107 protein-coding genes, 1 other RNA gene and 2 pseudogenes (2 of these 110 running past the window's edge) are annotated in these 110,954 nt (G+C 63.3%); 61 read left to right on the top strand and 49 right to left on the bottom strand.

Features of this window, described 5'->3' with window-relative positions:
- Nucleotides 1–779, bottom strand: the 5' portion of a protein-coding gene (locus ACUXVH_RS01585; protein WP_065365035.1) for an NAD(P)/FAD-dependent oxidoreductase. Its footprint begins 514 nt before the window's first position; only the first 779 of its 1,293 coding nucleotides appear in the window; the start codon lies at nt 777–779; its stop codon lies beyond the left edge, outside the window.
- A 148-nt stretch (nt 780–927) separates the two neighbouring features.
- Here ACUXVH_RS01585 and ACUXVH_RS01590 point away from each other — a divergent pair, with 148 nt between their 5' ends.
- Complete coding sequence (locus ACUXVH_RS01590; protein WP_011064211.1) at nt 928–1,281, top strand: YkgJ family cysteine cluster protein; 354 nt, start codon at nt 928–930, stop codon at nt 1,279–1,281.
- Between the two features lie 42 nt (nt 1,282–1,323).
- On the opposite strand, the gene ACUXVH_RS01595 is transcribed toward ACUXVH_RS01590, so the two are convergent.
- On the bottom strand, nt 1,324–1,812 hold the full coding sequence (locus ACUXVH_RS01595) for an Lrp/AsnC ligand binding domain-containing protein (protein ID WP_011064210.1): 489 nt from the start codon (nt 1,810–1,812) through the stop codon (nt 1,324–1,326).
- Nucleotides 1,813–1,968: 156 nt separating this feature from the next.
- Between ACUXVH_RS01595 and dadA the strand changes: the two genes are divergently transcribed.
- The 6 genes from dadA (at nt 1,969) to ACUXVH_RS01625 (ending at nt 8,105) form a co-directional block, all read left to right on the top strand.
- Nucleotides 1,969–3,270: a D-amino acid dehydrogenase gene (gene dadA, locus ACUXVH_RS01600; RefSeq protein ID WP_011064209.1), complete on the top strand. Its 1,302-nt coding sequence runs from the start codon at nt 1,969–1,971 to the stop codon at nt 3,268–3,270.
- The gene (locus ACUXVH_RS01605) at nt 3,242–3,595 is read left to right on the top strand and encodes a RidA family protein (RefSeq protein ID WP_011064208.1); all 354 of its coding nucleotides are present in this window, start codon (nt 3,242–3,244) and stop codon (nt 3,593–3,595) included. The genes dadA and ACUXVH_RS01605 overlap by 29 nt, the downstream gene beginning before the upstream one ends.
- Nucleotides 3,596–3,686: 91 nt before the next feature.
- Complete coding sequence (gene alr / locus ACUXVH_RS01610; RefSeq protein ID WP_015637463.1) at nt 3,687–4,760, top strand: alanine racemase; 1,074 nt, start codon at nt 3,687–3,689, stop codon at nt 4,758–4,760.
- A 131-nt stretch (nt 4,761–4,891) separates the two neighbouring features.
- On the top strand, nt 4,892–5,440 hold the full coding sequence (locus ACUXVH_RS01615) for a cupin domain-containing protein (RefSeq protein ID WP_015637462.1): 549 nt from the start codon (nt 4,892–4,894) through the stop codon (nt 5,438–5,440).
- 182 nt (nt 5,441–5,622) lie between these two features.
- Nucleotides 5,623–6,039 (top strand): c-type cytochrome, encoded by a 417-nt coding sequence (locus ACUXVH_RS01620; protein WP_011064205.1) that lies wholly within the window; start codon nt 5,623–5,625, stop codon nt 6,037–6,039.
- Nucleotides 6,040–6,176: 137 nt separating this feature from the next.
- Nucleotides 6,177–8,105 carry an acetyl-CoA hydrolase/transferase C-terminal domain-containing protein gene (locus ACUXVH_RS01625; protein ID WP_065365036.1) on the top strand — a complete coding sequence of 643 codons (1,929 nt, stop codon included), beginning with the start codon at nt 6,177–6,179 and terminating at the stop codon, nt 8,103–8,105.
- A gap of 108 nt (nt 8,106–8,213) precedes the next feature.
- Here ACUXVH_RS01625 and ACUXVH_RS01630 read toward each other — a convergent pair whose 3' ends face one another.
- The gene (locus tag ACUXVH_RS01630) at nt 8,214–8,786 is read right to left on the bottom strand and encodes a xanthine phosphoribosyltransferase (protein ID WP_011064203.1); all 573 of its coding nucleotides are present in this window, start codon (nt 8,784–8,786) and stop codon (nt 8,214–8,216) included.
- Nucleotides 8,787–8,842: 56 nt separating this feature from the next.
- Nucleotides 8,843–10,852 (bottom strand): DNA helicase Rep, encoded by a 2,010-nt coding sequence (gene rep, locus ACUXVH_RS01635; protein WP_011064202.1) that lies wholly within the window; start codon nt 10,850–10,852, stop codon nt 8,843–8,845.
- Between the two features lie 268 nt (nt 10,853–11,120).
- Between rep and ACUXVH_RS01640 the strand changes: the two genes are divergently transcribed.
- On the top strand, nt 11,121–12,794 hold the full coding sequence (locus tag ACUXVH_RS01640) for a putative bifunctional diguanylate cyclase/phosphodiesterase (protein WP_011064201.1): 1,674 nt from the start codon (nt 11,121–11,123) through the stop codon (nt 12,792–12,794).
- Between the two features lie 18 nt (nt 12,795–12,812).
- Here the strand turns inward: ACUXVH_RS01640 and ACUXVH_RS01645 are convergent, their stop codons facing one another.
- A complete protein-coding gene (locus tag ACUXVH_RS01645) occupies nt 12,813–14,219 on the bottom strand; it encodes a NorM family multidrug efflux MATE transporter (protein ID WP_011064200.1) in 1,407 nt (468 codons plus the stop codon).
- A gap of 150 nt (nt 14,220–14,369) precedes the next feature.
- Between ACUXVH_RS01645 and ACUXVH_RS01650 the strand changes: the two genes are divergently transcribed.
- From ACUXVH_RS01650 to ACUXVH_RS01665, 4 genes and pseudogenes are all read left to right on the top strand, one after another.
- Nucleotides 14,370–15,290 carry a LysR substrate-binding domain-containing protein gene (locus tag ACUXVH_RS01650; RefSeq protein ID WP_011064199.1) on the top strand — a complete coding sequence of 307 codons (921 nt, stop codon included), beginning with the start codon at nt 14,370–14,372 and terminating at the stop codon, nt 15,288–15,290.
- 192 nt (nt 15,291–15,482) lie between these two features.
- Nucleotides 15,483–16,604, top strand: a pseudogene (locus tag ACUXVH_RS01655) (Cache 3/Cache 2 fusion domain-containing protein); the annotation flags it as partial.
- A gap of 132 nt (nt 16,605–16,736) precedes the next feature.
- Entirely contained in the window at nt 16,737–17,459 is a 723-nt protein-coding gene (locus ACUXVH_RS01660) for a methyl-accepting chemotaxis protein (protein WP_370505725.1), read from the top strand.
- 119 nt (nt 17,460–17,578) lie between these two features.
- Nucleotides 17,579–18,547: a Ca2+-dependent phosphoinositide-specific phospholipase C gene (locus ACUXVH_RS01665; RefSeq protein WP_015637460.1), complete on the top strand. Its 969-nt coding sequence runs from the start codon at nt 17,579–17,581 to the stop codon at nt 18,545–18,547.
- A 3-nt stretch (nt 18,548–18,550) separates the two neighbouring features.
- Here the strand turns inward: ACUXVH_RS01665 and ACUXVH_RS01670 are convergent, their stop codons facing one another.
- The gene (locus tag ACUXVH_RS01670) at nt 18,551–19,477 is read right to left on the bottom strand and encodes an ABC transporter six-transmembrane domain-containing protein (RefSeq protein ID WP_170866332.1); all 927 of its coding nucleotides are present in this window, start codon (nt 19,475–19,477) and stop codon (nt 18,551–18,553) included.
- Nucleotides 19,478–19,590: 113 nt separating this feature from the next.
- Here ACUXVH_RS01670 and ACUXVH_RS01675 point away from each other — a divergent pair, with 113 nt between their 5' ends.
- Nucleotides 19,591–20,169: a TetR/AcrR family transcriptional regulator gene (locus ACUXVH_RS01675; RefSeq protein WP_015637458.1), complete on the top strand. Its 579-nt coding sequence runs from the start codon at nt 19,591–19,593 to the stop codon at nt 20,167–20,169.
- 112 nt (nt 20,170–20,281) lie between these two features.
- Nucleotides 20,282–21,496 carry an aldose 1-epimerase family protein gene (locus ACUXVH_RS01680; protein ID WP_065365038.1) on the top strand — a complete coding sequence of 405 codons (1,215 nt, stop codon included), beginning with the start codon at nt 20,282–20,284 and terminating at the stop codon, nt 21,494–21,496.
- A gap of 4 nt (nt 21,497–21,500) precedes the next feature.
- Here the strand turns inward: ACUXVH_RS01680 and ACUXVH_RS01685 are convergent, their stop codons facing one another.
- Entirely contained in the window at nt 21,501–22,994 is a 1,494-nt protein-coding gene (locus ACUXVH_RS01685; RefSeq protein WP_065365039.1) for a YifB family Mg chelatase-like AAA ATPase, read from the bottom strand.
- Nucleotides 22,995–23,180: 186 nt separating this feature from the next.
- On the bottom strand, nt 23,181–23,441 hold the full coding sequence (locus tag ACUXVH_RS01690; protein ID WP_011064192.1) for an accessory factor UbiK family protein: 261 nt from the start codon (nt 23,439–23,441) through the stop codon (nt 23,181–23,183).
- Nucleotides 23,442–23,857: 416 nt separating this feature from the next.
- Here ACUXVH_RS01690 and glnK point away from each other — a divergent pair, with 416 nt between their 5' ends.
- The 4 genes from glnK to sutA all read left to right on the top strand — a co-directional run bounded on the left by glnK (nt 23,858) and on the right by sutA (nt 26,629).
- The gene (gene glnK, locus ACUXVH_RS01695; RefSeq protein ID WP_002555808.1) at nt 23,858–24,196 is read left to right on the top strand and encodes a P-II family nitrogen regulator; all 339 of its coding nucleotides are present in this window, start codon (nt 23,858–23,860) and stop codon (nt 24,194–24,196) included.
- Between the two features lie 33 nt (nt 24,197–24,229).
- Entirely contained in the window at nt 24,230–25,567 is a 1,338-nt protein-coding gene (locus ACUXVH_RS01700; RefSeq protein WP_011064191.1) for an ammonium transporter, read from the top strand.
- 210 nt (nt 25,568–25,777) lie between these two features.
- A complete protein-coding gene (locus ACUXVH_RS01705; RefSeq protein ID WP_011064190.1) occupies nt 25,778–26,203 on the top strand; it encodes a secondary thiamine-phosphate synthase enzyme YjbQ in 426 nt (141 codons plus the stop codon).
- 102 nt (nt 26,204–26,305) lie between these two features.
- Nucleotides 26,306–26,629 carry a transcriptional regulator SutA gene (gene sutA / locus ACUXVH_RS01710; RefSeq protein WP_007926654.1) on the top strand — a complete coding sequence of 108 codons (324 nt, stop codon included), beginning with the start codon at nt 26,306–26,308 and terminating at the stop codon, nt 26,627–26,629.
- 126 nt (nt 26,630–26,755) lie between these two features.
- On the opposite strand, the gene ACUXVH_RS01715 is transcribed toward sutA, so the two are convergent.
- Genes ACUXVH_RS01715 through lptM form a run of 6 tightly spaced genes read right to left on the bottom strand, consistent with a single transcriptional unit; the run spans nt 26,756 to nt 31,348 of the window.
- The gene (locus tag ACUXVH_RS01715; protein WP_015637455.1) at nt 26,756–27,460 is read right to left on the bottom strand and encodes an HAD family hydrolase; all 705 of its coding nucleotides are present in this window, start codon (nt 27,458–27,460) and stop codon (nt 26,756–26,758) included.
- Entirely contained in the window at nt 27,460–28,356 is an 897-nt protein-coding gene (gene xerC / locus ACUXVH_RS01720) for a tyrosine recombinase XerC (RefSeq protein WP_011064188.1), read from the bottom strand. Before xerC ends, ACUXVH_RS01715 begins: the two co-directional genes overlap by 1 nt.
- Before the next feature lie 2 nt (nt 28,357–28,358).
- Nucleotides 28,359–29,084: a DUF484 family protein gene (locus tag ACUXVH_RS01725; protein ID WP_011064187.1), complete on the bottom strand. Its 726-nt coding sequence runs from the start codon at nt 29,082–29,084 to the stop codon at nt 28,359–28,361.
- Nucleotides 29,085–29,097: 13 nt separating this feature from the next.
- Nucleotides 29,098–29,928 (bottom strand): diaminopimelate epimerase, encoded by an 831-nt coding sequence (gene dapF / locus ACUXVH_RS01730; RefSeq protein ID WP_011064186.1) that lies wholly within the window; start codon nt 29,926–29,928, stop codon nt 29,098–29,100.
- A gap of 4 nt (nt 29,929–29,932) precedes the next feature.
- Nucleotides 29,933–31,180 (bottom strand): diaminopimelate decarboxylase, encoded by a 1,248-nt coding sequence (gene lysA, locus ACUXVH_RS01735; RefSeq protein WP_065365040.1) that lies wholly within the window; start codon nt 31,178–31,180, stop codon nt 29,933–29,935.
- 9 nt (nt 31,181–31,189) lie between these two features.
- Nucleotides 31,190–31,348: an LPS translocon maturation chaperone LptM gene (lptM, locus tag ACUXVH_RS01740; RefSeq protein WP_011064184.1), complete on the bottom strand. Its 159-nt coding sequence runs from the start codon at nt 31,346–31,348 to the stop codon at nt 31,190–31,192.
- Between the two features lie 239 nt (nt 31,349–31,587).
- On the opposite strand from lptM, the gene cyaY reads away from it, so the two are divergent.
- The 3 genes from cyaY (at nt 31,588) to rnk (ending at nt 32,714) form a co-directional block, all read left to right on the top strand.
- On the top strand, nt 31,588–31,920 hold the full coding sequence (gene cyaY, locus ACUXVH_RS01745) for an iron donor protein CyaY (RefSeq protein WP_011064183.1): 333 nt from the start codon (nt 31,588–31,590) through the stop codon (nt 31,918–31,920).
- Nucleotides 31,921–31,924: 4 nt separating this feature from the next.
- On the top strand, nt 31,925–32,158 hold the full coding sequence (locus ACUXVH_RS01750; protein ID WP_015637452.1) for a DUF1289 domain-containing protein: 234 nt from the start codon (nt 31,925–31,927) through the stop codon (nt 32,156–32,158).
- A gap of 142 nt (nt 32,159–32,300) precedes the next feature.
- Nucleotides 32,301–32,714, top strand: coding sequence for a nucleoside diphosphate kinase regulator (gene rnk / locus ACUXVH_RS01755; protein ID WP_065365041.1), 414 nt, complete (start codon nt 32,301–32,303; stop codon nt 32,712–32,714).
- A 7-nt stretch (nt 32,715–32,721) separates the two neighbouring features.
- Here the strand turns inward: rnk and ACUXVH_RS01760 are convergent, their stop codons facing one another.
- The 3 genes from ACUXVH_RS01760 to ACUXVH_RS01770 all read right to left on the bottom strand — a co-directional run bounded on the left by ACUXVH_RS01760 (nt 32,722) and on the right by ACUXVH_RS01770 (nt 36,462).
- Nucleotides 32,722–35,568 carry a class I adenylate cyclase gene (locus ACUXVH_RS01760; protein ID WP_065365042.1) on the bottom strand — a complete coding sequence of 949 codons (2,847 nt, stop codon included), beginning with the start codon at nt 35,566–35,568 and terminating at the stop codon, nt 32,722–32,724.
- Between the two features lie 169 nt (nt 35,569–35,737).
- Complete coding sequence (locus ACUXVH_RS01765) at nt 35,738–35,983, bottom strand: TIGR02647 family protein (protein WP_011064180.1); 246 nt, start codon at nt 35,981–35,983, stop codon at nt 35,738–35,740.
- A gap of 194 nt (nt 35,984–36,177) precedes the next feature.
- A complete protein-coding gene (locus ACUXVH_RS01770) occupies nt 36,178–36,462 on the bottom strand; it encodes a hypothetical protein (protein ID WP_011064179.1) in 285 nt (94 codons plus the stop codon).
- A gap of 125 nt (nt 36,463–36,587) precedes the next feature.
- On the opposite strand from ACUXVH_RS01770, the gene ACUXVH_RS01775 reads away from it, so the two are divergent.
- Nucleotides 36,588–37,235 carry a glutathione S-transferase gene (locus ACUXVH_RS01775; RefSeq protein WP_065365043.1) on the top strand — a complete coding sequence of 216 codons (648 nt, stop codon included), beginning with the start codon at nt 36,588–36,590 and terminating at the stop codon, nt 37,233–37,235.
- A gap of 51 nt (nt 37,236–37,286) precedes the next feature.
- On the opposite strand, the gene argH is transcribed toward ACUXVH_RS01775, so the two are convergent.
- Nucleotides 37,287–38,681, bottom strand: a complete 1,395-nt coding sequence (gene argH, locus ACUXVH_RS01780) for an argininosuccinate lyase (RefSeq protein WP_041120368.1) — start codon at nt 38,679–38,681, stop codon at nt 37,287–37,289.
- Between the two features lie 626 nt (nt 38,682–39,307).
- On the opposite strand from argH, the gene ACUXVH_RS01785 reads away from it, so the two are divergent.
- The 7 genes from ACUXVH_RS01785 to ACUXVH_RS01815 all read left to right on the top strand — a co-directional run bounded on the left by ACUXVH_RS01785 (nt 39,308) and on the right by ACUXVH_RS01815 (nt 45,619).
- Complete coding sequence (locus ACUXVH_RS01785; RefSeq protein WP_011064176.1) at nt 39,308–40,054, top strand: LytR/AlgR family response regulator transcription factor; 747 nt, start codon at nt 39,308–39,310, stop codon at nt 40,052–40,054.
- A gap of 126 nt (nt 40,055–40,180) precedes the next feature.
- Complete coding sequence (hemC, locus tag ACUXVH_RS01790; RefSeq protein WP_041120366.1) at nt 40,181–41,122, top strand: hydroxymethylbilane synthase; 942 nt, start codon at nt 40,181–40,183, stop codon at nt 41,120–41,122.
- Entirely contained in the window at nt 41,119–41,886 is a 768-nt protein-coding gene (locus tag ACUXVH_RS01795; RefSeq protein WP_011064174.1) for a uroporphyrinogen-III synthase, read from the top strand. The genes hemC and ACUXVH_RS01795 overlap by 4 nt, the downstream gene beginning before the upstream one ends.
- Before the next feature lie 17 nt (nt 41,887–41,903).
- Nucleotides 41,904–43,043 carry a uroporphyrinogen-III C-methyltransferase gene (locus ACUXVH_RS01800; protein ID WP_011064173.1) on the top strand — a complete coding sequence of 380 codons (1,140 nt, stop codon included), beginning with the start codon at nt 41,904–41,906 and terminating at the stop codon, nt 43,041–43,043.
- Entirely contained in the window at nt 43,040–44,278 is a 1,239-nt protein-coding gene (locus tag ACUXVH_RS01805) for a heme biosynthesis protein HemY (RefSeq protein ID WP_065365044.1), read from the top strand. Before ACUXVH_RS01800 ends, ACUXVH_RS01805 begins: the two co-directional genes overlap by 4 nt.
- 153 nt (nt 44,279–44,431) lie before the next feature.
- Complete coding sequence (locus ACUXVH_RS01810; protein WP_053160388.1) at nt 44,432–44,953, top strand: disulfide bond formation protein B; 522 nt, start codon at nt 44,432–44,434, stop codon at nt 44,951–44,953.
- A gap of 207 nt (nt 44,954–45,160) precedes the next feature.
- On the top strand, nt 45,161–45,619 hold the full coding sequence (locus tag ACUXVH_RS01815) for an Rsd/AlgQ family anti-sigma factor (protein ID WP_011064170.1): 459 nt from the start codon (nt 45,161–45,163) through the stop codon (nt 45,617–45,619).
- A 60-nt stretch (nt 45,620–45,679) separates the two neighbouring features.
- On the opposite strand, the gene ACUXVH_RS01820 is transcribed toward ACUXVH_RS01815, so the two are convergent.
- Nucleotides 45,680–46,345, bottom strand: coding sequence for an FKBP-type peptidyl-prolyl cis-trans isomerase (locus tag ACUXVH_RS01820; protein WP_011064169.1), 666 nt, complete (start codon nt 46,343–46,345; stop codon nt 45,680–45,682).
- Between the two features lie 193 nt (nt 46,346–46,538).
- On the opposite strand from ACUXVH_RS01820, the gene ACUXVH_RS01825 reads away from it, so the two are divergent.
- On the top strand, nt 46,539–47,663 hold the full coding sequence (locus ACUXVH_RS01825) for an AlgP family protein (protein ID WP_073698912.1): 1,125 nt from the start codon (nt 46,539–46,541) through the stop codon (nt 47,661–47,663).
- On the opposite strand, the gene ACUXVH_RS01830 is transcribed toward ACUXVH_RS01825, so the two are convergent.
- Nucleotides 47,660–48,124, bottom strand: a complete 465-nt coding sequence (locus tag ACUXVH_RS01830; protein ID WP_011064167.1) for a TIGR02444 family protein — start codon at nt 48,122–48,124, stop codon at nt 47,660–47,662. The two genes, ACUXVH_RS01825 and ACUXVH_RS01830, sit on opposite strands and share 4 nt — an antisense overlap.
- Before the next feature lie 50 nt (nt 48,125–48,174).
- Between ACUXVH_RS01830 and ACUXVH_RS01835 the strand changes: the two genes are divergently transcribed.
- From ACUXVH_RS01835 to ACUXVH_RS01845, 3 genes are all read left to right on the top strand, one after another.
- Entirely contained in the window at nt 48,175–50,085 is a 1,911-nt protein-coding gene (locus tag ACUXVH_RS01835; RefSeq protein ID WP_011064166.1) for an ATP-binding cassette domain-containing protein, read from the top strand.
- Nucleotides 50,085–50,666 carry a mechanosensitive ion channel family protein gene (locus ACUXVH_RS01840; RefSeq protein ID WP_011064165.1) on the top strand — a complete coding sequence of 194 codons (582 nt, stop codon included), beginning with the start codon at nt 50,085–50,087 and terminating at the stop codon, nt 50,664–50,666. The genes ACUXVH_RS01835 and ACUXVH_RS01840 overlap by 1 nt, the downstream gene beginning before the upstream one ends.
- 108 nt (nt 50,667–50,774) lie before the next feature.
- A complete protein-coding gene (locus ACUXVH_RS01845; protein ID WP_011064164.1) occupies nt 50,775–51,407 on the top strand; it encodes a LysE family transporter in 633 nt (210 codons plus the stop codon).
- A 57-nt stretch (nt 51,408–51,464) separates the two neighbouring features.
- Here the strand turns inward: ACUXVH_RS01845 and ACUXVH_RS01850 are convergent, their stop codons facing one another.
- Nucleotides 51,465–51,587, bottom strand: a complete 123-nt coding sequence (locus ACUXVH_RS01850) for a hypothetical protein (protein WP_370505706.1) — start codon at nt 51,585–51,587, stop codon at nt 51,465–51,467.
- Nucleotides 51,588–51,733: 146 nt separating this feature from the next.
- Here ACUXVH_RS01850 and ACUXVH_RS01855 point away from each other — a divergent pair, with 146 nt between their 5' ends.
- Both ACUXVH_RS01855 and ACUXVH_RS01860 read left to right on the top strand, forming a co-directional pair.
- Nucleotides 51,734–53,632 (top strand): cytochrome c/FTR1 family iron permease, encoded by a 1,899-nt coding sequence (locus ACUXVH_RS01855; RefSeq protein WP_065365047.1) that lies wholly within the window; start codon nt 51,734–51,736, stop codon nt 53,630–53,632.
- Nucleotides 53,633–53,711: 79 nt separating this feature from the next.
- Complete coding sequence (locus ACUXVH_RS01860; RefSeq protein WP_015637443.1) at nt 53,712–54,167, top strand: YaiI/YqxD family protein; 456 nt, start codon at nt 53,712–53,714, stop codon at nt 54,165–54,167.
- Between the two features lie 18 nt (nt 54,168–54,185).
- Here ACUXVH_RS01860 and elbB read toward each other — a convergent pair whose 3' ends face one another.
- Nucleotides 54,186–54,854: an isoprenoid biosynthesis glyoxalase ElbB gene (gene elbB / locus ACUXVH_RS01865; RefSeq protein ID WP_065365048.1), complete on the bottom strand. Its 669-nt coding sequence runs from the start codon at nt 54,852–54,854 to the stop codon at nt 54,186–54,188.
- A 113-nt stretch (nt 54,855–54,967) separates the two neighbouring features.
- Between elbB and ACUXVH_RS01870 the strand changes: the two genes are divergently transcribed.
- Nucleotides 54,968–56,203 carry a sterol desaturase family protein gene (locus ACUXVH_RS01870; RefSeq protein WP_065365049.1) on the top strand — a complete coding sequence of 412 codons (1,236 nt, stop codon included), beginning with the start codon at nt 54,968–54,970 and terminating at the stop codon, nt 56,201–56,203.
- Here ACUXVH_RS01870 and ACUXVH_RS01875 read toward each other — a convergent pair.
- Nucleotides 56,184–56,798 (bottom strand): DedA family protein, encoded by a 615-nt coding sequence (locus ACUXVH_RS01875; protein ID WP_011064160.1) that lies wholly within the window; start codon nt 56,796–56,798, stop codon nt 56,184–56,186. The genes ACUXVH_RS01870 and ACUXVH_RS01875 overlap by 20 nt on opposite strands.
- A gap of 207 nt (nt 56,799–57,005) precedes the next feature.
- Here ACUXVH_RS01875 and hemB point away from each other — a divergent pair, with 207 nt between their 5' ends.
- A complete protein-coding gene (hemB, locus tag ACUXVH_RS01880; protein ID WP_065365050.1) occupies nt 57,006–58,019 on the top strand; it encodes a porphobilinogen synthase in 1,014 nt (337 codons plus the stop codon).
- 18 nt (nt 58,020–58,037) lie between these two features.
- The gene (gene ppk1 / locus ACUXVH_RS01885; RefSeq protein WP_015637439.1) at nt 58,038–60,257 is read left to right on the top strand and encodes a polyphosphate kinase 1; all 2,220 of its coding nucleotides are present in this window, start codon (nt 58,038–58,040) and stop codon (nt 60,255–60,257) included.
- A 168-nt stretch (nt 60,258–60,425) separates the two neighbouring features.
- Here the strand turns inward: ppk1 and ppx are convergent, their stop codons facing one another.
- Nucleotides 60,426–61,928 carry an exopolyphosphatase gene (gene ppx / locus ACUXVH_RS01890; protein ID WP_065365051.1) on the bottom strand — a complete coding sequence of 501 codons (1,503 nt, stop codon included), beginning with the start codon at nt 61,926–61,928 and terminating at the stop codon, nt 60,426–60,428.
- Between the two features lie 374 nt (nt 61,929–62,302).
- Between ppx and trxA the strand changes: the two genes are divergently transcribed.
- From trxA to ACUXVH_RS01915, 5 genes are all read left to right on the top strand, one after another.
- Nucleotides 62,303–62,632, top strand: coding sequence for a thioredoxin TrxA (gene trxA / locus ACUXVH_RS01895; RefSeq protein WP_003206727.1), 330 nt, complete (start codon nt 62,303–62,305; stop codon nt 62,630–62,632).
- Between the two features lie 247 nt (nt 62,633–62,879).
- Entirely contained in the window at nt 62,880–64,139 is a 1,260-nt protein-coding gene (rho, locus tag ACUXVH_RS01900) for a transcription termination factor Rho (protein WP_011064156.1), read from the top strand.
- A gap of 125 nt (nt 64,140–64,264) precedes the next feature.
- A complete protein-coding gene (gene ubiD, locus ACUXVH_RS01905) occupies nt 64,265–65,731 on the top strand; it encodes a 4-hydroxy-3-polyprenylbenzoate decarboxylase (protein ID WP_065365052.1) in 1,467 nt (488 codons plus the stop codon).
- A complete protein-coding gene (locus ACUXVH_RS01910) occupies nt 65,731–66,699 on the top strand; it encodes a CDP-6-deoxy-delta-3,4-glucoseen reductase (protein WP_011064154.1) in 969 nt (322 codons plus the stop codon). The genes ubiD and ACUXVH_RS01910 overlap by 1 nt, the downstream gene beginning before the upstream one ends.
- Before the next feature lie 214 nt (nt 66,700–66,913).
- Complete coding sequence (locus ACUXVH_RS01915; protein WP_011064153.1) at nt 66,914–67,564, top strand: gamma-glutamylcyclotransferase; 651 nt, start codon at nt 66,914–66,916, stop codon at nt 67,562–67,564.
- Nucleotides 67,565–67,580: 16 nt separating this feature from the next.
- Here ACUXVH_RS01915 and ACUXVH_RS01920 read toward each other — a convergent pair whose 3' ends face one another.
- Nucleotides 67,581–68,558: an NADPH:quinone oxidoreductase family protein gene (locus tag ACUXVH_RS01920; protein ID WP_053154452.1), complete on the bottom strand. Its 978-nt coding sequence runs from the start codon at nt 68,556–68,558 to the stop codon at nt 67,581–67,583.
- 158 nt (nt 68,559–68,716) lie between these two features.
- Between ACUXVH_RS01920 and ACUXVH_RS01925 the strand changes: the two genes are divergently transcribed.
- Nucleotides 68,717–69,124, top strand: a complete 408-nt coding sequence (locus ACUXVH_RS01925; protein ID WP_011064151.1) for a flagellar basal body-associated protein FliL — start codon at nt 68,717–68,719, stop codon at nt 69,122–69,124.
- Nucleotides 69,125–69,215: 91 nt separating this feature from the next.
- Here the strand turns inward: ACUXVH_RS01925 and ACUXVH_RS01930 are convergent, their stop codons facing one another.
- From ACUXVH_RS01930 to ACUXVH_RS01945, 4 genes are all read right to left on the bottom strand, one after another.
- Complete coding sequence (locus ACUXVH_RS01930) at nt 69,216–70,334, bottom strand: ABC transporter permease (RefSeq protein ID WP_015637435.1); 1,119 nt, start codon at nt 70,332–70,334, stop codon at nt 69,216–69,218.
- Nucleotides 70,334–73,060, bottom strand: a complete 2,727-nt coding sequence (gene rbbA / locus ACUXVH_RS01935; protein ID WP_041120353.1) for a ribosome-associated ATPase/putative transporter RbbA — start codon at nt 73,058–73,060, stop codon at nt 70,334–70,336. The genes ACUXVH_RS01930 and rbbA overlap by 1 nt, the downstream gene beginning before the upstream one ends.
- Nucleotides 73,057–74,022, bottom strand: a complete 966-nt coding sequence (locus tag ACUXVH_RS01940) for an HlyD family secretion protein (RefSeq protein WP_015637433.1) — start codon at nt 74,020–74,022, stop codon at nt 73,057–73,059. Before ACUXVH_RS01940 ends, rbbA begins: the two co-directional genes overlap by 4 nt.
- 188 nt (nt 74,023–74,210) lie before the next feature.
- A complete protein-coding gene (locus ACUXVH_RS01945; protein WP_015637432.1) occupies nt 74,211–74,660 on the bottom strand; it encodes an EVE domain-containing protein in 450 nt (149 codons plus the stop codon).
- 196 nt (nt 74,661–74,856) lie between these two features.
- Between ACUXVH_RS01945 and ACUXVH_RS01950 the strand changes: the two genes are divergently transcribed.
- The gene (locus ACUXVH_RS01950) at nt 74,857–75,006 is read left to right on the top strand and encodes a hypothetical protein (RefSeq protein ID WP_015637431.1); all 150 of its coding nucleotides are present in this window, start codon (nt 74,857–74,859) and stop codon (nt 75,004–75,006) included.
- A gap of 33 nt (nt 75,007–75,039) precedes the next feature.
- On the opposite strand, the gene ACUXVH_RS01955 is transcribed toward ACUXVH_RS01950, so the two are convergent.
- The 4 genes from ACUXVH_RS01955 to ACUXVH_RS01970 all read right to left on the bottom strand — a co-directional run bounded on the left by ACUXVH_RS01955 (nt 75,040) and on the right by ACUXVH_RS01970 (nt 76,467).
- Nucleotides 75,040–75,645 (bottom strand): 5-formyltetrahydrofolate cyclo-ligase, encoded by a 606-nt coding sequence (locus tag ACUXVH_RS01955; protein WP_011064146.1) that lies wholly within the window; start codon nt 75,643–75,645, stop codon nt 75,040–75,042.
- A gap of 90 nt (nt 75,646–75,735) precedes the next feature.
- Nucleotides 75,736–75,914, bottom strand: a non-coding RNA gene (ssrS, locus tag ACUXVH_RS01960) — 6S RNA.
- 23 nt (nt 75,915–75,937) lie between these two features.
- Nucleotides 75,938–76,261 carry a cell division protein ZapA gene (locus ACUXVH_RS01965; protein ID WP_011064145.1) on the bottom strand — a complete coding sequence of 108 codons (324 nt, stop codon included), beginning with the start codon at nt 76,259–76,261 and terminating at the stop codon, nt 75,938–75,940.
- Nucleotides 76,258–76,467, bottom strand: coding sequence for a TIGR02449 family protein (locus tag ACUXVH_RS01970; RefSeq protein ID WP_011064144.1), 210 nt, complete (start codon nt 76,465–76,467; stop codon nt 76,258–76,260). The genes ACUXVH_RS01965 and ACUXVH_RS01970 overlap by 4 nt, the downstream gene beginning before the upstream one ends.
- A 235-nt stretch (nt 76,468–76,702) precedes the next feature.
- On the opposite strand from ACUXVH_RS01970, the gene ACUXVH_RS01975 reads away from it, so the two are divergent.
- From ACUXVH_RS01975 to gcvH, 9 genes are all read left to right on the top strand, one after another.
- Entirely contained in the window at nt 76,703–77,260 is a 558-nt protein-coding gene (locus tag ACUXVH_RS01975) for a YecA/YgfB family protein (RefSeq protein ID WP_011064143.1), read from the top strand.
- A 23-nt stretch (nt 77,261–77,283) separates the two neighbouring features.
- The gene (gene pepP / locus ACUXVH_RS01980; protein WP_015637430.1) at nt 77,284–78,618 is read left to right on the top strand and encodes a Xaa-Pro aminopeptidase; all 1,335 of its coding nucleotides are present in this window, start codon (nt 77,284–77,286) and stop codon (nt 78,616–78,618) included.
- The gene (ubiH, locus tag ACUXVH_RS01985) at nt 78,615–79,802 is read left to right on the top strand and encodes a 2-octaprenyl-6-methoxyphenyl hydroxylase (RefSeq protein ID WP_011064141.1); all 1,188 of its coding nucleotides are present in this window, start codon (nt 78,615–78,617) and stop codon (nt 79,800–79,802) included. Before pepP ends, ubiH begins: the two co-directional genes overlap by 4 nt.
- Nucleotides 79,795–80,280 carry a DUF4442 domain-containing protein gene (locus ACUXVH_RS01990; RefSeq protein WP_011064140.1) on the top strand — a complete coding sequence of 162 codons (486 nt, stop codon included), beginning with the start codon at nt 79,795–79,797 and terminating at the stop codon, nt 80,278–80,280. The genes ubiH and ACUXVH_RS01990 overlap by 8 nt, the downstream gene beginning before the upstream one ends.
- 9 nt (nt 80,281–80,289) lie before the next feature.
- A complete protein-coding gene (locus ACUXVH_RS01995; protein WP_019095409.1) occupies nt 80,290–81,507 on the top strand; it encodes a 2-octaprenyl-3-methyl-6-methoxy-1,4-benzoquinol hydroxylase in 1,218 nt (405 codons plus the stop codon).
- Between the two features lie 136 nt (nt 81,508–81,643).
- Nucleotides 81,644–82,645, top strand: a complete 1,002-nt coding sequence (locus ACUXVH_RS02000) for an extracellular solute-binding protein (protein ID WP_011064138.1) — start codon at nt 81,644–81,646, stop codon at nt 82,643–82,645.
- Nucleotides 82,646–82,885: 240 nt separating this feature from the next.
- Nucleotides 82,886–84,502, top strand: coding sequence for an ABC transporter permease (locus ACUXVH_RS02005; RefSeq protein ID WP_065365053.1), 1,617 nt, complete (start codon nt 82,886–82,888; stop codon nt 84,500–84,502).
- 154 nt (nt 84,503–84,656) lie between these two features.
- A complete protein-coding gene (gcvT, locus tag ACUXVH_RS02010) occupies nt 84,657–85,739 on the top strand; it encodes a glycine cleavage system aminomethyltransferase GcvT (protein ID WP_065365054.1) in 1,083 nt (360 codons plus the stop codon).
- Nucleotides 85,740–85,791: 52 nt separating this feature from the next.
- Nucleotides 85,792–86,175 (top strand): glycine cleavage system protein GcvH, encoded by a 384-nt coding sequence (gene gcvH / locus ACUXVH_RS02015; protein WP_011064135.1) that lies wholly within the window; start codon nt 85,792–85,794, stop codon nt 86,173–86,175.
- Between the two features lie 59 nt (nt 86,176–86,234).
- Here gcvH and ACUXVH_RS02020 read toward each other — a convergent pair whose 3' ends face one another.
- Nucleotides 86,235–87,374 carry a DegT/DnrJ/EryC1/StrS family aminotransferase gene (locus tag ACUXVH_RS02020; protein ID WP_041752678.1) on the bottom strand — a complete coding sequence of 380 codons (1,140 nt, stop codon included), beginning with the start codon at nt 87,372–87,374 and terminating at the stop codon, nt 86,235–86,237.
- A gap of 191 nt (nt 87,375–87,565) precedes the next feature.
- On the opposite strand from ACUXVH_RS02020, the gene gcvP reads away from it, so the two are divergent.
- On the top strand, nt 87,566–90,439 hold the full coding sequence (gcvP, locus tag ACUXVH_RS02025; protein WP_401401689.1) for an aminomethyl-transferring glycine dehydrogenase: 2,874 nt from the start codon (nt 87,566–87,568) through the stop codon (nt 90,437–90,439).
- A gap of 7 nt (nt 90,440–90,446) precedes the next feature.
- Here the strand turns inward: gcvP and ACUXVH_RS02030 are convergent, their stop codons facing one another.
- The 6 genes from ACUXVH_RS02030 to ACUXVH_RS02055 all read right to left on the bottom strand — a co-directional run bounded on the left by ACUXVH_RS02030 (nt 90,447) and on the right by ACUXVH_RS02055 (nt 96,786).
- A complete protein-coding gene (locus ACUXVH_RS02030; protein WP_015637424.1) occupies nt 90,447–91,379 on the bottom strand; it encodes a PhlI in 933 nt (310 codons plus the stop codon).
- Nucleotides 91,380–91,385: 6 nt separating this feature from the next.
- Entirely contained in the window at nt 91,386–92,651 is a 1,266-nt protein-coding gene (locus ACUXVH_RS02035) for an MFS transporter (RefSeq protein ID WP_011064131.1), read from the bottom strand.
- 109 nt (nt 92,652–92,760) lie between these two features.
- Nucleotides 92,761–93,810 (bottom strand): type III polyketide synthase, encoded by a 1,050-nt coding sequence (locus ACUXVH_RS02040; RefSeq protein ID WP_011064130.1) that lies wholly within the window; start codon nt 93,808–93,810, stop codon nt 92,761–92,763.
- Between the two features lie 208 nt (nt 93,811–94,018).
- Nucleotides 94,019–94,459, bottom strand: a complete 441-nt coding sequence (locus ACUXVH_RS02045; protein ID WP_011064129.1) for a Zn-ribbon domain-containing OB-fold protein — start codon at nt 94,457–94,459, stop codon at nt 94,019–94,021.
- Between the two features lie 12 nt (nt 94,460–94,471).
- Nucleotides 94,472–95,668 (bottom strand): thiolase family protein, encoded by a 1,197-nt coding sequence (locus ACUXVH_RS02050; protein WP_047338090.1) that lies wholly within the window; start codon nt 95,666–95,668, stop codon nt 94,472–94,474.
- Between the two features lie 29 nt (nt 95,669–95,697).
- Nucleotides 95,698–96,786, bottom strand: coding sequence for a hydroxymethylglutaryl-CoA synthase (locus tag ACUXVH_RS02055; protein WP_015637422.1), 1,089 nt, complete (start codon nt 96,784–96,786; stop codon nt 95,698–95,700).
- Nucleotides 96,787–97,247: 461 nt separating this feature from the next.
- Between ACUXVH_RS02055 and ACUXVH_RS02060 the strand changes: the two genes are divergently transcribed.
- Complete coding sequence (locus ACUXVH_RS02060) at nt 97,248–97,850, top strand: TetR/AcrR family transcriptional regulator (protein WP_011064126.1); 603 nt, start codon at nt 97,248–97,250, stop codon at nt 97,848–97,850.
- Nucleotides 97,851–97,901: 51 nt separating this feature from the next.
- Here ACUXVH_RS02060 and phlG read toward each other — a convergent pair whose 3' ends face one another.
- Entirely contained in the window at nt 97,902–98,786 is an 885-nt protein-coding gene (phlG, locus tag ACUXVH_RS02065) for a 2,4-diacetylphloroglucinol hydrolase (RefSeq protein ID WP_065365056.1), read from the bottom strand.
- Between the two features lie 141 nt (nt 98,787–98,927).
- Here phlG and ACUXVH_RS02070 point away from each other — a divergent pair, with 141 nt between their 5' ends.
- Nucleotides 98,928–99,599: a TetR/AcrR family transcriptional regulator gene (locus ACUXVH_RS02070; protein WP_011064124.1), complete on the top strand. Its 672-nt coding sequence runs from the start codon at nt 98,928–98,930 to the stop codon at nt 99,597–99,599.
- 72 nt (nt 99,600–99,671) lie between these two features.
- Here ACUXVH_RS02070 and ACUXVH_RS02075 read toward each other — a convergent pair whose 3' ends face one another.
- The 7 genes and pseudogenes from ACUXVH_RS02075 to ACUXVH_RS02105 form a co-directional block, all read right to left on the bottom strand.
- A complete protein-coding gene (locus ACUXVH_RS02075; RefSeq protein ID WP_011064123.1) occupies nt 99,672–99,989 on the bottom strand; it encodes a DUF2388 domain-containing protein in 318 nt (105 codons plus the stop codon).
- 70 nt (nt 99,990–100,059) lie between these two features.
- Nucleotides 100,060–100,509, bottom strand: coding sequence for an NfeD family protein (locus ACUXVH_RS02080; RefSeq protein WP_065365057.1), 450 nt, complete (start codon nt 100,507–100,509; stop codon nt 100,060–100,062).
- A 10-nt stretch (nt 100,510–100,519) separates the two neighbouring features.
- On the bottom strand, nt 100,520–101,440 hold the full coding sequence (locus ACUXVH_RS02085) for an SPFH domain-containing protein (protein WP_011064121.1): 921 nt from the start codon (nt 101,438–101,440) through the stop codon (nt 100,520–100,522).
- Nucleotides 101,441–101,565: 125 nt separating this feature from the next.
- Nucleotides 101,566–102,429, bottom strand: coding sequence for a methyl-accepting chemotaxis protein (locus ACUXVH_RS02090; RefSeq protein ID WP_370505726.1), 864 nt, complete (start codon nt 102,427–102,429; stop codon nt 101,566–101,568).
- A pseudogene (locus ACUXVH_RS02095) lies at nt 102,421–103,173 on the bottom strand (HAMP domain-containing protein); the annotation flags it as partial. The pseudogene ACUXVH_RS02095 and the gene ACUXVH_RS02090, both read right to left, overlap by 9 nt.
- A gap of 70 nt (nt 103,174–103,243) precedes the next feature.
- Entirely contained in the window at nt 103,244–105,022 is a 1,779-nt protein-coding gene (locus ACUXVH_RS02100; RefSeq protein WP_065365059.1) for a GspE/PulE family protein, read from the bottom strand.
- Between the two features lie 113 nt (nt 105,023–105,135).
- The gene (locus ACUXVH_RS02105) at nt 105,136–105,453 is read right to left on the bottom strand and encodes a hypothetical protein (protein ID WP_011064118.1); all 318 of its coding nucleotides are present in this window, start codon (nt 105,451–105,453) and stop codon (nt 105,136–105,138) included.
- A 124-nt stretch (nt 105,454–105,577) separates the two neighbouring features.
- Here ACUXVH_RS02105 and ACUXVH_RS02110 point away from each other — a divergent pair, with 124 nt between their 5' ends.
- Nucleotides 105,578–106,048 carry an Lrp/AsnC family transcriptional regulator gene (locus ACUXVH_RS02110; RefSeq protein WP_011064117.1) on the top strand — a complete coding sequence of 157 codons (471 nt, stop codon included), beginning with the start codon at nt 105,578–105,580 and terminating at the stop codon, nt 106,046–106,048.
- A gap of 9 nt (nt 106,049–106,057) precedes the next feature.
- On the opposite strand, the gene ACUXVH_RS02115 is transcribed toward ACUXVH_RS02110, so the two are convergent.
- On the bottom strand, nt 106,058–107,425 hold the full coding sequence (locus ACUXVH_RS02115; RefSeq protein ID WP_019093576.1) for a CYTH domain-containing protein: 1,368 nt from the start codon (nt 107,423–107,425) through the stop codon (nt 106,058–106,060).
- A 158-nt stretch (nt 107,426–107,583) separates the two neighbouring features.
- On the opposite strand from ACUXVH_RS02115, the gene argE reads away from it, so the two are divergent.
- The 3 genes from argE to ACUXVH_RS02130 all read left to right on the top strand — a co-directional run.
- On the top strand, nt 107,584–108,741 hold the full coding sequence (argE, locus tag ACUXVH_RS02120) for an acetylornithine deacetylase (RefSeq protein WP_011064115.1): 1,158 nt from the start codon (nt 107,584–107,586) through the stop codon (nt 108,739–108,741).
- Between the two features lie 136 nt (nt 108,742–108,877).
- Nucleotides 108,878–110,176, top strand: coding sequence for an amino-acid N-acetyltransferase (argA, locus tag ACUXVH_RS02125; protein ID WP_011064114.1), 1,299 nt, complete (start codon nt 108,878–108,880; stop codon nt 110,174–110,176).
- A gap of 501 nt (nt 110,177–110,677) precedes the next feature.
- Nucleotides 110,678–110,954: the 5' portion of an OprD family porin gene (locus ACUXVH_RS02130; protein WP_065365060.1), read on the top strand. Its footprint extends 1,121 nt past the window's final position; 277 of the gene's 1,398 nt are visible here — the first part of the coding sequence; it begins with the start codon at nt 110,678–110,680; the stop codon falls past the right edge of the window.

Below are 110,954 nucleotides of genomic sequence, written 5' to 3' on the forward strand. Positions count from 1 at the left end.
ATGTAGCTGCCGGCCGGAAGCACCTTGCCCCCCAATTCCGGATTGAGATCGTTGAGGTAGGCGTTGCAGCCCAGTACCAGGGTCTTGGCCCGGACGGTGCCGCGACTGCTGTGGACCTTGACCTCGGGGCCGTAGTCGATGCGTGTCACCGCAGAGTGCTCGAACAGTTGCACCCCCAGTTGCTGCGCCGCCCGGGCTTCGCCCAGGGCCAGGTTCAGCGGGTGCAGGTGGCCCGAACCCATGTCGATCAAGCCGCCAACATAGCGCTTGGAACCCACCACGCTGTGCATTTCATCGGCCTGCAGCAGCCGGGTCTGGTGGCGATAGCCCAGGCTGCGCAGTTCCTCGGCGTCTTCGGCGAAGCCGGCAAGGTCGGCCGGCTTGTTGGCCAGGTCGCAGTAGCCCCAGGTCAGGTCGCAAGGGATCTGGAAACGCTCGATGCGTTGGCGGACGATCTCCACCGCCTCCAGCCCCATGAGCTTCATCTGCCGCACTCCGTCCTTGCCTATCACCTTGGTGAACTGGTCGAGGCCGTGGCCGACGCCGCGAATCAACTGCCCGCCATTGCGCCCGCTGGCGCCCCAGCCGATCTTGTGCGCCTCCAGCAGGACTACGCTGAGGCCACGCTCGGCCAGTTCCAGCGCGGTGTTGAGCCCGGAAAAACCGCCCCCGACCACGCACACATCGGCTGTCAGATCGCCCGCCAACGCTGGGTAGTCAGGTTGCGGCAGGCTGCTGGCGGCATAGTAGGAAGCGGCGTGCTGAAGGCTGGCGGGCATGGGATGCGTCCTGATGATGGTGTCGGTAAAAATGCGCGGAGCATAAGTCGGGCCTTTGCGCCGGGGCAACCGCAGGACGCCCGGTCCTGTCTGCCGCCAGGCATTTAGGGCAGAATTCACGGCTATTCATGCGCCGGTAGTCTTTTTCATGAGCTGTAACCGTCAAATCGTCCGCAGCCTGCGTCAGCAGATTCCCTCTTTCGAGTGCGTTCCCGGCTGCCACGACTGCTGCGGCCCGGTGACCACCTCGCCGGAGGAAATGTCCCGCCTGCCGCGCAAGACCGCTGCCGAGCAGGAAGCTGCCATGGACGAGCTCAACTGCGTGCACCTGGGACCCAACGGTTGCACCGTGTATGACGAGCGTCCGCTGATCTGCCGCCTGTTCGGCACCACGCCGAGCCTGCCTTGCCCCAACGGCCGGCGCCCGGTGGAGATGATCCACCCTCGGGTCGAAAAACAGATCCACGACTACATGGCCAGCACTCGCCAGGTTCTGGTCTAGCCCCGCGCACCCCGGCTTGCCGGAAGGCTTCACCCTCTCGCTTCAATCCGGAATCGGCAGGCTCAGGCTCTCCTTCACTTCTTCCATGACGATGTAGCTCTTGGACTCGCGCACGTGGGGCAGCTTGAGCAGGATGTCCCCCAGCAACTTGCGGTAGGACGCCATTTCCGAGATCCGCGCCTTGACCAGATAGTCGAAGTCGCCGGACACCAGGTGGCACTCCAGCACGTGGGGCAGCTTCAGCACCGCCCGGCGAAACTCCTCGAAGGTATCGCCGGACTTGTAGTCCAGGCTGATCTCGACGAACACCAGCAGGCTGCCCTTGAGGTGCTGCGGATTGAGCCGCGCGTTGTAGCCCATGATGATCCCTTCGCGCTCCAGGCGGCGCACGCGCTCGGTGCAGGGGGTGGTGGAGAGGCCCACTCGCTCCCCCAGCTCGGTGAAGGAAATGCGTCCGTCGGCCTGGAGTATCCGCAAGATATTGCGATCGATCTTGTCCAGGGCCCGACGGGTCTGATGGTTGGTGCGCATAGGGGATGCCCCTCCGTGAAAAGCAATATTGCCGAGAATTCTCGCCAAATATAGGCGGTTATATAGTGAAAATCACTGCTCAATGTTTCTTACACTGCGCCCATCTTTGCTCTGAATAACAAACGTCAGCGGTCAAGCCGCGATGAGGATATGAAAATGCGCGTTCTGGTCTTGGGCAGTGGCGTTATCGGAACCACCAGTGCCTATTATCTGGCTCGAGCCGGATTTGAAGTGACCGTAGTGGACCGTCAGCCGGCCGCCGCCATGGAAACCAGCTTCGCCAACGCCGGCCAGGTCTCGCCTGGCTATGCGTCGCCCTGGGCCGCTCCGGGTGTACCGCTCAAAGCCATCAAATGGCTGCTGCAGCGCCACGCGCCACTGGCGATCAAGGCCACGGCCGACATCGACCAGTACCTGTGGATGGCGCAGATGCTGCGCAACTGCACCGCCAGCCGCTATGCGGTGAACAAGGAGCGCATGGTGCGCCTGTCCGAATACAGCCGTGACTGCCTCGACGAACTGCGTGCGGAAACCGGCATTGCCTACGAAGGCCGCAGCCTGGGCACTACCCAGCTGTTCCGCACCCAGGCGCAGCTGGACGGTGCGGCGAAAGACATCGCCGTGCTCAAGGAATCCGGCGTGCCGTTCGAACTGCTGGACCGCGAAGGCATCGCCCGGGTCGAGCCGGCCCTGGCCAACGTCACTGACATCCTCGCCGGTGCCCTGCGCCTGCCCAACGACCAGACTGGCGACTGCCAGATCTTCACCACGCGCCTGGCGGAAATGGCCAGCAAGCTGGGTGTGGAGTTCCGCTTCGGCCAGGACATCCAGCGCATCGACTTTGCCGGTGACCGGATCAACGGCGTGTGGATCGACGGCAAGCTGGAAACCGCCGACCGCTACGTGCTGGCCCTGGGCAGCTACTCGCCGCAATTGCTCAAGCCGCTGGGCATCAAGGCGCCGGTGTACCCGCTCAAGGGTTACTCCCTGACCGTGCCGATCACCAACCCGGCCATGGCCCCGACTTCCACCATCCTCGACGAAACCTACAAGGTCGCGATCACCCGTTTCGACAACCGGATCCGGGTCGGCGGCATGGCTGAGATAGCCGGTTTTGACCTCTCGCTCAATCCGCGCCGGCGTGAAACGCTGGAGATGATCGTCAACGATCTCTATCCTCAGGGCGGCGACCTGTCCCAGGCCAGTTTCTGGACCGGGCTGCGTCCTACCACCCCGGATGGCACGCCGATTGTGGGCGCCACACCGTTCCGCAACCTGTTCTTGAACACTGGCCACGGTACGCTCGGCTGGACCATGGCTTGCGGTTCCGGTCGCCTGCTGGCGGACCTGATGGCCAAGAAAAAGCCGCAGATCAGCGCCGAAGGCCTCGATATTTCCCGTTACGGTAACCCTCAGGAGTCAGCTAAACATGTCAATCCAGCGCCAGCTCACCAATGAGCGCATGAGCCAGATTGTTGTCCACGGCGGTACGGTGTATCTGTCCGGGCAAGTCGGCGATGACATGCAGGCCGGGATCGAACAGCAGACCCGCGAGACCCTGGCCAACATCGAACGCCTGCTGGACCTGGCCGGTACCGACAAGAGCAAGCTGCTGTCGGTGACCATCTACCTGAAGGACATCGATGCCCACTTCGCTGGCATGAACAGTGTCTGGGACCAGTGGCTGCCAAAAGGCGTGGCGCCGGCCCGGGCCACGGTCGAAGCCAAGCTGTGCGAACCGGAAATCCTGGTCGAGCTGTCCGTAGTGGCCGCTCTGCCTTAAGCGACAAGATCCCTCTCCCGGTGCCGGTGGCGGCTCGCCGTTATCCAGCACCGGTTTTTTATTCCCCATGACCGCCTAGAAGTCTGCCGCCATGCGCCCTGCCCGTGCCCTGATCGATCTCCAAGCCCTGCGTCACAACTACCAACTGGCCCGTGAAACCTCGGGAGTTCGTGCTCTCGCGGTGATCAAGGCCGATGCCTACGGCCATGGCGCGGTGCGCTGCGCCCAGGCACTGGAAGGCGAGGCCGACGGTTTCGCCGTGGCCTGCATCGAAGAAGCCCTGGAGCTGCGCGCCGCGGGCATTCGTGCGCCGGTGCTGCTGCTGGAAGGTTTTTTCGAAGCATCCGAGCTGGCGCTGATCGTCGAGCATGATTTCTGGTGTGTGGTGCATTCGCTGTGGCAACTCGAAGCCATCGAGCAGGCGGCCGTGGCCAAGCCACTGACGGTCTGGCTCAAGCTGGATTCGGGCATGCACCGGGTCGGCCTGCATCCCAAGGATTACCAGGCGGCGTATCAGCGCCTGCAGGCCAGCGGCAAGGTCGAGAAGATCGTGCTGATGAGCCACTTTGCCCGCGCCGATGAACTGGACTGCCCGCGTAGCAGCGAGCAGGTGGCGGTATTCGAAGCGGCTCGCCAGGGCCTCGGAGCGGAAATCAGCCTGCGCAATTCGCCGGCGGTCATGGGCTGGCCCAGCGTACCCAGCGATTGGGTGCGCCCGGGCATCATGCTCTACGGTTCGACGCCGTTCGAAGAAAACAACTCGGTGGCCGCGCGCTTGCAGCCGGTAATGACCCTGGAGTCCAAGGTGATCTGCGTGCGTGAACTGCCGGCCGGCGAGCCGGTGGGCTACGGCGCCAGGTTCATCACAGACAGGCCAATGCGCATCGGCGTGGTGGCCATGGGGTATGCCGACGGTTATCCGCGCCATGCGCCTACTGGTACGCCGGTACTGGTGGCCGGCCAGCGCAGCCGCCTGCTGGGCCGGGTGTCCATGGACATGCTGTGTGTCGACCTGACGGACGTGCCCCAGGCCGGCCTTGGTTCGACCGTGGAGTTGTGGGGCAAGAACATCCTCGCCAGCGATGTTGCGCAGGCCGCCGATACCATCCCTTATCAGCTGTTCTGCAACCTGCGCCGGGTACCGTTGGTGTACTGCGAAGGCTGAGATTCCGTGGGCTGTACCGAAAGTCGCCTTCCCGGGGGGAATCGGGAGCAAGTGTTGTAAATACTGAACGCTGTCGCCATGATAACGCTCAATTACAACAACGCCTGATTCCCGCCTAGGAGGCTGCCGCATTGGACGTCGGTGAACGACTGCAATCCATCCGTAAACTGAAAGGTCTTTCCCAGCGTGAACTCGCCAAGCGTGCGGGCGTCACCAATAGCACCATTTCAATGATCGAAAAGAACAGCGTCAGCCCCTCGATCAGCTCGCTGCGCAAGGTGCTGGGCGGCATTCCCATGTCCATGGTGGAGTTCTTTTCCGAGGAAATTCTCCAGGAAACGCCTTCTCAGATCGTCTACAAGGCCCACGAACTGATCGACATCTCCGATGGTGCGGTGACCATGAAGCTGGTGGGCCGGGCTCATCCGAGCCGCGCCATTGCCTTCCTCAACGAGATCTACCCGCCGGGTGCCGATACCGGTGAAGAGATGCTCACCCACGACGGCGAGGAAACCGGGATTCTCCTCGAGGGGCGCCTGGAACTGGTGGTAGGGCTTGAAACATTTGTCCTCGAAGCCGGCGACAGCTACTACTTTGAGAGTACGAAGCCGCACCGTTTCCGTAATCCGTTCGATGTTCCGGCGCGACTAATCAGCGCAGCCACTCCGGCGAACTTCTAGATCAAGAGGCGTCCTGCAAGGCTTGCAGAGAGGCCCCCAGCGACATTTTGCCGCGAATAAGACCCCTTCGACTTTGGGGTTGTTTCAGTGTGGCGGGCTAACCGTTATACTTTCGCCCGCCTGCGAAACCGTGGCCGCAGGCGTGACTAGCCACCATTGAGGGTGTACGCGTGAACCTAATTATGAAAATGCTGGCCGCACCAGCAACCGTATTGGCCCTTTGGGCAGTCAGCGCTCAAGCTGCGACTAATGATGATATTGCCAAGCGTCTTGAGCCTGTCGGCCAGGTCTGCGTCCAGGGGCAGGAGTGCAAGGGTATGGAAGTGGCCGCCTCTGCGGGCGGTGGCGGTGGCGCGAAATCCCCGGATGACGTGATCGCCAAGCACTGCAACGCTTGCCACGGCACCGGCCTGTTGGGCGCACCGAAAATCGGTGACACCGCAGCCTGGAAAGAGCGCGCCGATCACCAGGGCGGCCTCGACGGCATCCTGGCCAAGGCCATCACCGGGATCAACGCAATGCCGCCTAAAGGCACCTGTGCCGATTGCTCCGATGACGAGCTCAAAGGTGCAATCCAGAAGATGTCCGGCCTGAAATAAGCCGCCATCTTCAGCGAAAAAGCCGCTTACGAGCGGCTTTTTTGTGGGCGTAATTTGCCCCCGTGTACTGGTCAATGCAGCAAACTCCCGGCAAGCTCGGTCCAACCTCAATTCATGGACGGTCCCCGGAGGGTCAGATGCTGCAATCCTGTTCTATCGAGCATGCGGTGGATGAAGTGCTCGCGCGTTTGCCGCAACACATTCACATGGGCATGCCCCTGGGGCTGGGTAAACCCAATCGTTTCGCCAATGCCCTGTACCGGCGCATCGCCGGGATGCCGGAACGCCAGCTGACCATCTACACCGCTTTGAGCCTGGGCCGGCCGGCCCTGGGCGACGGTTTGCAGAAGCGCTTTCTCGAACCCTTCGTCGAACGGGTATTCGGTGACTACCCGGAGCTGGATTTTCTCGCTGACCTGCATCGCGACAGCCTGCCGGCGAACATTCGCGTCGAGCAGTTCTTCATGCAGCCCGGCAGCCTCCTGCACAGTGCCCCGGCGCAGCAGGACTACGTCAGCAGCAACTACAGCCACGCCGCCCGGGACATCAACGCAGCCGGTCTGAACCTGGTGGCGCAACTGCTGGCCAGGGACCCGCAAGACCCAGGACGCCTGAGCCTGAGCTGCAACCCGGACATCACCCTCGACATGTTGCCGATGATTGCCAAGCGCCGGGCGCAGGGGGAAACCATCTTGATCCTCGGCCAGGTCCACAGCGACCTGCCCTATATGCCGGGTGACTCGGAAATCGATGCCGCGGACCTCGACCTGCTGATCGACGAGGAGGAGCGCAGTACGTTGTTCTCCACGCCGAACATGCCCGTGGGTATCCAGGACCATTGCATAGGCCTGCACGCCAGCACCTTGGTGCGCGACGGCGGCACCCTGCAGATCGGCATTGGCTCCATGGGCGATGCGCTGACCGCGGCCTTGCTCGCACGGCAGGCGGACAACGAGGGCTACCGCGCACTGCTGGCAGACCTGCAGGTGGATTACTGGCAGCCGCTGATCGATCGCGAAGGGGGTGTCGAGCCCTTTGCCCAAGGGCTCTACGGCTGCAGCGAAATGTTCGTCAACGGCCTGCTGGCCCTGGCCGACGCGGGCATCGTGCGGCGCAAGGTGTACCCGACCGTGGCGCTGCAAGAGCAAGCCAATGCCGGCACCCTGGATCCGGATTCGGCTGTCGGCGGGGTCTCGATCCATGGCGGTTTCTTCCTTGGCCCGCGCAGCTTCTATCAGCGCCTGCGGGAGCTGCCCAAGAGCAGGCTGGCGCAGTTCAACATGACCGCCATCAGCTACATCAACGAGCTGTATGGCCATGAGGAGCTCAAGCGTCTGCAACGCCGGGATGCGCGCTTTATCAACAGCGCCTTCACCATGACCCTGATGGGTGCGGCGGTGTCCGACCAGTTGCAGGGCGGGCGCGTGCTGAGCGGGGTGGGCGGGCAATACAACTTCGTCGCCCAGGGCCATGCCCTGGCGGATGCCCGCTCGGTGCTGATCCTGCGCAGCTGGCGCGAGTCGGCGGGGGAGGTGAGTTCCAACATTGTCTGGGAATACGGCCACTGCACCATCCCCCGGCACCTGCGGGACATCGTGATCACCGAGTACGGCATCGCCGATCTGCGGGGCAAGACGGACGCCAAGGTGATCGAGGCGTTGCTCAATATCAGCGATTCACGCTTCCAGGCCGGATTGATCGAGCAGGCACAGAAAGCCGGCAAGCTGGCGAAGGACTTTCGTCTGGAGCCGCGTTTTGCCGACAACAGCCCACAGCGTTTGCAGAACATTCAGGCGCGTCATCGCCACCTGTTCCCGGAGTATCCGCTGGGCAGTGATTTCAGCGCCCAGGAGCGCGACCTGCTGCGGGCGCTGAACTGGCTCAAGAGCAAGTTCAAGCTCAGCGAGATCCTCGAGCTGGGCAAGGCGGCACTCGACGCACCGGAGCCCGCGGCGTTTGCCGAGCACTTGGAGCGCATGGGGCTGGAGAAACCCGAAGGCCTGCGTGAAGACCTGTACCAGCGGTTCCTGCTGGCGGGTCTGCAGGCCACGGCCCCCACCATGTAGTAGGAGACGGCTTGCCGGCGAATGGGCCTTGAAGTCTTGCGCTGCTCTCAAGGGCGTCTTCGCTGGCAAGCCAGTTCCTACACAAGTCTGTTGCTCTGGCGGGCGGGGTTACTCGATGAAGGTGACCACGCCGCCGGCCAGGGATTTGACCCGGGCCAGGGATTCCACGCGGTAGCCCTGGGAGTCCAGTTCGGCACGGCCGCCCTGGAACGACTTCTCGATGACGATGCCCAGGCCGGCCACGGTGGCGCCGGCCTGCTTGATGATCGAGATCAGTGCCTGGGACGCCTTACCGTTGGCCAGGAAGTCGTCGATGATCAGCACGCGGTCGCTGCTGGTCAGGTGCCGCGGGGAAATGGCGACGGTGCTTTCCACCTGCTTGGTGAAGGAGTACACGGTGGCCGACAGCAGGTTCTCGGTCAGGGTCAGGGACTGGTGCTTGCGGGCGAAGATCACCGGCACGCCCAGGTTCAGACCGGTCATGATCGCCGGGGCTATCCCTGAGGCTTCGATGGTGACGATCTTGGTGATGCCCGAATCCTTGAACAGCGTGGCGAATTCGTCGCCGATCAACTTCATCAACTGCGGGTCGATCTGATGGTTCAGAAAGGCGTCGACCTTCAGTACTTGATCGGAAAGCACGATGCCTTCTTCGCGAATTTTCTTGTGCAGTGCTTCCACGGAGCTTCCTCTACTGGCCACGTCTGGGCCAAAGGTCTGTTAAAAAATAGTCGATTTTAACGCTTTAACATCGCGCGTATATCCGCCAAGGCGCTATTGCCGCGAACGGCCTTCACTTCGGTCGGGGTGTCGTCGTTGCCTTCCCAGGCCAGATCGTCCGGGGGCAGCTCATCGAGGAAACGGCTCGGCGCGCAGTCGATGATTTCACCGTACTGCTTGCGCTTGGCTGCAAAGGTAAAGGCCAGGGTCTGACGCGCGCGGGTAATGCCCACATAGGCCAGGCGCCGTTCTTCCTCGATGGTATCGGCTTCGATACTGGAGCGGTGCGGGAGGATTTCCTCTTCCATGCCCATGATGAACACGTAGGGAAATTCCAGACCCTTGGAGGCATGCAAGGTCATCATCTGCACGCCCTCGGCGCCGTCTTCCTCTTCCTGCTGACGTTCCAGCATGTCGCGCAGGACCAGCTTGCCGATGGCGTCTTCGACGGTCATCTCGCCGTCTTCGTCTTTTTCCAGGGTGTTCTTCAAGGCCTCGATCAGGAACCAGACGTTACCCATCCGGTAGTCCGCCGCCTTGTCGCTGGAGCTGTTGGTGCGCAGCCAGTTCTCGTAGTCGATGTCCATGACCATGCTGCGCAGGGCGGAAATCGGGTCTTCGCCGGCGCACTGTTCGCGGACCCGGTCCATGAAGCGCTTGAAGCGCGCGAGGCGGTCGGTGAAACGGCTGTCCAGATGTTCGCCCAGGCCGATTTCGTCGGTGGCGGCGTACATCGAGATCTTGCGTTCGGTGGCGTAGTTGCCGAGTTTTTCCAGGGTCGTGGAACCGATTTCCCGGCGCGGCACGTTGATCACCCGGAGGAAGGCGTTGTCGTCATCCGGGTTCACGATCAGGCGGAAGTAGGCCATCAGATCCTTTACTTCCTGGCGTCCGAAGAAGCTGTTACCGCCGGACAGGCGATAGGGCACCTGGTGGTGCTGCAGCTTCAGTTCGATCAGCTTGGCCTGGTAGTTACCCCGGTAAAGAATGGCGAAGTCGCTGTAGGGGCGGTCGGTGCGCAGGTGCAGGCTGAGGATTTCCATGGCCACCCGTTCGGCCTCGGCATCTTCGTTGCGGCAGCGGATCACGCGGATCTCGTCGCCGTGGCCCATCTCGCTCCACAGCTGCTTTTCGAATTCGTGGGGGTTGTTGGAGATCAGCACGTTGGCGCAGCGCAGGATACGGCTGGTGGAGCGGTAGTTCTGCTCCAGCATCACCACTTTCAGGGACGGGTAGTCGTCCTTGAGCAGCATCAGGTTTTCCGGGCGTGCGCCGCGCCAGGCGTAGATCGACTGGTCATCGTCGCCCACCACGGTGAACTGGTTGCGCTTGCCGATCAGCATCTTCACCAGCAGGTACTGGCTGGCGTTGGTGTCCTGGTATTCGTCCACCAGCAGGTAGCGCACCTTGTTCTGCCATTTCTCCAGGATGTCGGCGTGCTCTTCGAACAGCTTCACCGGCAGCAGGATCAGGTCGTCGAAGTCCACTGCGTTGAACGCCTTGAGCGTGCGCTGGTAGTGGGTGTAGACGATGGCGGCGGTCTGTTCCTTGGGGTTGCGGGCGTTTTCCAGGGCCTCGGCGGGCAGGATCAGGTCGTTCTTCCACGAGCCGATCATGTTCTTGATCTCGTCGACGCCGTCGTCCCCGGAATACTCCTTCTGCATGATGTCGGTCATCAGGGCCTTGACGTCAGTCTCGTCAAAGATCGAGAAGCCCGGCTTGTAGCCCAGCCGCACATGCTCCTTGCGGATGATGTTCAGGCCCAGGTTGTGGAAGGTCGAGACCGTCAGGCCACGGCCTTCGCCACTGCGCAGCAGGGTGCCGACCCGCTCCTTCATTTCCCGCGCGGCCTTGTTGGTAAAGGTCATGGCGACAATGTACTGGGCGCGGATGCCGCAATTCTGGATCAGGTGCGCGATCTTGCGGGTGATCACGCTGGTCTTGCCGGAGCCTGCGCCGGCGAGCACCAAAAGAGGGCCGCCGACATAGTTCACGGCTTCTTGCTGCCGGGGATTGAGTCGGGACATGACGGTAAAAAGGGATCGGTTACGAAAAGGGCGGGCATTTTAACAGGCTGGACGGATTCTGCTGCCTCTGTCCGACTTGTGACGCACAACGCGATCTAAATTTGCCGGTTTTGATACTTTCCCTCAGGATGCGCGCTGAATATGCGTCTAATGTTCGAGTTAGAGCGGTACAAGAAATTGCGTATGATAATCAATATCAATTGTTATTGTTTATTTGCGCGCCATAATGCCCGCCGCCAACTTAATTTGCAGAGTCTAGGGAGCTAGCTTGTCTAAGCCTGTCGAACCCTTGCGTTTGCTGCTACTGGCTGAAGAGCCGGTGTGGACAGCGTTGTTGCGCGAGTGTGTCGCTCCGTTGGGAGACTCGGTGGTATTGATCAGTGCTCCCAGCTGGGAGTCTGTCAGCCGTTTGTTTGAAGACGACCGCAACGCGGTCCTGTTGACCCTTCCTCATTTGCAGCCCGGCCCCGGGCGTTGCAGCCTGCCCACCGTGTTGCTGCTGGACCAGGAACCGCCCGTAGCCCCTGTAGGCGTCAGCGACTGGCTGGTGAGTTCCTGCCTGAGTACCGATGCCCTGCGCCGTTGCCTGCGCCATGTACGTGAGCGCGGCCTGCTGGAAAACACCCTGCAGCGCCTGGCAGAGCAGGACCCCCTGACCGGCATCGCCAACCGCCAGGGGTTCCAGACCTTGCTGGCCGCGCGCCTGGCGGAAAACGAAGGCCGTGGCCTGGCCCTGGGCCATCTCGACCTGGACAATTTCCGCCACGCCAACGACGCCCTAGGCCACCAGGCCGGCGACCGGCTGATCCTGCAGGTGGTCTCGCGCCTGAAAAGCCAGCTTGAGGCCGGCGATCAACTGGCCCGCCTGGGCAGCGATGAGTTTGCCTTGCTCATCGACACCCGCCGCGCCCCACAGCGGGCCGAGTGGATGGCCGAGCGCATCACCGAAGCCATGGCCGAGCCCTATTGGGTCGATGGCGAAAGCCTGTTGATCGGCTGCAGCCTGGGGATTGCCCATGCCCGGGCCAATGCCGGTGCCGACCCGCTGATGTGGCATGCACACATCGCCATGCAACAGGCCAAGAGCACCCAGGGCTGCACCTTTCATATCTTCAACGAGCGGATCAATCGCAACGCTCGCAGCCTGGCCGACCTGGAAAGCGAACTGCGCCGGGCCCTGCGCCGCGACGAACTGGAGCTGCACTACCAGCCCCGGCTGAACCTGCATGACGGCAAGATCGTGGGCCTTGAAGCCCTGGTGCGCTGGCGCCATGGCGAGCGCGGCCTGTTGCCGCCCAGCGAGTTCGTGCCCCTGGCCGAGCAGAGCGGGCTGATCGTGCCCCTGGGCTACTGGGTGATTTCCCGAGCCCTGCGGGACATGCAGGCCCTGCGCGAACGCGGCCTGCCGCCGTTGCACATGGCGGTGAACCTGTCGTTCCGCCAGTTCCAGGACAGCCAACTGCTCTCGACCCTGAGCCGCCTGATTGCCGAGCGCGGAGTCGAGGCCCAGTGGCTGGAATTCGAATTGACCGAGACCGCAGTGATGCGCCGCAGTGACCTGGTGAAGCAGACCATGGATGCCCTGGGGCGCCTGGGAGTGCGTTTCTCCCTGGACGATTTCGGTACCGGCTTCTCTTCCTTCGTCCACCTCAACAGCCTGCCCATTACCCTGCTCAAGGTGGACAAGAGCTTTGTCGGCGGCATGGAGCAGCGCGAAGAGAACCGCAAGCTGGTCCACGCCATGATCAACCTGGCCCATAACCTGAACCTGAATGTGGTGGCCGAAGGCGTGGAGACGGCGGAACAGCTGGCCTTGCTGCGGGGCTTTGGTTGCGACCAGGCCCAGGGCTATCTGATCAGCAAGCCGCTGCCCCTGGCGGAACTGATGGACTATCTGACCTTCGGCAGCAGCCAGCAGGCGCTGCAGGAAGGGACGGTTTAAACCGACGCCGGTTCGGGCTCAATCCGCCTGGCCGGCCTGGAGAGTCATGGCCGGCACGGGCGGCTCACGCCGGATCATGCGGCGCATTCGCCACTCGAATGCCAGGGTCAGGCTGATGGCCGCACACGCCAGCCCCAGGGCCAGGCCCCACCAGACACCGGTCGGCCCCCAGCCCAGGGTGAAGGCCATCAGCCAGGCTGAAGGTGCGCCAATCAGCCAGTAGCAGCCCAGACCCACCAGGAAGGTAGTCTTGGCATCCTTGAGGCCCCGGATCGCGCCCATGGCGATGGTCTGGGTGCCGTCGAACAGCTCGAACCAGGCGGCCACCGCCAGCAGGCTCACGGCCAGCCGGATCACCTCGGCGAAGGCCGGGTCGTTGTGGTCGAGGAACAGCCCGATCAGTTGGTTGGGCAGCAGCCAGAAGATCATGGCGAACCCCAGCATCGCCACCGCGCCAAAGGCGATGCCCACGCGCCCGGCCAATCGTGCATCGAGCAATTGCCCGGCGCCGTAATGCTGGCCGATGCGCATGGTGATGGCGTAGGAAATCCCCGCCGGCACCATGAACGCCACCGAGACGATCTGCAGGGCGATCTGGTGCGCTGCCAGTTGCGTGCTGCCCATGGTGCCCATGCACAGGGCGGCGAAGGCAAACAGCCCGACTTCCACCGCGTAGGTGCCGCCGATGGGCAGGCCCAGGCGCCACAGTTCCCGCAGGTAATGGGTGTTCAGCCGGGACAGGCCCTGGCGCAGCGGGTAGGCGGCGTAGGCCGGGTGGCGCTTGATGTGCCAGGCCAGGGCCACGGCCATGCAGTTGGCGACGATGGCGGTCACCAGGCCAATGCCCACCAGGCCGAGTTTCGGCAGGCCGAACATGCCGGTGATCAGCGCGTAGTTGAGGAGGAAGTTGGCCACGGTGCCGCCCAGGCTGATGACCATCACCGGCGTGGCCCGGCCGATGGCGCTGGTGAAGCCGCGCAGGGCCATGAAACTCAGGTAGCCGGGCAGGGCGAACGGCAGGATCAGCAGGAACTGGCCGGCGGCGTGGACGTTGCTTTCGGTCTGGCCGAACAGCAACAGCAGCGGCTTGAGGTTCCACAGCAGCAGGCCGGCCACCAGGGCCATCAGCCAGGCCAGCCAGAGCCCGGCCTGGGTCAGGCGCGCGGCGCCCTCGATGTCGCCAGCGCCCTGGCGGATCGCTACCAGCGTGCCCACCGCGGCAATCACGCCGATGCAGAAGATTGATACGAAGGAGTAGCTGGCCGCACCCAGGCCGCCGCCGGCCAGGGCCTCGGGGCTCAGGCGGGCCATCATCAGGGTGTCGGTGAGGACCATCAGCATGTGCGCCAGCTGCGAGGCGATCAGCGGCCCCGCCAGCCGCAGGATGGCCCAGAGTTCGGTACGTGCTGGATGCTGCATGGTCATCAGGCTCGATCAGGGGAAAGTCCGGGAGAGCGCTGATTCTCGGCGCTCTTGGCCCATAGCACAAAGGGATAAAAACGATTGCTGGCATGATTAAAACTCATGCGAAGCACTTTCTGGTAGCGTGGCCCTGTCACGTTCTGGAGTGCCTGCATGTCCCGTCGTCTTCCTCCGCTGTATGCCCTGCGCGCCTTCGAGGCAGCGGCCCGGCACAGCTCGTTCACCCGGGCAGCCGAAGAGCTGTCGATCACCCAGAGCGCGGTCAGCCGGCATATCCGGACCCTGGAGGATCACTTCGCTTGCCGGCTGTTCCAGCGCAGCGGGCGCAACTTGCAACTGACCGAGGCGGCGCGCTTGCTGCTGCCGGGGATACGCGAGGGCTTCGGTGCCCTGGAACGGGCCTGCAATACCCTGCGTGCCGAAGATGACATCTTGCGCATGAAGGCGCCCTCGACCCTGACCATGCGCTGGCTGTTGGCGCGGCTCAGCCGCTTCCGCCATTTGCAGCCGGGCAATGAGGTGCAGCTCACCAGTGCCTGGATGGACGTGGACTCGGTGGACTTCAACCAGGAGCCCTTCGACTGCGCGGTGCTGCTGAGCAACGGTCACTTCCCCCCGGACTGGGAGGCCAGCTACCTGTTTCCCGAACTGCTGATTCCGGTGGGCGCGCCGAACCTGCTCAATGATCAGCCCTGGGACGTGGCGCGGCTGGCCGCCACCGAGCTGTTGCACCCGACCCCGGACCGCCGCGACTGGCGCAGTTGGCTGGAGCACATGGGCCTGACCGACCAGGTGTCCCTCAAGGGCGGGCAGGTGTTCGACACCCTGGAGCTGGGGATGATTGCCGCTGCGCGGGGTTATGGCGTGTCCATGGGGGACTTGCTGATGGTGGCCGAGGATGTGGCCCAGGGTCGCTTGAGCCTGCCCTGGCCGACAGCGGTGGCCAGTGGCCTGAACTACTATCTGGTGTGGCCCAGGACTCGGCCCGGAGGCGAGCGTTTGCGGCGCCTCAGCGACTTCCTTCAGGGCGAGGTCCAGGCCATGCAACTGCCCGCCGTAGAGCGCCTGGGCTGAAACGTTGCAGTACCCGGCTGGCGGGGCGTGCAAATATCCCTGCAAAGCGCTCAAGTATTGGCTCGTGCCGCCGAATCCATGGGTTATGGAACCAGCGTTCAGGAAGGTCCTAACTGATTAAAAATCTTAGAATTATGACTGCCGAGGGTGCTGACCGATCAGGATGATCCGCCTTCTCGGCAAGGAGCCATCATGTCCCAACCCCGTGCCCGCATAGCCTCTCAGCTAGGGCTCGCCCTTGCCTTGATACTCGCCCTGGTGATCAGCGGCAGCACCCTGTTCGCCTTGCGTTCGCTGGACTCGGCGAACCTCGACACCCGAGAGGAACACCTGGCCAGTGAAGCCCGTCTGCTGGCCGATCAGCTCAACACGTTCCACGGCAGCCTGCGCGAGAGCACCCAGCGCCTCAGCGGCCTGTTTGAAAACCGCTTCAGCAGCGGCCTGAGCCTGCATCCGGAACAACCGGTGAGCGTGGCCGGGGTGCAGACCCCGGGATTGCACCTGGGGGATGTGGTGCTGAACAACAACTTCGCCGAAGTCGACCAGTTCAAGCAGATGACCGCCGGTGTGGCGACCTTGTTCGTGCGCAGTGGCGATGACTTCGTGCGGGTCAGTACCTCCCTGAGCAAGCAGGATGGCAGCCGTGCCATCGGCACCTTGCTCGACCATGCCCACCCGGCCTATCAGAAACTCATGGCGGGCCAGGGTTATGTGGGCCGGGCCTTGCTCTTCGAACGCTTCTACATGACCCAGTACACCCCGGTGCTGGACCGCAGCGGCAAGGTCATCGCGGTGCTGTTTGTCGGCTTCGATTACACCGATGCGCAAAATGCCCAGTTCGCCAACCTCAAGCGCTTCCGCATCGGCCAGAGCGGCTCCCTGGCCCTGCTCGACGAGCAGAACAAGTGGCTGGTGCCACCGGCCGGCGTGCAGGCGCCGGAGCAGGCGGCGCAGGTCATGGCGCAAGCGGCCAAGGAGCCGGGCAAGGGGCGTTTCTGGAGTGATCAGGGCGAAGACTTCTACAGCCTGGCAGTGCCGTTCGAGGGGGGCCCCTGGTCGGTGGTGGCGAGCATGCCCAAGGCAGAGATCCGCGCGGTGACCTGGAGCGTTGGTATTCGGCTGGTGATCGGCAGCCTGCTGGCCATGCTGCTGGCGGTGGGCGCTACGGTCTGGCTGCTGCGCAGCAAGCTGGCACCGCTGAGCGACCTGGTGCGCCAGGCCCAGGCCCTGGGCGGCGGTGACCTGAGCGCACGGCTGAACGTTGCCAGCCATGACGAAATCGGCCAGTTGGCCCGCAGCTTCAACCAGATGGGCGAAGCCCTGTCGACCATGGTCGAGCACATCCGCCGCTCTGCCGCCGAGGTCAATGGCCGGGCCCAGGTGCTGTCCGGCTTGTCCAGCGGTGCATATGAAGGCATGGAGCAGCAGTCCGGCGAGATCACCAGCATGGCCGGGGCGGTGGAGGAGTTCAGCGCCACCTCGCTGAACATCGCCGACAACATGGGCAGTACCCAGCGCCTGGCCCAGGAAAACGCCCAGCAGACCCATATTGGCCGCACCTCCATGCAAGAGGCCTCGTCTTCCCTGGAACAGATCGCCGGAGCCCTCAACAGCACGGCCACGGTGATCAACACCCTGGGCCAGCGCTCCCAGGAGATCGGCGGAATTGTCGGAGTGATCACCGCGATTGCCGACCAGACCAACCTGCTGGCCCTGAATGCCGCTATCGAGGCCGCCCGGGCCGGTGAGCAGGGCCGCGGTTTTGCCGTGGTGGCGGATGAGGTACGCAACCTGGCCTCGCGTACCCGTGAAGCCACGGATGAAATTTCCCAGATGATCACCAGCATCCAGCAGGAAACCGGCCACGCCATCCAGACCATGGAGCAGGGCAACCGCCTGATGCAGGAAGGCCTGTCGCGCAACGCCGACGTGGCCTCGGCCCTGGCCCTGATCGACGAGCAGAGCCGCAGCGCCGGCGAGCAGTTTGCCGCCATCACCACCGCGACCCAGGAGCAGAGCAGCACCGCCACGGTACTCAGCAGCAATCTGCAGAGCATTGCCCAGGCCAACAGCGAGCAGCGTGAAGTGGTGTCCAACCTGGCGGTCACTGCTCGTGAGCTGGAAACCCTGGCCGCGGACCTGCGCCAGGAAGTCGATCGCTTCCGCTGACGGCTGCCGCCTCGCCCCTCAATCCGGGTTGGGGGGCGAAAGTTGCAATGAGGCCTGATTCGACTAAAACAGATGAGCAGTGGTTTGCCCCAAGGACCTCCCTTTCAGCAGGAGCTGGCATGACTCATCTTTCCCGTTTCGTCCCCCGCGCCCTGGCGCTGTCGGCACTCTTGCTCAGCCCGGCGGCGTTCAGCCAGGAAAGCCCGGCGTTCATCGCCCCGGCTACCTGGAATACCCCGTTCAACGGCATCGCCCAGGTGGCCTGTCACAACTGCTACGAGAAGCAATACGCAAGCACCTTCAGCAGCGTGCTCGACAGTGTGCGCACCCTGGAACTGGACTTCTGGGACCAGCGCGATGCGGTGACCGGCGGCTCGCCCCGGCACTGGTTCGTGCGGCACAACCCCGGCACCCTGTTCCAGTCCGGCAACGACAACAATTGCACGGGCGATGGCACCGGCAAGAACGATCTCGAAGCCTGCCTCAACGACGTCAAGAACTGGAGCGACAACCACCCCGGGCACTTTCCCATCACGGTGATCCTCGACAAGAAGCAGGGCTGGTCGAAGGAAAGCTCGGGGCGCACGCCCAAGGATTTCGATGAGCTGGTGACCCGGGTCTTCCAGGGCAAGCTCTATACCCCCCAGGACCTGGCCACGCACATCGGCAGCAGCGCGGGCGCCTTGCAGGGCAACCTCAAGGGCAAGTCCTGGCCCACCGCCAGCCAGCTTCAGGGCAAGGTCCTGCTGGTGCTCAACCACTCGGAAAACCAGAAGCTCTCGCAGTACGCCGAGGCCCGGACTTCCAGCGCCAAGGTGTTCATCTCGCCGGTGACCAATGGCCAGAACGATGTCAGCGGCAAGGTCAGTGGCATGTCCGGCCAGTCGTCCGGCTACGTGGCCATGAACAACATGTCCAAGGGCGACAAGAAGTGGGCGGCCCAGGCCTTTGCCTACAGCCATGTGGGCCGGGTCTGGGGCGATGACGGGGTGTCGTTCGCCCAGCACATCAGCGAGAAGGTCAACCTCTCGGCCTACTACAAGTTCGCCGAGCAGAACGCCGGCGGCTATCGCATCCGGCCGTTCTGAGCTTCACCGGGGTTCGGTCGGTTCACCGAGCCCCGGGTCCACGCGCTTGCCGATGTCCCGCAGGCGCGCCAGCTGATCGACCATGGTCGGTGCTTCATCGACGCTGCTGACAAAGGTCCACAGGTAGGTCATCACCGCATACACATGGCCGGCCTTGATCTCGGGCGACAGCGCCAACTGGCTGATGGCAATGACGAACAGCACCGCTGCCACAGCGCCAAGGAACAGATAGGCCGCGGCTTCCCGATCCGAGAGCCCGATGCGCAGCCGCGACAGCAGGCGATAGTGACGCTGCAGCGAGACCGCGCCGACCCTGGCCACCAGGCCGATTTCCTTTTCCAGCCGGTTATTCAGGCGTTCGTGCAGTTGCTGGTTGCGCCGGGCAAAACGTGGCAGCAGGGTCATGCACAGCAATAGCGCCGTGAGGCAGGCGAGGCCGATCCAGGGTTCGATCACCAGCAGCATCACTGCCGCCCCGACGATCGACACCAGGGCCGTGGCGATGGTCGGCACGTGCTTTTCGAAGAAGTCGACGAACTCCCGGGCCAGCACCACCCGCGCCGCGGCGGTGGAGGTGTCCTGCTGTTGCAGGCGCTGGTTGAGAATCACCGGCACCGCCAGGTCCGCGTAGATGCGGGTGAAGGTACGGGTGTCCACCGCACGCCGCGCCGCACCCACTACCCAGAAGCCCAGCACCACCAGGGCATAGATCAGCGCATGGGCAGCGTCGCCCCGCAGGATCGAATCCACGGCGAAGCCGGCGAACAGCGGGTAGGCCAGCAGCAGGGCGTTTTCCAGGGCCACCAGGGACAAGGTGACGAACAGCTTGCCCGGATAGGCCCGGGCAATGGCCTTGAGGGTCTGGCTGGCGGTCTGCTGGCCGATTTTCTGGGTTGGATCCACGACGATGAGTGGGGTGACGGCGGACATGAGTGCACCACAAGAGTGATAACGGTTAATATTGAGCGACTGCTCAATTATCTTTGAGCGAACGCTCAAAATGCAAGCGCCGTCCATCCTGGCGCCAAGAGGCCTGATTGCACATGTCGCGTAACGACCGTAAAGACCAGATCATCCAGGCGGCCCTGGAATTATTCCGCAGCAAGGGTTTCGCCGAGGTTTCCACCCGTGACCTGGCCGAGCATGCGGGGCTGTCTCGCAGCCACGTCTATCACTACTTCAGTGACTGGAAGGGGCTGCGCCGCGAAGCCTTCGTGCGGTTTGCCGATGACCAGCTGGAGGCGGTGGGCCAGCCCCTGCGCGGTGCCGCGCCCATGGACGCCTTGCTGGGGTTTCTCCGTGACTGCCTGCCCGATTCCGCCGAAGCCGGCTGGGCGCTGTGGCTCGATGCCTGGGACGAAGCCATGCATGACGCCGAGCTGGCGCAGGCCTACCTGAGGATCAACGGCCAGTGGCGGGACATGCTGGCGGCGATCATTGCCGATGGGGTCCGCACGGGGGTATTCCGCTGCGCCAGCCCCGAGCGCGCGGCAAGGCAACTGTTCGCCCAGACCATGGGTTACGCCGATGACCTGTTGCTGCGGGCTTCCCCCGAAGCTGCCCAGGCGGCGTTGCAGGAAGTCATGGAAGTGGCTGGCCTGCTGCTGGGATTCGAGGGCTGACAGGAAACGGCCAGTGGAGTGGAGTTTGTCCGGCTAATTGGGATTTTTGGCCTTGCTGAAACGATTCTTCAGGGCTATAAAAACCGCACAACTCCAAAAAAGGCACTCCTGCATGACTCCGCTGAAACTGCTGGTCACCCTTGGCGCGCTGGCCGCCACCCCCCACGCCATGGCCTGGGACTATGTATTGCTCGATACCGACAAGGCTCCCCGCAACCTGCACCTGACCAGTGAACAGTTGGGGGTCAAGACCGAGCGGCCGTTTTCCGTGACCCTGCGCACCCTGCATGGCGGACGCCAGGAGGGGGTGAGCATCGTCGACATCGACAACGGCGTGATGCAGCTCTCGGTGGTGCCGACCCGGGGCATGAACGTGCTGCAGGCTTCGGTGGGCGATGTGCGCCTGGGCTGGGATTCGCCGGTCAAGGAGGTGGTCAACCCGGCCTTCATCGAGCTTAACGGCCGCGGCGGCCTGGGCTGGCTGGAGGGCTTCAACGAACTGGTGGCCCGCTGTGGCTATGAGTGGGTCGGGCACCCGGGCCTGGACAATGGCGAGCTGCTGACCCTGCACGGCCGCGCGGCCAACATCCCGGCGAGCAAGGTCACTCTGCACATCGACGAGCAACCGCCGTATGCCATTCACCTGCGGGGCGAGCTCAAGGAACAGGCGTTCAAGAAGGTGGATTTCAGTGTCGCCACCGAACTGGTGACCGAACCCGGCAGCACCCGGTTTGCGCTCAACGACACCCTGACCAACAACGGCGACTACCCCAAGGAATACCAGGCGCTCTACCACAGTAACTTCAGCACGCCGTTCCTGGAGCAGGGGGCGAAGTTCGCCGCGCCGGTGAAGCAGGTTTCGCCGTTCAATGACAAGGCCCGGGCCGACCTGGCGGACTGGCAGACCTATCGCGGCCCGACCCGCGACTACGACGAAACCGTGTACAACCTCGTGCCCTACGCCGACGCTCAGGGCGAGACCCTGGCGGTGTTGCACAACAAGGCCGGGAGCCTGGGTGTTTCCCTGGGCTTCAACACTCGACAACTGCCGGTGTTTTCCCTGTGGAAAAACACCGACACCCAGGGCCAGGGTTATGTGACGGGTTTGGAACCGGGCACCAGCTTTTCCTACAACCGCCGTTACCAGCGCCCGTTGAACCTAGTGCCGAGCATTGGCGCCAAGGAGCAGCGGCAATTCCAGATTCGCTACAGCCTGTTGGCCGATAAAGTCGCGGTGGATAAAGCCCTGAGCCGTGTCAGCCAGATCCAGGATGGGCGTCAGACCGAAGTGCGGCCAACACCCTTGGTAGACCTGTCCCGGGAATGAACCTTCAATCGGCGCTGGGCCGGTAATGCAGGGCTTCGGCCAGGTGCTCGCGGCTGATTCGCGCGGCCTGTTCCAGGTCCGCCAGGGTACGCGCCACCTTGAGCAAACGGTGAGCGGCCCGCAACGACAGGCCCAGGCGTTCGCAGGCCGCTTCCAGCCAGCGCTCGTCGGTTGTGGATAATTTGCAGTGGCGACGCAGGCCGGGCAGGTCGAGAAAGGCGTTGGCGCTGCCCTGGCGCTCGCGTTGCAGCTCGCGAGCCCCGGCTACCCTGGTGGCGGCTGCGGCGCTGTCATTGCCCGGTTGCGGCTCCGGGTTGAGGGCGGTGGCTTCGCGGGCCACGGTCAGGTGCAGGTCGATGCGATCCAGCAGCGGCCCGGATAACTTGTTGCGATAGCGCTGGATCTGCTCCGGTGTGCAACGGCAGCGTCCGCTGGGCTCGCCAAGATATCCACAGGGGCAGGGGTTCATCGCCGCCACCAATTGGAAGCGTGCCGGGAACTGCACCCGGTCCCGGGCTCGGGCAATGACGATCTGCCCGGACTCCATGGGCTCGCGCAGCACTTCCAGGACCTTGCGGTCGAACTCCGGCAGTTCATCGAGAAACAGCACGCCGTGATGGGCCAGGGTGATTTCCCCGGGCTGGGGTTTCGAGCCGCCTCCGACCAGTGCCGCACCCGAAGCCGAATGGTGGGGCTGGCGAAACGGCCGCTGTGGCCAGTAGCGCAGGGGCTTGTGGCTGGCCACCGACTGGATCGCCGCGACTTCCAGGGCTTCATCTTCCTGCAGCGGTGGCAGCAGGCCGGGCAAGCGGCTGGCCAACAGGGTCTTGCCGGTGCCTGGCGGGCCGCTGAACAACAGGTTGTGGGCGCCCGCCGCGGCGATCAGCAGGGCGCGCTTGGCGGCGAGCTGGCCTTGCACTTCGCTGAGATCGGGGTAGGGGAAGTGGCTCTGCACCAGGCCGTCGCTGACATAGGGCGCAATCGGCGCGTGGCCGTTGAAATGGGCAACGGCCTCCAGCAGATGATCCACCGCGATCACCTTTAGGCCGCTGGCCAGGCAGGCTTCTTCGGCATTGGCCCGGGGCACCAGCAGGGTATGCCCGGCGTCGCGTGCCGCCAGTGCGGCGGGCAGTACGCCGCGTACCGGGCGCACCGCGCCGGAGAGCGCCAGCTCCCCCAGGCATTCGATGTTGTCCAGGGCCAGGGCCGGCACCTGCACGCTGGCGGCAAGGATGCCCAGGGCGATGGCCAGATCGAAGCGCCCGCCGTCCTTGGGCAGGTCCGCCGGCGCCAGGTTGAGGGTGATGCGCCGGGCCGGAAAGTTGAACCCGGCATTGAGGATTGCACTGCGCACCCGGTCCTTGCTTTCCTTGACCGCGGCTTCCGGCAGGCCCACCAGGGTCAGGCTCGGCAAGCCGTTGGCCAGGTGCACTTCAACACTGACAGCCGGAGCCTGGACGCCGACCTGGGCACGGCTGTGGATGATTGCCAGGGACATGGGGAGAGCTTCCTTGCGACAGCGGGAATCGCGTCCTGCGGTGCTGCAAGGATAGATGAGGGGGCTGGCCAGAGGAGCGCCCGAATGGGCACAGGATATGTCGTCGGTGCGCGAGCCTTCGCCGGCAAGCCAGTTCCTACAGGACAGGTCTGTAGGAGCCGGCCTGCCGGCGAACTCGGATTCAGATCATTGCGCTGCCGGGTTCAGCCGGGCTTCCAGCTCCGCCACCTTGGCTTCGAGGCTTTCCAGGCGCGCGCGAGTGCGGGCCAGGACCACCATCTGGCTGTCGAATTCTTCCCGGCTGACCAGGTCCAGCTTGCTGAAGCCGCTTTGTAGCAGGGCCTTGAGCTGGCTTTCGATTTCATTGCGGGGCAGGGGTGTTTCACCGCTGAGCAACCGCGAGGCGTGGCCGCTCAGGGCGTCGAGAAGGTCTTTGGGCGCGAGCATGGGAGAGTCCTGAATTGCAGTCGGCCCGCAGTGTATCACGCAGCAACGACGCTCCAGGTGGCCCCGGGTTGCACGTTTTTCGCGCATCTGGCCGGGCGCCAGCGCACCGTTTTTGTGCGTATCCCGGGTGCCGTTTTCCCGCATTCCCTGCCGGCTCGGGGCAAGGGACTGAAATCACTGATTTTTCCCGAGCTGGCAAGCTTTCTGCTTAGACCCTGGTGACCCATGCACTGATGCAGTCGCTGTGACGAATGCAGTGCGGCAGGCGGAGCGGGGAGTGTTTCGTCAGACAGCGGTTAGCTGGCGTCGGTCGGGCTGAGGAAGGCCGACGGTGCGTTACAAAGCCAGGCACTGCGCTTAGACTTGAGTCGGGTTTGTTTTCCTGGGGCAAGTCCACCAATTCGGGAGAGAGTTTCATGAAGCTAGTCACTGCCATCATCAAGCCGTTCAAGTTGGACGACGTGCGCGAGTCGCTGTCCGAGATCGGCGTGCAGGGCATTACCGTCACTGAAGTCAAAGGCTTCGGCCGGCAGAAGGGTCACACCGAGCTGTATCGCGGTGCGGAGTACGTGGTGGATTTCCTGCCCAAGGTGAAGATCGATGTCGCCATTGACGACAAGGATCTTGACCGGGTTATCGAGGCGATAACCAAGGCCGCCAACACCGGCAAGATCGGTGACGGCAAGATCTTCGTGGTCAATCTGGAACAGGCTATTCGCATCCGTACCGGCGAAACCGATACCGACGCAATCTAAGCCGCCAAACCCAACGCCCCAGGAGAAAACAATATGACTCTGCGTAAATTCGCAGGGCTAGGAGCCCTTTTGTCCCTCGTAATGCCAGGCCTGGCCATGGCGGCAGACGAAGCGGCGGCTCCAGTCCTCAACTCCGGCGATACCGCCTGGATGCTGACCTCCACAGCCCTGGTGCTGTTCATGACCATTCCTGGCCTGGCGCTGTTCTACGGCGGCATGGTGCGGTCGAAAAACATTCTTTCGGTAATGATGCAGTGCTTCGCCATTACCGGCCTGATCACTGTCCTGTGGTTCATCTACGGCTACAGCATGGCGTTCGACACCACCGGGATGGAAGCCGGCGTGGTCAACCTCAATTCCTTTGTGGGCGGCTTCTCCAAGGCCTTCCTGGCGGGCATCACCCCGGCCAGCCTGACCGGCCCGGCTGCGCTGTTCCCTGAAGCGGTGTTCGTCACCTTCCAGATGACCTTCGCCATCATCACTCCAGCGCTGATCGTCGGTGCCTTCGCCGAGCGGATGAAATTCTCCGCCATGCTGATCTTCATGGGCGTGTGGTTCACCCTGGTGTATGCGCCGATCGCCCATATGGTCTGGAGCGGTCCGGGCTCGCTGCTGGGCGACTGGGGCGTGCTGGACTTTGCCGGCGGCACCGTAGTGCACATCAACGCCGGTATCGCGGGCCTGGTGGCCTGCCTGGTGCTGGGCAAGCGCAAGGGTTTCCCAACCACGCCGATGGCGCCACACAACCTGGGTTACACCCTGATGGGCGCAGCCATGCTGTGGATCGGCTGGTTCGGCTTCAACGCCGGTTCCGCCGCTGCCGCCAACGGCACCGCCGGCATGGCCATGCTGGTAACGCAGATCGCGACGGCTGCCGCCGCCCTGGGCTGGATGTTTGCCGAGTGGATCACCCACGGCAAGCCTAGCGCGCTGGGCATCGCTTCGGGTGTGGTCGCAGGCCTGGTGGCAATCACTCCGGCTGCCGGTACCGTTGGCCCGATGGGCGCCCTGATCATCGGTCTGGCGGCCGGTGTGGTGTGCTTCTTCTGCGCCACCAGCCTCAAGCGCAAGCTGGGATATGACGATTCCCTGGACGCCTTTGGCGTGCACGGCATCGGCGGTATTCTCGGTGCGATCCTCACCGGTGTGTTCGCTGCTCCGTCCCTGGGTGGCTTCGGCACCGTGACCGATGTGGCCGCTCAGGTCTGGATCCAGGCCAAGGGCGTGGGTTTCACGGTGATCTACACCGCGATCGTCACCTTCATCATCCTCAAGGTTCTGGACGCGGTCATGGGGCTGCGGGTGAGCGAGGAAGAAGAGGCGGTCGGCCTCGATCTGGCACAGCACAACGAGCGTGGTTACAACCTGTAATCGCGCAAGAAAAAAAAGCCCGGCTCCGGCCGGGCATTTTTTTGCCTGATGTTTGTCATTGAGAAAGGCTGAAAGGATTTTCTGACAAGCATTGGCGTGTTTGCCGTGACGATTTCCGGCAGGGCAAATGCTTACACTAAAGCAGGATTATTCGGCGCTTTGTTTTTTCCCTGAGCGCGCTAGAATGCGCGCCGAAGCGTGGAGATCGGTATGTGGCAACAGACCCTGATTACCCTGCGGGCCAGGCCCCGGGGCTTTCATCTGGTGACGGACGAGTTGCTCGCCGGCCTGCCTGAGTTGAAGGCATGTCGGGTTGGCCTGTTGCATCTGTGGCTGCAACATACCTCGGCCTCGTTGACCATCAACGAGAACGCCGATCCGGCGGTACGGCGTGACTTCGAGCGTTACTTCAACACCCTGGTGCCTCAAGGCATGGCCGGGTACGAACATAACGACGAAGGCGCGGATGACCTGCCGGCGCACTTCAAGGCCAGTTTGCTAGGCTGTCAGCTGACTTTGCCGGTAGCGGCGGGGCGTCTGGCGTTGGGCATCTGGCAAGGCGTTTATCTGGGCGAGCATCGCGATCATGGCGGTGCTCGCAAAGTCCTTGCCACCTTGCACGGTGATAAGGCATAAGCCGCTGAGTATCAGTGGACGTTGATTTTTTTCCAGCGGCCTTCGACAGTCGGCACAGCTGGGCTATAACTAATCTGCTTTTCGCAAGTCATGAGGTAGAACATGAGCGACGATGATCTGGAAAACGACGACCTCGAAGTAGGTGACGAAGACGAAACCGAAGAAGGTCTTGAAGCGGCCGCCGACGATGTGGCGGAAGACGATGGCAGTGATGTTCCTGCTCCAACCGCCAAAGGCAAGGCCAAGGCTGCCGTCTCGGTAGACGAGCTGCCGAGTGTAGAAGCCAAGAACAAGGAGCGTGATGCACTGGCGCGTGCCATGGAAGAGTTCCTGGCCCGTGGCGGCAAAGTGCAGGAAGTCGAGGCCAACGTGGTCGCCGATCCGCCCAAGAAGCCTGATAACAAGTACGGCAGCCGGCCTATCTGAGCCTTGCACCTTGCTTGCTGAAAAAGCCCGCCGTCGCTGCGGGCTTTTTCATGGGCACCCTTCTCGGAAACGGCCCCGAGCGCCGGCGCTTGCTGTAGGAGCGAGCTTACTCGCGAAAGCGCCGGTTCAGGCGCCGCGATGCCAGCGGGCAAGCAGCCCGGGTAGTTCAATCAGGCTGCGGATCTCGGCGTCTGGAGCGCGTTCGGCTTCCCAGGTCTTGCCGTTGGGATTGAACCAGATCGCACGCAGCCCTGCCTGCTGTGCGCCGGCAATGTCATCCCCCGGGTGGTCGCCGATATGCACGGCGGTGTCGGCAGTCGCTTCGCCACGCTGCAAGGCTTCGTGGAACAGCCGGGCGTCGGGCTTGGCGATGCCGATGTCCTCGGCGCACAGCGCGAACTTGAAATAGTCCGCCAGGCCCAGGCGGCGCACGTCGGCGTTGCCGTTGGTGACCACGCCAAGGGCGAAGTGATTGGCCAGGGCTTCCAGGGTCGGCTGGACTTCTGGAAAGATCTCCAGCTGATGCCGGGCATGCAGGAAAACTTCAAAACTCTGGTCGGCCAACTGGTTGGCCTGGGCATGGTCATACCCGGCTTCTTCCAGGGCATGAAACAGCACCTGGCGGCGCAGGGCGCTGATTCTGTGCTTGAGGTTCGGCTGGGCGAGCAGCACCCGCTCGCGAATGGCCCACAGATGCTCCACCGGCACGCCTCCGAGATTCGGTGCGTGTTCGGTCAGCCACTGGCGCAGGGTGGCTTCGGCACTGACGATGACCGGTGCGGTATCCCACAGGGTGTCGTCGAGGTCGAAGGTGATCAGCTTGATGGTCATTACTCACCGCCTTTGTTGCGTTTGGCCCGTGGGTGGGCGCTGTCGTAGACCGCCGCCAGGTGCTGGAAGTCCAGGTGGGTGTAGATCTGCGTGGTCTTGATGTCCGAATGCCCCAGCAGCTCCTGCACGGCGCGCAGGTCCTGGGAGGATTCCAGCAAATGGCTGGCAAAGGAATGGCGCAGCATGTGCGGGTGCAGGTTCTGCCCCAGTTCGCGCTCGCCGGCGGCCTTGACCCGCAGTTGGATGGCCCGCGGCCCCAGGCGCCGGCCCTTCTGGCTGACGAACAGGGCACCATCAGGCGGGTTGCTCAGGGCGCGCAGGGGGAGCCATTGCTCCAGGGCTGACCGAGCCTTCTTGCCCACCGGCAGGACCCGGGTCTTGCTGCCCTTGCCATGGACCTGCACCAGGCCGTCCGCCAGGTCCAGCTGATCGAGGTTGAGGCTGGTCAGTTCGGAAAGGCGCAGGCCGCAGGAGTAGAAAAGTTCGAGAATCGCCTGGTCGCGGTGGGCCAGGAAGTCGTCTTCCACGGCGCCATCGAGCAACTGCAGGGTGCGGTCGGTGTCCAGGGTCTTGGGCAGGCGTCGTTCGCCCTTGGGCGGCGCCAGGCCGTTGGCCGGGTCGTGAGTGCACAAGCCTTCGCGGTTCAGGTAGTGGTAGAGCCCGCGTACCGCTGACAGCAGGCGCGCCAGGCTGCGGGACGACTGGCCCTGCTGGTGCAGGCGGGCAATCAGGCTGCGCAGGCCCTGGATGTCCAGGTCGGTCCAGCTGCGCACCTGCATTTTCTCGCAGAACCCCAGCACCTTCTCGAGGTCGCGCCGGTAGGCTTGCAGGGTGTGGGGCGACACCTGGCGCTCACTGCGCAGATGCGCGCAGTAGGCGTCCAGCTGTTGTTGCATGGTCAGCGTACCGAGCGCAGCGAATGGGTGAAGCGCGGCAGAACGCGGCCGGTGACTTCGGCGATGTAGTTGAGGAACAGGGTGCCCACCGAGCTCTTGTAGTGCTGCGGATCACGGCTGGCGATCGCCAGTACGCCATGCATGCCCTGATGCGCCAGGGCCACCACAGCGGTAGAACCGATCTGCTTGCGCTGCTCTTCGCCGAAAAGGAAATCCAGCTCGTGTTCGCGCAGGCTGCCGCTGACGCTCTTGCCTTCGGACAACAGGCCGCCGATGGCGCCCTGGGCTTCGGCGGCGGAGACCCAGCGACCCACCGGCATGGCGCTGTCGCTGAACAGGATCAGGCTGACGAAGGGCACCTGGAAATCCTGGCGCAGGCTGTCTTCGACGCTCATCACCACTTCTTCCAGGCTGGTGGCGTCCATCAGCGCGAGGATCAGGCGGCGGGTCTTGTCGAACAGCCGGTCGTTGTCCCGGGCCACGTCCATCAGCTGCGACAGGCGATGGCGCATCTCGATGTTGCGCTCGCGCAGGATCTTCATCTGCCGCTCCACCAGCGATACGGTGTCGCCGCGCTGATGGGGAATGCGCAAGGCCGGGAGCAGTTCATCGTGGTCGACGAAGAAGTCCGGATGGGCCTCCAGGTAGGCGGCGACGGCTGCCGCCTCCAGGTTTTCGGACGGTGATTGGTCGGGCGTTTCGGCAGGAACCTGCGGCTGATCAGTCATGGATTTCGCTCACTTAAAGACGCACCTGTCCTTCGTATACGCGCACTGCCGGGCCGGTCATCATCACCGGTTGGCCAGGGCCTGCCCATTCAATGGACAGGCGCCCGCCCGGCAGGTCGATCAATAGGGGCGAATCCATCCACCCCTGGCTGATCGCGGCCACAGCAGCAGCGCAGGCGCCGGTGCCGCAGGCCTGGGTTTCCCCGGCGCCGCGTTCCCAGACCCGCAGTTGCGCGCGCTGGCGGTCCAGGACCTGGAGAAAACCGACGTTGACCCGCGCCGGGAAGCGCGGGTGGTGTTCGATCTTCGGCCCCAGCTCGTGCACCGGCGCGCTGTTGATGTCATCCACCCGCAACACGGCGTGGGGGTTGCCCATGGACACCGCGGCCAACTGCACCTGGCGGCCATCGACGTCCAGGGTATAGCTGTCGGCCTGGGCCGGCGCCTGGAACGGAATGTCCGCCGGTACCAGGCGCGGCGCGCCCATGTTGACGCTGATCTGGCCGTCGTTGCGGATATCCAGCTCGATCACGCCGCTCTTGGTCTCGACGCGGATCTGGCGCTTGGTGGTCAGGCGCTTGTCCAGCACGAAGCGGGCAAAGCAGCGTGCACCATTGCCGCACTGTTCCACTTCGGAGCCGTCGGAGTTGAAGATCCGGTAGCGGAAATCCACATCCGGGTTGCTCGGGGCCTCGACGATCAGCAACTGATCGAAGCCGATCCCGGTATTGCGATCACCCCATTGTTTGGCGTGCTTGGGCAGAATATGCGCGTGCTGGCTGACCAGGTCGAGAACCATGAAGTCATTGCCCAGGCCGTGCATCTTGGTAAAACGCAGCAGCATGGTCTTACTCCGGCAGCAGGCTTTCGCCAGCGAATAACTCGGCTACCGTCTCGCGGCGACGTACTTCAACAGCCTGGTCACCATCGACCAGTACTTCTGCGGCACGGCCGCGGGTGTTGTAGTTCGAGCTCATGACGAAACCATAGGCACCAGCGGAATGCACCGCCAGCAGGTCACCCTCGGCCAGGGCCAGGGTGCGTTCCTTGGCGAGGAAGTCGCCAGTTTCACAGATCGGGCCGACGATGTCGTAGGTACGGGGTTCGGTATCTCGCGGGCGCACGGCGCTGACATCCATCCAGGCCTGGTACAGCGCCGGGCGGATCAGGTCGTTCATGGCGCCGTCGACGATGGCGAAATCCTTGTGTTCGGTGTGCTTGAGGTATTCGACCCGGGTCAGCAGGACGCCGGCGTTGGCCACGATGAAGCGGCCCGGTTCGAATACCAGGGCCAGGTCGCGACCGTCCAGGCGCTCGCGCACGGCCTTGACGTAGTCGGCGGCCAGCGGTGGCTCTTCGTCGCGATAGCGCACGCCCAGGCCGCCACCCAGATCGATGTGGCGCAGGTAGATGCCGCATTCACCGAGGCGGTCCACCAGGTCCAGCAGGCGGTCGAGGGCGTCGATGAAGGGTTCCAGGGTGGTCAGTTGCGAGCCGATATGGCAGTCGACACCGACGATTTCCAGGTTCGGCAGCTGCGCGGCGCGGATGTACACGTCCTCGGCGGTGGCAATGTCGATGCCGAACTTGTTTTCCTTGAGCCCGGTGGAGATATAGGGGTGAGTGCCGGCATCCACGTCCGGATTGACCCGCAGCGAGACCGGTGCACGAACGCCCAGCTCGGCCGCTACCAGCTGCAGGCGCTCCAGCTCTTCGGCGGACTCGACGTTGAAGCAGTGGACGCCGACTTCCAGGGCACGACGCATGTCGTCACGGGTCTTGCCAACACCGGAGAAGACAATCTTGTCGGCTTGCCCGCCCGCAGCCAGGACCCGCTCCAGCTCGCCCCGGGAGACGATGTCGAAACCGGCGCCCAGGCGCGCCAGGACATTCAGTACGCCCAGGTTGGAGTTGGCTTTTACCGCGAAGCAGACCAGGTGCGGCATGCCGGACAGGGCCTGGGCATAGGCCTGGTACTGGGCTTCGATGTGCGCACGGGAATAGACGTAGGTGGGCGTACCGAAACGTTCGGCAATGGCGGACAGGGCTACGCCTTCCGCGAACAGCTCCCCCTCGCGGTAGTTAAAAGCGTCCATGGTTTGCCCTTAGTAGGTGTCGTGCTTGTGCGACTGCGATTGCGACTTCGCCTGCTCTTCAGGGGATTTGCTGTCATCAGGCAGGTACAGCGGGCCTTTCTGGCCGCAGGCGGTAACGAGGCAAGCAACCGCGACGAGCGCAGCAAGGGAAGAGATCAGGCGCTTCATGGCGAAATCCTTGAGAATGCGTAAATTGCGCCCGAGTATACCGGCCACCCGGCAGCTTGCCTATGCAGCGTAACTCCCGTCCAGCGGGCCTTTGCCAAGGCCCGGCCGGTGGCTTTGGTCGGGCGGTCGTGCAATGGGCGTCGCATTTATTTCCTCGTTCGGTATCCTTTGCATTCGCCGGGGAGCGCCCGTATCTTGCGGCGCTTGAGCGTGAGTAGACACTTTTCGAGGTTCCCGCAATGAGTTTGACCGAAGCCCGTTTTCACGACCTGGTGGATGCCACCCAGCAGACGCTGGAAGATATTTTCGATGAGAGCGACCTGGACATCGACCTGGAAAGCTCGGCCGGGGTGCTCACCGTCAAGTTCGACAACGGCAGCCAGGTGATCTTCAGTCGCCAGGAGCCTTTGCGCCAACTCTGGCTGGCCGCGCGTTCGGGTGGTTTCCACTTCGACTACGACGAGGAAAGCGAGCGCTGGATGTGCGACAAGAGCGAAGAGCAGTTGGGGGAAATGCTGGAACGCATTGTCCTGGAGCAGGCCGACATCAAGCTCGAGTTCGAAGGGCTCTGATACCGTGACCCAGCCCGCCCCGGCCCGACCGCCCAAGCCGCTCTACAGCAACGTCAGCCCGGCGGTGAGTTCACCGTGCATCAGCCTTTGTCGCCTCGATGAGGAGAAGGTCTGTCGCGGCTGTTTTCGCCATGTGGAGGACATCCGTGAATGGCGTTCGGCCGATGATCAGCGCCGGCGAGTGATCTGCGCCCAGGCGCTGCAGCGCAAACAGAGTGCGGCGGCAGGCGAGATTTAGCTTCGTACTCGTACGGTTTGTTTATTCAGTGTGCTGTGATAGTGTCCAGCTTCGCCTCGCTACATCGAGGCCGGTGAGAACCCCGTCTTATTTGGCGGGGTTTTGCTTTTTTGTGCAGAAAAAATAGGAGTCAGCCAGGATCATGAGTACTGCACCATCCATCATCCTTACCCGCCTTGACGTGCAACGTCTGGAGCGCCTGATCGACAGTCTGGACGACTCGCTGCCAGGTGTCATTGCACTGCAAACCGAGTTGGATCGTGCCGAAACGCTGGTGGGTCACGATGAAGTACCGGCCGGTGTCGTAACCATGAATTCGCGTGTGCACTGCCGTGAAGAAAGCAACGGCAAGGACTACCACCTGACCCTGGTGTATCCACAGGACGCCAACGCCGACGAAGGCAAGATTTCCATCCTGGCACCGGTGGGCAGCGCTCTGCTGGGCCTGCAGGTAGGCCAGTACATCGACTGGCCGGCTCCGGGTGGCAAGACCTTGAAGCTGACCCTGCTGGAAGTTGAATACCAGCCGGAAGCCGCAGGCGACTACCACCTCTGATCCTTGGCTAGACCTGCTCGAGCGCGTCGTTCAGTGCGCGCTCCAGGCTGGCCTTGTAGCGCAGATACAGGATGCTCGGGCTTTGCACGTCACCGAGCAGCCCTGAAAGATCCAGGTCAGTGATGTAGCAGCGATAGCGCTCTGTTTCATGGCGCTGCCCGACGATTTCCTGGGCCACCGCGGCGAACAGTTGATCGCCATATTCCAGATCGGAAAACTCCCGTTGATTGCAGTACAGCGAGACCTGCACCTGGCCTGGTGCGGCCTTGCCGATGATCGCCTGCACGTCATAGAAGGCTTTGTCCACCGGCGTCGGTGGGGCTGGCCGCGGCTCTACCCGACGTGCGCGGCCCGTGCCTGAGGGCAGAATCTGCAAGTAGAGTGTGTCCAAAGGTTTCTCGGGCTGGTTGCTGTCCATCGGCAGCAGCGCCTCGCGGCGGTAGAGAATCGACTGCAGGAAGCGCTGCAGGGGCACCAGCAGGCTGTGTTCGTCGTGATAGGGCAGGGTCTGCTGCCACAGCGCGTTGTACTCATCGAGCACGTAAAGCTCCGCGTGCTCGTCGATGATCCGATAGAACACCTGGATGCAGTCCGGCTGGCCCATGGGCAGGATCAGCGCCAGGTCGTGGTCTTCCAGGGCCATCGGGTCAAGGTGCAGTGGGCTGTAGCGGCTCTGCTCCTGCCCCAGGTACTCCAGCAATGCGGCAGGGGTTGCCATGGCCCGGTGCCGAACCTGCCCGGGCACCAGTTCAAGCACGTGGTAGTGCTGCTGCACCTGGATCAGGTAGCGGTAGTTGAGCTGGCTGAGCAACAGGTTGTGCGCGGTTTCGAACAGTTCTTCCACCCGGCGGGCAATGAATTGCGCGCGGTTGTGACAGAAGCAGCGTACCCGCAGCCGCGGCTGCGTGCCGCCCGGCAGATTGTTCAGGTAGTCCCGCAGGCAGTCGAGCAGCGCATGCTCGGCGTCGTAGCGGCCGACCATTACCTCGTTCCAGCTATTGAGGGTGACCTGATCCAGGGTCAGCACCAGATTCTCGCGTACCCCGGCATAGCTCAGGGAGTCGGTGCGCTCGGTGGTCATCAGAATGTTCAGGTCGCGGTGGTGCTTGAGGGGGTCGACCCCGACGTTCACCAGGATCAGCACTTCGCCGGGCACGGCGGCGTGCAGCAACTGTTCCTCGCTGACCGTCGTCAAAGGCAGTGGCACGGTCTGCTGCAGGCTGCCCAGCAGGTTGAACAGTTCGAATTCGCTCAGGTCGCTGCTGCCCGGGTGCAGGGCCAGGCGGGTACTGCTGTCGATCACGCCGTTGCGATGGCACCAGGTAAGCAGCTCCAGCAGCTCGCGACTGCGCTTGATCGGGGCGAAATGCTCCCACTCCAGGGCGGTCAGGCTGCCGTTGTACAGCCCCCAATGGTTCTGTCCGGGTTCCTTCTTGTTCGGTGACTGCACCAGGGTCAGGGTGTCTTCAGCCAGGTCCGGGGCGATGCCGGGGTTGATGAACTCGATCTTCCCGGCCTTGCGCTCGAAGGCCGCGTACAGGCGCCGGCCCAGGACATTCAGGTCACGCTTGTTGATCAGGCTGGCGGCCTGCTCGGTGCGGGCGAACTGGGTCAGGAAGCGATAGCTGTAGTTGAGCTCGTTGACCAGGGCCCGGCGCTCGCTGCTGACCTGGCGCACCTTCCACTGGCTGCGGCTGTCCAGCAAGGCCAGTTGGCGTTGGTCCCAGCCCCATTCACTGGCCAGGCGCTCCAGTAGAGCGCGCTGCCAGTTCGGGCTGCGGGTGGCGTTGCCGACGGTAAGCTTGCGGTTGACCTTGAGGTACAGGCTGCGCCGTACCAGCTCCAGGCGCTCCGGCTCGCCGCGAGCCTTGAGGTATTCCTCGATGCGCCGGTAGACCACGATGTAGGGGTCCAGCTCATCCAGGTCCAGGCGGTTGGCAAACACCGCCTGCTTGAAGCGCAGGCTCAGGCACTGGACCTTGGGATGCTCGCTGGCATAGACCTCGATCAGCAGCAGCTTGAGTACGGACTTGTAGGGCGACTCGATGCCCTTGAACAGTTGCCACAGCCCGGCGCCGATGAACTCGCCGGGCGGAATGCGTGCCATGTGGCCCAGGTCGAGGTTTTCCTCGGCGGGGACAAAGCGCTTGGACAGCAGGGTGTCGATGTACTGTTCGTAACGGCGTTCTTCGTACACCGGTACTAGCCACCACAACGGCGTGCGCCCGGCCAGCCAGATCGCGGTGCGGTAGAACTCGTCCAGCAGCAGGTAGTGCTGGGTGGTGCCGCAGTCGTCCGAACTCAGCTGAGTGTCCCGCTCCCCGCGGACAAAGCGATTGGGGTCGATCAGGAAAAAATGAGCTTCAGCACCCTGGCCGGCCGCCCAGGTCTCCAGCAATTGGCACTTCTTCTGCAACTCGGCCAGCTCGTTTTCGCCCAGATCCGGCGCATGGCACACCCACACGTCCATGTCGCTCTGGTCTGCCTGGGCCAGGGTCCCCAGGCTGCCCATGAGAAACAGGCCATGAATCGGCCGTGGCGGGTTGCCGTGGCGCGGCTTGTAGGAAAACGATCGGGTCAGGCGCTGGGCTTCGGCCAGGGCCTGGGGGTCGGGTTCGTAGCAGGAAAGCCCCGCCGGGGTGGCTCCGGATACATAGCCGGGCAACAACGGGTGATTGACGTGAAAGAACAGCGGCAACAGGTTGAGGACCAACTGCTGGCGTGTCGACAGCCCTTCCATTGCCCGGGCCATGCGCCCTTCATTGAGCTTCAGGAAACGCGCGCGCAGTTGGCTGAGAACCTTGCGATCGATTCCTTCATCCAGATCGGGACGGATTTCATGGGTATGGGGCATTTCAAGCGGAGCTCGAACGTGGCGGTATTGAAGACGGCGAGCAGTTTACCGTCAGAAAGGGCTCAGCCTTAAACTGATTTTATTTTTTGACGCCAGATTTCTAGCGTATTCAGAAGGAGGCGCCTACGGAATCCGACAGACGGGAACCCCGCAGGCCGATGCAGGTTGTTCAGGCGACTTCTTTGACGTTCAGGATGGTCAGCAGGCCCTGGGCATGTTCAGCGGCGTCCCGCCCGAGGCTGGTCAGATAGCCTCCATCGGGTTGGGTGATCAGTTCCTTGTCAAACAGGCGTTGGGCGGCGGCGATGGCAGAAGGGGCGGCGGTCTGATGGATTTTCAGGCCTTCCTGGGAGTTGTCCAGGTTGAAGAGTGCAAGGATTTCCAGTTCGGCAACCAACTCAGGGGTATACGACATAAGGACTCCAGACTTTCTAGGAATTAGAGGTCAGCGTTCTTAAGGTGAACGCAGAAAGGCGGCGTGTCCAGCGTTCGCTGAGTAGTTTTATCCCCGGGTGCAGCGGTATTTGGCCGCAGGGTGGTGGCAGTGTAGTCGGGGCGCGAGGCACGGGCGGGAAAGAGTGCCGGAGCCTGCGCTCCGGCGGCGCGGTGTCACTGCTTTTCGGGAGGCAGTTCCGGCAGGGCGCGAAGGGCGGCTTCGTACCATTGGGTGTCGAAGGCGCGGTCCTGTTCGAGGATGGCGTCGATCTCGATCGCCAGTACATGGGCCATCAGATTGAGGATTTCTTCGCGCTCGTAGCCCACCAGGGTGAGCTTGTTGAACGTGGCCTTGGCCGCTGGTGGGTTGTCGCTTTCGATCTGGTTCTCGATCGCTTCGATCAGGGTATTTTCGGCGAACTCTTCTTCGTCGGTGTCGATATCGGTTGGCTCGCTCATGGCAGGCTCCTCAAGGAAAGGTCGCCAGTTTACTCGTATTCAGCGGCTCGATGCTGCTGGCCAGAGTGGGATTAACCTTCTATAAAAAACCCCTGCCAACCCCTGCACGGCCTGGAGGCTACGGGATGTTCAAGCTCTATGGGTTCGCCATCAGCAACTACTACAACATGGTCAAGCTGGCCTTGCTGGAGAAGGGGCTGCCTTTCGAAGAGGTGCTGTTCTACGCCGGCCAGAGCCCAGAGGCGCTGGCTATCAGCCCTCGGGGCAAGGTTCCGGTACTGGAGGTGGAGCAGGGCTTCATCAGCGAAACCAGTGCGATTCTCGATTACCTGGAGCAGGTGCGGCCGGCGCCGGCGCTGCTGCCGAAGGATGCGTTTGAACGTGCCCAGGTGCTGGCACTGGCCAAGGAGATCGAACTGTACATAGAGCTGCCGGCCCGGGCCTGTTTCCCCGAAGCGTTCTTTGGCGCGACCCTGCCCGAGGCGATCAAGGAGAAGGCCGGGATCGAATTGCTACAAGGCTTTGCCGCATTGCGCCGGCATGCCCGGTTCGCTCCCTATGTGGCGGGCACCAGCCTGAGTGTGGCGGACCTGTATTTTCAGTACAGCGTGAACCTTGCCCTGATAGTCGGGGACAAGTTGTTCGGAATCGATTTTTTGGCCGAGATGCCCGAGGCCCGGGCCTTGCTCGAGCGCCTGGAGCAGACCCCCAACGCCCGGCGCATCGCCGCTGACAAGGCGGCACTGATGGCCGCCAGAAGGTCAGGGCGCTAGGAACCTGCTCGCACCGGCAGAGGATGCCGGTGTGGGCAGGCTCGCAAGGGCTTAGCGGCTGGCCAGCAGGGCCTGGCCGCGGGCCACTGCCGCCCGGACCTGGGCCGGTGCGGTGCCGCCGATGTGGTTACGGGCATTCACCGAGCCTTCCAGGGTCAGCACGGCGAACACGTCCTGTTCGATCTGGTCGCTGAACTTGCGCAGCTCTTCCAGGCTCATTTCCGCCAGGTCCTTGCCGGTTTCCACGCCGTACTTCACCGCATGGCCGACGATTTCGTGACAGTCGCGGAACGGCAGGCCACGGCGTACCAGGTAGTCCGCCAGGTCGGTGGCGGTGGAAAACCCGCGCAGGGCCGCCTCGCGCATGATGGCGTGCTTGGGCTTGATGGCCGGGATCATGTCGGCGAAGGCCCGCAGCGAATCGCGCAGGGTATCGGCGGCGTCGAACAGTGGTTCCTTGTCTTCCTGGTTGTCCTTGTTGTAGGCCAGGGGCTGGCCTTTCATCAGGGTCAATAGGCCCATCAGCGCGCCGAATACCCGGCCGCTCTTGCCCCGTACCAGTTCCGGCACGTCGGGGTTTTTCTTTTGCGGCATGATCGAGCTGCCGGTGCAGAAGCGGTCCGGCAGGTCGATGAACTGGAATTGCGCGCTGGTCCACAGCACCAGCTCTTCGGAAAACCGCGACAGGTGCATCATTGCCACGCTGGCGGCGGCGCAGAATTCAATGGCGAAGTCCCGGTCCGAAACGCTGTCCAGGGAGTTGCCGCCCACGGCTTCGAAGCCCAGCAACTGGCAGGTCAGCTCGCGGTCGATCGGGTAGGTGGTGCCGGCCAGCGCGGCGCTGCCCAGGGGCATGCGGTTGGTGCGCTTGCGGCAGTCCACCAGGCGCTCGTAGTCACGGCTGAGCATCTCGAACCAGGCCAGCATGTGGTGGCCGAAGGTCACCGGCTGGGCAGTCTGCAAGTGGGTGAAGCCCGGCATGATGCTCTCGGCTTCACGCTCGGCCAGCTCCAGCAGGCCTTTTTGCAGGCGGGTAATTTCACCGAGGATCAGGTCGATCTCGTCCCGCAGCCACAGGCGGATGTCGGTGGCCACCTGGTCGTTGCGGCTGCGGCCGGTGTGCAGTTTCTTGCCGGTGATGCCGATGCGGTCGGTCAGGCGCGCTTCGATGTTCATGTGCACGTCTTCGAGGTCCACGCGCCAGTCGAAATGGCCAGCCTCGATCTCGCCCTGGATGGTCTTCAGGCCGTCGATGATGCTGTCGCGCTCGGCATCGGTGAGCACGCCGACCTTGGCCAGCATGGTGGCGTGGGCGATGGAGCCCATGATGTCATGGCGATACAGGCGCTGGTCGAAAGTGACAGAGGCGGTGAAGCGGGCGACGAAGGCGTCGACGGGTTCACTGAAGCGGCCGCCCCAGGACTGATTGGTCTTGTCAGTGCTCATGAATTCGCTCGTGATCTGCTGAAGGAAGATGGCGTGAAAAACAGGCGCCGATAATAACAGGGTTGCCCGGGCTGTCGCTGGCGCTGGTCGGCAGCTTTTTTCTGCGCCGGACGCCTGGGTGGCTTGTCGCCGGCCTCGGGGGCGCAGAGACTGAGGTCGGCGCAGTCGTAGGCGCTTCCTGCGAGGTGAGCGCCTTGAGTGCGGAAGCTGATATCGGTCAAACGATATTTATCGATTGAGCAATATCGTCTTGGCAACCGTCTACAGTTGGACAGGAGGACCGGCACAATTGCGTAACACCCCTCGCGTGTTCGCAGTGGGCCCCTCCAGCAAGTTCACACCGCACAGGGCCAGGCAATCCGTCCACCAAACGAGACGGGTGCGGGCAGGGTGGGCGGCGACCACAATCACGAGGGGGGCTTTGTGTTGAATACCAGCATTCCCTGCGACGTCGTCGCGCATCAGCCGACCTTGAGCGGTATCGGGCAGGCACGGGCAAATATTGGTGCCCGACTTGCGGCACTTTTTGGCCTTCGCACTAGTCTTAGCGTGGATCGCGGTGACGGACGTCACTCCACCTGTCTACGCTATCCTTGTGCGAGACTCACGCAGGAATCCAGCGCAATATGAATGTCCTGATCGTTGATGACGAACCCCTAGCCCGCGAGCGCCTGAGCCGGATGGTCAGTGAGCTCGAGGGATACAGTGTCCTGGAGCCTAGCGCCACCAATGGCGAAGAGGCGTTGAGCCTGATCGACAGCCTGAAGCCGGATATCGTCTTGCTCGACGTCCGCATGCCGGGGCTGGACGGTCTGCAGGTCGCCGGCAAGCTGTGCGAGCGCGAGACGCCTCCGGCGCTGGTGTTCTGCGCTGCGCCGGACGAATTCGCCCTGGAGGCCTTCGATGCCAGCGGCGTCGTCCACCTGGTCAAGCCAGTGCGCTCCGAGCTGTTGCTGGAGGCCTTGAAAAAGGCCGAGAAGCCCAACCGTGTACAACTGGCGGCACTGACCCGGCCCGCGGCCGAAAGCGGTAACGGCCCGCGCAGCCATATCAGCGCCCGTACGCGCAAAGGCATCGAGCTCATCCCCCTGGCCCAGGTGGTGTATTTCATCGCCGACCATAAATACGTGACCCTGCGCCACGAGGGCGGCGAGGTGCTTCTGGATGAGCCCCTGAAGGCTCTGGAAGATGAATTCGGCGACCGCTTTGTGCGTATCCACCGCAATGCGCTGGTGGCCCGCGAGCGTATCGAGCGTCTGCAGCGCACACCGTTGGGGCACTTCCAGTTGTACCTCAAGGGCCTCAATGGCGATGCGCTGATTGTCAGCCGGCGGCATGTGGCGGGCGTGCGCAAGATGATGCAACAGCTCTAGGCCAGGGTTTGACCCCTGCAATGGGTGAAGCCTGGCGTCGGGAGGAGGCTAGGTTTCTGATACAAGTCAAAGCTGATTTGGTTGAGCTGTTATTATCTGCCGTATCTATTCAGTACGGATTGATCCATGTCCTCTCGCGAAATCCGCATCGCTACCCGCAAAAGTGCTCTGGCCTTGTGGCAGGCCGAATACGTCAAAGCCCGTCTGCAAGAGGCCCATCCGGGTCTTGTCGTGACCCTGGTGCCCATGGTCAGCCGCGGCGACAAACTATTGGACTCGCCCTTGTCGAAAATCGGTGGCAAGGGTCTGTTCGTCAAGGAACTGGAAACCGCGCTGCTGGAAAACCAGGCCGATATCGCCGTGCACTCGATGAAAGATGTGCCCATGGACTTCCCGGAAGGCCTGGGTCTGTTCTGCATCTGCGAGCGCGAAGACCCGCGTGATGCCTTTGTTTCCAACACCTACGCCAGCCTCGACGAGTTGCCTGAAGGCAGCGTGGTGGGCACCTCCAGCCTGCGCCGTCAGGCTCAGTTACTGACCCGTCGCCCCGACCTGCAGATCCGTTTTCTGCGGGGCAACGTCAATACCCGTCTGGCCAAGCTGGATGCCGGCGAATACGACGCCATCATCCTTGCGGCCGCCGGTCTGATCCGCCTCGGATTCGAGGATCGCATCAGTTCCTCCATCAGTGTCGACGACAGCCTGCCCGCCGGTGGCCAGGGCGCCGTCGGCATCGAGTGCCGCAGTGCCGATACTGAAATCCACGCCTTGCTGGCCCCCCTGCATCACGCCGACACGGCCAGCCGGGTAACCGCCGAGCGCGCACTGAACAAGCACCTCAACGGTGGTTGCCAGGTGCCGATTGCCTGCTATGCGGTGCTGGAAGGCGAGCAGATCTGGCTGCGCGGCCTGGTGGGCGAGCCTAGCGGCGGCCTGCTGCTCAGCGCCGAAGCTCGTGGCCCTCGCGCATCGGCCGCCGAGCTGGGTGTGCAAGTGGCGGATGCCCTGCTGGCCCAGGGCGCCGATGACATTCTGCGCGCGGTCTACGGCGAGGCGGGCGAGGAGTGACTGGCTGGCGCCTGCTGCTGACCCGGCCGGCCGAGGACTGCGCCGCGCTGGCGGCGATCCTGGCGCAGTCCGAGATTTTGAGCAGCAGCCTGCCATTGCTGGAAATCCAGGCGTTGCCGGTCAGTGACTCGCAGCGGGCTACCCTGCTGGCATTCGACCAGTACTGTGCGGTGATTGTGGTCAGCAAGCCGGCGGCGCATCTTGGCCTGGAGCTGTTGCGCCAGTATTGGCCGCAACCACCAGACCAGGCCTGGTTCACCGTAGGCGCCGCTACCGCGCAGATCCTTGCGGATGCCGGCTTGCCAGTGGCCTATCCCCAGCAGGGCGATGACAGTGAAGCCTTGCTTGAACTTCCCCAATTGCGCGAGGCTATCCGCCGGCCTGATCCACGGGTGTTGATCGTGCGCGGGGAGGGGGGGCGCGAGCTGCTCTCTGAGCGCTTGCGCGCCCTAGGTGCTAGTGTCGATTATCTGGAACTCTACCGCCGCTGCCTGCCGCACTACGCCGAAGGCGCGTTGCTCCAGCGGATTGAAGTGGAACGCTTGAACGGGCTGGTGGTCAGCAGTGGACAAGGTTTCAGCCACTTGCGGCAGCTGGCGGGGCCCGCCTGGCCGCAACTGGCGAAGATGCCGTTGTTTGTTCCAAGCCCCCGGGTCGCCGACATGGCGCACGCCGCAGGGGCGGAAAAAGTTGTGGATTGTCGCGGCGCCAGTGCCGCGGCTTTGCTAACGGCGTTACGGGAGCAACCCGTGCCCGTTCTCTAAACGCAAAGGATGGATACGTGAGCGAAACAGCCTTGCCTAAAGATGAAGCCCAGCCGGTGCCCGAGACACCTGCTGAACCCACGAAACCAACCGTTGAGCGTCGTGGCAACGGGTTGGCAATTCTGGCCCTGCTGCTGGGGGCGGCGGGCGTCGCCGTTGGTGGCTGGGGGATCTGGCAGGTGCGCCACCTGCAAGCCAATAACCAGCAGCAGTTCAGTCAGTTGCAGGCTCTGGGGGATCAGGCCCAGAGTCTCAAGCTCAGCGAACAGCGCTTGAGCGAACGCCTGGAACAACTGCCCGCGGCCGATGAGCTGGAAGACCGGCGGCGTCTGGTGGCCCAGTTGCAGGGTGACCAGCAGCGCCTGAACCAGCGCCTGGAAACCGTACTGGGCGCCAGCCGCAAGGACTGGCGCCTGGCGGAAGCCGAGCACCTGTTGCGCCTGGCCAGCCTGCGTCTTTCGGCGCTGCAGGACATCAGCAGCGCTAGGGCCCTGGTCCAGGGCGCCGACGATATCCTGCGGGAACAAAACGATCCGGGAGCCTTCGCAGCCCGCGAGCAGTTGGCCAAGAGTCTGGCGGCCCTGCGCAGCACCGAGCAGCCGGACCGCACCGGGCTGTTCCTGCAACTGGGGGCTTTGCGTGACCAGGTGCTGGAACTGAGCGCCGTGGCTCCGGAGTACAAGGACCGCGGTGAATCGCTGCTCGGCCTGACAGCCGATGGTGACGGCGCCAGCCGCTGGGCCCAGTGGTGGGATCAGATCTCGCGCTATTTCCGCATCGACTTCAACGCCGACAAGAACATCCGTCCCTTGCTGGCCGGTCAGGGCCTGACCCAAGTGCGCCTGGCCCTGAGCCTGGCGCTGGAGCAGGCGCAGTGGGCTGCCCTGAACGGCCAGGCCGCGGTCTATACCCAGGCGTTGACCGAAGCCCGCGACGTGCTCACCGGCAACTTCAATCAGGACAACCCGCAAAGCAAGATCATGCTCGAGCGCCTGGCCGAGCTGAGCAAGCAGCCGGTGACGGTCGTCACCCCGGACCTGGCCAAGACCTTGAGTACGGTCCAGGCCTACCTGGAGCGGCGTAACCTGAATGTCGAAGAGTCGGTCAAGCCTCTGGCCAAACCTGCGGCGAACAACGCCCAGGAGACGAGCCCATGAAGCGTACCTATGTGATCGTCCTGCTGGTCATTGCGGCCATCGGCCTGCTGGGTCTGGCCATTGCCGAGCATCCCGGGTACGTACTGATCGCCTACAGCAACTTCCGTTACGAATCGAGCCTGTGGGCAACCCTGGCCCTGGTGGCGCTGGTCTGGCTGGTGGTCTGGGGCATCAAGCTGCTGATCGAGTTGGTGATGGTGTCCGGTGGTGTAGTCAATCCCTGGTCACGGCGCAATCGCAGCCGCCGGGTGCAGATCGCCATCGAGCAGGGCCAGATGGACCTCGCCGAAGGGCGCTGGGCCAGCGCGCAAAAGCACCTGCAGCGTGCCGCCGAGGCCGAGCGCCAGCCGCTGCTCTACTACCTCGGCGCTGCCCGGGCGGCCAACGAGCAGGGCCACTATGAAGAATGCGACCGGTTGCTGGAGCGGGCGCTGACCCGCCAGCCCCAGGCAGAGCTGGCCGTGGCCCTGAGCCACGCCCAACTGCAGACGGATCGCGGCGATACCGAGGGAGCCCTGAGCACCCTGCAGGCCATGCATGAGCGCCATCCCCATAGTGTCCAGGTGCTGCGCCAGTTGCAGCGCCTGCATCAGCAGCGTGGCGACTGGTCGGCCCTGATCCGTCTGTTGCCCGAGTTGCGCAAGGACAAGGCGCTGCCGGCCAGCGAACTGCAGGAACTGGAACGTCGGGCCTGGGGTGAAAACCTGTCCCTGGCCGCGCGTCATGAAGAAGATGAGGTTGCCGGCCTGCAATCTCTCAATCGTGCCTGGCAACAGTTGACCTCGGCACAGCGCCAGGAGCCGCAGTTGGTGCTGGCCTATGCCGAACAACTGCGTCAACTGGGCGCGGGGGCCGAGGCGGAAGAGGCCCTGCGCACGGCAATCAAGCGTAAGTACGAAAGCCACCTGGCACGGCTCTATGGCCTGGTGCGTGGCAGCGATCCGTCGCGCCAGTTGCAGACCGCCGAGCACTGGCTGAAGGAGCATGCGGACGATCCGAGCCTGCTGCTGACCCTGGGCCGCCTGTGCCTGCAGAACAGCTTGTGGGGCAAGGCCCGGGACTATCTGGAAAGCAGCCTGCGCTTGCAACGCAACCCCGAAGCCTGTGCGGAACTGGCGCGCCTGCTGGCTCAACTGGGGGATACCGAACGCAGTAACCAGCTGTTCCAGGAAGGTCTGGGCATGCTCGATGAGCGCCTACTGGCCTCACCGCTGCCGGTCCCGGTGCGGGCCTGAGGTGTCCCGGGGCCGGTTGCCTGTTTCAGGCAACCGGCCCTTTTGCTGCTGTACCTGCGGCGCTGTTGTCGATCGGTTGCGACATAGCGCTTCTTGAAAGCAGCGAGCGCTTTCTCTACCGTGGCTGCCTGTTTCTCCCGTTACGGATATCTCATGTCGCTGGCCGGCTCCCGCTTGCTGTTCTCCCTGGTGTTCCTGGTGGGGGCCTTGGCCTCGTGGGCGGCGTTCAACCTGCAAACGGGTGGCGGCCTCGAGTCCTGTTCGCTGTGGGGCGTGCAGCGCCTGCTGTTGCTGGCATTGGGTGGGGTCAATCTGTTGGCCGTGATCCAGGGGCCAGGGCGCGTGGGGCGGGCGGTCTACTGGGGGCTCAACCTGCTGTTGGGCCTGCTGGGGGTGGTCACCGCGGGACGCCATGTGCTGTTGCAGAACATTCCTTCCGAACAGTTGCTGGCCTGCCTGCCGGACATGTCCTTCATGCTCCGCCAGTTGTCCTGGTGGCAGGCGTTGAAGCTGACTTTCATGGGCACCTCCGATTGCGCTGAGGTCACCTGGACCCTGCTGGACATGAGCTTGCCGGAGTGGAGCCTGCTGTTTTTCGTGATCATGCTGATCTTTAGCGGCTACCGCCTGTGGCGTCAGCTACGGGGCGCGCGCAAGGCCGTGGCGTTGCCCTGAGTCAGTGTTTGGCAGGAGGGCGGGGATTAAACGCTTGTATGAACTTTATCTCCTGCGTACCTTGATGCTGTAGTCGAGCGGGCATAATCTGGCCCGCACCTGTCACTGGAATTATGTTGCTCGATGCTGTTGTGCCTGACCGGATCCAGAGTCTCCAGAAAGGAGCGGCGGGCAAGCGGCATGACCCATAAGGGAAGAGAGATCACCATGCTCGAAAGTTGTCAGAATGCTCAGGAACGCTGGGGTGGAGTGCATCTGCTGATCGACCGCTGGTTGCAGGAGCGTCACGAACTGGTTCGAGCCTATGATGCGCTGGGCGCGGAGCCCGAGGCACTGAGTGAGAGCAAGAAGCCGCTGCAGGAATTCTGCGGGATCCTGGTGGACTACGTCTCCGCCGGCCATTTTGAAATCTACGAACAGCTGACCAGCGAAGCCAAGGCGTTTGGCGACAAGCGCGGGCTGGAGTTGGCCGACACCCTCTACCCACGCATCGACGTGATCACCGAAAAGCTCCTGGCGTTCAATGACCTGTGCGACGCCGGCCAGTGCGTGGCGCAGAAGTTCAAGGAACTCGGTGGCCTGCTGCACGAACGCTTCGAGCTGGAAGACTGCCTGATCGAAGTGCTGCACAACGCCCACAAGCAGGAAGCTGTGGCTCAGGCCTGAGAACAGGAACCTACCAGGAAAAACGGCACGCCTCGGCGTGCCGTTTTTCGTTGTGGCGCTTCAGCCAGCGACACCGAGCAATTCGATGTCGAACACCAGTGGGGTGTAGGGCGCGATCAGGTCCCCGGCGCCTTCGGTGCCATAGGCCTGGTTCGACGGGATTACCAGGCGCCACCGGGCTCCGGTGGGCATCTGCGACAGTGCGCTACGCCAGCCGGCGATCACGCTGTCGAGGCGGAACCATTGCGGCTGCTGGGTCTGATCGAACACGGTGCCGTCTGGCAGGCGCCCGGTGTAGCGCACCTGGACCGAGCCGTTGGGGCTGGCCTTGTTGCCGCTGCCAGGGCTTAACTCGGTCAGCAGGATGCCGTCTTCCAGTTGGCGGACCCCGGGCTTGGCCTTTTCTTCATCGAGAAAGCGCTGTTCGTTTTTCAGCGCGATCTCTGTCTGAGACTTGGCCGACTGTTCGCTGATCTGTGCGTCGTGCTCGGCAAGGATCTGTTCGATGCGTTCGCTTTTCAGCGCCAGAGGCTTGCCTTGATAGGCGGCCCTCAAGCCTTCGACCAGGGCCTGGATCTGCAGGTCGGGCACCTCATCGCGCAGGCGCTCACCGAGGCTTGCCCCCAGGCTGTAGGCAAGATCGTGAGCGTTGTTGGATGGTGCTTCGGCAGCCGCCTGAGCCAGTGGCAAGAACAGGCTCAAGGATAAAAACAGGTAACGCGACATGGGCACTCTCCGGCCTGAGTTGCGGTGGATTATGCCAGCGACAAAGCGCTCGTTGGTGAGCAACTTCGATGGGGGCGAAGAACATTTTCGTTCGGCTGCAACGCCAGGCTTTCGATACTGTCAACATGCCCTAGCGGCGGTAGCAGCAGAGGTCTAGTATGAGCCGCAACTCACGTCAGCCAGGAGGTAAACCATGTCGGCCAATAAGAAGCCTGTAAATACTCCGTTGCATTTGCTCCAACAGCTGTCGGGCAGCTTGCTCGAACATTTGGAAAACGCTTGTTCCCAAGCCTTGGCTGATGCTGAAAAACTGCTCGCCAAGCTGGAAAAACAACGGGGCAAGGCGCAGGAAAAACTGCACAAATCGCGCACCAAACTGCAGGACGCTGCGGCGGCCGGCAAGGCCAAGGCACAAGCCAAGGCGAAGACCGCGGTCAAGGAACTCGAAGATTTGCTGGACGCCCTGAAAGAGCGTCAGGCACAAACCCGCAGCTACATTCTGCAACTCAAGCGCGATGCCCAGGAGAGCCTGAAACTGGCTCAAGGCGTGGGTCGTGTGAAGGAAGCGGTAGGCAAGGCATTGAGCTCTCGTGATGCCAAGCCGGCAGCGGTAGCAGCTAAAAAACCAGCGGCCAAGCCTGCTGCCAAGGCACCGGCCAAAGCTGTTGCCAAGCCGGCGGCGAAAAAACCTGTTGCTGCCAGTGCAGCCAAGCCCGCCGCGGCCAAAACCGCAGCCGTCAAGCCTGCTGCCAAACCAGCGACCAAGCCTGTTGCTGGCAAAGCGGCGGCTGCCAAACCGGTAGCTGCCAAGCCAGCCGCCAAGCCCGCTGCGAAGCCTGCGACCAAAGCCGCTGCGGCCAAGCCAGCTGCTAAACCTGCCGCTAAGCCCGTAGCCGCCAAGCCAGCAGCGAAACCTGCTGCCACCAAGACCGCTGCGGCTAAACCGGCTGCCGCCAAACCGGCCGCTAAACCAGCAGCGAAACCCGCCGCTACAAAAGCTCCGGCCAAACCCGCGAGCAAACCTGCAGCTGCCAAGCCAGCCGCGGCATCGGCGGCCAAGCCTGCCGCCAAGCCTGCTGCCGCCAAACCCGCAGCAAAACCCGCTGCCAAGCCGGCCGCGAAAAAGCCTGCTGCCAAGCCCGCAGCCGCCAAGCCTGCTGTAGCCAAGCCAACTGCTCCAGTTGCCAAACCTGCAGCTCCCGCGCCCGCAGCGGCCAAGCCTGCAACTCCTGCTCCGGCTGCCTCGCCGGCACCAGCTGCAAGTGCACCCGCTGTTCCTGCGTCGGCTCCAGCCAGCAACCCTTCCAGCGCTTCCTAAGCGCCGGCCACCGCGATGCGCAGTACCTGCAGCGCATTGCGGTTCCGGACGGCGGCTTCGGCCGCCAGTCCTTCCAGCCAGTCATTCAGGCTCCGGGCCTGAGCTTCGGGCCACTTTCGTGCCCCTTCCTGCAGACGCAGCAGCAACTGCCGTTCGGCATCCAGTTCCAGGGCCTTGAGTTGTTCGCGCAAGGTGCTCAGTTGCACGTCGCTGGCCGCGGCGGCTCGCCACTCAATCCGCAGTTTGCGCAGGGGTTCGACCACCTCCTGATACCAGGGCGCAGCCAACTCTTCGAGCGCTTGCAGGCGCTGCTTATCGCAGTCGACCCCCCTTTGGCCAAGCCAGGCGCCACAGAGCAACAGACAGACATTGGCCCCGCCATCCTGCAGTTGCAGGCAGGCCTCCTGCACACCGGGCAGGGCGTAGGTCTTCAGGGCAAAGCTCCACAGGTCAGGGGACATATTGCTACTCGCGCCAGTTGCTAACGAAGCTGGTAGACTCCGCCGCCATTATGATTCGACTTCAGAACCTGACTTTACAGCGTGGCCCGCAACGTCTGCTAGAAGACGCCGAGCTAACCCTGCACGCCGGCCAGAAAGCCGGCCTGATCGGTGCCAACGGCGCCGGCAAATCCAGCCTCTTTGCCTTGCTGCGCGGTGAGCTGCACCCGGACTCGGGTGACTGCTTCCTGCCGGCCGACTGGCGCATCGCCCACATGCGCCAGGAGGTCGATACCCTCGAGCGCCTGGCGGTGGACTATGTGCTCGACGGCGACTTGCGCCTGCGCCAGGTGCAGCGTGACCTGGCCGCTGCAGAAGCGGCCCAGGACGGCGCCGCGCAAGCGCGCTTGCATGCCGAGCTGGACAGCGCCGACGGTTACACCGCCGATGCGCGGGCGCGCAAGCTGCTGGCTGGCCTGGGTTTCACCAACGAGCAGATGGACCGTCAGGTCGGCGACTTCTCCGGGGGCTGGCGGATGCGCCTGAACCTGGCGCAGGCGCTGATGTGTCCCTCGGACCTGCTGCTGCTCGACGAACCTACCAACCACTTGGATCTCGACGCCATCATCTGGCTCGAAGAGTGGCTCAAGGGTTACCCCGGCACCTTGCTCCTGATCTCCCACGACCGGGACTTCCTCGATGCCGTGGTCGATCACGTGGCCCACGTCGACCAGCGCAAGATCACCCTCTATCGCGGTGGCTACAGCGCCTTCGAACGCGCCCGTGCCGAGCGTCTGGCCCAGCAGCAGCAAGCCTACGAGAAGCAGCAGGCGCAGCGCGCGCACATGGAAAGCTACATCGCCCGCTTCAAGGCCCAGGCCACCAAGGCCCGGCAGGCACAGAGCCGGATCAAGGCCCTGGAACGCATGGAGGAGCTGTCGGCGGCCCACGTCGATTCGCCCTTCGATTTCACCTTCCGTGAGTCGACGAAGATCTCCAGCCCGCTGATCGACCTCTCCGATGCCCGCCTGGGCTATGGCGAGCGTGCGGTCCTGGAGAAGGTCAAGCTGCAGCTGACTCCGGGCGCGCGGATCGGCCTGCTGGGGCCCAACGGCGCCGGCAAGTCGACCCTGATCAAGAACCTCTCCGGCGAACTCCAGCCGCTGTCCGGGCGCCTGACCCGGGGCGAGAACACCGTTGTCGGTTACTTCGCCCAGCATCAGCTCGATTCCCTGGACTCCAAGGCCAGCCCCTTGCTGCATCTGCAGCGCCTGGCGCCCACCGAGCGCGAGCAGACCCTGCGCGACTTCCTCGGCGGCTTCGACTTCCGCGGCGCACGGATCGACGAGCCGGTGCTGAACTTCTCCGGCGGTGAAAAAGCCCGTTTGGCCCTGGCGCTGATCGCCTGGGAGCGGCCCAATCTGCTGCTGCTCGACGAACCCACCAACCACCTGGACCTGGAGATGCGCCTGGCCCTGACCATGGCCCTGCAAGAGTTCAGTGGTGCGGTGCTGGTGGTCTCCCACGATCGCCATCTGCTCAAGAGCACCACCGACAACTTCTTCCTGGTGGCCGACGGCAAGGTCGAAGAGTTCGACGGCGACCTGGACGACTACACCCGTTGGCTGGTGGATTACCGCCAGCGCAATGCCCCGGTCAGCAACACGCCGGTGAACCCGGACAAGACCGACAAGAAGGCCCAGCGCCAGGCCGCCGCGGCGTTGCGTCAGCAACTGGCACCGCACAAGCGCGAGGCCGACAAGCTGGAAGCCGAGTTGGGCAAGGTGCATGAGCGCCTGGCCAAGATCGAGGCCAGCCTGGGCGACAGCGGTTTGTACGAGGCTGCGCGCAAGGATGAGTTGCGGGATCTGCTGGCCGAGCAGGCCAAGCTCAAGACCCGTGAGTCCGAGCTGGAAGAAGCCTGGATGGAGGCCCTGGAACTGCTGGAAAGCATGCAGGCCGAGCTGGAGGCGCTGTCCTGATGGAGGCGCTGCAATTACCGTTGCCGGCCCAGTGGATCGGCCCGTTGTGGATTGGCGTGCAGATCCTGCTGATCCTCCTGGCGGGCTACCTGGCCCAGCGCTTCGTGGCTCGTGGCCTGACCCGCCTGGGCGAGCGCTACCCGTTCCCGCCGCAGTTGCTGATGCCCCTGCGGGGCGGCCTGCGCTGGCTGATCATGGGCAGCGCGGTGATCTTCGTGCTGGAGCGCCTGGGGGTTTCCGCCACGGTGCTGTGGACCGCCCTTTCAGGCTTCGTCGCCGTGGCGGCGGTGGCCTTCTTCGCCATGTGGAGCGTGCTCTCCAACCTGCTCTGCGCGATCCTGATCTTCACGGTTGGCCCGTTCCGCCTGGGTGACGTGGTGGAGCTGGTGGACACCGTCGACAAGCCTGGGGTCAAGGGCCGGGTCGTGGCGATCAACCTGCTGTACACCACCCTGATCGAAGCCGAGGAAGCCGGCACCGGCAGCGCCATGGTCCAGGTGCCCAACAGCCTGTTCTTCCAGCGCTCGGTGCGCCGCTGGCGTGGCACTGATGTGCTGCCCGTGGGCAGCGGCGAAAAGTAACCCCTTCCTCTGTAGCCGTTGCATCACCTTTGGGCGAAAAAAATATGGTCAGCCGCCAAGCGGAGGATTAGCTTAGGCAGTCACGACCAATTCGATCCGAGGTGTGCGATGGTGCTTGAGACATGGCTGGCGTTCTTTGCCGCCAGTTGGGTAATCAGTCTTTCCCCGGGCGCCGGCGCCATTGCGTCGATGTCCTGCGGCCTGCAATACGGTTTCTGGCGCGGCTACTGGAACGCCCTGGGGCTGCAACTGGGCCTGGCCATGCAGATTGCCATTGTCGCGGCCGGTGTCGGGGCCATTCTCGCGGCCTCTGCCACGGCCTTCTATGCCATCAAGTGGTTCGGTGTGGCCTACCTGGTGTACCTGGCGGTCAAGCAGTGGCGCGCGCTGCCCAGCGACCTCAGTGATGACGCCGCCATTCGCCCCATCGGCAAGCCCCTGGCCCTGGTGTTTCGCGGTTTCCTGGTAAACATCAGCAACCCCAAGGCGCTGGTGTTCATGCTGGCGGTGTTGCCGCAGTTCATCGATCCCCATGCCCCCCTGGTCAAGCAGTACCTGATTCTCGGCGCCACCATGATCGTGGTCGACCTGATCGTCATGGCCGGCTATACGGGGCTGGCGTCCAAGGTCCTGCGCCTGTTGCGCACCCCGGTCCAGCAGCGGCGGATGAACCGCACCTTCGCCGGCCTGTTCCTCGGCGCTGCGGGTTTTCTGGCAACTATCCGCAAAGCGGCGGCCTAGGTTTGCAGGAACAAGAAAAGGCGACCCACCGGGTCGCCTTTTTCGTTTGCGTGCGGTTTAGCGCAGGGTCACTGGCGCCGTGTCCGGCGGCTGGTTGTTGCGCATCGGCGCTTGGCGCGGTTGCTCGCAGCTGTCACGACCCAACTGCCGGGTGACGTCTTCGCCCAGGGGCTTGGACACTTTGCGCACGCAGGGGAGCGGGTGCTAGCTGGGCGTGAGGCTGGTGGCCTGTGAGCGAAGATGTTTCAGCGGGGCTGATAAGCCTTGAGTGAAACTCGTTGGGAGGGAACAATATGTTACTTCTTATTTCCCTTTGAGATTTATTCATGATTGCCCCTTCCCGTTTACTGGCGTTGCTAGTGTTGCCGGTGCTGGCGCTTTTCAGCTTCAACCTGCTGGCCGATACCGTCGACGGCGCGCCCAAGGCCCTGCATCTGCTGGATTACATTGGCGCGGACTATCCCGCCACGGTCGAGGGGGGCAAGGTCATTGACGAGTCCGAGTACCGTGAGCAGGTGGAGTTTCTCGGCGTCCTGCAGGGGTTGATCGCCGATCTGCCGGCCAAACCGGAAAAGGCTGAACTGGAGCAAGGCGTTGTCAGCCTGCGCAAAGCGGTGGATGACCGCGTCGATGGCAATCAGGTAGCTCGCCAGGCGCGGCAGATGGGGGCTCGGCTGGCGGTAGCCTATGAGGTCAGCCAGGCGCCGATCATCACCCCGGATCCGACCCGTGGCGCGCCGTTGTACGCCCAGCACTGCTCGGTGTGCCATGGCGAGCAGGGTGCCGGCGATGGTCCGGCGGGCGTGGGCATGACCCCACCACCGGCCAACCTGCGGGATGCCGAACGTCTCGATCGCCTGAGCCTGTATGCCATCTACAACACCCTGGGGTTGGGCGTGGAAGGCACCGACATGCCGTCCTTCGCTGATCAACTGGATGATCGCCAGCGTTGGGACCTGGCCACCTACATCGCCAGTTTCAGCGCCGACCCTGCGGCCGCCAAGGGCGAGCAGAGCTTCAATCTGGCCGACCTGGCCCGGCAGACACCGGGTGAAGTACTGGCCGCCCAGGGACCGCAGGCAGCCGCGACTTTCCGTGCCCAGCGTGCCCAGCCGCCTCAGGTCAAACGGGGGCCGGCGCAGTTGCTGGACTACACCGCATCGACCCTGGACAAGAGCCTGGCGGCCTATCGCAACGGTGATCACGAACAGGCCTACGATCTGTCGGTAGCGGCGTACCTGGAAGGTTTCGAGCTGGTAGAAAGCTCCCTGGACAACGTCGATGCCAACGTCCGCAAAGACACCGAAAAGGCCCTGATGGCCTACCGGCAGTCGTTGCAGGACGGTTTGCCGGTGGCCCAGGCCGAACAGCGCCTGGACGCGGCCAAGGCCAAGCTCAAGGAGTCCGCCGAGCTTCTGGGCGGCGACAGCCTGAGCTGGTCTCTGAGCTTTATTTCCGGCCTGCTGATCCTGCTGCGCGAAGGCCTGGAAGCGATCCTGGTGCTGGCGGCCATCCTCGCCTTCCTGCGTAACACCGGCCAGCAATCGGCGGTGCGCAGTGTCAACGTCGGCTGGGGCCTGGCCTTGCTGGCCGGCCTGGGTACCTGGGCCTTGGCGGCCTACGTGATTGATGTCAGCGGTTCCCAGCGTGAACTGCTCGAAGGCGCCACCGCGCTGTTCGCCAGTGTCATGGTGCTGTGGCTCGGGGTGTGGATGCATGACCGCCGGCATGCGGCGGCCTGGCAGGACTACATCAAGAGCAGCCTGGTGGGCGGCGGCGGGCGTTTCGGCTTTGCGGTGCTGGCGTTCTTCTCGGTCTATCGCGAGCTGTTCGAAGTGATTCTGTTCTACGAAACCCTGTGGCTGCAGGCCGGCCCTGCCGGGCACAACGCGGTACTGGCCGGTGGCGCCACCGCCCTGGTGCTGCTGGTGGGGCTGGCCTGGGTGATCCTGCGGGGCTCGGCCAAGCTGCCCCTGGCGCTGTTCTTCGGCATCAACGCGGCACTGCTCTGCGCCTTGTCGGTGGTGTTCGCCGGGCACGGCGTCAAGGCGTTGCAGGAAGCGGGTATCTTCGGTACGCGGCCAGTGCCGTTCTTCGACTTCGACTGGCTGGGTATTCATGCCGACGCCTACTCGCTGGGTGCCCAGGCGGTGGCGATCCTGGCGATCGTGGTGCTCTACAGCCGCAGCCGCATGAGTGAGAAGCGCCGCGTGCAGGCTTCCTGAGCCGGCGTAGTTGATTGCGGGCAAGCCCGCTCCTGAAGGGGCGGCTTGCCCGTTCTGCATTCTGGAGGGAGAACATTCAATGCGTGTCTGGATCGATGCCGATGCCTGCCCCAAGGCGGCCAAGGATCAAGTAGTGCGCTTCGCCCTGAAGCGCCAGTTTGAAGTGGTGCTGGTGGCCGGACAGGCGCAGATCAAGCCGGCCTTCGCCTGCGTCAGGCTGATCGTGGTGCCCAGCGGCCCGGATGCCGCCGACGATTACCTGGTGGAGCACGCAGTGCCCGGTGAACTGGTGATCTGCAGTGACGTGCCGCTGGCCGACCGCCTGGTGAAAAAGGGCGTGGCGGCCCTGGACCCGCGGGGCAAGGAGTTCGACGCACAGAACATGGGCGAGCGCCTGGCGGTGCGCAACCTGTTTACCGACCTGCGTGAACAGGGGCAGGTCAGTGGTGGGCAAGCGCCCTATGGCGACCGGGAAAAACAGGCCTTCGCCAACGCCCTGGACCGCATCCTGACGCGCTTGGCGCGCCAGGCCTGAGGGGCGCTCGCTAGAGGCTCACTTGTCGCCTTCGTGGGTCAGCTCCAGCACCCGGTCCACCAGCTTGTTGATGCCCGAGGCCGCTTCGCTGATGGATTTCGCCAGCATGTAGGCGGGGGTGCTCACCAGTTTGCGCGCCTTGTCTTCGATGATCTCGCCCACTGCGCATTCGGCGTGGGTGGCGCCCATCTTGCCCAGGGCGGCTGCGGTGTCGGCATCGTTGCCGATGGTGCAGGTCACGCCGGGGCCGTAGATCTTCGCGGCCATGGCCGGGGCGATGCACATCAGGCCCACCGGCTTGCCGGCTTCGGCAAAGGCTTCGGCCAGGGCCAGGACGTCGGCCTGGACTGTGCAGGCAGCGCCTTCGGTGGAGAAGCTGGAGAGGTTCTTGGCTGCCCCGAAGCCACCGGGAATGATCAGCGCATCGAAGTCTTCGACGCGGGCTTCGCGCAGATCCTTGACCTCACCCCGGGCGATGCGCGCCGATTCCACCAGCACGTTGCGGGTCTCGGTCATGGTTTCGCCGGTCAGGTGGTTGAGCACATGCATCTGGGGGATGTTCGGGGCGAAGCACTGCACCTGGGCGCCGCGTTGGTCGAGGCGCAGCAGGGTGATCACGCTTTCGTGGATTTCGGCGCCGTCGAACACGCCGCAACCGGAAAGGATCACTGCAACTTTTTTGCTCATGGGTTTTTCTCCAGATTCATGGCGCTAAATGTCCGCCTGTTTGTCACACCTGGCCATAGGGGGATGGAGTTGCCAGACCTAATCTTGGTTATCGATATCGATCGGGTCGTGCCATGAACCTCATCCTCTATGCGGTGCCGTTTTTCTTTGTGTTGATTGTTGCTGAATTGTTGGCCGATCGCTGGCGGGGAGTGAATAACTACCGGGTTGCCGATGCGGTCAATAGCATCAGCACCGGCGTGTTGTCCACCACCACGGGCCTGCTGACCAAGGGGCTGGGCCTGGTCACTTATACCTTCGCCCTCCAGCACTGGGGGCTGTTCGAGCTGCCGGCGCACAGCCTCTGGGTGTGGATCGGGGCCTTTGTCCTGTACGACTTCTGCTACTACTGGCTGCATCGCTGCGGTCATGAACGCAATATCCTCTGGGCCGCTCACTCGGTGCATCACCAGAGCGAGGACTACAACCTCTCCACGGCTCTGCGCCAGACCAGCACCGGCTTCCTGTTGAGCTGGATCTTCTACCTGCCCCTGGCGGTACTCGGGGTGCCGCTGGTGGTGTTCGTCACGGTGGCAGCCCTCAATCTGCTGTATCAGTTCTGGGTGCATACCCGGCACATCGGCAAGCTGGGCTGGTATGAATGGTTCTTCGTGACCCCCTCCAATCACCGGGCCCATCACGCGCAGAACGCTCTTTATATGGATCGCAACTACGGCGGGGTGTTCATTCTCTGGGACCGGCTGTTCGGCACCTGCCAGGAAGAGGACGGCAACGAGCCCGTGGTGTTCGGCGTGACGACTCCGCTGGCCAGTTGGAACCCGCTGTGGGCCAATCTGCAGTTCTATGCCCAGCTCTGGAATGATGCCCGGCGCACCGAGCATGTGCGGGACAAGCTGCGGATCTGGTTCATGCGCACCGGCTGGCGCCCGGCGGATGTGCAGGCCCGTTATCCCCTGGCCAAGCCGGAGCTGAGCCAGTTTCGCAAATTCGAGGTGGCCCTGGATGTGCGGCGTCAGGTGTACGTGGTGCTGCAGTTCGCGGTGTATGTAGCCCTGGGCAGCTACCTGATGAATGCCCAGAGCAGCCTGTCGGTCCAGGCACTGCTGCTGGGCTGGGGCGCGATGGCCTTGGGTCTGTTCGTACTGGGCGCGGCTCTGGAGGATCGGCCCTGGAGCCTGAAACTGGAAGGGGCGCGGCTGCTGCTGAATCTGCCCCTGGTATGGCTGGCGCCGCTGGTCGGTCTGTGGCCGGCCAGCCCCCTGGCCTGGGTGGCGCTGGGCAGCTACAGCCTGCTGAGTGTCTGCGGGCTGTATTGCTGCGGCTCGCGTGTTACTCGGCTGGCGTCTTAGGTTCCCGGGCGGAGGCCTGTTCGGCTTCGTAGATCTGCTTGGCCAGGCGTGCGTTCTTGAAGCGCCGGCGCAGCCACAGGCCGAAGCCCAGGACCAGCAGGGCGCCCAGCACCCACAGCTCGTACTTCTTGATGCTGCCGAGCATGCCTTCCATGACTGCGCCGAAATGGTAGGCCGCCTGGGCCAGGGCTATGGCCCAGATCGCTGCGCCGATACCGTTGAGCAGCAGGTAGCGGCCCGGCGGATAGCCGGACAGGCCAATGGCCACCGGCATCACGGTGCGCAGCCCGTAGACGAAGCGGAAGCTCAGTACCCAGATATCCGGATGCTTGCGGATATGCTCCAGCGCCCGGTCACCCATCATTTGCCAGCGCGGTTTGCGCGCCAGCAGCTTGCGGCCATGCTTGCGCCCCAGGAAGTACCACAGCTGGTCACCGGCGTAGCTGCCGAAGAAGGCAACCACCATCACCAGGTTGATATCCATGTATCCGCGGAACGCGAGAAATCCGGCAAGAACCAGAATGGTTTCGCCTTCGAAAAACGTGCCGAGAAAGAGGGCGAAGTAGCCGAAATCCTGAAGAAATTGTTGGAGCATTGTCTGGATGCTGGCGAAATGAACGCGCAGCCTACCCCTTCGACGACGTTCGGGAAAGTATCGAAATGTGTCTCGACGTGAACAATCCGGCCAATGACAATGAGTGTTGCTGCCGGTCAACAGCTTGAGCACAACTGTCATCTGTTCGTCATAATGCCCGCTTATAACTGTCCCGCTCGTCCGCCAGCGCGAGCCCTGGAGTCCGCCGTGAGCTTTACCCCCGCCAACCGTCTGTTTCCAGCCACTCGTCTGCGGCGCAACCGTCGCGATGACTTTTCCCGCCGTCTGGTGCGGGAAAACCGCCTGAGCGTGGATGACCTGATCCTGCCGGTGTTCGTGCTCGAGGGTGAGAATCGCCGCGAGGCGGTGGCTTCGATGCCCGGGGTCGAGCGCCTGACCATCGACCTGCTGCTGGAAGAGGCGGCGAGCTGGGTCGAACTGGGGATTCCGGCCCTGGCGCTGTTCCCGGTGACGCCGGCCGGGCTCAAGTCCCTGGATGCGGCCGAGGCCTGGAACCCCGACGGCATCGCCCAGCGTGCCACCCGCGCCCTGCGCGAACGCTTTCCGGCCCTGGGGGTGATCACCGACGTTGCCCTTGACCCGTTCACTACCCATGGCCAGGACGGCATCCTCGACGAACAGGGTTATGTGCAGAACGACATCACCGTCGACGCCCTGGTGCGCCAGGCCCTGTCCCATGCCGAGGCCGGCGCCCAGGTGGTGGCACCGTCGGACATGATGGACGGGCGGGTCCAGGCGATCCGCGAGGCCCTGGAACTGGCCGGGCATGCCAACGTGCGCATCATGGCTTACTCGGCCAAGTACGCCAGCGCCTACTACGGCCCCTTCCGCGATGCGGTGGGCTCGGCGCTGAACCTGGGCAAGGCCGACAAGGCCTCGTACCAGATGGACCCGGCCAACGGCCAGGAAGCCCTGCATGAAGTGGCGGCGGACCTCGCCGAAGGCGCGGACATGGTCATGGTCAAGCCGGGCATGCCGTACCTGGACATCCTCTGGCGGGTCAAAGATGAATTCAAGGTGCCGACCTTTGTCTATCAGGTCAGCGGCGAATACGCCATGCACATGGCAGCAATCCAGAATGGTTGGTTGGGTGAGGGGGTTATTCTTGAATCCCTGACCGCTTTTAAACGTGCAGGTGCCGATGGCATCCTGACTTACTTTGCCGTTCGTGCTGCTCAATTGTTACGAGAGCAAAAATAGCCCTCCCAGGAACACGCGATGAATACTGAAGGACTCTCAGAAGTTGCCGTAAAAGAAGCTCAGCCGGTGGTCGAGCAAGTGGTGGAGACCCCGCCGGAGCTGGAGCCAGTGGCCCCGGCCGCGGTGGCCGAGACGCAACCGGCACCGGCCATCGTCATTCCCAATCTGGATGACAGCAGCCTGTACATCCACCGCGAGCTGTCGCAGCTGCAATTCAACATCCGCGTGCTGGAGCAGGCACTGGATGAGTCCTATCCGTTGCTGGAGCGCCTGAAGTTCCTGCTGATCTTCTCCAGCAACCTGGACGAGTTCTTCGAGATCCGTGTGGCGGGCCTGAAGAAGCAGATCACCTTCGCTCGCGAACAGGCCGGTGCCGACGGCCTGCAGCCGCACCAGGCGCTGGCGCGCATCAGCGAACTGGTGCACGGGCATGTCGACCGCCAGTACGCGATCCTCAACGACATCCTGTTGCCGGAACTGGAAAAACATCAGATCCGCTTCATCCGTCGCCGCTACTGGACCACCAAGCTCAAGACCTGGGTTCGCCGCTATTTCCGCGACGAGATCGCGCCGATCATCACCCCCATCGGCCTGGACCCGACGCACCCGTTCCCATTGCTGGTGAACAAGAGCCTGAACTTCATCGTCGAACTGGAAGGCATCGACGCCTTCGGGCGCGATTCGGGCCTGGCGATCATCCCCGCGCCGCGCCTGCTGCCGCGGATCATCAAGGTGCCGGAAGAAGTCGGCGGCCCTGGCGACAACTATGTGTTCCTCTCGTCGATGATCCACGCCCACGCCGATGACCTGTTCCAGGGCATGAAGGTAAAAGGCTGCTATCAGTTCCGCCTGACCCGAAACGCCGACCTGGCAGTGGACACCGAGGACGTCGAAGACCTGGCCCGTGCGCTGCGCGGCGAGCTGTTCTCCCGTCGCTACGGTGACGCGGTCCGCCTGGAAGTGGCCGACACCTGCCCCAAGCACCTGTCGGACTACCTGCTCAAGCAGTTCAACCTGCACGAGACCGAGCTGTACCAGGTCAACGGCCCGGTGAACCTGACGCGGCTGTTCAGCATCACCGGCCTGGACAGCCACCCGGAGCTGCAATACACCCCGTTCACTCCGCAGATCCCCAAGCTGCTGCAGAACAGCGAGAACATCTTCAGCGTCATCAGCAAGCAGGACATCCTGCTGCTGCACCCGTTCGAATCCTTCACCCCGGTGGTCGACCTGCTGCGCCAGGCTGCCAAGGACCCGCATGTGCTGGCAGTGCGCCAGACCCTGTACCGCAGTGGTGCCAACTCGGAGATCGTCGACGCCCTGGTGGACGCGGCGCGCAACGGCAAGGAGGTCACCGCGGTGATCGAATTGCGTGCGCGGTTTGACGAAGAGTCCAACCTGCAGATGGCCAGCCGTCTGCAGGCGGCCGGTGCGGTGGTGATCTACGGCGTGGTGGGGTTCAAAACCCACGCCAAGATGATGCTGATCCTGCGTCGCGAAGCCGGCGAGATCGTGCGTTATGCGCACCTGGGCACCGGCAACTACCACGCGGCCAACGCCCGTCTGTACACCGACTACAGTCTGCTGACCTCCGACGATGCCTTGTGCGAGGACGTGGGCAAGCTGTTCAGCCAGCTGATCGGCATGGGCAAGACCCTGCGCATGAAGAAGTTGCTGCATGCGCCGTTCACCCTGAAGAAGGGCATGCTCGACATGATCGCCCGGGAGACTCAGTTCGCCCTGGACGGCAAACCGGCGCACATCATCGCCAAGTTCAACTCATTGACCGATCCGAAGATCATTCGTGCGCTGTACAAGGCCAGCCAGTCGGGCGTGCGCATCGACCTGGTGGTGCGTGGCATGTGCTGCCTGCGTCCGGGCATTGCCGGGGTCTCGCACAACATCCACGTGCGCTCGATCATCGGCCGCTTCCTGGAGCACACCCGGGTGTTCTACTTCCTCAATGGCGGCGAGGAACAGATGTTCCTTTCCAGCGCCGACTGGATGGAGCGCAACCTCGACAAGCGGGTCGAGACCTGCTTCCCGGTGGAAGGCAAGAAGCTGATCCTGCGGGTCAAGAAAGAGCTGGAAAGTTATCTCACCGATAACACCCACAGCTGGAGCCTGCAGTCCGACGGTCGCTACATCCGCAATACGCCGACCGGTAATCAGAACCCGCGCAGTGCCCAGGCGACCCTGCTGGAGCGTCTCGGCAGCCCGGTGTTGCCGGTGCGCTAAGCGCGACAGGCGCCAATGAAAAAGGCCAGCCCGATCACCGGGCTGGCCTTTTTTGTGCGGTTTGCAAGAGCTGTAGGAGCTGGCTTGCCAGCGAAGACGTCCCTGCGAGCGATGCAAGGTTTCGCGGCCTCTTCGCCGGCAAGCCGGCTCCTACAGGTCCGTGGCAGGTCAGCTGACGTTGAGCACGATGCCGACCCGGGTCAGCCATTCGGCTTCCAGGGCGAAGTCGGCCTGGGTCAGCTGGTTTTCATCCAGCCAGTTTTCCGGGAACTCCACATCCAGCTGATCGCCTTCGGCGCTGAGGCTCACCTGAGGCATCTGCTGGGTGCCACGGATGTGGTGGAAGAGGATGGCGAAACGCAGCAGCACGCACAGCCGGATCAGCTTGATGCCGTCGTCGCCGAACTCGGCGAATTTTTCCTTGGGGATGTTGCGGCGGTGGCCGCGCACCAGGAGAGCCAGCATCTGCTGGTCTTCCCGGGAGAAACCCGCCAGGTCCGAGTGCTCGATCAGGTAGGCACCGTGCTTGTGGTAGTGATAGTGGGCGATGTCCAGCCCCACTTCATGGACCTTGGCCGCCCAGCCCAGCAGTTCGCGCCAGATGCCGTCTTCCAGGTCCCAGTCCGCGGCCACCTGGTCGAAGGCGCGCAGGGCCTTGCCTTCAACGCGCGAGGCTTGTTCCAGGTCGACGTGGTAGCGCTCCATCAGCGAGCTGAGGGTGCGTTCACGGACGTCTTCGTGATGATGGCGGCCCAGCAGATCGTAGAGCACGCCTTCACGCAGGGCGCCTTCGCAGTGATCCATGCGTTGCAGCTCCAGGGCGTCGAAGATCGCTTCGAGAATTGCCAGGCCGGCGGGGAAGATCGCCCTGCGGTCGGGCTTGATGCCTTCGAAGTCGATCTTCTCGGCGTCGCCGAGCTTGAACAGCTTGCGCTTGAGCCAGGCCAGCCCTTCGGCGTTGACCTCGCCGCTACCCTGGCCGCCAGCCTTGAGGGCCAGGCCAATGGCACGAATGGTTCCGGACGAGCCGATGGCTTCGTCCCAGGTCAGGCGATGCAGGGCATGTTCGATGCTCATGATCTCCAGGCGTGCGGCGGTGTAGGCCTGGGCATAGCGGGCAGGGGTGATCTTGCCATCGCGGAAATAGCGCTGGGTGAAGCTTACGCAGCCCATCTGCAGGCTCTCGCGCAGCAGGGGTTCGAAGCGCTGGCCGATGATGAATTCGGTACTGCCGCCGCCGATGTCGGCCACCAGGCGCTTGCCCGGGGTGTCGGCGAGGGTGTGGGACACCCCGAGGTAGATCAGGCGGGCTTCTTCACGGCCGGAGATGACTTCCACCGGGTGGCCGAGGATTTCCTCGGCACGGCGAATGAACTCGCCGCGGTTGCGGGCTTCGCGCAGGGCGTTGGTGCCGACGATGCGCACCGTGCCCTGGGGCATGCCGTTGATCAGTTGGGCGAAGCGCTTGAGGCAGTCGAGACCGCGCTGCATGGATTCTTCGTTGAGCTGGCGTTCTTCGTCGATGCCGGCGGCCAGTTGAACCTTTTCTCCGAGCCGCTCGAGAATGCGGATTTCACCGTTCCGGGCCTTGGCCACGACCATGTGAAAGCTGTTGGAGCCCAGATCGATCGCGGCGATCAGGGACAGATTCTTGGCTTGGGATTGGGGCATGGTTGGGGGTCTCGGTCGATAACCTCGCCATCCTGCCACGATCAACGGCTCGCGCCAACGCGCAGTGTCCAATGCGTTGATTCAACGCATAAAAGCCTGCGCCGGGGCGGTGGCCCGGCGGTTCCGTGGCCAGGAAAGATCCCGTTCAATCGGGCGAGCCGCTCCTTGGCAGCCAGGCAAAGACCCTGCTGCAACAGGTGCGTGGTGCCGGCCGGGGTTGCCGAATGGCCTGTGCAACCCGCGTAACGTCCCCAGCTGAGCTATACCCAAACTCGTGGGGCACCATAGTTAGAGTCAATCATCTCCGGCTTCCTGAACGCGGGAAGGGCAGATATGATGGGCCACGTTTTTTTGCTTACAACCTGGAGAATTCCATGAGCAGCGATCTTATCAAACACGTCAGCGACGCCAGCTTCGAGGCCGACGTACTCAAAGCCGAAGGCGCTGTACTGGTCGACTACTGGGCCGAGTGGTGTGGCCCATGCAAAATGATCGCTCCGGTTCTGGACGAAATTGCTGAAACCTACAAGGGCAAGCTGACCGTTGCCAAGCTGAACATCGACGAGAACCAGGAAACCCCGGCCAAGCATGGCGTGCGTGGTATCCCGACCTTGATGCTGTTCAAGAACGGCAACGTCGAAGCTACCAAGGTTGGCGCACTGTCGAAGTCGCAACTGGCTGCCTTCCTCGACGCCAACATCTAAGCGTCGATTTTCAGTGCCCTGGAAAAGCCCCGCAAAATGCGGGGCTTTTTCGTAATTGAGGGCTAGACGCTCCGAAACTCAGGTGTTACATTCGGCCCCGCACTGGTTTCTCCATTGCCCCCTGCAAGCCGTCGCCGACGCTCTCCTTTTCGAATTAGTACGCGATCCTGTCGCCTTCTCTGCGGCGCGGCCTCATTAAGCCAAAAGCTTAATTTCCCCCCTCTATAAATGATTACGTCATTCCTATATGAATCTGACTGAACTCAAGCAAAAGCCGATTACCGAACTGCTCGAATTGGCCGAACAGATGGGCATAGAAAATATGGCCCGTTCGCGCAAGCAGGACGTGATTTTCTCCCTGCTGAAAAAGCACGCGAAAAGCGGTGAGGAAATCTCCGGTGATGGCGTGCTGGAGATCCTCCAGGACGGCTTCGGCTTCCTTCGCTCTGCTGACGCCTCCTATCTCGCTGGCCCGGACGATATCTACGTCTCGCCAAGCCAGATCCGTCGCTTCAACTTGCGCACCGGTGACACCATCGTTGGCAAGATCCGCCCTCCCAAGGAAGGCGAGCGTTACTTCGCGCTGCTCAAGGTCGATACCATCAACTACGACCGCCCAGAGAATGCCAAGAACAAGATTCTGTTCGAAAACCTGACGCCGCTGTTCCCGACCGTGCGCATGAAGATGGAAGCCGGCAACGGTTCCACCGAAGACCTGACCGGTCGTGTGATCGATCTGTGCGCCCCGATCGGTAAAGGCCAGCGTGGTCTGATCGTTGCTCCGCCAAAGGCGGGCAAGACCATCATGCTGCAAAACATCGCGTCGAACATCACGCGCAACAACCCTGAAGTTCATCTGATCGTGCTGCTGATCGACGAGCGTCCGGAAGAAGTGACCGAAATGCAGCGCACTGTGCGCGGCGAAGTGGTCGCCTCCACCTTCGACGAGCCGCCAACCCGCCACGTGCAAGTGGCCGAGATGGTGATCGAGAAGGCCAAGCGCCTGGTCGAACACAAGAAGGACGTGGTGATCCTGCTGGACTCCATCACCCGTCTGGCCCGTGCCTACAACACCGTGATCCCGAGCTCCGGCAAGGTCCTGACCGGTGGTGTCGATGCCCACGCCCTGGAGAAACCGAAGCGTTTCTTCGGCGCCGCGCGGAACATCGAGGAAGGCGGCTCGCTGACCATCATCGCCACCGCGCTGGTTGAAACCGGCTCGAAGATGGATGAAGTGATCTACGAAGAGTTCAAGGGTACCGGCAACATGGAACTGCCCCTGGACCGCAAGATCGCTGAAAAGCGCGTCTTCCCGGCCATCAACATCAACCGTTCCGGCACTCGCCGCGAAGAGTTGCTGACCGCCGACGACGAGCTGCAGCGCATGTGGATCCTGCGCAAGCTGCTGCATCCCATGGATGAAGTCGCTGCCATCGAATTCCTGGTCGACAAGTTGAAACAGACCAAGACCAACGATGAGTTCTTCCTGTCGATGAAACGCAAGTAAATCGATCAGGCCAGCAAGAGCCGGGGAAACCCGGCTTTTTGCTATCTGACATTCTCTATTCTGAACCTGTGGGTTCGGCGCTAAACTGCCTGCCCCGAATGCCACGGCGAAAACGAGGCTCACGCATGCAGTATCGCGACTTGCGCGACTTTATCAGCGGCCTGGAACAGCGCTCGGAACTCAAGCGCATCCAGGTTCCGGTGTCCCCAGTGCTGGAAATGACCGAGGTCTGCGATCGCACCTTGCGTGCCAAAGGCCCGGCCCTGCTGTTTGAAAACCCCACCGGTTATGACATCCCCGTGCTCGGCAACCTGTTCGGCACCCCCGAGCGCGTGGCCCTGGGCATGGGCGCCGAAGCGGTCAGCGAACTGCGCGAGATCGGCAAGCTGCTGGCGTTCCTCAAGGAGCCGGAGCCGCCCAAGGGGCTCAAGGACGCCTGGTCCAAGCTGCCGATCTTCCGCAAGATCATTTCCATGGCGCCCAAGGTGGTCAAGGATGCGGTGTGCCAGGAAGTGGTGATCGAAGGCGACGACGTCGACCTTGGCATGCTGCCGGTGCAGACCTGCTGGCCGGGCGATGTCGGCCCGCTGATCACTTGGGGCCTGACCGTGACCAAGGGCCCGAACAAGGACCGGCAGAACCTGGGTATCTATCGTCAGCAGGTGATCGGCCGCAACAAGGTGATCATGCGCTGGCTGAGCCACCGCGGCGGCGCGCTGGATTACCGCGAGTGGTGCGAGAAGCACCCGGGCCAGCCGTTCCCGGTGTCGGTGGCGCTGGGCGCGGACCCGGCGACCATTCTCGGCGCCGTGACCCCGGTGCCGGACAGCCTTTCCGAATACGCCTTTGCCGGCCTGCTGCGGGGCAACCGCACTGAGCTGGTGAAGTGCCGCGGTAACGACCTGCAGGTTCCGGCCACGGCTGAAATCATCCTTGAAGGGGTGATCCATCCCGGCGAGATGGCCGATGAAGGCCCGTACGGCGACCACACCGGCTACTACAACGAGGTCGACAGCTTCCCGGTGTTCACCGTGGAGCGCATCACCCACCGCATCAAGCCGATCTACCACAGCACCTACACCGGCCGGCCGCCCGATGAGCCGGCGATCCTCGGCGTCGCGCTGAACGAAGTCTTCGTGCCGATCCTGCAGAAGCAGTTTCCGGAAATCACCGACTTCTACCTGCCGCCCGAAGGCTGTTCCTACCGCATGGCGGTGGTGACCATGAAGAAGCAGTACCCGGGCCACGCCAAGCGGGTCATGCTGGGTGTCTGGTCGTTTTTGCGACAGTTCATGTACACCAAGTTCGTTATCGTCACCGACGACGATATCAATGCCCGGGACTGGAACGATGTGATCTGGGCCATCACCACGCGCATGGACCCCAAGCGCGACACGGTGATGATCGACAATACCCCGATCGACTACCTCGACTTCGCCTCGCCGGTGTCTGGCCTGGGTTCGAAGATGGGGCTCGATGCGACTCACAAGTGGCCTGGAGAAACCACCCGAGAGTGGGGCCGGGTCATCATCAAGGATGAGGCGGTCACCCGCCGGATCGATGCCATCTGGAATCAGTTAGGAATAGATTGATGCGTGTAACCTTGCAGCCCTCCGGAGCCGTGCTTGAGACGCTGCCCGGCGAGCGGATTCTCGATGCGGCGCGGCGCCTGGGCTATGAATGCCCGCAGAGCTGCCGCAATGGCAACTGTCATGTCTGTGCGGCGCTGCTGGTGGAGGGCAGCGTGCAGCAAGCTGGCGACGTGCGTGATCACGGCGAGTTCTACACTTGCATTGCAGAGCCGCTGGAAGACTGCATCGTGCTGTGGGATGGCGTCCTTGCGCTGGGAGAATTGCCGGTGCGCAGCCTGTCGTGTCAGCTTACTGAATGCCTGGAGGTCGGCGGCGATGTCTGGCGGGTCAGGCTGCGGGCACCGGCCGGCAAGCCGCCGCGCTATCACGCAGGGCAGTACCTGATGCTGGAGCGGGACAACGGTGAGAAGTCGGCCTTTTCCCTGGCATCGGCGCCTCACAGCGGGCGAGATCTGGAACTGCATGTGCTGGTGCGCGAGAACAGTGCGCAAAGCCTGATGGAGCAACTGCAGCGCAACCGCATGGCTCGGGTGCAGTTGCCTTTTGGCGACACCCACCTGGCCGAGTTGCCGGATGGGCCGCTGGTGCTGATCGCCGCCGGTACCGGCATGGCGCAGATGCACAGCCTGATCGAGCATTGTCGGGCCGCCGGCTTCAAGCATCCGGTGCACCTGTATTGGGGCGTGCGCCGGCCGGAAGATTTCTACCAGCTGGAACACTGGGACGAGTGGCAGCAACTGCCCAACCTCTACCTGCACAAGGTGGTCAGCGACCTGTGTGGCTGGGAGGGGCGCTGCGGCATGCTGCATGAAGCGGTGTGCGAGGACATTACCGACCTGTCGGCGGTACACGTTTACGCCAGCGGCTCGCCGGCGATGATCTACGCCACCCTGGATGCGCTGGTGAGTGCCGGGATGGATGCCCACCAAATGCGCGCCGACGTGTTTGCCTACGCCCCGCGGCCCTGACTGCATCGGGCCTGCGCGGCGCGTTATAACTCTGTATATAGCCTATCGGTATTTATCTAATTAAATAAATGCCGGTAGGTTATATATAAGCCTCCAACTTAAGTGCCACTGCTTAGTGGCACTTAACTTGCCTTGAAACTCATGTGTCTTGCAGTTACTGCCAAGCGTTCTATTAAGTAACTTCTTTTACGCGGGGAGCCGAACGCTATTCGCCATGACAGCCCTTGAATCCAGTTATCTGAATCTGGCTTACCCTCCACGGCTCGATCTGGGCCCGCAGCTGACGCACGACCAACTTCGCAGTTCCATGCAATCCACCATGGCCCGGCACAAGGGTGGGCCGGTGTGGCTGTTCGCCTACGGTTCACTGATCTGGCGGCCGGAATGCTCGGCGGTCGAACGCAAGCGGGGCAGGGTGCATGGTTATCATCGCGGCCTGTACCTGTGGTCCCACGAGCATCGCGGCACGCCGGAGCTGCCGGGGCTGGTGTTCGGCCTGGATCGTGGCGGCTCCTGCAGCGGCTTCGCCTATCGGCTGCCGGAAGAGCAACTGGACGCCTCGCTGTACGCCCTGTGGCAGCGTGAAATGCCTTATCCCTCCTATCGCCCGCACTGGCTCAACTGCCGCCTTGAGGATGGCAGCCAGGTTCAGGCCCTGGGCTTTGTGCTGGAGCGACACCTGCCCAGCTATGCCGGCAATCTGCCGGACGATGTCCTGAACCAGGTGTTCGAAAGCGCTTGCGGGCGGTATGGCACCACCCGCGATTATGTCGAACAGACGGTCCAGGCCCTGCGCAGCCACGCCATGCCAGATCGCAACCTGGAGGCGCGGCTCAAGCGCTGCAAGGGGGCGGACGCCCATTGAGGCCCTGTAGCCGGTCTTAGCGCACCTGCACCACGACCTTGCCCACCGCTCTGCGCTGGCCGAGATCATCGATGGCTCGCGCAGCCTCCGTCAGCGGATAGACCTGGGAGACCAGCGGCTTGAGCTTGCCCTCGGCGAACCAGCCGAACAGTTGCTGGAAGTTCGCCGCATTGTCCTGGGGCTGGCGCTGGGCGAAGGAGCCCCAGAACACACCCACCACCGCTGCACCCTTGAGCAGGGCCAGGTTCACCGGTAGCTCGGGGATGCGCCCGCTGGCGAACCCCACCACCAGCAGCCGGCCGTTCCAGGCGATGGAGCGGATGGCCTGGTCGAACAGGTCGCCGCCCACCGGGTCGTAGATCACATCCGCGCCATTGCCGCCGGTCAGGCGCTTGATCTCGTCCTTCAGGCTGCTTTCGCTGTAGTTGATCAGCTCATCGGCACCGGCAGCCTTGGCCACGGCGAGCTTTTCCGCGCTGCTGGCAGCGGCAATCACCCGGGCGCCCATGGCCTTGCCGATTTCCACGGCGGCCAGCCCGACCCCGCCCGAGGCACCAAGCACCAGCAAGGTTTCACCGGGCTGCAGGTTGCCGCGCTGCTTGAGGGCGTGCATCGAGGTGCCGTAGGTCATGCTGAAGGCGGCGGCTGTATTGAAGTCCATGGCGGCGGGAATCGGCAGCACGTTGTAACCGGGGACGGCCACCTGCTCGGCGAAGCTGCCCCAGCCGGTCAGGGCCATGACCCGGTCACCGGCCTTGAGGTGGCCGACCTTCTCACCCACTGCGCTGACCACGCCGGCCGCTTCGCCCCCCGGGGAGAAGGGGAATGGCGGCTTGAACTGGTACTTGCCCTCGATGATCAGGGTGTCCGGGAAGTTGACGCCTGCGGCATGCACCTGCAGCAGGATCTCGTTCTTCTTCGGCACGGGGCTTGCGACCTCTTCCAGCACCAGCGTTTCGGCAGGGCCGAAGGCTTTGCACAGCACGGCTTTCATCAGGGCTATTCCTTTGGGAGTGGTGGCCGATAAGTGTAGGAGTGTGAATCAGGCGGTCAACGAGCATGCCCGGTCCTGATGACCAGCCATAAGCTTGTGCTTGGGCTCAGGCGGGCGGGCCTTTATGCTAGGCCGCAAACCGGATTAAGGAGCGAATTGTGAAAGCGTGGATCATGTTGCTGCTGGCCCTCTCCCTGCCCATGGCAGCGATGGCCGAAGAGGCCAAAGAAGGTGAAGCACCGAAAGTCAGCTACATCAGCCTGAACCCACCCTTCGTGGGCAACTACGGCCTGGACGGCGGCCCTAAACTCAAGGTCTACAAGGCCGACGTGGCCCTGCGGGTAACCGGCGACGCCTCGGCCCAGGCGGTCAAGGCCAACGAGCCGCTGATCCGCAACCAGTTGGTGGCGCTGTTCGCCCAGCAGACCAGCGACACCATGAATAACGTCGAAGCCAAGGAAAAGCTGCGCCAGGAAGCCCTCAAGCAGGTGCAGCAAGTCATGAACGACGAAACTGGCAAGCCGGTGGTGGAAGACCTGTTGTTCAACAACCTGATCATTCAGTAAGCCTGCCCCCGCTACAGGCGTAGGAGCTGGCTTGCCAGCGAAGGCGTCCCAGCGGCCCTTCGCCGGCAAACCGGCTCCTACGTGGTGTGGGTCATGAAGCCAGGCTCTTGCGAAAGCGCGCCAGGGCGATGGCGAAGAACACCAGGCCGATGGTCGCCAGGGCCAGCAGGTCGGGCCAGACCACACTGACTCCCGCATCGCGGAACAGGATCGCCGCGCTGAGGCTGACGAAGTGCGTCGACGGCGAACCCTGCATCACCCACTGCAGCCACTGCGGCATGCTGTCCAGCGGCGTACTGCCGCCGGACAGCAGCAGCATCGGGATGATCACTGGAATCGCCAGCAGGCCGAACTGCGGGGTCGAGCGGGCCAGGGTGGCGAGGAAGATCCCCAGGGCGGTACTGGCGAACAGATAGAGCGCAGTAACCATCAGGAACAGCGCCATGGACCCCGCCAGCGGCACCCCCAGCACACCTTTGACTATCACCTCCAGCGATACCCAGGTGCACAGCACCACCACCAGCATGTTGCTCCAGACCTTGGCCAGCATGATCTCCAGCGCTGTCAGCGGCAGCACCAGCAGGTGATCGAGAGTGCCGTGCTCGCGTTCGCGCAGCAGCGCGGTGCCGGTGAGCACGATGGCCAGGATGGTGATGTTGTTGACGATCTGGATCACCGCCAGGAACCAGCCGCCCTCCAGGTTGGTATTGAACAGGGCGCGGGTGGTCAGCAGTGCCGGGGCCTTGCTGGTGGCGTCCGCCTGGTTGGCGTAGGTGAGCAGCTCGCGCTGGAAGATCCGGCCGATGTAGCCGGCGCCCATGAAGGCCTGGCTCATGGCGGTGGCATCGACGTTGACCTGTACCGCAGGCTGGCGCCCGGCCAGCAAGTCGCTCTGGAAGTTGGCCGGGACATTGATCACAAAGGTGTACTGGCCGCTGTCCATCACCGAGTCCAGCTGGTCATAGGGCAGCGGCACCGGAGCCTGGAACTCGGGGGGTTGCAGCGCTTCGGCCAGTTGCCGGGAGAGGGCGCTGTGATCTTCGTCCACCAGGGCCACGCTGGCGTTGTGCACGCCGATCACCGAGCCGGCGGCGGGCAGGTAGATGGCCACGGTGAAGGCATACATCAAGAACAGCAGCAGCACGCTGTCGTGGCGCAGGCTGGTGAGCTCCTTCAAGCCCAGGCGCAGGATATGGGCGAGACGATTCATCAGACCTCCTGCTTTTTCAGCATGACCAGGCTGAGCCCGGTGAAACCAAGGAAAAAGCCCACCAGGGCCAGGCACTGGGGCCAGAGTTCGCGCAGGTCCAGGGCCTTGGTGAAGGTGCCGACGGCGATGTCGAGGAAGTAACCGGCGGGAAACAGCTGGCCCATGACCGCCGCCGAGCCTTCCAGGGACGAGCGCGGCACGATCAGCCCGGAAAACTGGATGGTGGGCAGGCTGGTGATGATCATGGTGCCCAGAATCGCTGCGATCTGAGTGCGGGTGAACGCCGAGATCAGCAGCCCCATGCTGGTGGTGGCCAGCACATAGAGCACGCCGCCCAGGGCCAGGGTCAGGCCGCTGCCCTTGAAGGGCACGCCGAACAGCCAGCGGTTCATGGCCACCAGCAGGGCCAGGTTGATCAGGCTGACGGCCAGGTAGGGCGCCTGTTTGCCAAGGAGGAACTCCAGGCGGGTCAGGGGCGTGGCGTAGAAGTTGGTGATCGAGCCCAGCTCCTTTTCGCGGACGATGCCCAGGGCCGTGAGCATCGCCGGAATGAACGCCAGGATCAGCGCCATGACCCCGGGGCCGATGGCATTCACGCTGACCACGTCCTGGTTATAGCGAAAGCGCGTTTCCAGCTTGGCCGCCGGCCTGGTGCTGAGGGCCGGGCTGCTTTGTTCCGCCAGCAGCTCGAGGTTGGCCTGGTGCACGGCCTCGACATAGTTGCGGCTGGTTTCCGCACGAAACGGCATGCCGCCATCCAGCCAGGCCGCCACCGCGGGCTGGCGTCCGGCATAGAGGTCACGGCCAAAGCCGGGAGGAATCTCCAGGGCCAGCTTGATCTCCGAGCGTTGCAGGCGCCGATGCAGTTCGGCGGAGCTGCGGATGGTCGGTTTCTCCTCGAAGTAGCGTGAGCTGCGGAAGGCTTCCAGGTAGGCACGGCTCTGTGGCGTCTGATCCTGGTCGTAGACGGCGAAGGCCAGTTTCTCCACGTCCAGGGAAATGCCATAGCCGAAGATCACCATCATGAAGATCGCCCCCAGCAGGGCGAAGCCCAGGCGCACTTTGTCCCGCAGCAGTTCCTTGCCCTCGCGGCTGGCCACCGCCAGCAGGCGCGCCAGGCTCAGGCCCGAACGCGGGGCGGCTAGGGTGCCGGCAGCGGTGGGGGTAGCCGCCTCCGGTGATGGCGCAGGTGTGTCCGGCGTGCCCTGGGCCTCTTCCAGGCAGCGGACGAAGGCGGCCTCCAGGGTGTCGCCGGCAAACTGTTGCTGCAGCGCCGCCGGGGTGTCGCAGGCCAGCACCTTGCCGGCGTGCATCAGCGAAATGCGGTCGCAGCGCTGGGCCTCGTTCATGAAGTGGGTGGATAGGAAGATGGTCACCCCCTGTTCCCGGGACAGCTCGATCAGCAGGCGCCAGAAGTCGTCTCGGGCCGCCGGGTCGACCCCGGAAGTGGGCTCGTCGAGGATCAGCACTTCCGGGCGGTGCAGCACTGCCACTGCCAGCGACAGGCGCTGGCGCAGGCCCAGAGGCAAGGCGCCGGACTGCTGCTCGGCAATCGCCCCGAGGTCGAAGCGCTGGATCAGTTCCTCGATGCGCGGGCCGCTTTCGGCTTTCGGCAGGTCGAACAGGCGGGCGTGCAGTTCCAGGTTCTGGCGCACGCTGAGCTCGCCATACAGGGAAAAGCTCTGGGACATGAAACCGACCCGCTTGCGGGTGGCCAGGTCCTTGGCGTCCACCGGGTTGCCCAACAGCTTGGCGCTGCCCTCGCTGGCGGGCATCAGCCCGGTGAGGACCTTCATGGTGGTGGTCTTGCCGCAGCCGTTGGAACCGAGGAAACCGAAGATCTCCCCGCGGCCGATGGCGAAGCTGACCTTGTTGACCGCGGTGAAGTCGCCGAAGCGCAGGGTCAGCTCATGGGCTTCGATGGCGATGTCCTGGTTGTCGCCGGAACGCGGCGGAATCACCAGGGGCTGGTTGTCATGACCGCTGTCGCCCTGGAAATGGGTGAAGGCGTCGTCCAGCTTGCCGCTGGCGGTGATCTGCGCCAGCTCCTGGCTCAGGCCCTGGGCGATCAACTTGCCCTGGTCGAGCATCAGGCAGTGCTCGAACTGTTCGGCCTCCTCCATGTAGGCGGTTGCCACCAGCAGGGTCAGTTGCGGGCGTTGCCGGCGTACGTCTTCGACCAATTCCCAGAAACGCCGGCGCGACAGGGGGTCGACCCCGGTGGTGGGCTCGTCGAGGATCAGCAGGTCCGGTTCGTGGATCAGCGCACAGCACAGGCCAAGCTTCTGCTTCATCCCGCCGGACAGCTTGCCCGCCGGGCGTTCGGCGAAGCGCAGCAGGTCGGTGGCCAACAACAGGCTGTGCATGCGCTGTTCGCATTCATCCTTGGGCAGGCCGAACAGGGTGGCGAAGAAGCGGATGTTCTCGCTGATGGACAGCTCGGGATACAGGTTGCCCCCCAGGCCCTGGGGCATGAAGGCGATGCGCGGATAGAGGCTGCTGCGGTGGCGCCGTTGCGAGATCGGTCCGCCGAGCACGTCGAGCTCGCCCTGCTGAAGTTTCTTGACCCCGGCGATCAGCCCCAGAAGGCTCGACTTGCCGGCGCCGTCCGGGCCGATCAAGCCGCAGCGGGTGCCCGCTGGCAGGTTGAAGCTGATGTCGCTCAGGGCCTGCTGTGAACCGTAGCGATGGCTGATGCCGTTCGCTTGCAGCGCCAGGGCGCTCATTGCAGGTTGGCCGGCCAGTCCACGGGAGCGGTGCGCACATAACCGGCGCCGGGCATGCCCGGTTTGGCCTGGGGCACGGCGGCGGGTTGAGTCAGGCGCACCTTGACCCGGAACACCAGCTTCTGGCGCTCGTCCCGGGTTTCCACCTCTTTGGGGGTGAATTGGGACTTGGCCGCGACGAAGCTGATCTTCGCCGGCAGGGGCTGGTTGGGCAGGGCGTCGAGGAGGATCCGCGACTCGTCGCCAACGGTCAGGCGGCCGGTGACCGAAGCCGGCAGGTAGAGGTTCATGTACTGGTCATTGGGGTCGATCAGCAGCAGCACACGGCCGCCGGCGCCCAGCACTTCGCCAGGTTCGGCCAGGCGCAGTTGGATGATGCCGTCGATGGGCGCCCGCAGGCTGCTGTCGTCGATTTCGCTGGTGAGCTGGGCAACCTGGGCCTGGGCGGCGCCGATGGCGGCCTTCACCGCTGCGACCTGGGCCTGGGCCGCCAGGACTGCTGCGTTGCCGGTGTTCAGGCGGGCCTGCTGCTGGTCGATGATCTGCTGGCTGGCGAAGCCGCGCTTGAACAGCTCCTGAGAGCGCCTGAGTTCCTGATTGGCCAGCAGCAGTTCGCTCTGGCGCAACTGCACATTGGCTTCGGCCGCGGACAGGTTCTCTCGGGCGCGCAGCACTTCGGCCTCGGCCTGATTGCGCTGGGCTTCCAGGGTGCGGGTGTCCATGCGTGCCAGCAACTGGCCTTGAAGCACCTTGTCGCCTTCGTTGACCCGCACTTCCGCCAGGCGCCCGGGAATCTTGCTGGCGATCTGCACTTCGGTGGCTTCGAGCCGGCCGTTGCCCATGCTCAGGCCTTCGGGCAGGCGATCCTGGAGGGATTTCCAGTAGCCGAAAGCACCGGCGGCGAGTAACAGAATCAACAGGGAAACAGCAAAAAGGCGGGAGGAACGGTGGTTCGTCGACATGTGTTCTGCGTCCTGCGGCAATAGCGTCCAAGTCTGACGGCTCAAGGCTTTCTACGGCTTGATGCCCGTCAAATGAAAGGGCCAAGCCTAAACCTATTGTTTACAGGCTGCATGATGATCGGGGCAAAAAAACGTTCGGGCTGGCGCCGTGGACAGATCCGACTCCCGGCGCCAGGGGGGCTGGGTGGTCAGCGCAGGGCGAGTACGGCAGCCCATTGTTCGGCGGTGACCGGCATGACCGACAGGCGGCTGCCTTTGTGCACCAGAGGCATTTCGGCGAGAGCTGCCTGCTGCTTGAGGTAATCCAGGCGCAGCACCTTGGTGAAGGTTTCCACATGGGCCACGTCGATGGCGCTCCAGGCATTCTTTTCGGCACTGGATTTGGGGTCGAAGTAGACGCTGTCCGGCTCCAGGGCGGTGGGGTCCGGGTAGGCGGCCTTGATGATCCGGCCGATGCCGGCGATACCCGGTTCCGGGCAGCTGGAGTGGTAGAAGAAGAACTCGTCGCCTACCGCCATGGCGCGCAGGAAGTTGCGCGCCTGGTAATTGCGCACCCCGTCCCAACGGGCTTGGCCGAGTTGCTGCAAACCCTGGATCGAGAGTTCGTCGGGCTCGGATTTCATCAGCCAATAGGCCATCTTTCTTACCCTCCAAAGGGTGATTGGGCAGGTTGTCGGGCAATTTTATGACAAACCGACGGTCGGTTGACGTCAGCATTTGCGTGTCGGTTCACGTTATCGCAGAATGCCGGGATTTTAAGCTTGACGCTGCTGCATGGCCTGTTATGGAAACCATGCTTGGAGCGTGTGTGATTTGCCTGAGGGGGGGCAATCGATGAAACGCCAACCGGATTTACTATGGATTTTGGTTATTTTGTTCGGTTTGGGCGTTGTGACCACCGGTTATGCGCAGAGCTTATGGGCCAGCAAGACCGATGCTCCCATCGAAATCGCACAACAGCAGCCGCAGCCTTTCAAGCGCTGAACCCGCTCGGGTGCCGCTGATCGAACGCGGCACCTATCGAGCGAAGTACCATCCCCGATCCGTCACCGTACCGTGCAAGGGTACATCCCAACTGGCCTGGTCCAGCTTTCCGACTTTCTGACATTCATGGGCCAGCCCCAGCAGCTTCGGCTTGCGCCAGTTCTGGCGCCGCGCAAGGTAGGCCAGGCTGCGGTCATAAAAGCCGCCACCCATCCCCAGGCGTCCACCTTCTTCATCAAAGCCAACCAGGGGCAGCAGCACCAGGTCCAAGGCCCAGACCTTGCGTTGCCGCGCGCAATTGACCCGGGGCTCGAGAATGCGAAAACGATTGGGCCGCAGCGTTTCTCCCGGGAGGACGCGCTGGAAAACCATCTTGGTCCGGGGCCAGGCGCTGAGCACCGGCAGGTAGGTGGCCTTGCCCCGGCGCTGGGCGGCACGCAGCAGCAGGCGCGGGTCGATTTCACCGTCGGTGGGCAGATACAGGGACAGGTGCCGTGCCCGACGAAACACCGGGTCCTGGGCCAGTTGGCGGTACAGGCCAAGGGCTGCCTGGCGTTGCTCGGCAGGGCTCAGGGCGCGACGGGCCTTGCGCAGCATGCGGCGAAGTTGCGGGCGGGAAAGCGGCGCAGGTTCGGTCATGAAAGAGGCTATGAGAAGGTCGGATTTGGCAGAACAGCCTACCCGGAAAAACCAATGCCAGCATGGATAACTGGCATTGGCTGACAATTCAGGCTCCCCAGGCGAACCGCTGTCGACTTAGCCCTTGAACCCGAAAGTTCAAGGCGGAAGATGCAGCAGGCTTTAAGGCTTTCCGTCTAGCGGACATGCACACCAGCCCAACGTGCAACTTCCAGGGTAGTGCGAATCGGCTCAGGGACATCGCCAACTGGCAAGCACCCCAGGGAGTGGCGGGAGTATACCGCAACCGCTGTCAGGAATCAGCTTTGCTTGTGTCCGAATCGGTGGCCAGAACCAGGTCAACACGCTCCAGCAGATCCCTCACCTGTTCCCGGGTGGTGGCGCTGGCCTGCACATCCGGACGCTCCTGGCGGTGCAGCAGGTCGTGGGTGATGTTCAGGGCGGCCATGACCGCGATGCGATCGGCGCCGATGACTTTGCCGCTGCTGCGGATCTCGCGCATCTTGCCGTCCAGGTAACGGGCGGCGCTCACCAGATTGCTGCGCTCTTCCTGGGGGCAGATGATCGAATACTCTTTGTCGAGGATCTGCACGGTAACGCTATTGCTTGAACTCATGAGTCTTGCTCCAGGGCCTTGAGGCGCGAAATCATCGATTCGACCTTACGCCGGGCGATTTCGTTTTTTTCAATGAGGTGCGCGCGTTCCTCGCGCCAGGTCTTTTCCTGAGCTAATAAGAGTGCGTTTTGACTCTTTAGTTGCTCGACCCGGGTAATAAGCAGTTCGAGTCTGGCCATCAGTGCGTGCAGGTCGGTGTCTTCCATTGTGTCCCACTGAAGTTGGTCTGATGAGTGGCAACTGGCTGGGCAGCGCCTCAATGGCCTGAGCAGTCGTGGCGCATCTGGCGTTGTCCGGTCGGCAATCTGTCTGTCGCCCGAGGCCCTGCGGGCCACTGTAACGGGGCGCAAAGCACAACGCGGCGCTGGCAATGAATGATGACACGCCCTACGATACAAGGCCTTCATTCTAGACATTGCGCCGCTTGGCGCCTAGCTGCCCATGCCCATTCAGAATTCCCCGTACAACGCCTTCGCCACCCTGCTCAGCAGCAGCGGTCATCCTGTTTCTCCTGCCGAGTTGCACGGCCTGTTGCTGGGTCGCAGCTGCGCCGGCGCCGGCTTCGAAGTCGACGGCTGGCTGGTGGACGCCGCCGAACTGCTCGAAGGCGAGCCGCAAGACAACGTGCGCAGCGCCTTGATCGGCCTGCAGGAGATGGTCAAGGGCGAGCTCACCAGCGATGACATGACCGTGGTCCTGCTGCTGCCCAGCGACGACGCCCCCCTGGCCGAGCGTGCCGCTGCCCTGGGCCAGTGGTGCCAGGGCTTCCTCGCCGGTTTCGGCCTCAACTCCCGCGACAGCAGTGCCCTGAGCGTCGAGGCCACGGAAGTGTTGCAGGACCTTGCAGCCATTGCTCAGGTCCAGGACGCGCTGGAGGAATCCGATGACGGTGAAAGCGACTACATGGAAGTGATGGAGTACCTGCGGGTTGCGCCTCTGCTGCTGTTCACCGAGACCAACAAGACCGTTGCGCCGGCTGCCAAGCCTTCTCTGCACTGACTGACAGGGAACTGCGTCCGCCCATGATTCATATCCCGAAAGCGGAATACAGCCGTCGCCGCAAGGCGCTCATGGCGCAGATGGAGCCCAACAGCATCGCGATCCTGCCGGCGGCGGCCGTGGCCATTCGCAATCGCGATGTGGAGCACGTCTACCGCCAGGACAGCGATTTCCAGTACCTCAGCGGGTTTCCCGAGCCCCAGGCGGTGATTGTGCTGATCCCCGGCCGGGAGCACGGCGAGTACGTGCTGTTCTGTCGCGAGCGCAACCCGGAGCGCGAACTCTGGGACGGATTGCGGGCCGGCCAGGAGGGCGCGATTCGCGACTACGGTGCCGATGACGCATTTCCCATCACCGATATCGACGACATCCTGCCGGGCCTGATCGAAGGCCGCGACCGGGTTTACTCGGCCATGGGCAGCAACCCCGAATTCGATCGTCACCTGATGGACTGGATCAACGTGATCCGCTCTAAAGCGCACCTCGGCGCCCAGCCGCCGAACGAATTCGTTGCCCTGGATCATCTGCTGCACGACATGCGCCTGTATAAATCGGCGGCAGAAGTGAAGGTGATGCGCGAGGCCGCACGGATCTCCGCCCAGGCCCATATCCGCGCAATGCAGGCCAGTCGTCCCGGGTTGCATGAGTTCAGCCTGGAAGCCGAGCTGGATTACGAATTCCGCAAGGGCGGGGCGAAGATGCCGGCCTATGGCTCGATCGTCGCGGCGGGCCGCAACAGCTGCATCCTGCATTACCAACAGAATGACGCCGTGCTCAAGGACGGTGACCTGGTGCTGATCGACGCCGGTTGCGAGATCGACTGCTATGCCAGCGATATCACCCGCACCTGGCCGGTCAACGGCAAGTTTTCGCCGGAGCAGAAGGCGATCTACGAACTGGTGCTGGCTTCCCAGGAAGCGGCGTTTGCCCAGATCGCCCCGAACAAGCACTGGAACCAGGCTCATGAGGCGACGGTCCAGGTGATCACCGCCGGCCTGGTGCAACTGGGCCTGCTGGAAGGCGATGTGGACCAGCTGATTGCCAGCGAGGCCTACAAGACGTTCTACATGCACCGTGCCGGACACTGGCTGGGCATGGATGTACACGACGTCGGCGAGTACCGGGTCGGCGGCGAGTGGCGGGTGTTGGAGGTCGGCATGGCGCTGACCGTGGAGCCGGGCATCTACATATCCCCGGACAACCAGCAGGTAGCGAAGAAGTGGCGCGGCATCGGCGTGCGCATCGAGGACGACGTGGTAGTGACCAAGCAGGGCTGTGAAATTCTGACGGGTGGCGTGCCCAAGAGCGTGGCCGAGATCGAGGCCTTGATGGCCGCTGCGCGGACCCAGGCGTCATGAGCCGGGTCAATCTGGCCATCATCGGTGGCGGTCTGGTAGGCGCGAGCCTGGCCCTGGCGCTGCAGGCCGGGGCCAAGGCCCGGGGCTGGAAGATCGTGCTGATCGAGCCCTTCGCCCCGGGCGACAGTTTCCAGCCCAGCTACGACGCCCGCTCCTCGGCCCTGTCCTTTGGCGCCCGGCAGATCTACCAGCGCCTGGGGCTGTGGCAGGCGATCTCCCGGCGGGCCGAGCCGATCAAGCAGATTCACGTGTCCGACCGTGGGCGGTTCTCCACCGCGCGCCTGTCGGCCATGGAAGAAGGGGTGCCGGCCCTGGGCTATGTGGTGGAAAACGCCTGGCTCGGCCAATGCCTGTGGCAAGGGCTGGACAAGGACGTGATCAGCTGGCGCTGCCCGGCCGAAGTCACCCGTCTGGAGCCCCTGGCAGGCGGCTATCGCCTGACCCTGAACGACGAAACCACCCTGGAATGCGATCTCGCTGTGCTGGCCGACGGCGGCCGCTCCGGCCTGCGCGAACAACTGGGCATCGGGGTCAAGAACCGCCCCTATAACCAGAGTGCGCTGATTGCCAACATCACCCCCAGCGAAGCCCACAACGGCATGGCCTTCGAGCGCTTCACCGACGATGGCCCAATGGCCTTGCTGCCGCTGCCGGATAATCGCTGTGCACTGATCTGGACCCGCCAGGGCATGGATGCACAGCGTCTGGCCGACCTGGACGAGCGCAGCTTCCTCAGTGAATTGCAGGGCGTGTTCGGTTACCGCCTGGGAACCCTGAAACAAGTCGGCGCCCGCCATCTCTACCCGCTGTCCCTGGTGGAAGCCGAGGAACAGGTGCGCCCGCACCTGGTGGTGCTGGGCAATGCGGCCCACAGCCTGCATCCGATCGCCGGCCAGGGCTTCAACCTGTCACTGCGCGATGCCCAGGCCCTGGCGGACGCCTTGTTGGCCAGCGAAGCGCTGCCGGGGGATTTTGCCGTGCTGCAGGCCTACCGCGAACGTCAGCGCCTGGACCAGAACCTGACCGTGGGCTTCTCCGATCAGGTTACCCGGCTGTTCGGCAGCAAACTGCCGCTGCTGTCCGTGGGGCGCAACCTGGGCTTGCTCGGCCTGGACCTGCTGCCACCGGCCAAACGCTGGTTCGCTCGCCAGGCCATGGGCCTGGGCACTCGCCCGGATGCGTGACTGGCTGACCCGGCGGTTCGGCAAGGCCCGCCTGTTGCGCTGGGTGTTGAACCTGTACCCGCCCTACCTCGGGGCTGGCGTGCGGGTTCGGCACATCAGTGCGGATTTCCGTGACGTCCAGGTCTGCATGGGCCTGGGCTGGTACAACCGCAACTATGTCGGCACCCAGTTCGGCGGCAGCCTGTATTCCATGGTGGACCCGTTCTTCATGCTGATGCTGATGGAGAACCTGGGCCCCGACTACATCGTCTGGGACAAGGCCGCGACCATCGATTTCATCGCCCCGGGCAGAGGGCCGGTGTTTGCCCGGCTCAGTATCGACCAGGCGCTGCTCGACGATGTTCGCCAGCAGACCGCAACGGGCGAGAAGTACCTGCCGCAGTGGCAGGTAGAGATTCATGACGGCTCCGGCACCCTGGTGGCGCGGGTCGATAAAACCCTTTATGTGCGGCTCAAGCCGCCAGTGAGACAGGCCTAAAGCATGGAAATGCGCGCAGATGTGCTGATTGTCGGAGCCGGAATGGTCGGCAGTGCCTTGGCGTTGGCGTTGCAGGGCAGCGGCCTGGAAGTGCTGCTGCTCGATGGCGGTTCCCTGAGTGTCAAACCCTTCGATGACCAGGCGCCGTTCGAGCCTCGGGTCAGTGCCTTGTCGGCGGCCAGCCAGCGCATCCTGGAGCGCCTGGGCGCCTGGGACGGCATTGCCCGGCGCCGTAGCAGCCCCTACTGCGACATGCAGGTCTGGGACGGCAGCGGCACCGGGCAGATCCACTTCTCGGCGTCCAGCGTGCATGCCGAGGTGCTGGGTCATATCGTCGAGAACCGGGTGGTTCAGGACGCCTTGCTCGAACGCCTGCATGAATGCGATATCGGCCTGCTGGCCAATGCCCGTCTGGAGCAGATGCGCCGCTCCGGCGACGACTGGCTGCTGACCCTGGCGGATGGCCGGCAATTGCGTGCGCCGCTGGTGATCGCTGCCGATGGCGCCAACTCGGCCGTGCGCCGGCTCACCGGTTGTACCACGCGCGAGTGGGATTACCTGCATCACGCCATCGTCACCAGCGTGCGCAGCAGCCAGCCTCACCAATTGACCGCCTGGCAGCGCTTCACCGATACCGGCCCGCTGGCCTTCCTGCCCCTGGTACGGGACGGGCAGCATGATTGGTGTTCGATCGTCTGGTCGACCACCCCGAGTGAGGCCGAGCGCCTGATGGCGCTGGACGACGAGAGCTTCTGCGCCGAACTGGAGCGCGCCTTCGAAGGCCGCCTGGGTTCGGTGATCAGCGCCGACCCGCGGCTCTGCGTGCCGTTGCGCCAACGCCATGCCAAGCGCTACGTGGCCGAAGGCCTGGCGCTGATCGGCGACGCGGCCCACACCATCCACCCGTTGGCGGGGCAGGGGGTCAACCTGGGTTTCCTCGATGCCGCCGTGCTGGCCGAAGTGCTGCTGCAAGCGGCCAGCCGCGGTGAGCGCCTGGCCGAGGTCAAGGTGCTGAGCCGCTTCGAGCGCCGGCGCATGCCCCACAACCTGGCGCTGATGGCGGCCATGGAGGGCTTCGAGCGGCTGTTCCAGGCCGACCCGCTGCCCATGCGCTGGCTGCGCAACACCGGCCTCAAGGTGATCGACCAGATGCCCGAGGCCAAGGCCCTGTTCGTGCGCCAGGCCCTGGGCCTGAGCGGCGACTTGCCGGAACTGGCCAGAGCCTAGGCGCCGGCTTGCTGGCCAAGCGTCGCGAGGACAAGCCTACGCAACATCTGGTAACTCCTCAGCGCCGGGTTCGGTTGAGATGGCAAATGGGAGTCCTTATCATTTCGCCTCACTTTGAAATCGAGAGACCGCTCCCATGTTGGCACCGAAGCGTCTACTGACCGCCCTGGCCCTCACACTCATCGGTGGCACCGCCTACGCCGCCGATGAAGTCGTGGTCTACTCCTCGCGTATCGATGAGCTGATCAAGCCGGTGTTCGATGCCTACACCCAGAAGACCGGGGTGAAGATCAAGTTCATCACCGACAAGGAAGCGCCGCTGATGCAGCGGATCAAGGCCGAGGGCGAGAACGCCACCGCCGACCTGCTGCTCACCGTGGATGCCGGCAACCTCTGGCAGGCCGAGCAGATGGGCATCCTGCAGCCGTTCACCTCCAAGGTCATCGACAGCAACATTCCCCTGCAATACCGCTCCTCCAACCACGCCTGGACCGGCCTGAGCCTGCGGGCGCGGACCCTGGCCTACTCCACCGACCGGGTCAAACCTTCAGAACTGACCACCTATGAAGCCCTGGCGGACAAGCAGTGGGAAGGCCGCCTGTGCCTGCGCACGGCGAAGAAGGTCTACAACCAGTCGCTGACCGCCACGCTGATCGAGACCCACGGTGCCGAGAAGACCGAAGAGATCATCAAGGGCTGGGTCAACAACCTGTCTACCGATGTGTTCTCCGACGACATCGCGGTGCTCGAGGCGATCAACGCCGGGCAATGCGACGTCGGCATCGTCAACACCTACTACTACGGCCGCCTGCACAAGCAGAAACCGAACCTGGCGGTGAAGCTGTTCTGGCCGAACCAGGGCGATCGCGGGGTGCACGTCAACCTGTCGGGCATCGGCCTGACCAAACACGCACCGCACCCGGAAGCGGCCAAGGCCCTGGTGGAATGGATGACCACGCCTGAGGCGCAGAAGATCTTTGCCGACGTCAACCAGGAGTTCCCGGCCAACCCGGCGGTAGCGCCTTCTGCGGAAGTGGCCAGCTGGGGCAAGTTCGTAGCCGACACCCTGCCGGTTGAAATCGCCGGCAAGCGCCAGGCCGAAGCCATTCGCCTGATGGACCGCGCTGGCTGGAACTGAGCCTGCCGTTATACTGCGCCCCGCTTTTGCGGGGCGTTTTCTTTAGCGGCTGGGCTTTAGTGGCGAGGGAGCTGGCTCCCGTTCCACCGCGCAGCGGTGGCAAGCCCTGAATACGTGATTCAACTGGCGTAACGTGGTTGCAGCCGTTGGGGCGGCCATGGCGCCCAGCGGGTGCGGCTCTCCCGCCCCACGCGTTTTGCGCAAGTATTTTTGTCTGTTCCACCTGCCCGAGAGTTTTTTGTGGCCCATCCCGCTCAACGTCGCTGGTATCCCCTGGTCTTTGCCGTAGCGGCCCTGGTCCTTTTGCCGCTGAGCGTGCTGCTATTGTCCTGGCAGGCCGTCGACCAGCAGATCTGGTCCCACCTGTGGGACACGCAAATGCCGCGGCTGTTGGGCAATACCCTGACCCTGGTGCTTGGGGTGGGCGTTGGCGTCACGCTGCTGGGCGTGAGCCTGGCCTGGCTCACCAGTCTCTGCGAGTTTCCCGGACGGCGCTGGCTGGACTGGGCCTTGATGCTGCCCTTTGCGATCCCGGCCTATGTGCTGGCTTTCGTCTTTGTCGGCCTGCTGGATTTTTCCGGGCCGGTGCAAAGCCTGCTGCGGGAATGGTTCGGCAGCGACCTGCGACTGCCGCGGGTACGTTCCACCGGTGGGGTGATCCTGGTGCTGGTGCTGGTGTTCTATCCCTATGTCTACCTGCTGGCGCGCAACGCCTTCCTGGCCCAGGGCAAGGGGTTGATGGAGGCAGCGCGGGTCCTCGGGCAATCGCCCTGGCAGGCGTTCTGGCGGGTGGCGCTGCCCATGGCGCGGCCGGCCATCGGCGCCGGGGTGGCCCTGGCGCTGATGGAAACCCTGGCGGATTTCGGTGCGGTGTCGGTGTTCAACTTCGATACCTTCACCACCGCTATCTACAAGACCTGGTACGGCTTCTTCAGCCTTTCCAGCGCCGCCCAGCTGGCCAGCCTGCTGCTGCTGGCGGTGATGCTGGTGCTGTACGGCGAGCGCCGCGCCCGTGGCGCCAGCCGTACCGGTAACGAACGGCCCCGGGGCAAGGCGCTGTACCACTTGCGCGGGCTCAAGGCGTTGGCGGCCACGGGCTGGTGCCTGCTGGTATTCGCCTGTGCCTTCGTGATTCCGCTGCTGCAGTTGCTGGCGTGGTTCTGGCAGCGCGGGCGCTTCGACCTGGATGAGCGGTATGCCGGCTTGATCATCCACACCCTGTACCTGGGCGGCATGGCGGCGCTGATCACTGTCAGTGTGGCTCTGCTCCTGGCCTTTGCCCGACGCCTGGCGCCGACCCGGGGCATCCGCGCCGGGGTCAGCCTGGCCAACCTGGGCTACGCCTTGCCCGGCTCGGTACTGGCGGTATCGATCATGCTGGCCTTCAGTTACCTGGATCGCGAGCTGGTGATCCCGCTGTCCGGCTGGTTGGGCGGGGCCGGCAAGCCGCTGCTGCTGGGCAGCCTGTCCGCCTTGCTGCTGGCCTATCTGGTGCGTTTTATCGCCGTGGCCTACGGGCCGCTGGAAAACAGCCTGGAGCGGATCCGCCCGTCGCTCCCCGAAGCGGCGCGCAGCCTGGGGGTCGCTGGCCCGCGACTGTTTTTCAAAGTGTATCTGCCGTTGTTGCTGCCCGGGACCTTGAGCGCCGCCTTGCTGGTGTTCGTCGATGTGCTCAAGGAAATGCCCGCCACCTTGCTGATGCGCCCGTTTGGCTGGGACACGCTGGCGGTGCGGATCTTCGAGATGACCAGTGAAGGGGAGTGGGCCCGGGCCTCGCTGCCGGCACTGACCCTGGTGCTGGTGGGCCTGCTGCCGGTGATTGGCCTGATCCGCCGCTCGGCCCATCGAATCGGTTAGGTGCCAGCCTTGCACCTTGCAGCTACAATGCGCGGCATTCGGTGCGGCCTGTTGTTTGGCCGGGACGCTGAAATCGGCTGAAAGCCATCTATTTCAAGGCTTTCACACCAACAGCGCCAGTCCGCACCCTCGCCACGCCCGGAAGGAGAAACCCATGGGACAGCGTACGCCTCTGTATGACCTGCATCTCGCCCTCGGCGCGAAAATGGTCGATTTTGGCGGTTGGGATATGCCCTTGCATTACGGCTCGCAGGTCGAGGAGCACCATCAGGTGCGACGTGATTGCGGTGTGTTCGATGTATCCCACATGACCGTGATCGATGTCAGCGGTACCCAGGCCAAGGCCTGGCTCCAGCGGTTGCTGGCCAATGATGTCGAACGCCTGCACAACCCCGGCCAGGCTCTGTACAGCACCATGCTCAATGAACTGGGCGGCATCGTTGACGACATGATCGTCTATCGCCTCGAAGACGCTTATCGCCTGGCGCTCAATGCCGCCACCCGTGATCAGGACCTGGCCTGGATGCAGGCGCAGCTGGGGGATTTCCAGGTGCAGCTGCACGAGCGCCCGGAGCTGGCGATGCTGGCGATCCAGGGCCCTCAGGCGCGGCACAAGATTGCCGAGCTGGTGACCCAGTCCCGCGGCACCCTGATCCAGCAGCTCAAGCCATTCGAAGCCGGCTTTGACGGCGACTGGTTCATTGCCCGGACCGGCTACACCGGCGAGGACGGTCTGGAGATCGTCCTCCCTGCCGACCAGGCCCCGGCCTTCTTCAACGACCTGGTGGGGGCGGGGATCTCGCCCATCGGTCTGGGCGCCCGGGACACCCTGCGCCTGGAGGCCGGCATGAACCTCTATGGCCAGGACATCCATCAGGATGTCTCGCCCCTGGCGGCGAACATGGCCTGGAGCATTGCCTGGGAACCGGCGTCACGCCAGTTCATCGGTCGCAGTGCCCTGGAAGCCGAACGGGCGGCCGGGGTGAAGCAGAAACTGGTGGGCCTGGTGCTCGAAGAACGCGGGGTTTTACGCGCTCATCAGGTGGTTCGTATCGCCGATGTTGGCGAAGGTGAGATCACCAGTGGTAGTTTCTCCCCTACGCTGAGCAAGTCGATCGCACTGGCGCGGGTGCCGATGGCCACCGCCGACCGTGCCGAAGTGGAAATCCGCGGCAAGTGGTACCCGGTCCGGGTGGTCAAACCCACCTTCGTGCGCCACGGCAAAACCCTGATCTAACTATTTCCAGCAGGCATTGCGCCGCTGACACTTCTTCTTGAGGACACAGAACATGAGCGATATCCCTGCCCACCTGCGTTTTGCCGACAGTCACGAATGGGCCCGCCTGGAAGCCGACGGCAGCGTGACCGTAGGTATTAGCGACCACGCTCAGGAAGCCCTGGGCGATGTGGTTTTCGTCGAGCTGACTGAAGTCGGCAACGTGTTTGGCGCAGGGGACCAGGCCGGTGTGGTGGAGTCGGTGAAAGCCGCTTCCGACATCTATGCGCCGGTGGCCGGTGAAGTGATTGCGGTCAACGAAGAGCTGAGCGCCAGCCCCGAGCTGCTCAACAGCGACCCGTACGGTGCCTGGATCTTCAAGCTCAAGCCAAGCAACCCGGGCGATCTGGACAAGCTGCTGGACGCCGCCGGCTACAAGGCCGCCATCGGCGAGTAAGCCGTTCTCGCCGGCGCGTCCGCCCCGTTTGCGCAGGGCGGGCATGCTGGCGAAGGCTCTTAAGCCTGCAACACCTCTTTCACCGCCGCCACCGCGCGTTCCACGTCGGCCTTGCTCATGGCGGTGAACATCGGCAACGAGACGATCAGCCGACCGACCCGCTCCGCCACCGGGAACATCCCCTCCTTGAAGCCGCGCTCGCGGTACAGGCTCAGCAAATGAATCGGCGGGTAGTGATAGCCGATGCCAATCCCGCGTTCCTGCATCTGCTCCATGAAGGTGGCGCGGGCCGGCTTGCCATCCTTGCGCTCTGGCAGTACCAGCTGGAACAGGTGCCAGTTGCTGTTGGTGAAGTCCGCCGGCGGTAGCTGGGCGCCATAGCGGGCCTCGAAGTCGCTGCCAAAGCATTCGAAGTAGTGCCGGGCCAGCTCACGGCGATGGGTGGTGATCGCCTCGATATGGGCGAACTGCCCCAGGCCGATGGCGGCCGCCACGTCGGTCATGTTGAACTTGCCGCCAAGCACATCCACATCCAGGCCGTCGAAGCCGTTGCGGGTCACGCCTTGCAGGCGGTACTTCTCGGCCAGGCGCACCTCCTCTGGCGTGTTGAGCACCAGGCAGCCGCCCTCGGACGAAGTGACGTTCTTGTTGGCCTGGAAGCTGAAGGACACGAAGTCGCCACCGGCACCGATGCGCTGGCCGTTCCAGCTGGAGCCCAGGGCCTGGGCGGCATCTTCCACTACCCGCAGGCCGTGCTTGTTGGCCAGGGCGTAGAGGCGGCTCATGTCCACCGGCAGCCCGGCCAGGTACACCGGGATGATGGCCTTGGTGCGTGGGGTGATGGCGGCTTCGACCTGGGCCAGGTCGATATTGCGGGTGACCGGGTCGATATCGGCGAACACCGGCGTGGCCCCGACTTCGAGGATGACGTTGGCGGTGGCCACCCAGGAAATCGGCGTGGTGATGACTTCATCACCGGCACCGATGCCGGCAATGCGCAAGGCAATCTCCATGGTGCAGGTGCCGGAGTTGAAGGTGCGTACCGTGCGCCCGCCGAAAAACTCCGAGAGCTGGGCTTCGAAGGCCTGGACCTTGGGGCCGCTGGTGATCCAGCCCGAACGCAGGACTTCGCCGACAGCGGCGATGGTGGGTTCATCGATGGTGGGTTTGGAGAACGGCAGGAAAGGCAGTTGGCTCATGACGATGGGACACCCGATAAGCGGACGATAGGGGCACAGGTTGCGATGCGCCGGGGCTGGCGCGTTGACGTCGAGCATGATGGTACCGATTGCCCCGGGACGCCAGAGCATCGACGCGGGAAATCGACTGCTATGCTGCTTGGCACCCTGTTGCAGCGACGCTGAGCGCCGTTTATCGGAGAGAGCCGGTCATGTCCCAGTTGCTATCTTTGAGCCAGTTACGCGAGCCCAACGCTTTTCTCAACCGGCACCTGGGGCCCGACGCCGAGGAGCAGCAAGCGATGCTCGCCAGCCTCGGGCTGGGCAGCCGGGCCGAACTGATCGAGCAGACGGTGCCGCCGGGAATCCGCTTCAACCGCGCACTGGACCTGCCGCCGGCCCTGGACGAAGCGGCCGCCCTGGCCAGGCTCAAGGGTTATGCCGGGCAGAACCAGGTCTGGACCAGCCTGATCGGCATGGGTTACCACGCCACCCTGACGCCGACGGTGATCCTGCGCAACGTGCTGGAGAACCCCGGCTGGTACACCGCCTATACCCCCTACCAGCCGGAAATCGCCCAGGGCCGGCTCGAAGCCTTGTTGAATTTCCAGCAGATGACCATCGACCTCACCGGCCTGGACCTGGCCAACGCCTCGTTGCTGGATGAAGCCACCGCCGCCGCCGAAGCCATGGCCCTGGCCAAGCGCGTGAGCAAGTCTTCGAGCAACCTGTTCTTTGTCGATGAACACTGCCACCCGCAAACCATTTCCGTGGTCCGCACCCGGGCCGAAGGCTTCGGTTTCGAGCTGGTGGTCGGCGGGGTCGACGAATTGTCCGGGCACCAGGTGTTCGGCGCGTTGCTGCAGTACCCGGACACCCATGGCGAGATCCGCGACCTGCGGCCGCTGATCGACCAGTTGCACGCCCAGCAGGCCCTGGCCTGTGTCGCGGCCGACCTGCTCAGCCTGTTGTTGCTGACCCCGCCGGGCGAACTGGGGGCCGACGTGGTGCTCGGTTCGTCCCAGCGCTTCGGCGTGCCCATGGGCTACGGCGGCCCCCATGCGGCGTTTTTCGCCTGCCGCGACGAGTACAAGCGCGCGATGCCCGGGCGCATCATCGGTGTGTCCAAGGATGCCCGCGGCCAGGTGGCCCTGCGCATGGCCTTGCAGACTCGCGAGCAGCATATTCGCCGCGAGAAGGCCAACTCGAACATCTGCACCGCCCAGGTGCTGCTGGCCAATATCGCGGGTTTCTACGCCGTCTATCACGGCCCGGCCGGGCTCAAGCGCATTGCCCAGCGGGTACACCGGCTGACTTGCATCCTCGCGGTCGGCCTGGAGCGCCACGGCATTGCCAGGGTCAATCGGCACTTCTTCGACACCCTGACCCTGGAGGTCGGCGGCAGCCAGACGGCGATCATCGAAAGCGCCAGGGCGCAGCAGATCAACCTGCGGATTCTCGGCCGTGGCCGGCTGGGGCTGAGCCTGGATGAAACCTGTGACGAAAGCACCGTGGCCCGTTTGTTCGACGTGTTCCTGGGTGCCGACCACGGGCTGGATGTCAGCCGCCTGGACGCCGAGGCGCTGGAGTCGGGGATTCCCGACCCGCTGCTGCGACGCACGCGCTACCTGACCCACCCGGTGTTCAGTGCCCATCACAGCGAAACCGAAATGTTGCGCTACCTCAAGCAGCTGGAGAACAAGGACCTGGCGCTCAACCAGTCGATGATTCCCCTGGGCTCCTGCACCATGAAGCTCAATGCCAGCAGCGAGATGATCCCCATCACCTGGCCGGAGTTCGCCAACCTGCATCCCTTCGCACCCCGGGAGCAGGCTGCCGGCTATGGCCTGCTGATCGCGGAGCTGGAGCGTTGGCTGTGCGCCATCACTGGTTTCGACGCCATCTGCATGCAGCCCAACTCCGGGGCCCAGGGCGAGTACGCCGGGCTGCTGGCGATTCGTCGCTACCACGAGAGCCGCCGGCAAGGCGGCCGGCATGTCTGCCTGATCCCGGCGTCGGCCCACGGCACCAACCCGGCCTCGGCGCAGATGGCCGGGATGCAGGTGGTGATCGTCGAGTGCGACGAGGCCGGCAACGTCGACCTGGAAGACTTGAAGGCCAAGGCCCAGGCGGCCGGCGAGCGCCTGTCGTGCCTGATGGCTACCTACCCTTCGACCCACGGCGTGTACGAAGAGGGCATCAGCCAGATCTGCGAAGTTATCCACAGCCACGGCGGCCAGGTGTACATGGACGGCGCCAACCTCAACGCCCAGGTAGGCCTGGCCCGGCCGGCGGACATTGGCGCCGATGTCTCGCACATGAACCTGCACAAGACCTTCTGCATTCCCCATGGCGGCGGTGGCCCGGGCATGGGGCCGATTGGCGTGCGCGCGCACCTGGCGCCGTTTGTCGCCAACCACCCGGTGGTGCCCATCGACGGGCCGTTACCGGAGAACGGCGCCGTCAGCGCAGCGCCCTGGGGCAGTGCGAGCATCCTGCCCATCAGCTGGATGTACATCGCCCTGATGGGGCCGCAGCTGGCGGATGCCAGCGAGGTGGCGATCCTTGCGGCCAACTATCTGGCCGAGCAATTGAGCGGTGCCTTCCCGGTGCTCTACAGCGGCCGCAACGGCCGGGTGGCCCACGAATGCATCCTCGATCTGCGCCCGCTCAAGGCCCAGACCGGGATCAGCGAGGAAGACGTGGCCAAGCGCTTGATGGACTACGGCTTCCATGCCCCGACCATGTCCTTCCCGGTGCCGGGCACCCTGATGGTGGAGCCCACGGAAAGCGAATCCAAGGCCGAGCTCGACCGTTTTATCGAAGCCATGCTGAGCATCCGCGCCGAGATCGCCCAGGTGCAGGAGGGCAACTGGCCGGCCGAGGACAACCCGCTCAAGGGCGCTCCCCATACCCTGGCGGATATCACCGGAGTCTGGGAGCGCTCCTACAGTATCGAACAGGCGGTGCTGCCCACCGCCCATACCCGGGCCCACAAGTACTGGCCGGCGGTGAACCGGGTGGACAACGTCTATGGCGACCGCAACCTGTTCTGCGCCTGCGTGCCGCTGGCGGACTACCGCTGAACGGGCCTCAGTAGTGGTGGCGCGTCCGCGCCGGCTGGCTGCCATGGCTACTGGCACGGGCAGGTTGGGTTTCCAGGGGATAGAGGTGCAGCAACTCTTCCTCGATCACCTGGTTGCTCAGGCCCAGTTCCAGCTCCGGGCAGTCCAGGTCCAGCCAGTCACCGTGCTGCAACTGCAGGTCGCTCTCGCGCCGGCTGGCGCTGTGGAACACATAGTGGACCATGCCCGGTTGCAGGAACTGTTCGTGCTGTTCGAGGAAGGCCTGGGAGTATTTGCGAATAGCCCACCAGTTCTGCTGGTCGAGGCGATAGCTGCGCTGCGGCAACGGCGTGCCCTGGCGTTCGACCCGGACATTGAGTGACAGGCTGTTCTGCAGTTCGCCGAGGATCAGCGCCGGGGCGATGGCGCACTGGCGCAAACGCGATTGCGCGCAGGAACTGGCGTCCTGATGGCTCAGCAACGGGTCGTGAATGTCGTGGCCGAGGCTGAAGCCGACAAAGCGCAACTGACCGAAGGGGTCCACCAGGTACACGCACACCACCCCGGGCTGGCTGGAAATGCTCTGGGCGTGGTACGGAATCATCAGCGGCTCGCCGTCGGTCTTCAGCAGGCTGCCATTGCCCTTGTAGAACCAGCCCTGGCGGGTGTGCGGAGTGTTCAGGGTGACTTCGCTGACCTGCACCAGCAGGTTGTCCCGAGGCTTGAGCGGTGGGCGCAACGGGCCTTGCTGGGGACCGTCCGCGGGCAGTTGCGGGTGGGGCGCGAGGCTGCGCAGGTGTTCGCTCCAGCCCAGATGGCGACGGCTGCAGAACAGCAGGGTCTCGTACAGCCCGCCGTGTTCGGAATAGGCCCGCACGCTGCGGCCATTGTGAAAGTCGAACAGCCCGATGGCGCGCTGGTCCTTGTGGCAGACATCCAGCAACAGCAGGTAATCGTCCATGATTCTCTAGTCCTTCAGGGGCAAGGGGGCGGGGAGGATGGGCAGCGCTTCGCGCACGCGCGAACGGCGCGGTTCGAGGGCCTGTTCCTTGAGCAGGAATGACAGCAGCAAGCCGGCCAGGCTGCCGCTCAGGGCCACGTACAGGATCGATGGCAGGCCGAAATGGCTGGCGGCGAACCCGGCCACGGCCGGTGACAACCCGCCACCCAGGATCTCGCCGAACCCCACCACGATTCCGGTCGCCGTCGGCAGCAGGGCCGGGGTGACCGATTCGCTGGTCAGCGGGCCGACCGTCATGCAGATCAGGCTGAAGTTGAAGAACGACAGCAGGAACAGCAGCAGGAACAGCAGCCAGGGAAGGGGCGGGCTGACGATCAGCAGGCCCACCAGGGTGCTGCTGGTCATGAAGCACACCGACACCACCGGCTTGCGCCCGAGACGGTCGGACATGCCGGGGATGATCAATTGGCCGATGAAGCCGCCCACGCCGATGGCCGAGATGACGAAGGCCATGGACAGGGTTTCCAGGTGCATATGGTCGGTCAGGTAGCTGGGCAGCATGGCGCAGAGGACGAACTGGCAGGTGAGTATGCAGAACATGATCAGGATGTTCAGGCTCACGTTGCCGCTCTTGAAAGCCGCCAGCCAGGTGCCTGCGGTGCGGTCGGCCTGGGGCGCCGGCAGCGGTCGGTAGATTTTCCACAGGTAGCCGGCCAGCAGCAGGCCCGGCAGGGAAATGATGGCGAACACCGCACGCCACGAGCCAGTGATTTGCAGGAGATAAGCGGCGATCAGCGGCCCCAGGCAGAGGCCGAGAATCGGGAACAGCGCCTGCTGGATACCCAGGTTCAGCCCGCGCCGGTCGGGGCGCGAGACTTCATTGGTGACAATGATGCTGGTGGGGGTGAAGGCACCCTCGCAGATGCCCATCAGCCCGCGCAGAATCACCAGCCCCAGCACGCCGGTGGCCAGCGCGGAAAAACCGGACAGCAGCGAAAGCACGGCAATCGAGGTCACCAGCACGCGGCGGGTGCCCAGGCGCTCGATCACGCTGCCCATGCCCAGGGCGGACAGCCCCCAGGTGAAGGCCAGCGCGGCGGACAGGTAGCCCAGGTCCTGATAGTCCAGTTGCAGGTCGTGCATGATCACCGGAAACAGCGGCAGGATGATGAAGCGATCCAGCCCCACCAGCCCGAAACTCAGTGACAGCAACAGCACCATGGATCTTTCGTAACGGCTGTTGGCAGCCGTGGTTGGCATTCCAGTGTTCATCGCTCAGCTTCCTTGTGAAACCATGAACCCGGCGCAAGCGCCGTGGGAGGCCACCCGACGTTGCCCTGCAGCCCGGCAACGTCAGGTGGGACAGGCACAGGCAGTCACATCAGGCGGTCCACTCGCCCACCGCCATTTCCGCGGTGAACCCCGGGCCGAAGGCCGCCAGCAGGCCGATGTCGCCGCGATTGAGGTTGGAATCGAACTGCCGCTTGAGTACGTCGAACACCACCACGCTGGCAATGTTGCCTGCTTCCGACAGGCTGCTGCGCGATTGCGAGACCCGGTTGGATGCCAGGTCCAGGTGCATCACCAGCTCGTCGAGGATCTTGCGACCACCGGTGTGGAAGATGAAGAAGTCGTTGTGCGCACAGTTCTGTTCGAAGCTCTCGTAGTTCAGCCGTTCCATGACCGGTGCCACGTCCTTGATGGAGTTCATCACCGCCTTGTCGAGGGTGAAGTGAAAGCCGGTGTCCTTCACGTCGTACTTGATGTAGTGCTCGCTCTTGGGCAGGAAGTACGACTCGGTCTTCTTGATCTTGAAGCCGCCGGCCTGGTCATCGGCGCGCAGCACGCAGGCGGATACCGCATCGCCGAACAGCGCCGCGGAGATGAAGGCGTGCAGCTTGGTGTCGTCCGGCTGATAGCACAGCGAGGAGAACTCCAGGGACACGATCAGTACGTGGTTGCGGGCATCGAGCCGGGCGAAGTCGTTGGCGCGGTTGATGGCCGCGGCACCGGCCACGCAGCCCAGCTGGGCGATCGGCAACTGCACGGTGGAGGTTGGCAGGGCCAGGTCGTTGATCAGGTGTGCGGTCAGCGACGGCATCATGAAGCCGGTGCAGGAAGTGACGATCACCATGCGAATGTCGCTGATCTGCAGCCCGGCATTCTCGATGGCCTGGCGCGCCGCGGCCGACGACATCTGCCGGGCTTCACGCTCGTAGACGATGCTGCGGTGGGTGAAACCGGTGTGCACTGCCAGTTCGTCGATCGGCAACACCAGGTGGCGCTCGTTGACTTCGGTGTTGGCGATCATGCGCTTGGCCAGGGCCATGCGTGGATGGTCGGCGTGCAGGTTTTCCAGGTGATCGACCATCTGTTGCTGGGTGATCTTGTGTTGCGGAAACATGACGTGTGGAAGGCAAAGTGTAGACATGATGGGTCCTTGGCTTTAAGTAAGCCAACAAGTTAAGGGGTGGGGATAGTCCCCGTTTATAGGCACAGGAATCTGTAGGCCCTAAAGGAAATCAGGGCCTTAAGGCAACTTCGGGGCGTGAAGTTGCCGTTGATGTAACTTTTAAGTTGGATTTTATTTTAATGGCTAACTTCAGGGTGCCTTATATAAAGGCACCTTGAATAACAACTTATATATCGAGTACGAACTTATAAGCGTATTGCCAGGCCAGGTTGCTTTCGCGCACATGCTTGCGGATCACCATGCGCACCGGCGCACCGACTTTCAGCTGTTGCTGATCGCACACATCGACGATTTCCGAAGCGATCACCAGGCCGTCGTCCAGGCGCACCATGGCCATGATGCGCGGCACGGTTTCGCCATAGCCCATGGCGGCCAGGATCGGGTTCTCGGCCGGGGCCATGACCTCGATCTTGCCACTGCGCGCGCAGCGATACGGCTTCACACTCAGGGAGTTGCAAGCGCCGCAGACGGTGCGCCGGGGGAAGAAGATTTCGTTGCATTCTTCGCACTGGCTGCCTTCGAGGCGGTACTTGCCGCCATGCTCGCGCCATTCGCGAAGCATGCTGGCGGTGGTCATTCTGTGGATCTGTTCTGGGTACATGGACATGGTCCGGGCTCCTTAGTCGTTCGAGAGGACAATCACTGAGTTGTGCGCCGCGTAACCGCCAAGGTTCTGCGACACGCCGATGCGCGCGCCCTTGACCTGGTTGTCGGATTCACCCCTCAGCTGCCGGAACAGCTCGGTGATGTGCAGGATGCCGTCGCAGCCGGAGGCATGGCCGCGGCCGATGTTGCCGCCGTCGGTATTGAGCGGCAGCTGGCCATCCAGGGCGATGCCGCCTTCGAGCACGAAGTCGCCGGCCTGGCCCTTGCCACAGATGCCCATGGACTCCATCTGGATCAGCCCGGCGCCGAGCAGGTCGTAGACCTGGGCCACGTCGATGTCCTTGGCGGTGATCCCGGCTTTCTTGTAGGCGATTTCCGCACAGGCGATGGAGTTGGCCGAAACCGCCATGCCCACATCCTTGGGCAGGCCCGGATGATGCAGGGTCGGGTTGTGAAAGCGCGTACCGAAATAGTGTGAGACCCCGGTATAGGCGCAACCGCGTACGAACACCGGTTTATCGGTGTACTTGTGGGCCAGGTGTTCGGCCACCAGGATCGCGCAGCCACTGGCTTCGCCCCAGGCCAGCATCGAGCCGCAGGCTTCGCTGTTCTTCAACGCTTCCAGGGAAGGAATCGGCTGGCCATAACGAGTGGCGGTGGGGGTGTTCTGTGCGTAGATGCGCATCTGCCGGCCGAAGGTGGCCAGTACGTCGGCCTCGCGACCGGCATAGCCGAACTTCTGGAAGTATTCGGCGGTGGCCAGGGCGAAGGCATCGGTGTGGGAAATGCCGAGGAAATAATCGTATTCACATTCAGTGCTGGAGCCGATGTATTCGGCGTAGTTGAAGTGATCGGTCATCTTCTCGAAGCCGCCGCACAGGACGATGTCGTACTCCCCGGACGCCACCATCTGGTGGCCCATCTGGAACGACACCGAGCTGCTGGTGCAGTTGGCGGTGCTCATGAAGGTCGGCGCCGGGCTGATGCCCAGGGCGTCGGAAATGGTCGGGCCCAGGCCGCCATATTCGGAAATGCCTTCACCGTGATATCCATAGGCCACGGCCTGGATTTCCCGGGGGTGCATCTTGGCGTCCTTGAGTGCCTTGTAGGCGGACTCGACGATCATTTCCTTGAACGTCTGCCGAACTCGTGAACTTCCGGGTTTCGGCGTATAGGCGGCCGAAACGATTGCAACACGACGTGCGCACATGTGCATGCTCCTTGCGTAGACAGGCGTAATCAGAGATAGGCGGTCAGGGCGTAGTCAGCCCGCAGGTACTTGAACTCGTACTTGATGGACGTGCCGTAGTCGACGTAGATCTTGGATTCCAGCAGTTCGCGCAGAGGCTTGTTGTGCTTCTGGTACTGCTCGATGGCGTCGGTGACGGTCAGGGCGATGGCGTCGCTGCCGGCGCCGAAACCGTAGGACACCAGAAGAATTTTCTGCCCCGGGCGTGCCTGGTCCAGTACGTTGATCAGGCCGAGCAGCGGGCTGGCCGATCCGGCATCGCCAACGTTGCCGGCATAGATGCCCGGTTCCACCTGCTTGGGGTTGAAGCCCAGGTGCTTGGCCAGGGAGTAGGGCGTGGACACCAGGTTTTGCTGGAACACCACATAGTCATAGTCGGCGGGGCTGGTGTGCAGCTTGGCCATCAGGCCTTCGGCGGCGCGGCGGGTCTGGTCTTCCAGGCCGATGCTGTTCTTGTCCGAGCCCAGGCCCATGCCCGAACGAATGTAGCGATCACCCTGGGGGCGGATGTTGTCGGCGACATCCGCGGCGCAGGAGAAGCTGGCGTCGAATTCGGCGATGACATCCTGGCTGCCGATCAGCAGCGCAGCGGCTCCGGCCCCGGCATAGGATTCGGTCAGGTCGCCCGGCGCGGTGTTGCGGTTGATGGTGTCGGCGCCGATGGCCAGGGCGCTGCCCGTCATGCCGGAAGCCACCAGCGCCTGGCAGATCTGCAGGGCAGAAGTTCCGGACTTGCCGGCGAACTGCACGTCGGCGCAATAGGCGTCGTAGCCGCTGCCGAGCATTTCCAGGATGATCGAAGCCGAGGCCCGTGAGTCATAGGGGTTGGTGCAGGTGCCCAGGTACAGGGCTTCGATCTGGTGACCGGGGACTTTATCCAGGGCCCGTTGCGCCGCCAGCACCCCGAGGGTGATGACATCTTCATCCGGTTGCAGCACGGCTCTTTCCGTGACGCCGAGGTTTTCCTCCACCAGCTTGAGGTCGGTGTTTTTCCAGACGTTGATCACTTCCTGGACTTTCAGGCGGCATACCGGAATACCCGCGCCATAGCTGACAATACCTATCTTTTTCACGTTCATTTTCCTCTTGATTCCATTCTTTTCAGAAAACTGGGTCGTGCCTGCTCAGAAGCACCCTTGAAACATACGGAAAACAGTTTTGCTGCCTTTCTCCTGGCCACACCTGATGAAACCTGCAGGCCAGAGCGGTTTAACAGCAGACTCCAAATAGGGGAAAACCCACTCGAAAGCTGTTTTTATTCACCTCACTGTGCTATGATACGGAACGTTTCGTTTAGTAATAATTTCAGACGATCTAATCTCTTAAGGGAAAAGGGCCGAAGCCTCGAATTCGAGGAACTCCAAGTTACAAGGCCTGAGCTGCTCAACCCTTACGCGATATTTTAAAAACTAGATAGATCGGTGTAAGAAATTCATGATTCTTTCAAGAATGAAACGAAACGGACCGTTTCATTTCGATTCGAGGGAATCCTATACCCTGCGTTGCGTTTGTCAAGCGCCCTGCCTGGAGATTTTTTATTGTGGCTCGTACCCCCTCTCGCAGCTCCATCGGCTCTTTGCGAAGTCCCCATACTCATAAAGCCATTCTCACTTCCACCATCGAAATCCTTAAGGAATGCGGCTATTCCGGGCTCAGTATCGAGTCCGTCGCCCGTCGGGCGGGGGCCAGCAAGCCAACTATCTATCGCTGGTGGACGAACAAGGCGGCGTTGATCGCCGAGGTTTATGAAAACGAGAGCGAACAAGTCAGAAAGTTTCCTGATCTCGGCTCGTTCAAGGCAGATCTCGACTTTTTGCTGCGAAATCTCTGGAAAGTCTGGAGGGAGACTATTTGTGGCGAGGCCTTTCGCTGTGTGATCGCCGAAGCGCAACTGGATCCCGCAACCTTGACCCAGCTCAAGGATCAGTTCATGGAGCGCAGAAGGGAAATGCCGAAAAAACTGGTGGAAAATGCCATCAGCAACGGCGAGCTGCCCAAGGACACCAACCGTGAATTACTGCTGGATATGATCTTCGGCTTTTGCTGGTATCGGCTGTTGACTGAGCAACTGACGGTGGAACAGGACATCGAGGAGTTCACTTCTCTGCTGATCAACGGTGTTTGTCCTGGTACGCAACGTTGATCCTTTCGAGCCATTAAGCCCTGGAGTTTCTCGGGCTTAATGGCTGTTGTTTCAGGCCGCGGGGGTGCCGAACTCTCGATACAGGTCCGGCAGGAAGCTGGCCAGATGATTGAACTCGCACATGTCGTGCACCGCGAACTCGTAGGCCAGGGTCTCCAGTTCGGCCTCGCCAAAGCCATTTTCCTTCAGCAGCGATGCAGCCTTTTCTGCCCCAGGAAAGCGGGCCATCGACGGGTGCGCCCCGACCCAGTAACGGCTGGTCAGGTACATGCCGTCCGGTACTTCCTTGAACAGATGCACCATCAACGACACCGGCACCTCAGGATGATCCGCCAGGCTCATCAGGGCGCTGACACTGCCGTCGATCTTCGCTTCGCGATACAGATCGGTGTTCAGGCCCAGGCTGGCCGGCTGCTGGAAGTCGATATGCAGGTGCATCAGGCGATCGCCGACATATTCCGACGCGCAGAAGGTGTTGCCATACAGCCGTTCCTCAAAACTCAGGGACTCATCGCACAGGCGTTGGTGGTGCACGCATGGGTTGCTGACATGGGCATAGGGGAACCACAGGGTGTAGCGCTCCGATTCCGCGGGGTGCCAGATGAACCACCACTTGAACATCTGCGCGGTGGAGCCGGGGAAGAACTTGCGGCTTTGCACGTAGGCCATCGGGCCCGGTAGCAGGGCGTAACCGGATTCCTCGCTGACAAAGTCCGGTTCGAGCAGGCGATTGATGTCCTCGATGCTCGGGGTCAGGGTGTCTTCCAGGGCCATGGGGCCTTGCTGAATCTTGCGGACGGCGGACAGCGGCACGCGCATTTCCGACCGGAAATACTTGGCGTAGGGCTTGTTCCTGACCGCCGCCTGATTGCGTAGGAACAGCTTCTGCATGGGCAGTGAGAAGTAGGTGAAGGGAGTCATGTTGCGCGCTTCCATGCTGATATCCTTTGGCGTGAATTGACAGATAGCCGCCATTTCGCTGCAACCCTTAACGGAATTGAACGAGAAACTGGCGCTTTGTAGCTAAGCAGTCCATAAACAAAAGTCAAATTTGAATTTAACTTAGTGAGAGCGCCTATGGCCGTTTCCGCTTCCCCGCAGCCAACTGCGGCCCGTACGCCGCGTCAGGATGGCCAGGCTACCCGCCAACAGATCCTGGAAACGGCCGGCCAGCTTTTTGCTGAGCTGGGGTACGCCAACACCACCAGCAAGCAGATCTGCGAGAACTCCAGGGCCAACAACGCCTCGGTCAACTACCACTTCGAGAACAAGGACGGCCTGTATCGGGCGGTGCTGCGCGAGGCCCACGACCGCCTGGTTCGGATCGAGACCATGATCAGCCTGAGTGAAAGCCAGGGCAGCCCCGAGGACAAGCTGCGGGCGATCATCACCGTGCTCATCGAGGGGCTGGGCAACCAGCGTGAGGGCTGGGCGCTGAAAGTCCTGACCCGCGAACTGTTGTCACCCTCCGCGGTGCTGCCGGCGATCCTGGAGGAGCAGGCGTTTCCCAAGGCGAAGATCGTGCGCACCATCCTCGGCCAGATCATGGATCTATCGCCTGAGGACCCGGTTACCCTGCGCAGCGCCGTCAGCGTTTTTGCGCCCTGCCTGTTCCTGCTGATCGCCCATCAGCCGCTGGCGCGCAACGTGTTGCCCGGCCTGGAGCTGGATCCACCGGCGTTGATCGAGCACATGATGAGTTATGCCCTGGCCGGCCTGGCTGCAGTGTCCCGCACACCTGGGGTCTAGCCGGCTGATCGGGCACACAAAAACGCCGACCCTGGGGTCGGCGTTTGCTGTCGGCCATCCCTTGGGCGACGGTTACTCCTGAGCGACAGCGTTCTTCGCCAGGATGGCGTTGGCCAGTTCCATGTCGGTGGCCTTGAGGCCGGGGTTGTCGGCGCGGACTTTCTGCATGGCGGCTTCCAGGTACGGGCCGCGAATGCTGCCATCGCTGGCAACGAAGCTGCCGGCGTCATCCTGGGCGGCGACGATCAACTTGTGGTCCTTGAAGGTCAGGTAGGTGGAGCCGGTGGTGGCCCCGGAGGAAATGACGTTACGCCAGAAGGTGTCGGCCATTGCCGAACCAACGGGAAGAGACAGCAGGGCAAGGGTGGCGACAGCAATTTTCAGACGCATGATGGGTGACTCCGAAAGGGGGTATCTGCATCGTTTGATTCTAGATAACCCCGCGGAGTTCCGTGACTCATCAGTCAAGGTTTTCGACCAACAGGATTGCGCCTTCCTGGCCCACCACCCGCACCCGGGCGCCCACGGGGGCGTCGGCCCCCTTGGCGATCCACACGCCGTCGGCCACCTTGATCCGCCCGCGGCCGTCGACAATCGCCTGGTGCACCACAAAGGTCTTGCCGATCAGCTCCTGGCCCCGCAGGTTGAGGTTCGGCTGATCGCTGGGGCGTACCACGCTGCGCTGGCGGCGCCACCAATACAGTGCGGTGAGCACCGACAGCAGGCCGAACAGGAGGAACTGCACCTCCCATGAGAGGCCGGGAATGAGAAAGGTCAGGACCCCGACTGTGGCGGCTGCGAGGCCGATCCACAGCAGGTAGCCGCCGGCCCCGAATACTTCGAAGATCAGCAGGATGGTGCCAAGGGCCAGCCAGTCCCAGAACGATAGAGCTTGCACAAATGCCAACATGAAGCCTGCCTCAGACCTTCTTGCTGTCGAACGTGGCCTTGACGATCTCGCCGATGCCGCCCACGGCGCCGATGACCTGGCTGGCCTCCAGCGGCATCAGGATCACCTTGCTGTTGTTGGCCGACGCCAGTTTGCCCAGGGCATCGATGTATTTCTGCGCGACGAAGTAGTTGATCGCCTGGACGTTGCCGGTAGCAATCGCCTCGGACACCACTTGGGTCGCCCGGGCCTCGGCTTCGGCCTGACGCTCCCGGGCTTCGGATTCGAGGAATGCCGCCTGGCGTTCGCCCTCGGCTTCAAGAATCTGTGCCTGCTTCTTGCCTTCTGCGGTAAGGATGGCGGCGGCCCGCAGGCCTTCGGCTTCGAGGATCTGCGCACGCTTGACCCGCTCGGCCTTCATCTGCCCGGACATGGCCGCCATCAGGTCGGCGGGTGGGCTGATGTCCTTGATTTCGATCCGGGTGATCTTGATCCCCCAGGGGGCGGTGGCCTCATCGACGGTTCGCAGGAGTTTCTCGTTGATGCCGTCACGTTGGCTGAGCATGGCGTCCAGTTCCATGGAGCCGAGTACCGTACGGATATTGGTTTGCAGCAGGTTGCGGATGGCGTGCTCGAGGTTGTTGACCTCATAGGCGGCCTGGGCGGTGTTGACCACCTGGAAGAAACACACGGCGTCGATCTGCACCGTGGCGTTATCGGCGGTGATGACTTCCTGGGGTGGGATATCCAGCACGCTTTCCATCACGTTGATCTTGCGCCCGATGCGATCCATCACCGGAATGATGATGTTCAACCCCGGCTTCAGGGTGTTGGTGTAGCGGCCGAAGCGTTCCACGGTCCATTGGTAGCCTTGGGGCACGACCTTGAAACCCATGAAGACGATGGCCACGGCGAGGCCGACGAAAAGTAACAACACGCTTCCGATCTGCATAACATTCTCCTGCTCAGATGTGATCAAGGGGCACAGGGGGCGAGTGTACGGCGGCGCCCGGTCGCGCGCAGAGATACCGTGGCCCTTGCATCATCAGGACACACATCACCGGCGTGCCCGTGGCCTCACAGTTGGAAGCGGGTGACCGAGGTCTGCAAGGTGGCCACGGAGTTTTCCATCTGCTCCACGGTCTGGGTCAGCTCACGCATGGCCTGGCTGTTGCGCCGGGCTACCAGGCTGATCATCTCCACCCGTTGCGCAACTTCGCTACTGGCCTTGGACTGCTCGCCGATGGTGAGGGAAATCTCCTCCACCATCACCGCCGAGCGCTGGGCGCCCTGGCGGATCTCATTGATCGAGGTGCCCGCCTGCTGGGCCATCTGGACCCCGTCGTTGACCCGGCTGACCCCGGTTTGCATGCTGTTCACGGCTTGTTCGGTGGTTTCCCGGATGCGCTCGATCATGCCGGTGATTTCCCGGGTGGACTGTGCGGTGCGGGCTGCCAGATTGCGCACTTCGTCAGCCACCACGGCGAACCCCCGGCCGGCTTCCCCGGCCCGGGCGGCTTCGATGGCGGCGTTCAGGGCCAGCAGGTTGGTCTGCTCGGCGATGCCGTTGATCACCTGGATGATCGAGTGGATCTCTTCCGAGGACTGGCCCAGGGCGGTGATGCTGCGGGAAGACTGGTTCACCGCCTCGGCAATATGGCTCATGCCGTCCACGACCCCGAGGATTACCTGGCCGCCGCTACCGGCCAGGGATTCGGACTGGGCGGCAATGCCCTGGGCATTGCGCGCGTGTTCGGCCACCTGGGCGATATTGCTGATCATCTGCTCCATGGCGGCGGCCATGTTGGTGGCGCCGTCGGCCTGTTCGCTGGCGCCGTCGGCAATGCTCAGCGACGTGTCGCTGAGGCTGTGGGAGCGGCCGCGCAACTCTTCGCTTTCATGGCGGATGGTGGTGATCATCTGCCGCAGGTTGTCTTGCATTTCTCCAAGGGCCCGTTGCAGTTGGCCGGCCTCGTCATGCCTGTCGACGCTGATAGGCGTGGTCAGGTTGCCCTGGGCAATGGCCCGGGCGGTGGCCACGGATTTTTCCAGGGGTTTGAGCACCCGGGTGAGCAGCTGCCGGGTCAACAGGGCCAGTGCCAGGGCGGCCAGCAGGCTGCCGCCGATCAGCCACCAGGCGGCCTGGCGGACCGCACTTTCACTGAGTTCGCGGGTTTGGGCGGTGCTGGCTTCGATCTGGCTGCTGAGGGCGGCGTTGCGGCTCTCCACTTCGCTGAAGCGCTGGGAGAACTCCGGCATTTGCAGGCGCGCGGCCTGTGGGTCCTTGAGGGCCTGCCCGGCGATGTTCTCGGCGGCATGAATGTAGTTTTCCAGCACCGGCTGCAGCTCGGTGATGGCGTTGCGGATTTCCGGTGCCAGGGGCAACTTGGCGTTTTCCGCCAGGGCCTTGCGGAACCAGTCGCCGTGTTCGCGCAGGCTATTGCGGACCTCTTCGCCAGCGGCGGCATCGCCGGGCTGGCTGCTCAGGGCCTCCAGCACATCGGCCCGCAGGGCGTCGTGCATCATGTCGGCCTCCAGGTGGTTGCGCAGGGCGCTGGCGTTGAGTTCGTTGTCCACCAGTGCCCGCGCCAGGCGTGACTGGCCCCATAAACCCAGCCCGGCCACCAGGGCAATGGCCAGGAGGCTGACAACCCCGGTGGCGAGCATGTTTTGACGAATGTTCATACCGGGCTCCCTGCTTTTCTCGGCGGTGACTCAAGCGTAGTCCAGCGCCTGGGGTTCGCCTCCTGTGCCGCTATGGGGGCTGGTTGCCGGGCGTGACCCGTAGCACTTCCTCAAGGCTGGTCAGGCCTTGGGCAACCTTGTGCGCGGCAGCCAGGCGCAGGCTGCGCATGCCTTCCGCGCAGGCCTGGTGGTGCAGGCGGGCAAGATCCAGGTCGCGATGGATCAGGGCCTTGAGGGGGGAACCCAAGGGCATGATTTCGTAGACCCCGGTGCGCCCGTGGTAACCGGTACCCCGGCATTCGGCGCAGCCCACCGCGCGCTGGCCGCCGGCAGCGGGTGGCAGGTGCCGGGTTCCGGTCAGGCTTTCCCAGTCATCCGCCGTCAGCTCGGCGGGAACCTTGCAGTACGGGCAGAGGGTGCGCAGCAGGCGCTGGGCCATGACCCCGATCAGGGTGGCCTTGATCAGGTAATGGGGCACGCCCAGTTCCAGCAGTCGGCTGATGGCGCCGGGGGCGTCGTTGGTGTGCAGGGTAGACAGCACCAGGTGCCCGGTAAGTGCGGCCTGGATGGCCATTTCCGCAGTCTCAAGGTCACGGATCTCGCCGATCATGATGATGTCGGGGTCCTGGCGCATCAGTGCGCGCACGCCGCTGGAAAAACTCAGGTCGATATTGTGCTGGACCTGCATCTGGTTGAACGCCGGTTCGATCATCTCGATCGGGTCCTCGATGGTGCACAGGTTGACCTCGGGGGTCGCGAGCTTCTTCAGGGTGGTGTAGAGGGTGCTGGTCTTGCCCGAGCCGGTGGGCCCGGTGACCAGGATGATGCCGTGGGCCTGGGCGGTCATGGCTTGCCAGCGGCTCAGGTCATCGGTGCCAAAGCCCAACTGGTCGAAATCCTTGAGCAGGACCTGGGGATCGAAGATGCGCATCACCAGCTTTTCACCGAACGCCGTGGGCAGGGTCGAGAGCCGCAACTCGATTTCGCTGCCGTCGGGGGTGCGCGTCTTGACCCTGCCATCCTGGGGCTTGCGCTTTTCCGCGACGTTCATGCGCCCCAGGCTCTTGAGGCGGCTGACGATGGCCAGGGTGACCTGGGGCGGGAACTGGTAGACGTTGTGCAATACGCCATCGATGCGAAAGCGCAGGGTGCCGTGCTCGCGGCGGGGTTCTATATGGATGTCGCTGGCCCTTTGCTGAAAGGCGTACTGGAACAGCCAGTCGACGATATTGACGATGTGCGCATCGTCGGCATCCGGCTCCTGGTCGCTGGCCCCCAGTTTCAGCAGTTGCTCGAAGTTGCCCAGGCCACTGGTTTTCTGTTCGCTGCTGGCGCCGCTGACCGACTTGGCCAGGCGATAGAACTCCAGGGTCAGGCGCTGGATGTCCAGCGGGCTGGCCACCACCCGTCGCACCGTGCGCTTGAGAACATGGGCCAGGTCTGCTTCCCAGGCACTGACGTAAGGTTGGGCGCTGGCCACGGTAACGCTCTGCCCATCCACGGCCACGGCAAGGATCTTGTGCCGCTGGGCGAAGGCGAAGGACATCAGCGGCGTGATGCTGGCCACGTCGATGCGCAGGGGGTCGATACGCAGGTAAGGCTGGCCGGCTTGCCGGGCCAGCCAGGCCGTGAGGCTGTCCAGGTCCAGATGTGCGCCGGGGTGCTGCAGGTCGGGCAATTGCTGGCCGGCGATCACTTCCAGGGGGTGCAGCAGGTTACCGGCTGCCTGATGCCGGACGCTCATGGCCTGCTCGGCGGCATCCTGGCTGATGCGGCCCTGGGCCAGCAATTCACGCAGCAGTTCGCTGAGGTCCAGCCAGCGGTCCTGGGGAAGGTGCGCGGCGCTCATGGGCGATTCCTTGGGGCTGTTGTCCAGATGTGGGTCTCTGACCACGAACAGCCAAGAATAGTCCCCGGGGCCTCAAGGGAATGCTTGCCAAGGGTTGCAGGGTTTTGCCGGGATCAACCCGCGGCCTGCAGGCGCGAAGGTTCCGCCAGCTCCAGCTCCACGTCACAGACACTGATCAGGTTGCGCAGCTTTGCGCCAATCACCTGGGCCCGATGCCAGCTCAGGTCGTCGAGTTCCACCTCCATATACAGCGTGGCGTCCTGCTGCTGCATCGACACCCGCTGCGGCACCAGGAACTGCAGGGCGAAGTGGTTGAGGATGCGGCACAGCACATCGGCCTCGGCGTCGGCCACTATCCGGTAGTGCACGCGACAGTGAGCATTGTTGAGGTTCCAGGCATCGGCGCGGGGGGCTGGCTCGAAAGGGGGCATGGTGGTCTCCAGTTCAGTGGAGAAATTTTTACATTCGGTTTCGGGTATTTCTTATCTAAGATTGGGTTTGTTTGCTTGAATATGAATTGTTCAATTCAATTTTTAATATTTATGGGTATTTATTATGCATAGCGACCTGGACGCCTATGACCGCCGCATCCTCGCGCTGCTGCAAGAGGACGCCTCGCTTTCCAGTGCGCAGATCGCCGAGCAGGTGGGGTTGTCCCAGTCGCCATGCTGGCGACGGATCCAGCGGATGAAGGAGGAGGGGGTGATCCGCGGCCAGGTGACCCTGCTGGACCGCAAGAAGATCGGCCTCAACACGCAAATCTTCGCCGAGATCAAGCTCAACGCTCACGGGCGCTCCAACTTCACCGAATTCACCGAGGCGATCCGCGGTTTTCCGGAAGTGCTGGAGTGCTATGTGCTGATGGGCGCGGTGGACTTTCTGCTGCGGATCGTGACCGCGGATATCGAAGCCTATGAACGCTTCTTCTTCGAGAAGCTGTCCATGGTGCCGGGTATCCAGGAGGTGAACTCGATCGTTGCCCTGTCGGAGATCAAGTCCACCACCAGCCTGCCGGTCATGCGCTGAGGGGCGGGGTTACAGGCGCAGGAGGGTTTTCCAGGCACGGTTCTGGAACACCGCGATGGCCTGCTGCTTGCGGGCGTCGAGGGCTTCGTCGGTGATCGGCTCGTTGGCCAGCTGGGCCAGTTTGTTCAACTCGCCATAGAGACGGTCCAGCTCTGGGATCTCCAGCGCGGAGCGGGCGTGGTGCAACCAGGCCTGGATGCGTTCAATGCGCGGCAACTGCTCGGCCAGGTCTTCCGGTTGCTGCTGATAGCGCGGCAGTTGCAGGGAGGTGGCTTCCTCGGCCAGCAGGCGTGGCAACCAGCTGCCCAACTGTGCGGCGCCCTGGCGGTTGCCCCGGGTGTTGCGGTCAGCGGCCCAGGCCCGGGCCAGCAGCCAGCGCGAGGTATTCAGCGAGAACAGGCCCCAGCGCACGTCCTGCAACTCTTCGATGAACTGCTCCGGCGCGGCCTTGCGCACGTCTTCGTCATCAAGGCCGGCCTGTACCAGCGGACGCCAGTCTTCCAGCAGGGCGTCCAGGGCACTGCGCAACTCAGCGGTGGACTGGCGCGGTGCGGCCTGGCCCAGGCTGCTGGCCAGGGCTCGCAGCTCGGCAAGGTTGTCCACCCAGTCCTGCAGCAGGCGCCAGTGGCCATTGAAGCGGTACTGCTCGGCCAGGCGCTGGCTGCTGCCCAGCAGGTGCCAGGCCAGAGCGGCGAAAGCTTCGTCCAGGGGCGTCTCGGCGCTCAATTGCGGCGCGGGTAGGCTCAGGGAGTAGCTGCCGGCGTCGAACAGGCGATAGCCGCGCTCGGCCTTGCTGATGTCGCAGGGCATCAGCGGCAGGGTCAGGGCCAGCTCCGCTGCCAACTCCAGCAGGGCAGCCGGTTCGCCTTCACGCAGCTCCAGTTCCAGCTCGCAGATTTCTTCCTTTTGCTTGCCGGCGATGACTTGGCCCAAGTCCAGGGCGGCTTCGATCACCACCTTGGCCTTGCCGCGGCCCCAGGCGATTTCCGCGCGCTCGCGGACGAAATCCGTGGTGAACAATGGCTTGAGGGTCTTCTTGTCCAGTTCGGCCAGGGCTTCGGGCCAGCATTGGCCTTCGAGCTTTTTCACGTCCAGCTTGGCCTTGGCCAGTTGCCAGTCGTACTCGTTGCGTTCGGACAGGCCGGCGACGCTCTGGCCGCTGGTCTTCAGGGTCTGGATCACCGCGTCACCGTCGCGACGCAGGCGCAGGGCGACTTTGGCCCGGGCCAGGTCGCGTTCTGGGGTGTCGAAGTACTGATTCATCAGTTCACGGCGTTCCCAGCCACTTTTATTGCGTTTTTTCAGTAGCGGGTGCTCGCGCAGGGCGGCGAGGGTTTCGCGGCTGACGCGGAGTTTGATTTCGGTTTCTTTCTGCATGGCCGGAAAATCCAGGATCGGGAGCGCAGCCGGGGAAGAGTTGGCTGCCAAGGCCGTGCAGTGTACAGGACAAGGCGCCCGCAGGTGCCGCGGCGGTTCCTTCCGCTTGCGGGATGCCTCTATGATGGGCCTCACATTGGGATTCCCGGAGACAGCTCATGCCCCTGCCGTCCATGAAGGATCAGTTTGCCGCGCTGATCGCCGCGCCATCGGTGAGCTGCACTCAAGCAGCACTGGATCAATCCAACCGTGCGGTGATCGACCTGCTGGCCGGTTGGCTCGGCGACCTGGGTTTTGCCTGTGACATCCAGCAGGTCAGCCCCGGCAAGTTCAACCTGCTGGCCAGTTTCGGCAGTGGCCCTGGCGGCCTGGTACTGGCCGGGCACAGCGACACCGTGCCCTATGACAGCGCGCTGTGGCAGACCGACCCCTTGAAGCTGACCGAAGTCGACGGCCGCTGGGTCGGCCTGGGCAGTTGCGACATGAAGGGTTTCTTCGCCCTGATCATCGAGGCAGTGCGGCCCCTGCTGGATCAGCCTTTCAAGCAGCCGCTGCTGGTCCTCGCCACTTGCGACGAAGAAAGCTCCATGGCCGGGGCGCGGGCCTTGGCGCAAGCCGGCCGGCCCCTGGGGCGCGCGGCGGTGATCGGCGAGCCTACGGGGCTCAAGCCGATCCGCCTGCACAAGGGGGTGATGATGGAGCGCATCGAGATCCTCGGCCGCAGCGGTCATTCGTCGGACCCGAGCCTGGGTCGCAGTGCCCTGGAAGCCATGCACGATGCCATTGGCGAGCTGCGGGGCCTGCGGTTGCTGTGGCAGCGCGAGTACCGCAATGCGCAGTTCAGCGTCCCGCAACCGACCCTGAACTTCGGCTGCATCCATGGCGGCGACAACCCCAACCGCATCTGTGGCCAGTGTTCCCTGGAGTTCGACCTGCGGCCCCTGCCGGGCATGGATCCGGATGTGCTGCGCGAGGCCATCCGGCAGAAGCTCAAGCCGATTGCCGAACGCCATGAAGTGAAGATCGACTATGCGCCGCTGTTCCCCGCGGTCCCGCCTTTCGAGCAGCCCGAGGATGCCGAGTTGGTGCGAGTGGCAGAGCGGTTGACCGGGCATCGTGCCGAAGCAGTAGCGTTTGGCACCGAAGCACCTTATCTTCAGCGCCTTGGCTGCGAGACCCTGGTGCTCGGCCCGGGTGATATCGCCTGTGCCCACCAGCCGGGGGAGTACCTCGAAATGTCACGCTTGCAGCCTACCGTGCATCTATTACGTGAATTGATTGAACATTACTGCCTGACGCCGGCCCAATTTCAGTAAATTGCCGGTGGCCTTGTCCGTACCCATGAGGAGAGTAAGCGTGTTGCCAAGCCTGTTCCGACGATAACCATCAGCCCGCTGTGAGTTTTCCGTTTCGTCCTTTCATAGGCTGCTTTTTATTTACAGGCTCAGGTTCATGCCCGAATACGTCAATTGGCTTCGCCACGCGTCTCCCTATATCAATGCCCACCGCGACTGCACCTTCGTGGTCATGCTGCCCGGCGACGGCGTTGAACACCCCAACTTCGGCAATATCGTCCACGACCTGGTGCTGCTCCACAGCCTGGGGGTGCGCCTGGTGCTGGTGCACGGCTCGCGCCCACAGATCGAAGCCCGCCTGGCGGCCCGTGGCCTGACGCCCCATTACCATCACGGCCTTCGGATCACCGACGCGGCAACCCTGGAGTGCGTGATCGATGCCGTGGGCCAGTTGCGCATCGCTATCGAGGCGCGCCTGTCCATGGACATGGCCTCTTCACCGATGCAGGGCTCGCGGTTGCGGGTGGCCAGCGGCAACCTGGTGACTGCCCGTCCGATCGGCGTGCTGGAAGGCGTCGACTATCACCACACCGGCGAAGTGCGCCGGGTCGATCGCAAGGGCATCAATCGCCTGCTGGACGAGCGCTCCATCGTCCTGCTCTCGCCCCTGGGGTATTCCCCCACCGGGGAAACCTTCAACCTGGCCTGCGAAGACGTGGCCACTCGCGCCGCCATCGACCTTGGGGCCGACAAACTACTGCTGTTCGGCGCCGACCCGGGCCTGCTGGATGAAAACGGCAAGCTGGTGCGCGAATTGCGCCCGCAACAGGTGCCGGCGCATTTGCAGCGCCTGGGGGGCAACTATCAGGCCGAGCTGCTGGATGCCGCCGCCGAGGCGTGCCGCGGCGGAGTCGGACGTAGCCATATCGTCAGCTACGCCGAGGACGGCGCCTTGCTGACCGAACTCTTCACCCGCGACGGCGGCGGCACCCTGGTGGCCCAGGAACAGTTCGAGCGGGTGCGCGAGGCGGCGATCGAGGACGTGGGCGGCTTGCTGGAGCTGATCAGCCCGCTGGAAGAGCAGGGCATCCTGGTGCGGCGTTCCCGCGAGGTGCTGGAGCGCGAGATCGAGCAGTTCAGTGTGGTGGAGCGCGAGGGCATGATCATCGCCTGCGCGGCCCTCTACCAGATTGCCGATTCCGATGCCGGTGAGCTGGCGTGCCTGGCGGTGAACCCCGAGTACCGCCATGGCAAGCGTGGCGACGAGCTGCTGGAAAGGATCGAGACCCGCGCTCGGGCCCAGGGCTTGAAGACGCTGTTCGTCCTCACCACTCGTACCGCTCACTGGTTCCGCGAGCGTGGTTTCGTGCCCAGCAGTGTCGAGCGCCTGCCATCGGCCCGGGCCTCGCTGTACAACTACCAGCGCAATTCGAAGATCTTCGAAAAAGCCCTCTGAACCCGCCTCTTTGCGCAACTGGCCGCCACGGCCCGATCAATTGATCGAACCGTGGCGGCCAGTTGCACATGTCAGAAAAATTTCATTTCGATACAAAAACTGTAACAAATTGACGGGAGGATAGGCTCTTAGCCATGATTGCGTCGCTTTTTTGATCCTGAATGACGTTTTGCGCTTGTACACGCAGGGGATCTTGGGGGCTGAGTCAGGGGAATATTTTTCAGAAATAAGCTTGCGAGCGTCTACGCTGCGATTCGCCGTTTGATAATGGCGAGCTTTATTCCTGAAAGGTATGAAAAAGAATTAAACAATTCTTTTTGGGTTTATGAGTAATTCATTACCCTGCATGGACCAAATCACTGCGATTAGACCATGGTCGTAGACACAGGTCGTTACGATTGACTTATCAGTCACGGTCTGGCGCTAATCGCGCATCTGTGGCACCCGGGCGTTCGATCCGGGGCCAGGAACCACAAGAATTAGAAACGAGAGGAGCGATACATGAACAAGTCCACCTTGGCCCTGGCTGTGGCCGTAGGGGTTTTGGCGCAGCAGGCAGGCGCCGCCGGTTTTGTCGAAGACAGCAAAGCTACCTTGGGGCTGCGTAACTTCTACATCAATACCGACAACCGCGACGGCGATACCAAAGCCGCGAAGGCTCAGAGCAAGCAGGAAGAATGGGGCCAAGGCTTCATCTTCAACTTCACCTCTGGCTACACCGAAGGCACCGTAGGTTTTGGCCTGGATGCAATCGGCCTGCTGGGCGTGCGCCTGGATT

It is taken from the genome of Pseudomonas sp. 8(2025), from assembly GCF_052665325.1.

Excerpts from the sequence above, each read along its gene's own strand:
- ACUXVH_RS01650 (WP_011064199.1), top strand. The coding sequence starts at position 14,370 with ATGTCCCGTCGTCTTCCTCCGCTGTATGCCCTGCGCGCCTTCGAGGCA.
- ACUXVH_RS01680 (WP_065365038.1), top strand. The coding sequence starts at position 20,282 with ATGACTCCGCTGAAACTGCTGGTCACCCTTGGCGCGCTGGCCGCCACC.
- ACUXVH_RS01685 (WP_065365039.1), bottom strand. The coding sequence starts at position 22,994 with ATGTCCCTGGCAATCATCCACAGCCGTGCCCAGGTCGGCGTCCAGGCT.
- ACUXVH_RS01765 (WP_011064180.1), bottom strand. The coding sequence starts at position 35,983 with ATGTCGTATACCCCTGAGTTGGTTGCCGAACTGGAAATCCTTGCACTC.
- alr (WP_015637463.1), top strand. The coding sequence starts at position 3,687 with ATGCGCCCTGCCCGTGCCCTGATCGATCTCCAAGCCCTGCGTCACAAC.
- glnK (WP_002555808.1), top strand. The coding sequence starts at position 23,858 with ATGAAGCTAGTCACTGCCATCATCAAGCCGTTCAAGTTGGACGACGTG.
- ppx (WP_065365051.1), bottom strand. The coding sequence starts at position 61,928 with ATGCCCCAATCCCAAGCCAAGAATCTGTCCCTGATCGCCGCGATCGAT.
- cyaY (WP_011064183.1), top strand. The coding sequence starts at position 31,588 with ATGAGTTTGACCGAAGCCCGTTTTCACGACCTGGTGGATGCCACCCAG.
- ACUXVH_RS02040 (WP_011064130.1), bottom strand. The coding sequence starts at position 93,810 with ATGTCTACACTTTGCCTTCCACACGTCATGTTTCCGCAACACAAGATC.
- sutA (WP_007926654.1), top strand. The coding sequence starts at position 26,306 with ATGAGCGACGATGATCTGGAAAACGACGACCTCGAAGTAGGTGACGAA.
- ACUXVH_RS01715 (WP_015637455.1), bottom strand. The coding sequence starts at position 27,460 with ATGACCATCAAGCTGATCACCTTCGACCTCGACGACACCCTGTGGGAT.
- ACUXVH_RS01785 (WP_011064176.1), top strand. The coding sequence starts at position 39,308 with ATGAATGTCCTGATCGTTGATGACGAACCCCTAGCCCGCGAGCGCCTG.
- rep (WP_011064202.1), bottom strand. The coding sequence starts at position 10,852 with ATGTCCCGACTCAATCCCCGGCAGCAAGAAGCCGTGAACTATGTCGGC.
- ACUXVH_RS01835 (WP_011064166.1), top strand. The coding sequence starts at position 48,175 with ATGATTCGACTTCAGAACCTGACTTTACAGCGTGGCCCGCAACGTCTG.
- ACUXVH_RS01805 (WP_065365044.1), top strand. The coding sequence starts at position 43,040 with ATGAAGCGTACCTATGTGATCGTCCTGCTGGTCATTGCGGCCATCGGC.
- ACUXVH_RS01975 (WP_011064143.1), top strand. The coding sequence starts at position 76,703 with ATGCCCATTCAGAATTCCCCGTACAACGCCTTCGCCACCCTGCTCAGC.
- ACUXVH_RS01815 (WP_011064170.1), top strand. The coding sequence starts at position 45,161 with ATGCTCGAAAGTTGTCAGAATGCTCAGGAACGCTGGGGTGGAGTGCAT.
- ACUXVH_RS02070 (WP_011064124.1), top strand. The coding sequence starts at position 98,928 with ATGGCCGTTTCCGCTTCCCCGCAGCCAACTGCGGCCCGTACGCCGCGT.
- ACUXVH_RS02020 (WP_041752678.1), bottom strand. The coding sequence starts at position 87,374 with ATGAGCCAACTGCCTTTCCTGCCGTTCTCCAAACCCACCATCGATGAA.
- ACUXVH_RS01950 (WP_015637431.1), top strand. The coding sequence starts at position 74,857 with ATGAAACGCCAACCGGATTTACTATGGATTTTGGTTATTTTGTTCGGT.
- argA (WP_011064114.1), top strand. The coding sequence starts at position 108,878 with ATGCCCGAATACGTCAATTGGCTTCGCCACGCGTCTCCCTATATCAAT.
- ACUXVH_RS01760 (WP_065365042.1), bottom strand. The coding sequence starts at position 35,568 with ATGCCCCATACCCATGAAATCCGTCCCGATCTGGATGAAGGAATCGAT.
- ACUXVH_RS02090 (WP_370505726.1), bottom strand. The coding sequence starts at position 102,429 with ATGCAAGACAACCTGCGGCAGATGATCACCACCATCCGCCATGAAAGC.
- ACUXVH_RS02075 (WP_011064123.1), bottom strand. The coding sequence starts at position 99,989 with ATGCGTCTGAAAATTGCTGTCGCCACCCTTGCCCTGCTGTCTCTTCCC.
- ACUXVH_RS01690 (WP_011064192.1), bottom strand. The coding sequence starts at position 23,441 with ATGCTCGCGCCCAAAGACCTTCTCGACGCCCTGAGCGGCCACGCCTCG.
- ubiD (WP_065365052.1), top strand. The coding sequence starts at position 64,265 with ATGCAGTATCGCGACTTGCGCGACTTTATCAGCGGCCTGGAACAGCGC.
- rho (WP_011064156.1), top strand. The coding sequence starts at position 62,880 with ATGAATCTGACTGAACTCAAGCAAAAGCCGATTACCGAACTGCTCGAA.
- ACUXVH_RS01845 (WP_011064164.1), top strand. The coding sequence starts at position 50,775 with ATGGTGCTTGAGACATGGCTGGCGTTCTTTGCCGCCAGTTGGGTAATC.
- ACUXVH_RS01810 (WP_053160388.1), top strand. The coding sequence starts at position 44,432 with ATGTCGCTGGCCGGCTCCCGCTTGCTGTTCTCCCTGGTGTTCCTGGTG.
- hemC (WP_041120366.1), top strand. The coding sequence starts at position 40,181 with ATGTCCTCTCGCGAAATCCGCATCGCTACCCGCAAAAGTGCTCTGGCC.
- gcvH (WP_011064135.1), top strand. The coding sequence starts at position 85,792 with ATGAGCGATATCCCTGCCCACCTGCGTTTTGCCGACAGTCACGAATGG.
- ACUXVH_RS01670 (WP_170866332.1), bottom strand. The coding sequence starts at position 19,477 with ATGTCCGCCGTCACCCCACTCATCGTCGTGGATCCAACCCAGAAAATC.
- lysA (WP_065365040.1), bottom strand. The coding sequence starts at position 31,180 with ATGGACGCTTTTAACTACCGCGAGGGGGAGCTGTTCGCGGAAGGCGTA.
- ACUXVH_RS01620 (WP_011064205.1), top strand. The coding sequence starts at position 5,623 with ATGAAAATGCTGGCCGCACCAGCAACCGTATTGGCCCTTTGGGCAGTC.
- rbbA (WP_041120353.1), bottom strand. The coding sequence starts at position 73,060 with ATGAGCGCCCTGGCGCTGCAAGCGAACGGCATCAGCCATCGCTACGGT.
- ACUXVH_RS01595 (WP_011064210.1), bottom strand. The coding sequence starts at position 1,812 with ATGCGCACCAACCATCAGACCCGTCGGGCCCTGGACAAGATCGATCGC.
- ACUXVH_RS01995 (WP_019095409.1), top strand. The coding sequence starts at position 80,290 with ATGCGCGCAGATGTGCTGATTGTCGGAGCCGGAATGGTCGGCAGTGCC.
- ACUXVH_RS01665 (WP_015637460.1), top strand. The coding sequence starts at position 17,579 with ATGACTCATCTTTCCCGTTTCGTCCCCCGCGCCCTGGCGCTGTCGGCA.
- ACUXVH_RS01770 (WP_011064179.1), bottom strand. The coding sequence starts at position 36,462 with ATGAGCGAGCCAACCGATATCGACACCGACGAAGAAGAGTTCGCCGAA.
- ACUXVH_RS01705 (WP_011064190.1), top strand. The coding sequence starts at position 25,778 with ATGTGGCAACAGACCCTGATTACCCTGCGGGCCAGGCCCCGGGGCTTT.
- phlG (WP_065365056.1), bottom strand. The coding sequence starts at position 98,786 with ATGGAAGCGCGCAACATGACTCCCTTCACCTACTTCTCACTGCCCATG.
- ACUXVH_RS02045 (WP_011064129.1), bottom strand. The coding sequence starts at position 94,459 with ATGTCCATGTACCCAGAACAGATCCACAGAATGACCACCGCCAGCATG.
- ACUXVH_RS02110 (WP_011064117.1), top strand. The coding sequence starts at position 105,578 with ATGCATAGCGACCTGGACGCCTATGACCGCCGCATCCTCGCGCTGCTG.
- ACUXVH_RS01605 (WP_011064208.1), top strand. The coding sequence starts at position 3,242 with ATGTCAATCCAGCGCCAGCTCACCAATGAGCGCATGAGCCAGATTGTT.
- gcvT (WP_065365054.1), top strand. The coding sequence starts at position 84,657 with ATGGGACAGCGTACGCCTCTGTATGACCTGCATCTCGCCCTCGGCGCG.
- ACUXVH_RS01820 (WP_011064169.1), bottom strand. The coding sequence starts at position 46,345 with ATGTCGCGTTACCTGTTTTTATCCTTGAGCCTGTTCTTGCCACTGGCT.
- dapF (WP_011064186.1), bottom strand. The coding sequence starts at position 29,928 with ATGCTGCTGCGTTTTACCAAGATGCACGGCCTGGGCAATGACTTCATG.
- ACUXVH_RS01910 (WP_011064154.1), top strand. The coding sequence starts at position 65,731 with ATGCGTGTAACCTTGCAGCCCTCCGGAGCCGTGCTTGAGACGCTGCCC.
- ACUXVH_RS01675 (WP_015637458.1), top strand. The coding sequence starts at position 19,591 with ATGTCGCGTAACGACCGTAAAGACCAGATCATCCAGGCGGCCCTGGAA.
- argH (WP_041120368.1), bottom strand. The coding sequence starts at position 38,681 with ATGAGCACTGACAAGACCAATCAGTCCTGGGGCGGCCGCTTCAGTGAA.
- ACUXVH_RS01920 (WP_053154452.1), bottom strand. The coding sequence starts at position 68,558 with ATGAAAGCCGTGCTGTGCAAAGCCTTCGGCCCTGCCGAAACGCTGGTG.
- ACUXVH_RS01875 (WP_011064160.1), bottom strand. The coding sequence starts at position 56,798 with ATGCTCCAACAATTTCTTCAGGATTTCGGCTACTTCGCCCTCTTTCTC.
- lptM (WP_011064184.1), bottom strand. The coding sequence starts at position 31,348 with ATGAAGCGCCTGATCTCTTCCCTTGCTGCGCTCGTCGCGGTTGCTTGC.
- ACUXVH_RS01955 (WP_011064146.1), bottom strand. The coding sequence starts at position 75,645 with ATGACCGAACCTGCGCCGCTTTCCCGCCCGCAACTTCGCCGCATGCTG.
- gcvP (WP_401401689.1), top strand. The coding sequence starts at position 87,566 with ATGTCCCAGTTGCTATCTTTGAGCCAGTTACGCGAGCCCAACGCTTTT.
- ACUXVH_RS01990 (WP_011064140.1), top strand. The coding sequence starts at position 79,795 with ATGCGTGACTGGCTGACCCGGCGGTTCGGCAAGGCCCGCCTGTTGCGC.
- ACUXVH_RS01700 (WP_011064191.1), top strand. The coding sequence starts at position 24,230 with ATGACTCTGCGTAAATTCGCAGGGCTAGGAGCCCTTTTGTCCCTCGTA.
- ppk1 (WP_015637439.1), top strand. The coding sequence starts at position 58,038 with ATGAATACTGAAGGACTCTCAGAAGTTGCCGTAAAAGAAGCTCAGCCG.
- ACUXVH_RS01840 (WP_011064165.1), top strand. The coding sequence starts at position 50,085 with ATGGAGGCGCTGCAATTACCGTTGCCGGCCCAGTGGATCGGCCCGTTG.
- rnk (WP_065365041.1), top strand. The coding sequence starts at position 32,301 with ATGAGTACTGCACCATCCATCATCCTTACCCGCCTTGACGTGCAACGT.
- dadA (WP_011064209.1), top strand. The coding sequence starts at position 1,969 with ATGCGCGTTCTGGTCTTGGGCAGTGGCGTTATCGGAACCACCAGTGCC.
- ACUXVH_RS02050 (WP_047338090.1), bottom strand. The coding sequence starts at position 95,668 with ATGTGCGCACGTCGTGTTGCAATCGTTTCGGCCGCCTATACGCCGAAA.
- ACUXVH_RS01915 (WP_011064153.1), top strand. The coding sequence starts at position 66,914 with ATGACAGCCCTTGAATCCAGTTATCTGAATCTGGCTTACCCTCCACGG.
- ACUXVH_RS02000 (WP_011064138.1), top strand. The coding sequence starts at position 81,644 with ATGTTGGCACCGAAGCGTCTACTGACCGCCCTGGCCCTCACACTCATC.
- argE (WP_011064115.1), top strand. The coding sequence starts at position 107,584 with ATGCCCCTGCCGTCCATGAAGGATCAGTTTGCCGCGCTGATCGCCGCG.
- ACUXVH_RS02105 (WP_011064118.1), bottom strand. The coding sequence starts at position 105,453 with ATGCCCCCTTTCGAGCCAGCCCCCCGCGCCGATGCCTGGAACCTCAAC.
- ACUXVH_RS02035 (WP_011064131.1), bottom strand. The coding sequence starts at position 92,651 with ATGAACACTGGAATGCCAACCACGGCTGCCAACAGCCGTTACGAAAGA.
- elbB (WP_065365048.1), bottom strand. The coding sequence starts at position 54,854 with ATGAGCAAAAAAGTTGCAGTGATCCTTTCCGGTTGCGGCGTGTTCGAC.
- trxA (WP_003206727.1), top strand. The coding sequence starts at position 62,303 with ATGAGCAGCGATCTTATCAAACACGTCAGCGACGCCAGCTTCGAGGCC.
- ACUXVH_RS01945 (WP_015637432.1), bottom strand. The coding sequence starts at position 74,660 with ATGGCCTATTGGCTGATGAAATCCGAGCCCGACGAACTCTCGATCCAG.
- ACUXVH_RS02055 (WP_015637422.1), bottom strand. The coding sequence starts at position 96,786 with ATGAACGTGAAAAAGATAGGTATTGTCAGCTATGGCGCGGGTATTCCG.
- ACUXVH_RS01830 (WP_011064167.1), bottom strand. The coding sequence starts at position 48,124 with ATGTCCCCTGACCTGTGGAGCTTTGCCCTGAAGACCTACGCCCTGCCC.
- ACUXVH_RS01645 (WP_011064200.1), bottom strand. The coding sequence starts at position 14,219 with ATGACCATGCAGCATCCAGCACGTACCGAACTCTGGGCCATCCTGCGG.
- ACUXVH_RS02085 (WP_011064121.1), bottom strand. The coding sequence starts at position 101,440 with ATGCAGATCGGAAGCGTGTTGTTACTTTTCGTCGGCCTCGCCGTGGCC.
- ACUXVH_RS01855 (WP_065365047.1), top strand. The coding sequence starts at position 51,734 with ATGATTGCCCCTTCCCGTTTACTGGCGTTGCTAGTGTTGCCGGTGCTG.
- ACUXVH_RS01940 (WP_015637433.1), bottom strand. The coding sequence starts at position 74,022 with ATGTCGACGAACCACCGTTCCTCCCGCCTTTTTGCTGTTTCCCTGTTG.
- ACUXVH_RS02100 (WP_065365059.1), bottom strand. The coding sequence starts at position 105,022 with ATGAGCGCCGCGCACCTTCCCCAGGACCGCTGGCTGGACCTCAGCGAA.
- ACUXVH_RS01590 (WP_011064211.1), top strand. The coding sequence starts at position 928 with ATGAGCTGTAACCGTCAAATCGTCCGCAGCCTGCGTCAGCAGATTCCC.
- ACUXVH_RS01825 (WP_073698912.1), top strand. The coding sequence starts at position 46,539 with ATGTCGGCCAATAAGAAGCCTGTAAATACTCCGTTGCATTTGCTCCAA.
- xerC (WP_011064188.1), bottom strand. The coding sequence starts at position 28,356 with ATGCAACAACAGCTGGACGCCTACTGCGCGCATCTGCGCAGTGAGCGC.
- ACUXVH_RS01870 (WP_065365049.1), top strand. The coding sequence starts at position 54,968 with ATGAACCTCATCCTCTATGCGGTGCCGTTTTTCTTTGTGTTGATTGTT.
- ACUXVH_RS02030 (WP_015637424.1), bottom strand. The coding sequence starts at position 91,379 with ATGGACGATTACCTGCTGTTGCTGGATGTCTGCCACAAGGACCAGCGC.
- ACUXVH_RS01625 (WP_065365036.1), top strand. The coding sequence starts at position 6,177 with ATGCTGCAATCCTGTTCTATCGAGCATGCGGTGGATGAAGTGCTCGCG.
- pepP (WP_015637430.1), top strand. The coding sequence starts at position 77,284 with ATGATTCATATCCCGAAAGCGGAATACAGCCGTCGCCGCAAGGCGCTC.
- ACUXVH_RS01660 (WP_370505725.1), top strand. The coding sequence starts at position 16,737 with ATGGCCGGGGCGGTGGAGGAGTTCAGCGCCACCTCGCTGAACATCGCC.
- ACUXVH_RS01775 (WP_065365043.1), top strand. The coding sequence starts at position 36,588 with ATGTTCAAGCTCTATGGGTTCGCCATCAGCAACTACTACAACATGGTC.
- ACUXVH_RS01930 (WP_015637435.1), bottom strand. The coding sequence starts at position 70,334 with ATGAATCGTCTCGCCCATATCCTGCGCCTGGGCTTGAAGGAGCTCACC.
- ACUXVH_RS01970 (WP_011064144.1), bottom strand. The coding sequence starts at position 76,467 with ATGGAAGACACCGACCTGCACGCACTGATGGCCAGACTCGAACTGCTT.
- ACUXVH_RS01965 (WP_011064145.1), bottom strand. The coding sequence starts at position 76,261 with ATGAGTTCAAGCAATAGCGTTACCGTGCAGATCCTCGACAAAGAGTAT.
- ACUXVH_RS02080 (WP_065365057.1), bottom strand. The coding sequence starts at position 100,509 with ATGTTGGCATTTGTGCAAGCTCTATCGTTCTGGGACTGGCTGGCCCTT.
- ACUXVH_RS01725 (WP_011064187.1), bottom strand. The coding sequence starts at position 29,084 with ATGACTGATCAGCCGCAGGTTCCTGCCGAAACGCCCGACCAATCACCG.
- ubiH (WP_011064141.1), top strand. The coding sequence starts at position 78,615 with ATGAGCCGGGTCAATCTGGCCATCATCGGTGGCGGTCTGGTAGGCGCG.
- ACUXVH_RS02115 (WP_019093576.1), bottom strand. The coding sequence starts at position 107,425 with ATGCAGAAAGAAACCGAAATCAAACTCCGCGTCAGCCGCGAAACCCTC.
- ACUXVH_RS01860 (WP_015637443.1), top strand. The coding sequence starts at position 53,712 with ATGCGTGTCTGGATCGATGCCGATGCCTGCCCCAAGGCGGCCAAGGAT.